This is a genomic window from Streptomyces eurythermus, assembly GCF_014649115.1.
Lineage (GTDB): Bacteria > Actinomycetota > Actinomycetes > Streptomycetales > Streptomycetaceae > Streptomyces > Streptomyces eurythermus.
Map to the genome: position 1 here is coordinate 168620 of NZ_BMSK01000012.1, position 111958 is coordinate 280577.

The 111958-nt window shown below is 72.9% G+C and carries 107 protein-coding genes, 1 tRNA gene and 1 pseudogene (2 of these 109 cut by a window edge); 47 read left to right on the forward strand and 62 right to left on the reverse strand.

Annotation, left to right across the window (positions count from 1 at the left end):
* Positions 1–1224, reverse strand: the 5' portion of a protein-coding gene (gene arc, locus IE251_RS23475; protein WP_189754973.1) for a proteasome ATPase. 543 nt of this gene lie to the left of the window's left edge; only the first 1224 of its 1767 coding nucleotides appear in the window; the start codon lies at positions 1222–1224; its stop codon lies off the left edge, out of view.
* Between the two features lie 519 nt (positions 1225–1743).
* Here arc and IE251_RS23480 point away from each other — a divergent pair.
* Positions 1744–2046 carry a ferredoxin gene (locus tag IE251_RS23480; RefSeq protein ID WP_059248384.1) on the forward strand — a complete coding sequence of 101 codons (303 nt, stop codon included), beginning with the start codon at positions 1744–1746 and terminating at the stop codon, positions 2044–2046.
* 30 nt (positions 2047–2076) lie between these two features.
* Here IE251_RS23480 and IE251_RS23485 read toward each other — a convergent pair whose 3' ends face one another.
* The 3 genes from IE251_RS23485 to IE251_RS23495 all read right to left on the reverse strand — a co-directional run bounded on the left by IE251_RS23485 (position 2077) and on the right by IE251_RS23495 (position 5413).
* Positions 2077–2649, reverse strand: a complete 573-nt coding sequence (locus IE251_RS23485) for a hypothetical protein (RefSeq protein WP_189754974.1) — start codon at positions 2647–2649, stop codon at positions 2077–2079.
* 198 nt (positions 2650–2847) lie between these two features.
* Complete coding sequence (locus tag IE251_RS23490) at positions 2848–3750, reverse strand: tRNA (adenine-N1)-methyltransferase (RefSeq protein ID WP_014671696.1); 903 nt, start codon at positions 3748–3750, stop codon at positions 2848–2850.
* 52 nt (positions 3751–3802) lie between these two features.
* Entirely contained in the window at positions 3803–5413 is a 1611-nt protein-coding gene (locus IE251_RS23495; RefSeq protein WP_373302041.1) for a site-2 protease family protein, read from the reverse strand.
* Between the two features lie 417 nt (positions 5414–5830).
* Here IE251_RS23495 and IE251_RS23500 point away from each other — a divergent pair, with 417 nt between their 5' ends.
* Both IE251_RS23500 and IE251_RS23505 read left to right on the forward strand, forming a co-directional pair.
* Positions 5831–6769: a RecB family exonuclease gene (locus tag IE251_RS23500; protein ID WP_229896902.1), complete on the forward strand. Its 939-nt coding sequence runs from the start codon at positions 5831–5833 to the stop codon at positions 6767–6769.
* 53 nt (positions 6770–6822) lie between these two features.
* The gene (locus IE251_RS23505; RefSeq protein ID WP_030781365.1) at positions 6823–7494 is read left to right on the forward strand and encodes a response regulator; all 672 of its coding nucleotides are present in this window, start codon (positions 6823–6825) and stop codon (positions 7492–7494) included.
* A gap of 82 nt (positions 7495–7576) precedes the next feature.
* Here the strand turns inward: IE251_RS23505 and IE251_RS23510 are convergent, their stop codons facing one another.
* The 4 genes from IE251_RS23510 to metH form a co-directional block, all read right to left on the reverse strand.
* Complete coding sequence (locus IE251_RS23510; protein ID WP_189754977.1) at positions 7577–9160, reverse strand: ABC transporter substrate-binding protein; 1584 nt, start codon at positions 9158–9160, stop codon at positions 7577–7579.
* A 97-nt stretch (positions 9161–9257) separates the two neighbouring features.
* Positions 9258–10862: an ABC transporter substrate-binding protein gene (locus tag IE251_RS23515; RefSeq protein WP_189754978.1), complete on the reverse strand. Its 1605-nt coding sequence runs from the start codon at positions 10860–10862 to the stop codon at positions 9258–9260.
* A gap of 368 nt (positions 10863–11230) precedes the next feature.
* Positions 11231–11932: an HAD family hydrolase gene (locus IE251_RS23520; RefSeq protein ID WP_189754979.1), complete on the reverse strand. Its 702-nt coding sequence runs from the start codon at positions 11930–11932 to the stop codon at positions 11231–11233.
* Between the two features lie 111 nt (positions 11933–12043).
* Positions 12044–15559 carry a methionine synthase gene (metH, locus tag IE251_RS23525; protein WP_189754980.1) on the reverse strand — a complete coding sequence of 1172 codons (3516 nt, stop codon included), beginning with the start codon at positions 15557–15559 and terminating at the stop codon, positions 12044–12046.
* A gap of 275 nt (positions 15560–15834) precedes the next feature.
* Between metH and IE251_RS23530 the strand changes: the two genes are divergently transcribed.
* The 5 genes from IE251_RS23530 (at position 15835) to IE251_RS23550 (ending at position 22192) form a co-directional block, all read left to right on the forward strand.
* Entirely contained in the window at positions 15835–16599 is a 765-nt protein-coding gene (locus tag IE251_RS23530; protein ID WP_030781376.1) for an IclR family transcriptional regulator, read from the forward strand.
* A gap of 368 nt (positions 16600–16967) precedes the next feature.
* The gene (locus tag IE251_RS23535) at positions 16968–17762 is read left to right on the forward strand and encodes an MIP/aquaporin family protein (RefSeq protein WP_189754981.1); all 795 of its coding nucleotides are present in this window, start codon (positions 16968–16970) and stop codon (positions 17760–17762) included.
* A gap of 79 nt (positions 17763–17841) precedes the next feature.
* The gene (glpK, locus tag IE251_RS23540; protein ID WP_189754982.1) at positions 17842–19380 is read left to right on the forward strand and encodes a glycerol kinase GlpK; all 1539 of its coding nucleotides are present in this window, start codon (positions 17842–17844) and stop codon (positions 19378–19380) included.
* A gap of 47 nt (positions 19381–19427) precedes the next feature.
* Positions 19428–21044 carry a glycerol-3-phosphate dehydrogenase/oxidase gene (locus IE251_RS23545; protein ID WP_030781385.1) on the forward strand — a complete coding sequence of 539 codons (1617 nt, stop codon included), beginning with the start codon at positions 19428–19430 and terminating at the stop codon, positions 21042–21044.
* 227 nt (positions 21045–21271) lie between these two features.
* Complete coding sequence (locus tag IE251_RS23550; RefSeq protein ID WP_189754983.1) at positions 21272–22192, forward strand: PAC2 family protein; 921 nt, start codon at positions 21272–21274, stop codon at positions 22190–22192.
* A 161-nt stretch (positions 22193–22353) separates the two neighbouring features.
* On the opposite strand, the gene mshC is transcribed toward IE251_RS23550, so the two are convergent.
* The 4 genes from mshC to IE251_RS23570 form a co-directional block, all read right to left on the reverse strand.
* Positions 22354–23583, reverse strand: coding sequence for a cysteine--1-D-myo-inosityl 2-amino-2-deoxy-alpha-D-glucopyranoside ligase (gene mshC, locus IE251_RS23555; RefSeq protein ID WP_189754984.1), 1230 nt, complete (start codon positions 23581–23583; stop codon positions 22354–22356).
* 181 nt (positions 23584–23764) lie between these two features.
* Complete coding sequence (locus IE251_RS23560; protein WP_189754985.1) at positions 23765–24589, reverse strand: SCO1664 family protein; 825 nt, start codon at positions 24587–24589, stop codon at positions 23765–23767.
* Positions 24553–25143: a DUF3090 domain-containing protein gene (locus tag IE251_RS23565; protein ID WP_189754986.1), complete on the reverse strand. Its 591-nt coding sequence runs from the start codon at positions 25141–25143 to the stop codon at positions 24553–24555. The genes IE251_RS23560 and IE251_RS23565 overlap by 37 nt, the downstream gene beginning before the upstream one ends.
* A 97-nt stretch (positions 25144–25240) precedes the next feature.
* Complete coding sequence (locus IE251_RS23570) at positions 25241–25927, reverse strand: histidine phosphatase family protein (protein WP_189754987.1); 687 nt, start codon at positions 25925–25927, stop codon at positions 25241–25243.
* Positions 25928–25988: 61 nt separating this feature from the next.
* Between IE251_RS23570 and corA the strand changes: the two genes are divergently transcribed.
* Positions 25989–26984 (forward strand): magnesium/cobalt transporter CorA, encoded by a 996-nt coding sequence (gene corA, locus IE251_RS23575; protein WP_189754988.1) that lies wholly within the window; start codon positions 25989–25991, stop codon positions 26982–26984.
* Positions 26985–27048: 64 nt separating this feature from the next.
* Here corA and IE251_RS23580 read toward each other — a convergent pair whose 3' ends face one another.
* Both IE251_RS23580 and IE251_RS23585 read right to left on the reverse strand, forming a co-directional pair.
* The gene (locus IE251_RS23580) at positions 27049–27837 is read right to left on the reverse strand and encodes a ferritin-like domain-containing protein (RefSeq protein ID WP_189754989.1); all 789 of its coding nucleotides are present in this window, start codon (positions 27835–27837) and stop codon (positions 27049–27051) included.
* 302 nt (positions 27838–28139) lie between these two features.
* Positions 28140–29195 carry an LLM class F420-dependent oxidoreductase gene (locus tag IE251_RS23585; protein ID WP_189754990.1) on the reverse strand — a complete coding sequence of 352 codons (1056 nt, stop codon included), beginning with the start codon at positions 29193–29195 and terminating at the stop codon, positions 28140–28142.
* Positions 29196–29393: 198 nt separating this feature from the next.
* Between IE251_RS23585 and IE251_RS23590 the strand changes: the two genes are divergently transcribed.
* On the forward strand, positions 29394–30377 hold the full coding sequence (locus tag IE251_RS23590; RefSeq protein ID WP_189754991.1) for an aldo/keto reductase: 984 nt from the start codon (positions 29394–29396) through the stop codon (positions 30375–30377).
* A complete protein-coding gene (locus IE251_RS23595) occupies positions 30374–32764 on the forward strand; it encodes a helix-hairpin-helix domain-containing protein (RefSeq protein WP_189754992.1) in 2391 nt (796 codons plus the stop codon). The genes IE251_RS23590 and IE251_RS23595 overlap by 4 nt, the downstream gene beginning before the upstream one ends.
* A gap of 90 nt (positions 32765–32854) precedes the next feature.
* On the opposite strand, the gene IE251_RS23600 is transcribed toward IE251_RS23595, so the two are convergent.
* Entirely contained in the window at positions 32855–33550 is a 696-nt protein-coding gene (locus IE251_RS23600; protein WP_189754993.1) for a hypothetical protein, read from the reverse strand.
* Between the two features lie 47 nt (positions 33551–33597).
* Between IE251_RS23600 and IE251_RS23605 the strand changes: the two genes are divergently transcribed.
* On the forward strand, positions 33598–33786 hold the full coding sequence (locus IE251_RS23605) for a DUF5703 family protein (RefSeq protein ID WP_043407302.1): 189 nt from the start codon (positions 33598–33600) through the stop codon (positions 33784–33786).
* A 112-nt stretch (positions 33787–33898) separates the two neighbouring features.
* On the opposite strand, the gene IE251_RS41915 is transcribed toward IE251_RS23605, so the two are convergent.
* The 3 genes from IE251_RS41915 to IE251_RS23620 all read right to left on the reverse strand — a co-directional run bounded on the left by IE251_RS41915 (position 33899) and on the right by IE251_RS23620 (position 36581).
* The gene (locus tag IE251_RS41915; protein ID WP_189754994.1) at positions 33899–34720 is read right to left on the reverse strand and encodes a chaplin; all 822 of its coding nucleotides are present in this window, start codon (positions 34718–34720) and stop codon (positions 33899–33901) included.
* A 118-nt stretch (positions 34721–34838) separates the two neighbouring features.
* Positions 34839–35072, reverse strand: coding sequence for a chaplin ChpH (chpH, locus tag IE251_RS23615; RefSeq protein WP_030781423.1), 234 nt, complete (start codon positions 35070–35072; stop codon positions 34839–34841).
* Positions 35073–35255: 183 nt separating this feature from the next.
* The gene (locus IE251_RS23620) at positions 35256–36581 is read right to left on the reverse strand and encodes a M20/M25/M40 family metallo-hydrolase (RefSeq protein ID WP_189754995.1); all 1326 of its coding nucleotides are present in this window, start codon (positions 36579–36581) and stop codon (positions 35256–35258) included.
* Between the two features lie 217 nt (positions 36582–36798).
* Here IE251_RS23620 and IE251_RS23625 point away from each other — a divergent pair.
* Positions 36799–36886: transfer RNA gene (locus IE251_RS23625), tRNA-Leu, on the forward strand.
* A 150-nt stretch (positions 36887–37036) separates the two neighbouring features.
* Here the strand turns inward: IE251_RS23625 and IE251_RS23630 are convergent.
* The 7 genes from IE251_RS23630 to IE251_RS23660 form a co-directional block, all read right to left on the reverse strand.
* On the reverse strand, positions 37037–37891 hold the full coding sequence (locus IE251_RS23630; protein ID WP_189754996.1) for a hypothetical protein: 855 nt from the start codon (positions 37889–37891) through the stop codon (positions 37037–37039).
* The gene (locus tag IE251_RS23635) at positions 37872–38777 is read right to left on the reverse strand and encodes an aldo/keto reductase (RefSeq protein ID WP_189754997.1); all 906 of its coding nucleotides are present in this window, start codon (positions 38775–38777) and stop codon (positions 37872–37874) included. Before IE251_RS23635 ends, IE251_RS23630 begins: the two co-directional genes overlap by 20 nt.
* A complete protein-coding gene (locus tag IE251_RS23640; RefSeq protein ID WP_189754998.1) occupies positions 38774–39961 on the reverse strand; it encodes a cupin domain-containing protein in 1188 nt (395 codons plus the stop codon). Before IE251_RS23640 ends, IE251_RS23635 begins: the two co-directional genes overlap by 4 nt.
* A 13-nt stretch (positions 39962–39974) precedes the next feature.
* The gene (locus IE251_RS23645; protein WP_189755107.1) at positions 39975–40163 is read right to left on the reverse strand and encodes a hypothetical protein; all 189 of its coding nucleotides are present in this window, start codon (positions 40161–40163) and stop codon (positions 39975–39977) included.
* Between the two features lie 62 nt (positions 40164–40225).
* A complete protein-coding gene (locus tag IE251_RS23650) occupies positions 40226–41059 on the reverse strand; it encodes a helix-turn-helix domain-containing protein (protein ID WP_189754999.1) in 834 nt (277 codons plus the stop codon).
* Complete coding sequence (locus IE251_RS23655; protein ID WP_189755000.1) at positions 41056–41568, reverse strand: DUF6879 family protein; 513 nt, start codon at positions 41566–41568, stop codon at positions 41056–41058. The genes IE251_RS23650 and IE251_RS23655 overlap by 4 nt, the downstream gene beginning before the upstream one ends.
* Positions 41552–41761, reverse strand: a complete 210-nt coding sequence (locus IE251_RS23660) for a hypothetical protein (RefSeq protein WP_189755001.1) — start codon at positions 41759–41761, stop codon at positions 41552–41554. Before IE251_RS23660 ends, IE251_RS23655 begins: the two co-directional genes overlap by 17 nt.
* 254 nt (positions 41762–42015) lie before the next feature.
* On the opposite strand from IE251_RS23660, the gene polX reads away from it, so the two are divergent.
* Positions 42016–43746, forward strand: a complete 1731-nt coding sequence (polX, locus tag IE251_RS23665) for a DNA polymerase/3'-5' exonuclease PolX (protein WP_189755002.1) — start codon at positions 42016–42018, stop codon at positions 43744–43746.
* An 81-nt stretch (positions 43747–43827) separates the two neighbouring features.
* On the opposite strand, the gene IE251_RS23670 is transcribed toward polX, so the two are convergent.
* From IE251_RS23670 to IE251_RS23680, 3 genes are all read right to left on the reverse strand, one after another.
* The gene (locus IE251_RS23670; protein ID WP_189755003.1) at positions 43828–44943 is read right to left on the reverse strand and encodes a CapA family protein; all 1116 of its coding nucleotides are present in this window, start codon (positions 44941–44943) and stop codon (positions 43828–43830) included.
* A gap of 81 nt (positions 44944–45024) precedes the next feature.
* Positions 45025–46329, reverse strand: coding sequence for a phosphoribosyltransferase family protein (locus IE251_RS23675; RefSeq protein WP_189755004.1), 1305 nt, complete (start codon positions 46327–46329; stop codon positions 45025–45027).
* Between the two features lie 16 nt (positions 46330–46345).
* On the reverse strand, positions 46346–46657 hold the full coding sequence (locus tag IE251_RS23680) for a dsRBD fold-containing protein (protein ID WP_189755005.1): 312 nt from the start codon (positions 46655–46657) through the stop codon (positions 46346–46348).
* A 101-nt stretch (positions 46658–46758) separates the two neighbouring features.
* On the opposite strand from IE251_RS23680, the gene IE251_RS23685 reads away from it, so the two are divergent.
* Positions 46759–47136 (forward strand): YchJ family protein, encoded by a 378-nt coding sequence (locus IE251_RS23685; protein WP_189755006.1) that lies wholly within the window; start codon positions 46759–46761, stop codon positions 47134–47136.
* 136 nt (positions 47137–47272) lie between these two features.
* On the opposite strand, the gene IE251_RS23690 is transcribed toward IE251_RS23685, so the two are convergent.
* Positions 47273–47686: a hypothetical protein gene (locus IE251_RS23690; protein ID WP_189755007.1), complete on the reverse strand. Its 414-nt coding sequence runs from the start codon at positions 47684–47686 to the stop codon at positions 47273–47275.
* 347 nt (positions 47687–48033) lie between these two features.
* Here IE251_RS23690 and IE251_RS23695 point away from each other — a divergent pair, with 347 nt between their 5' ends.
* On the forward strand, positions 48034–48264 hold the full coding sequence (locus IE251_RS23695; protein ID WP_189755008.1) for a hypothetical protein: 231 nt from the start codon (positions 48034–48036) through the stop codon (positions 48262–48264).
* Between the two features lie 36 nt (positions 48265–48300).
* On the opposite strand, the gene IE251_RS23700 is transcribed toward IE251_RS23695, so the two are convergent.
* Complete coding sequence (locus IE251_RS23700) at positions 48301–49002, reverse strand: FadR/GntR family transcriptional regulator (protein ID WP_189755009.1); 702 nt, start codon at positions 49000–49002, stop codon at positions 48301–48303.
* Between the two features lie 141 nt (positions 49003–49143).
* On the opposite strand from IE251_RS23700, the gene IE251_RS23705 reads away from it, so the two are divergent.
* Positions 49144–49671, forward strand: coding sequence for a gluconokinase (locus tag IE251_RS23705; protein WP_030781446.1), 528 nt, complete (start codon positions 49144–49146; stop codon positions 49669–49671).
* 37 nt (positions 49672–49708) lie between these two features.
* Positions 49709–51106 (forward strand): GntP family permease, encoded by a 1398-nt coding sequence (locus tag IE251_RS23710; protein ID WP_189755010.1) that lies wholly within the window; start codon positions 49709–49711, stop codon positions 51104–51106.
* A gap of 91 nt (positions 51107–51197) precedes the next feature.
* Here the strand turns inward: IE251_RS23710 and IE251_RS23715 are convergent, their stop codons facing one another.
* Positions 51198–52175: a hypothetical protein gene (locus IE251_RS23715; protein WP_229896904.1), complete on the reverse strand. Its 978-nt coding sequence runs from the start codon at positions 52173–52175 to the stop codon at positions 51198–51200.
* A gap of 377 nt (positions 52176–52552) precedes the next feature.
* On the opposite strand from IE251_RS23715, the gene IE251_RS23720 reads away from it, so the two are divergent.
* The 4 genes from IE251_RS23720 (at position 52553) to IE251_RS23735 (ending at position 54863) form a co-directional block, all read left to right on the forward strand.
* Entirely contained in the window at positions 52553–53467 is a 915-nt protein-coding gene (locus tag IE251_RS23720; RefSeq protein WP_189755012.1) for a DMT family transporter, read from the forward strand.
* A gap of 140 nt (positions 53468–53607) precedes the next feature.
* Positions 53608–54123, forward strand: a complete 516-nt coding sequence (locus IE251_RS23725; protein WP_189755013.1) for an NUDIX hydrolase — start codon at positions 53608–53610, stop codon at positions 54121–54123.
* Positions 54124–54144: 21 nt separating this feature from the next.
* Complete coding sequence (locus IE251_RS23730; protein ID WP_030608433.1) at positions 54145–54537, forward strand: YidH family protein; 393 nt, start codon at positions 54145–54147, stop codon at positions 54535–54537.
* Entirely contained in the window at positions 54534–54863 is a 330-nt protein-coding gene (locus IE251_RS23735; RefSeq protein WP_189755014.1) for a DUF202 domain-containing protein, read from the forward strand. Before IE251_RS23730 ends, IE251_RS23735 begins: the two co-directional genes overlap by 4 nt.
* Before the next feature lie 57 nt (positions 54864–54920).
* On the opposite strand, the gene IE251_RS23740 is transcribed toward IE251_RS23735, so the two are convergent.
* Both IE251_RS23740 and IE251_RS23745 read right to left on the reverse strand, forming a co-directional pair.
* Positions 54921–56087, reverse strand: a complete 1167-nt coding sequence (locus IE251_RS23740; RefSeq protein WP_189755015.1) for an esterase-like activity of phytase family protein — start codon at positions 56085–56087, stop codon at positions 54921–54923.
* Between the two features lie 124 nt (positions 56088–56211).
* Positions 56212–57180: an NADP-dependent oxidoreductase gene (locus IE251_RS23745; protein WP_189755016.1), complete on the reverse strand. Its 969-nt coding sequence runs from the start codon at positions 57178–57180 to the stop codon at positions 56212–56214.
* Between the two features lie 82 nt (positions 57181–57262).
* Here IE251_RS23745 and IE251_RS23750 point away from each other — a divergent pair, with 82 nt between their 5' ends.
* The 6 genes from IE251_RS23750 (at position 57263) to IE251_RS23775 (ending at position 63665) form a co-directional block, all read left to right on the forward strand.
* Positions 57263–57562 carry a hypothetical protein gene (locus IE251_RS23750; protein WP_189755017.1) on the forward strand — a complete coding sequence of 100 codons (300 nt, stop codon included), beginning with the start codon at positions 57263–57265 and terminating at the stop codon, positions 57560–57562.
* Between the two features lie 145 nt (positions 57563–57707).
* Positions 57708–58730, forward strand: a complete 1023-nt coding sequence (locus IE251_RS23755) for a phosphotransferase family protein (RefSeq protein WP_189755018.1) — start codon at positions 57708–57710, stop codon at positions 58728–58730.
* Positions 58731–58736: 6 nt separating this feature from the next.
* Positions 58737–59951: an acyl-CoA dehydrogenase family protein gene (locus IE251_RS23760; protein WP_189755019.1), complete on the forward strand. Its 1215-nt coding sequence runs from the start codon at positions 58737–58739 to the stop codon at positions 59949–59951.
* Between the two features lie 113 nt (positions 59952–60064).
* Positions 60065–61738, forward strand: a complete 1674-nt coding sequence (locus tag IE251_RS23765) for a PucR family transcriptional regulator (RefSeq protein ID WP_189755020.1) — start codon at positions 60065–60067, stop codon at positions 61736–61738.
* A gap of 359 nt (positions 61739–62097) precedes the next feature.
* Positions 62098–63447, forward strand: a complete 1350-nt coding sequence (locus IE251_RS23770) for a type III PLP-dependent enzyme domain-containing protein (protein ID WP_189755021.1) — start codon at positions 62098–62100, stop codon at positions 63445–63447.
* 11 nt (positions 63448–63458) lie between these two features.
* Entirely contained in the window at positions 63459–63665 is a 207-nt protein-coding gene (locus tag IE251_RS23775; RefSeq protein ID WP_189755022.1) for a hypothetical protein, read from the forward strand.
* An 18-nt stretch (positions 63666–63683) separates the two neighbouring features.
* On the opposite strand, the gene IE251_RS23780 is transcribed toward IE251_RS23775, so the two are convergent.
* From IE251_RS23780 to IE251_RS23790, 3 genes are read right to left on the reverse strand one after another with little or no spacing between them, the layout of a single operon-like run.
* Positions 63684–64277 (reverse strand): TetR/AcrR family transcriptional regulator, encoded by a 594-nt coding sequence (locus IE251_RS23780; protein WP_189755023.1) that lies wholly within the window; start codon positions 64275–64277, stop codon positions 63684–63686.
* A 26-nt stretch (positions 64278–64303) separates the two neighbouring features.
* The gene (locus tag IE251_RS23785) at positions 64304–65965 is read right to left on the reverse strand and encodes a class I adenylate-forming enzyme family protein (protein ID WP_189755024.1); all 1662 of its coding nucleotides are present in this window, start codon (positions 65963–65965) and stop codon (positions 64304–64306) included.
* Positions 65962–66729 carry an SDR family oxidoreductase gene (locus IE251_RS23790; RefSeq protein ID WP_189755025.1) on the reverse strand — a complete coding sequence of 256 codons (768 nt, stop codon included), beginning with the start codon at positions 66727–66729 and terminating at the stop codon, positions 65962–65964. The genes IE251_RS23785 and IE251_RS23790 overlap by 4 nt, the downstream gene beginning before the upstream one ends.
* Positions 66730–66845: 116 nt before the next feature.
* Here IE251_RS23790 and IE251_RS23795 point away from each other — a divergent pair, with 116 nt between their 5' ends.
* Positions 66846–68066, forward strand: a complete 1221-nt coding sequence (locus tag IE251_RS23795; protein ID WP_189755026.1) for an exo-beta-N-acetylmuramidase NamZ family protein — start codon at positions 66846–66848, stop codon at positions 68064–68066.
* Between the two features lie 30 nt (positions 68067–68096).
* A complete protein-coding gene (locus IE251_RS23800) occupies positions 68097–69398 on the forward strand; it encodes a serine-threonine protein kinase (protein WP_189755027.1) in 1302 nt (433 codons plus the stop codon).
* A 27-nt stretch (positions 69399–69425) separates the two neighbouring features.
* Here IE251_RS23800 and IE251_RS23805 read toward each other — a convergent pair whose 3' ends face one another.
* Positions 69426–72215, reverse strand: a complete 2790-nt coding sequence (locus IE251_RS23805) for a penicillin acylase family protein (RefSeq protein WP_189755028.1) — start codon at positions 72213–72215, stop codon at positions 69426–69428.
* A 208-nt stretch (positions 72216–72423) separates the two neighbouring features.
* On the opposite strand from IE251_RS23805, the gene IE251_RS23810 reads away from it, so the two are divergent.
* Both IE251_RS23810 and IE251_RS23815 read left to right on the forward strand, forming a co-directional pair.
* Positions 72424–73026: a hypothetical protein gene (locus IE251_RS23810; protein WP_030781495.1), complete on the forward strand. Its 603-nt coding sequence runs from the start codon at positions 72424–72426 to the stop codon at positions 73024–73026.
* Between the two features lie 123 nt (positions 73027–73149).
* Positions 73150–73878, forward strand: coding sequence for a 3-keto-5-aminohexanoate cleavage protein (locus IE251_RS23815; RefSeq protein ID WP_189755029.1), 729 nt, complete (start codon positions 73150–73152; stop codon positions 73876–73878).
* Positions 73879–74227: 349 nt separating this feature from the next.
* Here the strand turns inward: IE251_RS23815 and soxR are convergent, their stop codons facing one another.
* Positions 74228–74686: a redox-sensitive transcriptional activator SoxR gene (soxR, locus tag IE251_RS23820; protein WP_189755030.1), complete on the reverse strand. Its 459-nt coding sequence runs from the start codon at positions 74684–74686 to the stop codon at positions 74228–74230.
* 113 nt (positions 74687–74799) lie between these two features.
* Between soxR and IE251_RS23825 the strand changes: the two genes are divergently transcribed.
* A complete protein-coding gene (locus IE251_RS23825) occupies positions 74800–75261 on the forward strand; it encodes a MaoC family dehydratase (RefSeq protein WP_189755031.1) in 462 nt (153 codons plus the stop codon).
* 55 nt (positions 75262–75316) lie between these two features.
* On the opposite strand, the gene IE251_RS23830 is transcribed toward IE251_RS23825, so the two are convergent.
* Together IE251_RS23830 and IE251_RS23835 are read right to left on the reverse strand one after the other, a co-directional pair.
* Complete coding sequence (locus tag IE251_RS23830) at positions 75317–75940, reverse strand: TetR/AcrR family transcriptional regulator (RefSeq protein ID WP_030608488.1); 624 nt, start codon at positions 75938–75940, stop codon at positions 75317–75319.
* Positions 75941–76038: 98 nt separating this feature from the next.
* Positions 76039–77190: an acyl-CoA dehydrogenase family protein gene (locus IE251_RS23835; RefSeq protein ID WP_189755103.1), complete on the reverse strand. Its 1152-nt coding sequence runs from the start codon at positions 77188–77190 to the stop codon at positions 76039–76041.
* A 104-nt stretch (positions 77191–77294) separates the two neighbouring features.
* Between IE251_RS23835 and IE251_RS23840 the strand changes: the two genes are divergently transcribed.
* Complete coding sequence (locus IE251_RS23840) at positions 77295–77930, forward strand: TetR/AcrR family transcriptional regulator (protein ID WP_189755032.1); 636 nt, start codon at positions 77295–77297, stop codon at positions 77928–77930.
* A 43-nt stretch (positions 77931–77973) separates the two neighbouring features.
* On the forward strand, positions 77974–78687 hold the full coding sequence (locus IE251_RS23845; RefSeq protein WP_189755033.1) for an ArsR/SmtB family transcription factor: 714 nt from the start codon (positions 77974–77976) through the stop codon (positions 78685–78687).
* A gap of 9 nt (positions 78688–78696) precedes the next feature.
* Here the strand turns inward: IE251_RS23845 and IE251_RS23850 are convergent, their stop codons facing one another.
* The 8 genes from IE251_RS23850 to IE251_RS23885 all read right to left on the reverse strand — a co-directional run bounded on the left by IE251_RS23850 (position 78697) and on the right by IE251_RS23885 (position 87554).
* Entirely contained in the window at positions 78697–79779 is a 1083-nt protein-coding gene (locus IE251_RS23850; RefSeq protein ID WP_189755034.1) for a Zn-dependent alcohol dehydrogenase, read from the reverse strand.
* Positions 79780–79792: 13 nt separating this feature from the next.
* Entirely contained in the window at positions 79793–81181 is a 1389-nt protein-coding gene (locus IE251_RS23855; protein WP_189755035.1) for an aldehyde dehydrogenase family protein, read from the reverse strand.
* Between the two features lie 208 nt (positions 81182–81389).
* On the reverse strand, positions 81390–82046 hold the full coding sequence (locus IE251_RS23860; RefSeq protein ID WP_189755036.1) for a class F sortase: 657 nt from the start codon (positions 82044–82046) through the stop codon (positions 81390–81392).
* Positions 82033–82725, reverse strand: a complete 693-nt coding sequence (locus tag IE251_RS23865) for a hypothetical protein (RefSeq protein WP_030781527.1) — start codon at positions 82723–82725, stop codon at positions 82033–82035. Before IE251_RS23865 ends, IE251_RS23860 begins: the two co-directional genes overlap by 14 nt.
* A 60-nt stretch (positions 82726–82785) precedes the next feature.
* Positions 82786–84066, reverse strand: coding sequence for an MFS transporter (locus IE251_RS23870; RefSeq protein ID WP_189755037.1), 1281 nt, complete (start codon positions 84064–84066; stop codon positions 82786–82788).
* A 23-nt stretch (positions 84067–84089) separates the two neighbouring features.
* Entirely contained in the window at positions 84090–85469 is a 1380-nt protein-coding gene (locus IE251_RS23875) for a CitMHS family transporter (protein ID WP_189755038.1), read from the reverse strand.
* 141 nt (positions 85470–85610) lie between these two features.
* A complete protein-coding gene (locus IE251_RS23880; protein WP_189755039.1) occupies positions 85611–86228 on the reverse strand; it encodes a TetR/AcrR family transcriptional regulator in 618 nt (205 codons plus the stop codon).
* Between the two features lie 768 nt (positions 86229–86996).
* Complete coding sequence (locus tag IE251_RS23885) at positions 86997–87554, reverse strand: hypothetical protein (protein WP_189755040.1); 558 nt, start codon at positions 87552–87554, stop codon at positions 86997–86999.
* 153 nt (positions 87555–87707) lie between these two features.
* Between IE251_RS23885 and hmgA the strand changes: the two genes are divergently transcribed.
* From hmgA to IE251_RS23900, 3 genes are read left to right on the forward strand one after another with little or no spacing between them, the layout of a single operon-like run.
* A complete protein-coding gene (gene hmgA / locus IE251_RS23890) occupies positions 87708–89018 on the forward strand; it encodes a homogentisate 1,2-dioxygenase (RefSeq protein WP_189755041.1) in 1311 nt (436 codons plus the stop codon).
* A gap of 46 nt (positions 89019–89064) precedes the next feature.
* On the forward strand, positions 89065–89814 hold the full coding sequence (locus IE251_RS23895) for a GntR family transcriptional regulator (RefSeq protein WP_189755042.1): 750 nt from the start codon (positions 89065–89067) through the stop codon (positions 89812–89814).
* Between the two features lie 24 nt (positions 89815–89838).
* The gene (locus IE251_RS23900; protein ID WP_189755043.1) at positions 89839–90993 is read left to right on the forward strand and encodes a type ISP restriction/modification enzyme; all 1155 of its coding nucleotides are present in this window, start codon (positions 89839–89841) and stop codon (positions 90991–90993) included.
* On the opposite strand, the gene IE251_RS23905 is transcribed toward IE251_RS23900, so the two are convergent.
* Both IE251_RS23905 and IE251_RS23910 read right to left on the reverse strand, forming a co-directional pair.
* A complete protein-coding gene (locus IE251_RS23905; protein WP_189755044.1) occupies positions 90990–91526 on the reverse strand; it encodes a nucleotidyltransferase domain-containing protein in 537 nt (178 codons plus the stop codon). The genes IE251_RS23900 and IE251_RS23905 overlap by 4 nt on opposite strands.
* A 5-nt stretch (positions 91527–91531) precedes the next feature.
* Positions 91532–92245 carry a TetR/AcrR family transcriptional regulator gene (locus IE251_RS23910; RefSeq protein WP_189755045.1) on the reverse strand — a complete coding sequence of 238 codons (714 nt, stop codon included), beginning with the start codon at positions 92243–92245 and terminating at the stop codon, positions 91532–91534.
* Between the two features lie 64 nt (positions 92246–92309).
* Here IE251_RS23910 and IE251_RS23915 point away from each other — a divergent pair, with 64 nt between their 5' ends.
* From IE251_RS23915 to IE251_RS23925, 3 genes are read left to right on the forward strand one after another with little or no spacing between them, the layout of a single operon-like run.
* The gene (locus IE251_RS23915; RefSeq protein ID WP_189755046.1) at positions 92310–93266 is read left to right on the forward strand and encodes an ATP-binding cassette domain-containing protein; all 957 of its coding nucleotides are present in this window, start codon (positions 92310–92312) and stop codon (positions 93264–93266) included.
* On the forward strand, positions 93263–94042 hold the full coding sequence (locus tag IE251_RS23920; protein ID WP_189755047.1) for an ABC transporter permease: 780 nt from the start codon (positions 93263–93265) through the stop codon (positions 94040–94042). Before IE251_RS23915 ends, IE251_RS23920 begins: the two co-directional genes overlap by 4 nt.
* A 47-nt stretch (positions 94043–94089) precedes the next feature.
* The gene (locus tag IE251_RS23925; RefSeq protein ID WP_189755048.1) at positions 94090–95286 is read left to right on the forward strand and encodes a CaiB/BaiF CoA transferase family protein; all 1197 of its coding nucleotides are present in this window, start codon (positions 94090–94092) and stop codon (positions 95284–95286) included.
* Positions 95287–95327: 41 nt separating this feature from the next.
* On the opposite strand, the gene IE251_RS23930 is transcribed toward IE251_RS23925, so the two are convergent.
* Both IE251_RS23930 and IE251_RS42320 read right to left on the reverse strand, forming a co-directional pair.
* Positions 95328–95597, reverse strand: a complete 270-nt coding sequence (locus IE251_RS23930) for a hypothetical protein (protein WP_189755049.1) — start codon at positions 95595–95597, stop codon at positions 95328–95330.
* 125 nt (positions 95598–95722) lie between these two features.
* A pseudogene (locus tag IE251_RS42320) lies at positions 95723–96019 on the reverse strand (anti-sigma factor); the annotation flags it as partial.
* A 70-nt stretch (positions 96020–96089) separates the two neighbouring features.
* Between IE251_RS42320 and IE251_RS23935 the strand changes: the two are divergent.
* On the forward strand, positions 96090–96500 hold the full coding sequence (locus IE251_RS23935) for a hypothetical protein (RefSeq protein WP_189755050.1): 411 nt from the start codon (positions 96090–96092) through the stop codon (positions 96498–96500).
* A 54-nt stretch (positions 96501–96554) separates the two neighbouring features.
* Here the strand turns inward: IE251_RS23935 and IE251_RS23940 are convergent, their stop codons facing one another.
* Positions 96555–97361 carry an SGNH/GDSL hydrolase family protein gene (locus IE251_RS23940; RefSeq protein ID WP_189755051.1) on the reverse strand — a complete coding sequence of 269 codons (807 nt, stop codon included), beginning with the start codon at positions 97359–97361 and terminating at the stop codon, positions 96555–96557.
* A gap of 302 nt (positions 97362–97663) precedes the next feature.
* On the opposite strand from IE251_RS23940, the gene IE251_RS23945 reads away from it, so the two are divergent.
* The 3 genes from IE251_RS23945 (at position 97664) to IE251_RS23955 (ending at position 100357) form a co-directional block, all read left to right on the forward strand.
* Positions 97664–98095 carry a hypothetical protein gene (locus IE251_RS23945; protein WP_189755052.1) on the forward strand — a complete coding sequence of 144 codons (432 nt, stop codon included), beginning with the start codon at positions 97664–97666 and terminating at the stop codon, positions 98093–98095.
* Between the two features lie 347 nt (positions 98096–98442).
* Positions 98443–99537 carry a DUF5925 domain-containing protein gene (locus tag IE251_RS23950; protein ID WP_189755053.1) on the forward strand — a complete coding sequence of 365 codons (1095 nt, stop codon included), beginning with the start codon at positions 98443–98445 and terminating at the stop codon, positions 99535–99537.
* Between the two features lie 46 nt (positions 99538–99583).
* Positions 99584–100357: a DUF72 domain-containing protein gene (locus tag IE251_RS23955; protein ID WP_189755054.1), complete on the forward strand. Its 774-nt coding sequence runs from the start codon at positions 99584–99586 to the stop codon at positions 100355–100357.
* A gap of 75 nt (positions 100358–100432) precedes the next feature.
* On the opposite strand, the gene IE251_RS23960 is transcribed toward IE251_RS23955, so the two are convergent.
* Complete coding sequence (locus tag IE251_RS23960; protein ID WP_189755055.1) at positions 100433–100804, reverse strand: GntR family transcriptional regulator; 372 nt, start codon at positions 100802–100804, stop codon at positions 100433–100435.
* Between the two features lie 72 nt (positions 100805–100876).
* Between IE251_RS23960 and IE251_RS23965 the strand changes: the two genes are divergently transcribed.
* A complete protein-coding gene (locus IE251_RS23965; protein ID WP_189755056.1) occupies positions 100877–101806 on the forward strand; it encodes a GNAT family N-acetyltransferase in 930 nt (309 codons plus the stop codon).
* A gap of 38 nt (positions 101807–101844) precedes the next feature.
* Here IE251_RS23965 and IE251_RS23970 read toward each other — a convergent pair whose 3' ends face one another.
* Positions 101845–102465 carry a class I SAM-dependent methyltransferase gene (locus tag IE251_RS23970; protein ID WP_189755057.1) on the reverse strand — a complete coding sequence of 207 codons (621 nt, stop codon included), beginning with the start codon at positions 102463–102465 and terminating at the stop codon, positions 101845–101847.
* 137 nt (positions 102466–102602) lie between these two features.
* On the opposite strand from IE251_RS23970, the gene IE251_RS23975 reads away from it, so the two are divergent.
* Complete coding sequence (locus IE251_RS23975) at positions 102603–102740, forward strand: hypothetical protein (RefSeq protein ID WP_107058380.1); 138 nt, start codon at positions 102603–102605, stop codon at positions 102738–102740.
* A 12-nt stretch (positions 102741–102752) separates the two neighbouring features.
* Here IE251_RS23975 and IE251_RS23980 read toward each other — a convergent pair whose 3' ends face one another.
* The 7 genes from IE251_RS23980 to IE251_RS24010 form a co-directional block, all read right to left on the reverse strand.
* Positions 102753–103256 (reverse strand): GNAT family N-acetyltransferase, encoded by a 504-nt coding sequence (locus tag IE251_RS23980; protein ID WP_189755058.1) that lies wholly within the window; start codon positions 103254–103256, stop codon positions 102753–102755.
* A 255-nt stretch (positions 103257–103511) separates the two neighbouring features.
* Positions 103512–104378: an esterase/lipase family protein gene (locus IE251_RS23985; RefSeq protein WP_189755059.1), complete on the reverse strand. Its 867-nt coding sequence runs from the start codon at positions 104376–104378 to the stop codon at positions 103512–103514.
* A gap of 167 nt (positions 104379–104545) precedes the next feature.
* Complete coding sequence (locus tag IE251_RS23990) at positions 104546–105514, reverse strand: DNA polymerase Y family protein (RefSeq protein WP_189755060.1); 969 nt, start codon at positions 105512–105514, stop codon at positions 104546–104548.
* Complete coding sequence (locus tag IE251_RS23995) at positions 105511–109017, reverse strand: DNA polymerase III subunit alpha (protein WP_189755061.1); 3507 nt, start codon at positions 109015–109017, stop codon at positions 105511–105513. The genes IE251_RS23990 and IE251_RS23995 overlap by 4 nt, the downstream gene beginning before the upstream one ends.
* Before the next feature lie 199 nt (positions 109018–109216).
* Positions 109217–110116, reverse strand: a complete 900-nt coding sequence (locus IE251_RS24000) for a S1 family peptidase (RefSeq protein ID WP_189755062.1) — start codon at positions 110114–110116, stop codon at positions 109217–109219.
* A 242-nt stretch (positions 110117–110358) separates the two neighbouring features.
* On the reverse strand, positions 110359–111141 hold the full coding sequence (locus tag IE251_RS24005) for a DUF1684 domain-containing protein (protein ID WP_189755063.1): 783 nt from the start codon (positions 111139–111141) through the stop codon (positions 110359–110361).
* 22 nt (positions 111142–111163) lie between these two features.
* A protein-coding gene (locus IE251_RS24010; protein WP_189755064.1) for an NtaA/DmoA family FMN-dependent monooxygenase crosses the window boundary here: on the reverse strand, positions 111164–111958 show its 3' portion. It continues 507 nt past the right edge of the window; the window shows 795 of its 1302 coding nt (coding positions 508–1302); the start codon falls outside the window, past its right edge — the gene reads right to left on this strand; the stop codon is at positions 111164–111166.

Below are 111958 nucleotides of genomic sequence, written 5' to 3' on the forward strand. Positions count from 1 at the left end.
CCGGCCGGGACGCAGGATGGCGGGGTCGATCATGTCCTCGCGGTTGGAGGCGCCGATGACGACCACGTTCTGCAGGCCCTCGACACCGTCGATCTCGGCGAGCAGCTGGGGGACGATGGTGTTCTCCACGTCCGAGCTGACACCGGAGCCGCGGGTGCGGAAGAGGGATTCCATCTCGTCGAAGAAGACGATGACGGGGGTGCCCTCGCTGGCCTTCTCGCGGGCCCGCTGGAAGACCAGGCGGATCTGCCGCTCGGTCTCGCCGACGTACTTGTTGAGCAGCTCGGGGCCCTTGATGTTCAGGAAGAAGCTCTTGCCGGCGGCCTGGCCGGTGACCTCGGCGACCTTCTTGGCGAGCGAGTTCGCGACGGCCTTGGCGATGAGGGTCTTGCCGCAGCCGGGCGGGCCGTAGAGCAGGACGCCCTTGGGCGGGCGCAGCTCGTGCTCCTTGAACAGGTCGGGGTAGAGGTACGGCAGCTCGACCGCGTCGCGGATGGCCTCGATCTGGTTGCCGAGGCCGCCGATCTGTTCGTAGCCGATGTCGGGGACCTCTTCGAGGACCAGTTCCTCGACCTCGCTCTTGGGTACGACCTCGTAGACGTAGCCGGAGCGGGGTTCGAGCAGGAGGGCGTCACCGGCGCGGATGGTGGTGCCGAGCAGGGGTTCGGCGAGCCGGACCACCCGCTCCTCGTCGGTGTGCCCGAGTACGAGGGCGCGCTCGCCGTCCTCGAGGATCTCCTTGAGGGTGACGATGTCGCCGACGCGCTCGAACTCCATGGCCTCGACCACGTTGAGCGCTTCGTTGAGCATGACCTCCTGGCCGCGCCTCAGCTCGTCGAGTTCGACGCTGGGGCTGACGTTCACCCGGAGTTTGCGGCCGCCGGTGAAGATGTCGGCGGTGCCGTCCTCGTTGGCTTGCAGGAAGACACCGAAGCCGGCCGGCGGCTGGGCGAGCCGGTCGACCTCCTCCTTGAGGGCCACGATCTGGTCGCGGGCCTCGCGCAGGGTGTTGGCCAGCCGCTCGTTCTGGGCGGACACGCCGGCCAGGTTGGTCTGCAGCTCGACGATCCGCTCTTCGAGAATCCTCGTGTGACGCGGAGAGTCGGCGAGCTTGCGGCGCAGGACGGCGATCTCCTGCTCAAGGTAGGCGATCTGCCCGGCCGGGTCGTCGGACCCGCGTCCCGGGCGGATGCCGCGGTTCATGTCGTCGTCGTGGGCTGCCACGGTCCTCACCTCCTCCAAGGGGAGCTGGACGCTTCCAGACCCTACCTGGGTGGGTGTCGATTGAAACCCCTAGATCACAAAGACTGTCAAGGTGTGTCGTCGGTCACCCGCTGCACACTCCCTCGCACGGAGGGGATACCCACTCAACGTGAGGGGAAAGCAGCTTGTTCCATGCATCCTGTGGTCGAAACCCTTCGTGACTGGCCGGAGTTGTCCGTACGGGGACCGTTCGGCCGGGATCCGGGCAGCACACAGTGCGCTCGTACGATCATCACGTAGAGCGACGGTTCAGACGGACGGTGTGACTGCCGTGGCGGCTGGGGACGATCGGTCCGGCCGCCGGTGCTTCCCTCTCCCGGTCCGGCGCTGGTACCCGGGCGGCGACGGCCGGAAACCCCGGACGGCGCCCCATGGCCGAGAAGCGGCCGGAGGTAGGGTCGGGGGTGTTCAACGACCGCTGGTGCGGACCCGGCCGGCCCTCGGGGCGCCGGGACGTCCGGCGAACCGAAGGCAGGAGAGATGACCGTGCAGCAGGAGGCCCCGGGCGGCGAGGCGCTGGAGGTCTGGATCGACCAGGACCTGTGTACCGGCGACGGGATCTGTGCCCAGTACGCCCCGGAGGTGTTCGAGCTGGACATCGACGGGCTCGCCTATGTGAAGGGCGCGGACGACGAACTGCTCCAGGCGCCGGGGGCGACCGTGCCGGTGCCGCTGCCGCTGCTGACGGACGTGGTGGACTCGGCGAAGGAGTGTCCCGGCGAGTGCATCCACGTCCGCCGGGTTTCGGACAGGGTCGAGGTGTACGGGCCCGACGCGGAGTGAGTCACGGGCCCGGCGCCAGGTGAGTCCGGTTCAGACGCTGTGTGCCCCGGCGGGGGTGGAGCGGAGGAAGGCGTTCCCGTTCCACCGCCAGGTGGCCGGGGTCCGTGTGTCGGGGCAGCAACTGGGCACGGCGTCCGAGGAGTAGCCGAGCAGGGTGGCGGAGACCGCGCGCTCGTGTATGCCGAATTCGGTCACGGTGAGCCGCTCCTCGGGCCGGACCAGGGTGGCGACCACGCGGGCGGTGCGGCCGCCGGCGCCGCGGGTGAGGACGTAGACCCCGTCGGGCGGGGTGCCCATGGGGGCGTCGCAGTGGACCACGGCGATGGTTTCCGGCCGGTCGTCGCCGTCCAGGTCGCCGGTGGCCTTCTTGGCGACCACGGCTTTCACCGGCCCGCAGTCCAGGGGGAAGTCGACGCCGGTGGTGCTCGGCGGCGCGGCGGCGGGTCTGCCGTGGGAACCGGGGGCGGGCTGGACGGCCGTGGCCGGTTCGGGCCGGACGACCGAGGAGAGGGCCACGACACCCGCGAGGGCCGCGGCGGTGGCGACCCAGTGGATGGGCCGGGTCCGGGTGTGCGCGAGTTCCGGGACGGCGGATTGCTGCACGAGGAGTGTCTCCTGCGAGGGCGGTGCCGGTGGGATGGCCTGCATCGTGCCACACGTCACAGAGCGGGGGAACGGCGGGGTCCGCGCGCGGGAGGTCCCGGCCGGTGCCGGGTCAACGGACGGGCGCCGTGCCCGGGTTCCCGTCGTGGACGGGGAACTCGGGCACGGCGCCCTCGCGTTGCGGTGGGTGCGGGCCGGTCAGCGGCCGGCGCCGCCGTCGGCGTTGGGGCCGGCGTAGTCCTCGCCGTAGGCGCCCTTGGCGGGGCGGCGGCGGCGCATGGGCGGCTCGACGCCGTCCGCGAGGCGGCGGGCGGTGAGCAGGAAGCCGGTGTGGCCGATCATCCGGTGGTCCGGGCGGACCGCCAGGCCCTCGATGTGCCAGTTGCGGATCATGGTCTCCCAGGCGGTCGGCTCGTTGAAGCAGCCGATCTCCCGGATGGACTCCACGGTCCGGGCGAGCTGGGTGGTGGTGGCCACGTAGCAGCACAGGATGCCGCCGGGGACGAGCGCCTTGGAGACGGCCTCCAGGCACTCCCAGGGGGCGAGCATGTCGAGGATGACGCGGTCCACGTCGGTGTCGGACAGGTTGTCCTGGAGGTCGCCGACGGTGAGCTGCCAGGCGGGGTGCGGGCCGCCGAAGTAGCGCTCGACGTTCTGCCGGGCGATGTCGGCGAAGTCCTCGCGGCGCTCGTAGGAGTGCAGCATGCCCTGGTCGCCGATGGCGCGCAGCAGGAAGCTGCTGAGCGAACCGGAGCCGACGCCGGCCTCCACGACGCGGGCGCCGGGGAAGATGTCGGCGAAGGCGAGGATCTGCCCCGCGTCCTTCGGGTAGACGACGGCTGCCCCGCGGGGCATGGAGAGGACGTAGTCGGGGAGCAGGGGGCGCAGCGCGAGGTAGGCCACGTTGCCGGTGGTCCGGACAACGCTGCCCTCGGGAGCGCCGATCAGTTCGTCGTGCGGGAAGGAACCCTTGTGGGTGTGGAAGTTCTTTCCGGCTTCGAGCGTGAACGTGTAGTGGCGGCCCTTGGGGTCGGTCAGCTGTACCTGGTCCCCGACCTTGAAGGGCCCGCGCCTGCGGGCGGCACCGGTCGGTTCGGACATGTGACCAGCCTACCGGGTTCCCGCGGGGGGCTTGACCGTCGCCAGGGGGGCGTTACGACGCGGGCCGGGCCATCGCCCTGACGAAGGCCCGCTCGACGTCCGCCGCCGACAGGACGCCGTAGATCTCGCCGGTCTCCTCGACGACCAGGTATTCGGTGGCGGGGGTGGCGCGCAGCACGTCCAGGAGGTCCTCCCCGGCCAGCTCGGCGGAGACCCGCATGCCGTCGGTGAGCTCCTGGGCGAGGCCGCTGACGGCCACCCAGGGGCGGCGGTGTTCGGGTACGCCGACGATGGCGGCCTCGCGGACGAGGGAGACCGGGGTGCCGTCGGCGTCGACCACGACCAGGGCGCGGGCACCGGCGGCGTTGGCGCGGCGCAGCGCCTCGGAGAGCGGGGTGTCGTTCTCGACCGGCACGGCCCGCCGGGTGAGGGTGCGGGCGCGCAGTTCGGGGAGGTGTTCGCGCAGCCGGGCCATGCGCAGGCTGTTGCCGGCGCCGGTCCAGATGATCGCGGCGAGGATGGCGGCGAGCAGGGCGTCGGTGACGGTGTCCATGCCGCCGACGTCCTCCCCGCCGTCGCCGAGGACGCCGGAGGAGTTCAGCAGCGGCAGGCCGATCAGGACGGAGACGGCGAGGGCGCGGCCCACCCAGGCGGCGGCGATGGTGCCGCTCATCGGCTTGCCGGTGATCTTCCAGACGACAGCGCGGAGCATGCGGCCGCCGTCCAGGGGCAGGCCCGGGAGGAAGTTGAAGATCGCCACGATGAGGTTGGAGATCATCAGTCCGGCCAGCAGGACGCCCGGTACGGTGCCGGGCTCGACCGGTTTCATGGCGAGGTAGAACAGGCCGGCCAGCACCAGGGAGAGCAGCGGGCCGACGAAGGCGAGCACGAACTCCCGGCCGGGGGTCTCGGCCTCCTTCTCGATCTCCGAGACGCCGCCGAAGAACTGGAGCTGGATGCGGCGCACCGGGAGCTTGAAGCGGATCGCGGCGACCGTGTGGGCCAGCTCGTGGACCAGGACGGAGGCGTAGAAGGCGACCGCGAAGAAGAGGGAGACCAGGTAGCGGGCGGCGCCGAGTTCGGGCAGCACGCGGTCGAGCTGGCCGCCGAAGACCCAGGTGATCAGGGCGGCGACGAGGAACCAGCTCGGCGCGACGTAGACGGGCACGCCGAAGGGGCGGCCCATGAGGATGCCGCCGCCGGGACCGGGTTCCTTGGGCCGCGGGCCGGGCGGCCGCCCCTTGGCGATACCGGAGTGCGCGAAGGAGTGGTGCTGGCCGGGGGTGGGGGCGGGAGTGGGGGCGTGCCGGTCCGGTTGGGCCGGGGCGGGGGCCGCGGGCGGGGTGGTGTGGCCGGTGGAGCGGCTGTCGGAGGCGTCCGTGCCGTGGGCGGCGGGCCGCTCTCCGGGGGTGGGGGTGTCCGCGGGGCCTTCGGTGGTGGGCCGCTCCGGGCCGGAGGAGGTGCCCGCCGGGCCGTCGGCCACAGGCCGCTCTGCGGGCGTGGGGATGTCCGCCGGGCCTTCGGTGGTGGGCCGCTCCGGACCGGAGGAGGTGCCCGCCGGGCCGTCGGCCACGGGCCGCTCGCCGGGCGTGGGGGTGTCCGCGGGGCCTTCGGTGGTGGGCTGTTCCGGACCGGAGGGGGTGCCCTCGGGGCCGTCGGTCACGGGCCGCTCCGCGGCGGAGGGGGTGCCCTCGGGGCCGTCTTCGGTGGGGTCGGCGTTCGTTCGGGGTGCCGGGGCGGAGTCCTCCTCGGACGTGTTCCCCCGGGGCCCGGGGCCGCGGTGGTCGGTGGGTCCGGTCGCCGGGGCCGTAGGGTCCGCGGCGTCCTTGGCCGGCCTGTCGTCGCCGGACCGGGGCTGCCCGCTCCCGCCGCTCACGTCCACGGTGTCCCCTCGTTCGAAGCGTCTTCCGCACCTGCCTGGTCGGAAGGGTCTCGGGTCGATGGTATGCGCCCGTGGCGGCGCGTTCCGCCCCGGCACCCCTGGTGTTCGCCTGGCGGACGCCGGTGACGCGGGCGGCGGCCGGGGCGGCGCGCGGCCGCGACTGGGGCGCTGTCGGTGCCGGGCCGTATGGTCTGGGGCATGGACAGCAGCATCGACGAGGCAGTGACGCCGGAGGCGACAGACGCGGCCGGGGCGGGGACCGGCCCGGCGGCGGGCGGTGGCCCGGAGGGGGCCGCCGGCGAGCGCGGCGCCCTCGCGCCGGTCTCGCTGTCGCCGTCCCGGGCCAGTGACTTCATGCAGTGTCCGCTGCTGTACCGGTTCCGGGTGATCGACCGGCTGCCGGAGAAGCCGAGCGAGGCGGCGACCCGGGGCACGCTGGTGCACGCCGTGCTGGAGCGGCTGTTCGACGCGCCCGCCGGGGAGCGGACCGCGCCCCGGGCGAAGGCGCTGATCCCGGGGCAGTGGGACCGGCTGCGGGAGAGCCGTCCCGAGCTGACCGAGCTGTTCGCCGACGATCCGGAGGGCGAGCGGCTGGCCGGCTGGCTCGCCGAGGCGGAGCGGCTGGTGGAGCGCTGGTTCACGCTGGAGGACCCCACGCGGCTGGAGCCGGCCGAACGGGAGCTGTTCGTGGAGACCGAGCTGGACTCGGGGCTGCGGCTGCGCGGGATCATCGACCGGGTGGACGTGGCGCCGACCGGCGAGGTGCGGATCGTCGACTACAAGACGGGCAAGGCCCCGCGCCCGGAGTACGCCGAGGGCGCGCTCTTCCAGATGAAGTTCTACGCCCTGGTCGTCTGGCGGCTGAAGGGCGTCGTGCCGCGCCGGCTCCAGCTGGTGTACCTGGGCAGCGGGGACATGCTGACGTACGACCCGGTCCCGGCCGATCTGGAGCGGGTGGAGCGCAGGCTGCACGCGTTGTGGGAGGCCATCAGGCAGGCCACGGAGAGCGGGGACTGGCGGCCCCGGCCGACCAAGCTGTGCGGCTGGTGCGACCACCGGGCGCACTGTCCGGAGTTCGGCGGCACTCCCCCGCCCTATCCGCTGCCGGTTAGGGCGCCCGGGTCGCGGGCGGGGTGAGGCGGGGAACGGGGGCAGGGCAGAATGGGGCCGGACTAGCGAAGGAGTGTCACGTGGCCATCCGTGTCCTACTGGTCGACGACCAGCCCCTGCTGCGTACGGGTTTCCGGATGATCCTGGAGGCCGAGCAGGATCTCGCGGTCGTCGGCGAGGCCGGTGACGGTCTCCAGGCCCTCGACCAGGTACGAGCACTGCAACCGGATGTGGTGCTCATGGACATCCGGATGCCGCGGATGGACGGTGTGGAGGCCACCCGGCAGATCACCGGTCCCGGCCGGGACGGCCCGGCCAAGGTGCTGGTGCTGACCACCTTCGACCTGGACGAGTACGTGGTGGAGGCGCTGCGCGCCGGGGCGAGCGGCTTTCTGCTGAAGGACGCGCCCGCCAACGAGCTGGTGCAGGCGATCCGGGTGGTGGCGAACGGCGAGGCGATGCTCGCGCCGAGCATCACCCGGCGGCTGCTGGACAAGTACGCCACGCATCTGCCGTCCGGTGAGGAACCGGTGCCGGACACCCTGCACACGCTCACGGACCGTGAGGTGGAGGTGCTGAAGCTGGTGGCGCGCGGGCTGTCCAACGCGGAGATCGCGGCGGATCTGTTCGTCAGCGAGACGACGGTGAAGACGCATGTGGGCCATGTGCTGACCAAGCTGGGGCTCAGGGACCGGGTGCAGGCGGCGGTGTACGCGTACGAGAGCGGGCTGGTGCGTCCCGGCGCCCAGTAGGCGTCCGCCGGGCACGGTGTGTGACGACGGCGAAGGGCGCCCCTCTCCTTGTGGAGCGGGGCGCCCTTCGGCGTGTCCGGTGTCAGCTGCTCTTGCTGAGTTCCCAGAAGCGGAACACCGTGGAGGAGTCGAGGCAGTACTCCAGGCCGTACACGCCGTCGCGGACGACCGCGTACTGCTTGGCCTGCCAGACCGGCAGCACGGGCAGTTCGTCGGCGACGATGCTCTGGAGCTTGCCGAAGTCCTTGTCGGTGGCCGCGCGGTCGCTCTGCGCGGCGGTGCCGGGGAGCAGGGTTCCGGTGATGGTGCTGTTGTCGTAGTGGTTGTTCAGCACGTTGCCCTTGCCGAAGAAGGGGGCGGTGAAGTTGTCGGCGTCCGGGTAGTCCGGGATCCAGCCCTTCACATAGACGCCGTACTTGCCGGCGGCGATGTCCTTCTCGTACTGGTCGAAGGCGACGGACTTGACGTCGGCGTCGAACAGGCCGCTGGCGTTGAGCTGTTCGGCGATGGCCTTGAGCTCCTCGTCGGTGGCGGGGCCGTAGCGGGACGGCGTGGACCACAGGGTGAGCTTCACCTTGCCGGTGATGTCGTCGGCGCGCAGCGCGGCGGCGGCCTTGGCCTGGGAGGGCCGGGCGCCGTAGGTGTCGAAGAAGGCGGTGTTGTGGCCCGCGACACCGGCCGGGACGATCGAGTACAGCGGGGTGGCGGTGCCCTGGTAGACGTCCTTGATCAGGGCGTCGCGGTCGATGAGGTAGGCGATGGCCTTGCGGACGCCGAGCTTGCCGGCCACCGGGTCCTTCATGTTGAAGACCAGGTGCTGCACCTCGGCGCTGGTGCCCTCGATGACGTCGATGCCCTTGCTGTCGTTCTGCTGGTCGAGCTGGGTGATGTCGGCCGCGGTCAGGCCTCGGTAGGCGATGTCGATGTCGCCGCCGAGGAGGGCTTCCTTCAGCGCTGTGCGGTCGCCGTGGAAGAACTTCAGGGTGACGCCGGAGTTGTTCGGCTTGGCGCTGCCCTTGTAGTGGCCGTTGACGGAGAAGACGGCCTGGTCCTTGTCGAAGGAGTCCAGTTTGTAGGGGCCGGAGCCGATCGCCTGGTGGTCGGTGCGCAGGGCGTTCGCGTCGTACTGGCGGTGGTCCACGATGGAGCCGGCGCCGGAGGCGATCTTGCTGGGGAAGGTGGCGTCGGGCACCTTCAGGTGGAAGACGGCGGTCTTGGCGTCCGGTGTCTCGACCTTGTCGAGCATCGGGAACATCAGGGCGGGACCGGCCGGGTCGGCGATCTTCAGCATGCGGTCGAAGGTGAACTTCACGTCCTCGGAGGTGAGGTCGTCACCGTTGCTGAACTTCAGGCCGTCCTTCAGTTCGCACTTGTAGACCATGGCCCGGGTGTCGGTGAAGCCGCACTGCTTCGCCAGTTCGGGCTGGGGTTCGGTCGAGCCCTTGGGGAAGCTGAGCAGCGACTGGAAGACGTTGTTGAACAACAGCCAGGAGCCGGGGTCGTAGCCGGCCGCCGGGTCCGTGGCGAGGACGTCGTCGGACATCCCCATCACCACGGAGGAGCCGGTGCCCCCGGAGTCACCGGACTCGGATCCACAGCCGGTCAACAGGCCGGAGGCCAGCACCGCCGTGAGGGGCAGGACCGGCCACTGGTTGCGCAGGTTCACTCGAAGTGCCTTGTCGTCGGTTCGTCAGCCCGGGTCCGCCATCCCTGGACCCGGGCACCCGGGGCCGCACCGTGCGCGGCCCCGGGTCCGGGAGCCGTCAGCCGCTCACGCCGCGGCCGAGCTCCCACAGCTGGAGCGTGGAGGAGGAGTTGAGGGCGTAGGCCGTGCCCGTGATGTCGTCGCGGGCGGCGACGTACTGCTTGCCCTGCCACAGCGGCAGGACGGGGACGTCCTCGGCGACGGCGTCCTGGATGTCGGTCAGGCTCTTGGTCGCGCCGAGCCGGTCGGCCTCGCGGCGGGACTGCGGGATCAGCGTGCGCTGGATGGTGCTGTTGCTGTACGGCGAGCCGAGGAAGTTGTCCTTGTCCAGGAAGGGCGCGAGGAAGTTGTCGGCGTCCGGGAAGTCGGGGAACCAGCCCATGCCGTAGACGTCGTACTCGCCCTTCTGCTCGGCGGGCCGGAAGGTCGACCAGGGGTGGCCCTGGATGGTGACGTCGAACAGGCCGCTGTCGTTGAGCTGCTTCTGCAGGATCTCGAACTCCTGCTTGGTGGCCGAGCCGTAGTGGTCGGTCGTGTAGTGCAGGGTGAGCTTCACCGGGGTGGTGACGCCGGCCTTGGCGAGCAGGGACTTGGCCTTGTCGGCGCTGGGGTTGCCGTACTGGTTGAAGAACGAGTTGGAGTGGCCGGTGACGGTGGCCGGGACCAGCGAGTACAGGGGCTCGGCCTGGGTGCCGTAGACCTTGGAGACCAGTTCGCCGCGGTTGATGACCTGGGCCATGGCCTGGCGTACGGCCTTGTCCTTGACGCTGGTGGCGTTGGTGTTGAAGGCCAGGTAGCGGATCTCCAGGCCGGGCATGTCGACCAGGTCGACCTTCTCGTCGTCGCCGGTGTCCAGCTTCTGGATCTGCGCGGGCGACATGGTGCGGGTCATGACGTCGATGTCGCCCTTGTCGATCGCCTCGCCCATGGCGTCGGCGTCGGTGAAGGAGCGCAGTTCGACCTTGTCGTTGTTCACCGTCACATTGCCCTTGTAGGAAGGGTTCTTGGTGAAGGTGGCCGTGGTCATGGCGTCGTCGTCGACGTCGGCCTTGAAGGTGTACGGGCCGGAGCCGTCGATGTCGAAGCCCTCGCGGAGCTTGTCCTTCGGGTAGTCCTTCGGGTTGACGATGCCCGCGACCGGGGTGGACAGCTTGTACGGGAAGGTGGCGTCGGCGGTCTTCAGGTGGAAGACGACGTCGCGGTCGCCCTGCGTCTCGATCGTGTCGATGGTGTTCAGCAGGGCGGACACACCGCTGTCGGAGTTGATGCGCAGCACCCGCTCGATGGAGTACTTGACGTCCTCGGCGGTCACCGGGTCGCCGCCGGCGAACTTCAGGCCCTCGCGCAGCTTGCAGGCGTAGCGCTCGCTGCCGCTGTCGGTGAAGGAGCAGCTCTCGGCGGCGTCCGGGACGGGCTCGCCCTCGCCCTTGGGCTGCGCCATCAGGGTCTGCACGGACTGGCGCAGGATGTTCCACGTGCCGACGTCGTAGGCGTAGGCCGGGTCGAGGGGCGCGGGGGCTTCCTTGGTGGCCGCGAACCGGTCCGTGGTACCGACGACGATGGCGTCACCGCTCGTGCTCCCGCTGTCGGATCCGCCGCACGCGGCGAGAACCGGGGTGAGCAGGCCGGCCACCGCCGGCAGCACCAAAGTCTTGCGGTTCATGCGGGAGTTTCTCCAGAGCTGTTTCGGGTCCGTGTATCCGGCATGCGGGGGTGGTGCTTGGGGATCACGGGGGTTCTCGGCGGTGTTCTCGCGATGAGATTAGTCCGCACCCGCAGGGGGGTTCACGGCCGCGTGAGTTGACTCGCCATCACGCAGGGGAACCGGTCGCGGACACACCGAAAACCCGACAGCGGCAGGATTAGTGCAGCTTCCCATCAAACGGGACACAAGGGCACGTCCGAACCGCCTCCGAGGGGTCGGCCGACATGCCTCGGCAACGTTGTCGGGGCCCCGGCGAGTGGTGAACATCACACCTGGGGCCGTGCTTCCGGCCGATTGGATTCGGCCGTGCGGCCGACTCCGGACGGCTAGTGCGTTTCCGTCATCATGCCGCGCAGGAACGCCAGGTCGACTTCCTCCAAGGAGGAGACGACGGTGCGTCCCAGGGCCGGGCCGATGGGGGCGACGGAGGGGACGGCGACCACGCGGCAGCCGGCGGCCTCGGCCGCGGCGACCCCGGTGGCGGTGTCCTCGATCACGGCGCACCGGGCCGGGTCGGCGCCGAGTCCGGCGGCGGCGAGCAGATAGGGGTCCGGGAAGGGCTTGGTGCGGGAGACCTCGTCGCCGGCGATGGACAGGGTGAAGTGGTGCGGGCCCAGCACGGTCAGCACGCGGTCGATGATGCGGCGGTGGGAGGCGGAGACCAGGGCGGTGGGGATCTCGTGCGCGTGCAGTTCGGCGAGCAGCCGGGCGGCGCCGGGCATCAGCGGCAGTCCGCTGTCGATGCGGCTCTCGAAGCCCTCGTTGAGCAGTACGGTGAGTTCGGCGAGGCCGATGTCGGCGCCGGTGGCCTCGATGAGGAAGCCGGCGCTGCGGGCCATGGGGCCGCCGACCACGACATGGCGCCAGGTCTCGTCCAGGGTGTGTCCGAGGGAGGCGAAGACCTCGACCTCGACGTCCCACCAGAAGCCTTCGGAGTCCACCAGGGTGCCGTCCATGTCCAGCAGCACCGCTTGCAGGGCGGAGCCTTCGGCCGTACGGGTTCCTAGCGCGGGGACCGTGCTGGTCATCCGGCGCACCTCCTTGAGGGACGACCAGGCCGGTTCCCCGGTGGGGAACCGGCCTGCGGTGGACCGACCAGTGTACGACTTATCCGATCAGTGTGCCGAGTGAGATGTGCGTCACCGTGCGTTGAAGTACTTGGCTTCGGGGTGGTGGATCAGGATGGCGTCGGTGGACTGTTCGGGGTGGAGCTGGAACTCCTCGGACAGGTGGACGCCGATGCGTTCCGGGCGGAGCAGGTCGGCGATCTTGGCGCGGTCCTCCAGGTCGGGGCAGGCGCCGTAGCCGAGGGAGAACCGGGCGCCCCGGTACTTCAGGGCGAACATGTCCTCGATGTCGGCCGGGTCCTCGCCGCCGAAGCCGAGTTCGGCGCGTACCCGGGCGTGCCAGTACTCGGCGAGTGCCTCGGCCAGCTGTACCGACAGGCCGTGCAGTTCCAGGTAGTCGCGGTAGGCGTTGGCCTCGAACAGCTTCGCGGTCTCCTCGCCGATGCGTGAGCCGACGGTGACGACCTGGAAGCCGACGACATCGGTCTCGCCCGATTCCTGGGGGCGGAAGAAGTCGGCCAGGCACAGCCGCCGGCCCCGGCGCTGGCGGGGGAAGGTGAAGCGGGTGCGTTCGTTGCCGTGCTCGTCCAGGATGATCAGGTCGTCGTCCTTGGACACGCACGGGAAGTAGCCGTAGACCACCGCGGCCTCGAGGAGGTTGTCGGTCTGGAGGCGGTCCAGCAGGCCGCGCAGCCTGGGCCGGCCCTCGTTCTCGACCAGTTCCTCGTAGGTGGGGCCCTCGCCGGTGCGGGCCTGCTTCAGTCCCCACTGGCCCTTGAACAGCGCGCCCTCGTCCAGCCAGCTCGCGTAGTCCTTGAGCGGGATGCCCTTGACGATCCGGGTGTCCCAGAACGGCGGGGCGGGCACGGGGTTGTCGGTGGCGACGTCGGAGCGGACGGCGCCCTGCTCCGGCTTCTCCTCCGTCTGCGCGGTGGCCGTGGCGCGGACCCGGCGCTGGCGCAGTTCGGGGAGTTTGGCGCCGGGGACGCCGCGCTTGACGCCGATCAGGGCGTCCATCAGGTGCAGGCCCTCGAAGGCGTCCCGGGCGTAGCGGACCTCGCCCTCGTAGATCTCGTGCAGGTCCTGTTCGACGTAGGCGCGGGTGAGGGCGGCGCCGCCGAGGATGACGGGGAACCGGGCGGCCAGGCCGCGCTGGTTGAGTTCCTCCAGGTTCTCCTTCATGATCACGGTGGATTTCACCAGGAGCCCGGACATGCCGATCACGTCCGCGCGGTGTTCCTCGGCGGCCTCCAGGATCGCGGAGACGGGCTGCTTGATGCCGAGGTTGACCACGTTGTAGCCGTTGTTGGACAGGATGATGTCGACCAGGTTCTTGCCGATGTCGTGCACGTCGCCGCGCACGGTCGCCAGCACGATGGTGCCCTTGCCCTCGGCGTCCGACTTCTCCATGTGCGGTTCCAGGTAGGCCACCGCGGCCTTCATCACCTCGGCGGACTGCAGCACGAACGGCAGCTGCATCTGCCCGGAGCCGAACAGTTCCCCGACGACCTTCATCCCGTCGAGCAGGGTGTCGTTGACGATCTCCAGCGCCGGACGGTCCTGGAGGGCCGCGTCGAGGTCGGCCTCCAGGCCGTTGCGCTCACCGTCGATGATCCGCCGCTTGAGCCGTTCCTCCAGCGGCAGCGCGGCCAGTTCCTCGGCCTTGCCCGCCTTCAGGGACTTCGCGGTGGCGCCCTCGAAGAGCTGCATGAGCTTCTGCAGCGGGTCGTAGCCCTCGCTGCGGCGGTCGTAGATGAGGTCGAGGGCGGTGGTGACCTCTTCCTCGCTGAACCGGGCGATCGGCAGGATCTTGCTGGCGTGCACGATCGCCGAGTCCAGACCCGCCTTGACGCACTCGTCCAGGAACACCGAGTTCAGCAGGATCCGCGCGGCCGGGTTCAGGCCGAAGGAGATGTTCGACAGGCCCAGTGTGGTCTGCACCGCCGGGTGGCGCCGCTTCAGCTCGCGGATCGCCTCGATGGTGGCGATGCCGTCCTTGCGGGACTCCTCCTGACCGGTGCAGATGGTGAAGGTCAGGGTGTCGATGAGGATGTCCTCCTCGCGGATGCCCCAGTTCCCGGTCAGGTCCGCGATCAGCCGTTCCGCGATCTCGACCTTCTTCTCCGGGGTGCGGGCCTGGCCCTCCTCGTCGATGGTCAGCGCGATCAGCGCCGCGCCGTGCTCCCGGGCCAGCCGGGTGACCTGCGTGAACCGGGAGTCGGGGCCGTCGCCGTCCTCGTAGTTCACCGAGTTGATCACGGCGCGGCCGCCGAGCTTCTCCAGGCCCGCCCGGATCACGTCGACCTCGGTGGAGTCCAGCACGATGGGCAGCGTAGAGGCGGTGGCGAAGCGGCCCGCCAGTTCCTCCATGTCCGCGACACCGTCCCGGCCGACGTAGTCCACGCACAGGTCGAGCATGTGCGCGCCCTCGCGGATCTGCTCCCGGGCCATCTCCACGCAGTCGTCCCAGCGGCCCTCCAGCATCGCCTCGCGGAACTTCTTCGACCCGTTGGCGTTCGTCCGCTCGCCGATGGCCAGGTAGGAGGTGTCCTGCCGGAAGGGGACGGACTGGTAGAGGGAGGCCGCGCCCGGTTCGGGGCGGGGGTCGCGCTCGGGCGGGGTGACGCCCCGGACCCGCTCCACGACCTGGCGCAGGTGCTCGGGCGTGGTGCCGCAGCAGCCGCCGACCAGCGACAGGCCGTACTCGCGGACGAAGGTCTCCTGGGCGTCGGCCAGCTCCGGCGCGGTCAGCGGGTAGTGGGCGCCGTCCTTGCCGAGGACCGGCAGGCCCGCGTTGGGCATGCAGGACAGCGGGATGCGGGCGTTGCGGGCGAGGTAGCGCAGGTGCTCGCTCATCTCGGCCGGGCCGGTGGCGCAGTTCAGGCCGATCATGTCGATGCCGAGCGGTTCCAGCGCGGTCAGCGCCGCGCCGATCTCCGAGCCCAGCAGCATGGTGCCGGTGGTCTCGACCGTCACCGACACGATCACCGGCACGTCCAGGCCCAGGGCCTCGATGCCGCGCCGGGCGCCGAGGACGGCGGCCTTGGTCTGGAGCAGGTCCTGGGTGGTCTCCACCAGCAGGGCGTCGGCGCCGCCGGTGAGCAGGCCCTCGGCGTTTTGCTGGTAGGCGTCGCGCAGGGTGGCGTAGGGGGCGTGGCCCAGGGTGGGCAGCTTGGTGCCCGGGCCCATGGAGCCCAGCACCCAGCGCGGCCGGCCGTCCCGTGCGGTGAACTCGTCGGCGGTCTCCCGGGCCACCCGGGCGCCGGCCTGCGAGAGCTCGTGGACCCGGTCGGAGATGTCGTACTCGCCGAGCGCGGAATGGTTGGCGCCGAACGTGTTCGTCTCCACGCAGTCCACGCCGACGGCGAAGTACGCCTCGTGGACGGAGCGGACGATGTCGGGGCGGGTCAGGTTGAGGATCTCGTTGCAGCCCTCGAGGTTCTCGAAGTCCTCGAGGGTGGGCTCCTGGGCCTGGAGCATCGTGCCCATGGCTCCGTCGGCGACCACCACACGGGTGGCGAGCGCCTCGCGGAGCGCGGACACACGGGCCCGGCTGTCGGCGGAAGGGGACGTTGGCGACGAGGCCATGTAAGGGCTCCCTGGGATGCGACGGCTGTCGGCTATGCGGCTTCCCCGGACGGGCGGGGCTTGCCGCACGGCGTCAGGGTAACCGGGAGTCGGCTTGGATGGGCACCACGTCCACGAGGCGGACGTGAGTGGCCTGAATGTCACGCATGGATCTCGTGTGATGTAACAGGTGGCGTCCGACCATTAGCGGGAGGTCGGCATGGACCGGTAGTGTTCGGCATTGCCGAACGGTGACTGCGCGCTACGCAGTCGAAGGGGACGGAGGCAGGACGGCGATGGCACGGAACATCCAGTCGCTCGAACGGGCGGCGGCGATGCTGCGGCTGCTCGCGGGCGGCGAACGGCGGCTGGGGCTGTCGGACATCGCCTCGTCGCTGGGTCTCGCCAAGGGCACGGCGCACGGCATCCTGCGCACCCTCCAGCAGGAGGGGTTCGTGGAGCAGGACGACGCCTCCGGCCGCTATCAGCTGGGCGCGGAGCTGCTGCGCCTGGGCACCACCTACCTGGACGTGCACGAGCTGCGCGCGCGGGCCCTGGTGTGGGCGGACGACCTGGCCCGCTCCAGCGGGGAGAGCGTGTACCTGGGGGTGCTGCACCAGCAGGGGGTGCTGATCGTGCACCACGTCTTCCGGCCCGACGACAGCCGGCAGGTGCTGGAGATCGGGGCGATGCAGCCGCTGCACTCCACGGCGCTGGGCAAGGTGCTCTCGGCGTACGACCCGGTGGCGCACAGCGAGGCGCTGGAGGCCGACCGCAAGCCGTTCACCGACCGCACGGTGTGCGACGCCGCCGGTTTCGAGCACATCCTCGACCTCACGCGCGCGCGGGGCTACGCGGCCGATGTGGAGGAGACCTGGGAGGGCGTGGCCTCGATCGCCGCGCCCATCCACGACCGGCGCCGCATGCCGGTGGGCGCGGTCGGCATCACGGGAGCGGTGGAGCGGCTGTGCCGGGAGGGCGAGCTGCGCCCGGAGCTGATCGCGGCGGTGCGGGACTGTGCCCGCGCGGTGTCGCGGGACCTGGGCGCCGGGCGGTTCTGAGGCGGGCCGGGGCAGGCCCCGCGAGCGAGGCGCACGCATACGGGAAACAGCCGGGACGTCGGGCGACGTTCCGGCTGTCGATCTACCCTGAAACGGACAAAAAGTCCTATATCGTACGTCCAGGCGCGAAGCTCGATAACCCGCAGCGATCAATAACGATCCTGTTTCCGATAACAGAACCCTTGACGCACGGGTAACGCCGAACAAGACTCCCGTCCATCGGTCGGCATTGTCGAACACCTACCGGCAATACGCGCTAGAGTGTGACAACGCCAAGGGCCGGCATCGCTCTCACCCACGAGGGCGCCAGAACCACCGGAGGGACCCGGGGTTCGGCTACCCCTGGACGAAGGACAAAGGAGTCGCGGGTGTCCAGCTCCGACATCTTCATCGGCGAGACCATCGGTACCGCCATACTCATCCTGCTCGGCGGCGGTGTCTGTGCCGCCGTCACGCTGAAGGCCTCCAAGGCCCGCAACGCCGGCTGGCTCGCCATCGCCTTCGGGTGGGGCTTCGCCGTCATGACGGCCGCGTACATCTCCGGGCCGCTGTCCGGCGCGCACCTCAACCCGGCCCTCACCGTCGCCCTGGCCATCAAGGACGGCGACTGGAGCAACGTTCCGACCTACTTCGCCGGTCAGCTGCTGGGTGCCGTCATCGGCGCCGTCCTGGTGTGGGTCGCCTACTACGGCCAGTTCCTCGCCCACCTGACGGACAAGGAGATCGTCGGCGGCCCCGGCGCGCAGACCACCTCGGCCAAGGCCGTCGAGGCCCAGGAGAAGGGCGCCGGCCCGGTCCTCGGCATCTTCTCCACCGGTCCGGAGATCCGGAACGTGGCGCAGAACCTCGCCACGGAGATCATCGGCACCGTCGTGCTGATCCTCGCCGTCCTCACCCAGGGCCTGAACGACCAGGGCAACGGCCTCGGCGTCCTCGGCGGTCTGATCACCGCGCTCGTGGTGGTCTCCATCGGTCTGTCGCTGGGCGGTCCGACGGGCTACGCGATCAACCCGGCCCGCGACCTCGGCCCGCGCATCGTGCACGCCCTGCTGCCGCTGCCCAACAAGGGCGGTTCCGACTGGTCCTACGCCTGGATCCCGGTGGTCGGTCCGCTGGCCGGCGGCGCGATCGCGGCGGGCATCTACAACCTCGCCTTCGCCTAGGAAGCTTGCGGAGAGCACCGAGACTTCGCGCGCACGCCGCACGCACAGCCCCAACACCACGGACTTCCAGGAGCACACAGTGACCGACGCCCACACCGCAGGCCCCTTCATCGCGGCGATCGACCAGGGCACCACCTCCTCCCGCTGCATCGTCTTCGACCGGGACGGCCGCATCGTCGCCGTCGACCAGAAGGAGCACGAGCAGATCTTCCCCAAGCCCGGCTGGGTCGAGCACGACGCCAACGAGATCTGGACCAACGTCCAGGAGGTCGTCGCCGGCGCCGTGGCCAAGGCCGGCATCACCCGGGACGACATCAAGGCCATCGGCATCACCAACCAGCGCGAGACCACCGTGCTGTGGGACAAGAACACCGGTGAGCCCGTCCACAACGCCATCGTCTGGCAGGACACCCGCACCGACGCCCTGTGCCGGGAGCTGGGCCGCAACGTCGGCCAGGACCGCTTCCGCCGGGAGACCGGCCTGCCGCTCGCGTCGTACTTCGCCGGGCCCAAGGCCCGCTGGCTGCTCGACAACGTCGAGGGCCTGCGCGAGCGCGCCGAGGCCGGCGACATCCTCTTCGGCACCATGGACACCTGGGTCATCTGGAACCTGACCGGCGGGGTGAACGGCGGCCGGCACGTCACCGACGTCACCAACGCCTCGCGCACCCTGCTGATGAACCTGCACACGATGCGGTGGGACGACAAGATCTGCGAGTCCATCGGCGTGCCGGAGCAGATCCTGCCCGAGATCCGCTCCTCCGCCGAGGTCTACGGCGAGATCAGCGGCGGCCGCCTGGGCGAGCTGCTCGGCGGCATCCCGGTCGCCTCCGCGCTCGGCGACCAGCAGGCGGCCCTTTTCGGCCAGTGCTGTTTCTCCGAGGGCGAGACCAAGTCGACCTACGGCACCGGCACCTTCATGGTGATGAACACCGGCGAGAAGATCATCAACTCCTACGCCGGTCTGCTCACCACCGTCGGCTACAAGATCGGCGACCAGCCGACCGTGTACGCCCTGGAGGGCTCGATCGCCGTCACCGGCTCGCTGGTGCAGTGGATGCGCGACCAGATGGGCCTGATCTCCACCGCCGCCGAGATCGAGACGCTCGCGCTCTCGGTCGAGGACAACGGCGGCGCGTACTTCGTGCCGGCCTTCTCCGGCCTGTTCGCCCCGCACTGGCGCTCCGACGCGCGCGGGGTGATCGCCGGCCTGACCCGGTACGTGACCAAGGCGCACCTCGCGCGCGCCGTCCTCGAGGCCACCGCCTGGCAGACGCGGGAGATCGCCGACGCCATGGTGAAGGACTCCGGCGACGAGCTGGTGACCCTCAAGGTGGACGGCGGCATGACCGCCAACAACCTGCTGATGCAGACCCTGGCCGACGTCCTGGACGCGCCGGTGGTGCGCCCGATGGTCGCCGAGACCACCTGCCTCGGCGCCGCCTACGCCGCCGGTCTCGCCGTCGGCTTCTGGTCCAGCACCGACGACCTGCGCGCCAACTGGCGCCGGGCCGCCGAGTGGACCCCCCGCATGGACGCGGAGACCCGCGCCCGTGAGTACAAGAACTGGCTCAAGGCCGTCGACCGGACCATGGGCTGGCTCGACGACGAGAGCTGAGCGGTTCAACCGGCTCAGTCAGCTCTGACGAGGAGTAAGTACCCGACATGACCAGTCAGTCCACCCTGCAGTCCGTGCCTGCCCTGGGGACGCGCCCGGCCTCCGGCTCCAACCCGAGCCGCGCCGAGACCAGGGAGCAGCTCTCCAAGGCGTCGTACGACCTTCTTGTGATCGGCGGCGGCATCCTGGGCATCTCCACCGCCTGGCACGCCGCGCAGTCCGGGCTCAGGGTGGCCCTGGTCGACGCCGGCGACTTCGCCGGTGCCACCTCCTCCGCCTCCTCCAAGCTGCTCCACGGCGGCCTGCGTTACCTGCAGACCGGCGCGGTGAAGCTGGTGGCGGAGAACCACTTCGAGCGCCGGGCGGTCTCCCGCCAGGTGGCCCCCCACCTGGCGAACCCGCTCACCTTCTACCTGCCGGTGTACAAGGGCGGCCCGCACGGCGCGGCCAAGCTCGGCGCGGGCGTCTTCGCCTACTCGGCGCTGTCCGCGTTCGGCGACGGCGTCGGCCACCTGCTCTCGCCGGCCAAGGCGGCGCAGGACGTGCCCGAGCTGCGCACCGAGAACCTCAAGGCCGTGGCCGTGTACGGCGACGACCAGATGAACGACGCGCGCATGGCGCTGATGACGGTCCGCGCGGCCGTCGAGGCGGGCGCGGTCGTCCTCAACCACGCCGAGGTCACCGGGCTGCGCTTCACCCAGGGCCGGGTGACCGGCGCGGACCTGAGGGACCGGCTGTCCGGCGAGGAGTTCGGCGTGAACGCCCGCCTGGTGCTGAACGCGACCGGCCCGTGGGTCGACCACCTGCGCAGGATGGAGGACCCGAACGCGGCGCCGTCCATCCGGCTGTCCAAGGGCGCGCACCTGGTCCTGAAGCGCACCTCCCCCTGGAAGGCCGCGCTGGCCACGCCCATCGACAAGTACCGCATCACCTTCGCCCTCCCCTGGGAGGACATGCTGCTGCTCGGCACCACCGACGAGGAGTACGAGGGCGACCCGGCGGACGTGTCCGTCAATGACAAGGACATAGCCCAGATCCTGGACGAGGCCGCGTTCTCCGTCCGGGACCAGCAGCTGCGGCGCGAGCTGATCACCTACGCGTTCGCCGGTCTGCGGGTGCTGCCGGGCGGCCCCGGTGACACCGCCAAGGCCAAGCGGGAGACCGTGGTGACCGAGGGCAAGGGCGGCATGCTGTCCGTCGCGGGCGGCAAGTGGACGACGTTCCGTCACATCGGCCGCACGATCATGAAGAAGCTCGAGGCGCTGCCGGGCCACCCGCTCGGCGACGACTTCGAACCGATCTCCTCGCTGCCGAAGAAGCTGCCGCTGCCCGGTGTCGCCAACCCGCGCGCGGTCGCCCACCGGCTGCTGGTCGACGCCCCGGCGCCCGGTCCGCGCATGGCCGCCGACACCGCCAGGCACCTGGCCACCCACTACGGTTCGCTGGCCTTCGACATCGCCCGGCTGGCGAACGAGAACCCGGAGCTGGCCGAGCGCGTCCACCCCGACGCCCCGGAGATCTGGGCGCAGGTGGTGTGGGCCCGTGACCACGAGTGGGCCGAGACGCCGGACGACGTGCTGCGCCGCCGCACCACGCTGACCATCCGGGGCCTGGCCACGGACGAGGTCCGGGCGAAGGTCCAGGAGGTCCTGGACGGGAAGTAGGCCCGCTCGCGAGGGACGGGCCGCGTCCGCGGGGGCGCCTCCGGCCGGGGAGGCGCCCCCGCGCGCGTCCGCGTCCCTCGGCTGTGAGTCCGGCGCGCCCGCGTGTTCAGCGGTGGTGAACGGGGCAGTGATCCGTTCACTCCCCCGTGCAAGGGGGCTGCGGGCGCCCCCGCGGGACGCCGTAAGGTTGGTGGGTCAAGCGAGGGCACGTCGGAAGGAGGCACTGGGTGATCGAGCTGGAGGGGGTTCCCGAGCTGATCGACCCAGTCATGGTGGCCGCGTTCGAGGGCTGGAACGATGCCGGCGACGCCGCCTCCACGGCGGTCGCGCACCTGGAACGCGAATGGAAGGGCGAGGTGTTCGCGGCGCTGGACGCCGAGGACTACTACGACTTCCAGGTGAACCGTCCCACGGTGTTCATGGACGGCGGTGTGCGCAAGATCACCTGGCCGACGACGAGGTTGTCGGTGGTCCGGGTCGGCGGCGACAAGCCGCGCGACCTGGTGCTGGTCCGGGGCATCGAGCCGTCCATGCGGTGGCGTTCGTTCTGCAACGAGCTGCTCGGCTTCGCGCACGAGCTGGGCGTGGAGCTGGTGGTCATCCTGGGCGCCCTGCTCGGTGACACCCCGCACACGCGTCCGGTCCCGGTCAGCGGGGTCACGTCCGACCCGGACCTGGCCCGCCGCATGGACCTGGAGGAGACCAAGTACGAGGGACCGACGGGCATCGTCGGCGTCCTTCAGGAGGCGTGCACGCACGCGGGCGTCCCGGCGGTCTCGCTGTGGGCGGCCGTACCGCACTACGTCTCCCAGCCGCCCAACCCCAAGGCCACGCTGGCGCTGCTCAACCGGCTGGAGGACCTGCTGGACCTGCGGATCCCGCAGGGCGAGCTGCCCGAGGACGCGCGGGCCTGGCAGGTGGGCGTGGACCAGCTGGCGGCGGAGGACAGCGAGGTCGCCGAGTACGTCCAGACGCTGGAGGAGGCCCGGGACACCGCGGAGCTGCCGGAGGCGTCCGGTGAGGCGATCGCCCGGGAGTTCGAGCGGTATCTGCGGCGCCGGGACGTGGGTCCTCCGGGCGGGAAGCCCAGGCCGCCCGCCTCCGGCGGCGGGGGCAAGGAGGAGGACGAGGACGGCCCGGAGGGCTGAGGGAGCCTGAGGGTACGGAAGAGGGGCGGTTCCTTCCCGGGAACCGCCCCTCTTCTTCCGTTGTGAGCGACTGCCCCGGTAGGACGTCGTTCGGCTGCCGCGCCGTCGTGGCTTGTCGCGCCGTTCCCCGCGCCCCTTGCGGGGCGCCAGGCCCGGGGTCTCTACAAGGCCACGCCCAGCAGCGCGTCCACCGCGCGGGTCACCAGGCCCGGGGCGCCCGTGTCCGTGCCGCCCTCTTCCTCCTGCCGGGCCGCCCAGCGGTCCACCGCGGCGAGGGCGGCGGGGGCGTCCAGGTCGTGGGAGAGGGCCTCGCGGATCTCCTCCACCAGGGCGTCGGCCGAGGGGCCGTCGGGGCGGGAGACCGCCGCGCGCCAGCGGCCGAGGCGGGCCACGGCGTCCTGGAGGACCTGGTCGGTCCACTCCCAGTCGGCCCGGTAGTGGTGGGCCAGCAGGGCGAGGCGGATGGCGGCGGGGTCGACGCCGTCGCGGCGCAGCCGGGAGACGAAGACGAGGTTGCCCTTGGACTTGGACATCTTCTCGCCGTTCAGGGCGACCATGCCGGCGTGCACATAGGCCCTGGCCATGGGGAACTCGCCGGTGAGCACCTGGGCGTGCGAGGCGCCCATCTCGTGGTGCGGGAAGGCGAGGTCGGAGCCGCCGCCCTGGACGTCGAAGCCCATGCCGAGGTGGTCCAGCGCGATGGCCACGCACTCGATGTGCCAGCCGGGGCGGCCCCGGCCGAGCGAGCCGCCGTCCCAGCTGGGCTCGCCCTCGCGGGCCGCCATCCACAGCATCGGGTCCAGCGGGTTCTTCTTGCCCGGGCGGTCCGGGTCGCCGCCGCGTTCCGCGGACAGCAGCCGCATGGCGGCGGCGTCCAGGTGCGAGACCTTGCCGAAGTGCGGGTCGGACTCGACGGAGAAGTAGATGTCACCGTCCAGCTCGTAGGCCGCGCCGATGTCACGCAGCCGCTCGACGAGCGGGACGATGCCGGGTATGGCCTCGACCGCGCCGATGTACTGCCGCGGCGGGAGCATCCGCAGGGCGGTCATGTCCTCGCGGAAGAGAGCCGTCTCGCGCTCGGCGAGGGCGGTCCAGTCGACGTTGTCGCGCTCGGCCCGCTCCAGCAGCGGATCGTCGACGTCGGTGACGTTCTGGACGTAGTGGACCTGCCGCTTGGTGTCGAGCCACACGCGCTGAACCAGGTCGAACGCGTTGTAGGTCGCCGCGTGACCCATGTGGGTCGCGTCGTACGGCGTGATGCCGCAGACGTAGATGCGGGCGACGGGACCGGGGTCGAGGGTGACCAGGCCGCCGGTCGCGGTGTCGTGGATCCTCAGGTCGCGGCCCTGACCAGGCAGGGCGGGGACCTCGGAAGCGGGCCAGGCATGCATGTACATGAGCCTAACCGGCCCCGACCCGCCTGTACGAACGGGATCGGGCCGGATGACCGGTTCGGCGTTCTTGAACATCGGCGCCGGGTGTGCTGGGGTCCGGATCCGCTCACCGCGCGTGGCCGGTCAGGTGCTCAGCGGGGTGGCCCGCACACGCGTACGGGAGCCGGCCCGCGGGTGCTCAGACCGGGGGCCAGGGAATGGCGGGCCAGTCGCCGCTGGGCTCCGGGTGCCGGCCGCTGGTGAGCAGGGCGTCGACCCGCGCGCGCGTGGCGTCGACCTCGGCCGTCGTGATCAGGGTGGCCAGCCTTGTGCCCAGCGGGCCGTCCAGGGCGTCCCGCAGTCCCTTGAGGACGCCGACGGCCTCCTCCGGCAGGGGTTCGCCCGCCCAGCCCCACAGCAGGGTGCGCAGTTTGTCGTCCACGTTGAAGGTGACGCCGTGGTCGATGCCGTAGAGCCGGCCGTCGGCGGTGGGCAGCAGGTGGCCGCCCTTGCGGTCGGCGTTGTTGATGACCGCGTCCAGGACGGCGAGCCGGCGCAGCCGCGCGTCGTCGGCGTGCACCAGCAGCGCGGTGCGGTCCTCGCCGACGTCGGCGAGCCCGATCGCCTTCCAGCCCGGCTCCGGTTCCTCGCCGTCGACCAGGGCGAGCAGCTCGGTCTCGGGGTGGACGTCGATCCACAGCTGGCACATGCCCTCGCCGTACGGCCCCTCGCGCAGCACGGTGGGCGGCACCAGGCCCCAGCCGGTGGCCTCGGACACCTCGTAGGCGGCCACCTCGCGGCCCGCCAGGGTGCCGTCGGGGAAGTCCCACAGGGGGCGCTCCCCGGCGACCGGCTTGTACACACAGGAGGCCTGGCGGCCGTCGAGGGCGACCGTGCAGAACAGGGCCGCGTTGGACGCCTCGCGGATCCGCCCGCGTACGGTCAGCTCACCGTGCGCGAGCAGCTCGGCCGGGTTCGGGTCGGGTGTCACGCTCCGCGGCGGTATCCGTTCTGGCGCGGACATACGTGTCCTTCCGGGTCGAGCGGGAGGCTGCACAGCGGGCACGGCGGCCGCCCGGCGTTGACGACGTCGAGGGCGCGCTTGGCGAAGGCCCGGGCCTGCGCGCCGGTCAGCCGGACCCGCAGCATCGGGGGTCCGTTCTCCTCGTCCTGGAGCAGGCGCTCCTCGGCCTCGGCGAGGTCTTCCTCGGTGTCGGCGTCCAGCTCGACCAGCGCCTGCGCCTCGACGATCATGCGCTGGTCCTCGCCGTCCCAGGCCAGGGCCATGGTGCCGACGCGGAACTCCTCCTCGATGGGAGTGTCGAGCGGTGCGGTGTCGGTGATCTCGGTGGGGGCGACGGCCGGGACGGCGGCGCTGCCGCCACTACGCCGTACGACCTCGTCCAGCAGTTCGTCCATGCGCTCGGCGAGCGCGGCCACCTGGGTCTTCTCCAGGGCCACGCTGGTCACCCGGGAGCCTGCGATGGCCTGGAGGAAGAACGTACGGCGCCCGGGCAGTCCGACCGTGCCGGCCACGAAGCGGTCCGGCTGGTCGTAGAGGAACACCTGACGGGACACGTCCTGTCTCCATAAAGTCGTGGTTTCGAGAGGTTCGGCGGTTGGCCGTACGGGAAAGCGAACGGGATGGGTCGCCTCACCCTACTGCGGCCGACGATCACGGTGCGCCCGCACCGCCTCCGACCGGTGCGTCACCCTCGCCGGGTTCCTCGCGGGGGGCGAGCGAAGCGAAATCCCCGGTGTCGCCGAGGCGGACGAGGTACGGCCGGAGCCGGGTGTAGCGGATCGCGGTGACGGAGCAGGGTTCGACGGAGATCCGCTGGAAGAGATCGAGGTGCAGGCCGAGGGCGTCGGCGACGAGGGACTTGATGATGTCGCCGTGGGAGCACATCAGGTAGACGGCGTCGGCGCCGTGGTCCCGCTCGACGCGCGCGTTCCACTCGCGTACGGCCTCGGCGGCGCGGGTCTGCATGGCCCGCATGGACTCGCCGCCGGGGAAGGCGGCGGCGGACGGGTGGGTCTGTACGACCTCCATCAGCGGCTCGTCCTTCAGCTCGGCGAGCTTGCGGCCGGACCAGTCGCCGTAGTGGCACTCACCGATCCGCTCGTCGGTGTGGGAGCGCAGGCCGGGGCGGGCCTCCAGCAGCGGGCGCACGGTCTCCTGGCAGCGCTGCAGGGGGCTCGCGACCACCTCGGAGATCGGCAGTCCGGCGAGCCGGCCGGGCAGCGCGGCGGCCTGCGCGGCGCCGCGCTCGTCCAGGGCGACGCCGGGCGTCCACCCGGCGAGCAGCCCGGAGGTGTTGGCGGTGGAACGTCCGTGCCTTACGAGGATCAGCGTGGGCATGCGGCAAGGGTAGGCGCATCGGGAAGTGCGCCGTTGACCGGGCGAAGGGAGAATGCGCTCCGTGATCGTCGACTGCGCCGTCTACCGGCACGGGCACCGCAGCGAGGGGCCCTCGGACCTGTCCGACGCGCTCGCCGGGGCACGAGCCGCGGGCGGCTTCGTGTGGATCGGCCTGTACGAGCCCTCCGAGCGGGAGTTCGACCTGGTCAGCCAGGAGTTCGGGCTGCATCCGCTGGCCGTGGAGGACGCCCTGAAGGCACATCAGCGGCCCAAGCTGGAGGTGTACGACGACTCGCTGTTCATGGTGCTGAAACCGGTGGTGTACGAGCCCGAGAGCGACGCGGTCTCGGCCGGTGAGGTGATGGTCTTCGTCGGTGAGAGTTTCGTGGTGACGGTGCGCCACGGGGAGGGTTCGCCGCTGGCGGCCGTGCGGCAGCGGCTGGAGCGGGAGCCGGAGATGCTGGACAAGGGCCCCACCGCCGTGCTGTACGCGATCGCCGACGCCACCGTGGACCACTATCTGGAGGTGGCGACGGAGCTGCAGAACGACCTGGACGAGCTGGAGGCGGAGGTGTTCCGGCCGGACACCGGCGGTTCCCGCAACACCGCGTCCCGGATCTACACCTTCAAGCGGCAGATCCTGGAGTTCCGCCGGGCGACCGGCCCGCTGGCGCTGCCGCTGACCCGGCTGGCGGGCAGCGGCCCGCTGGGCAACTCGGTGCCGTTCGTGCACGAGGAGTCCCGGCCCTTCTTCCGGGACGTGGGCGATCACCTCACGCGCGTGAACGAGTCCGTGGAGGCCCTGGACCGGCTGGTCTCGGACATCCTGTCGGCGCATCTGGCGCAGATGAGCGTCCGGCAGAACGACGACATGCGGAAGATCTCCGCGTGGGCGGCGATGGCGGCGGTGCCCACGATGATCGCGGGGATCTACGGCATGAACTTCGACCACATGCCCGAGCTGCACTGGCTGTGGTCGTACCCGGCGGTGATCGTGCTGATGGCCGTGCTGGAGGTGCTGTTGTACCGGCTGTTCAAGCGGCGCGGGTGGTTGTGAGCGGGGGCATGCGGCGCGGGTGGCTGTGAGCGCGGTTCACATTGCGAGCTGCTGTGAGCGCGGTTCACGCGGCTTCCGTTGCGGGGGCCGGGCGGCCGCCGAGGGCGCCGCGGCGCTCGGGCATGCGGAGGGCGGCCATGCGGTGCCGGCCGACGAGGCGTTCCCAGGCGTACGCGGCGTGGATGCCGGCCGCGAGCACCGCCCGCTTCGCCCTCGGCCAGCCCAGGATGCGGCCCATGTGGGCCATGACGGCGAGGCTGACGTCCCGGTGGACGCGGATCTCGGCGAGCGCGCAGGCGCGCAGGGTATGCAGGATCAGCCGGCCGTGCCCGGCGGCGGCCAGGCGCAGCAGTTCCTCGTGGGCGTAGGCGAGGTGGTTGTCCTCGTCGCCCGCGATCACGCGGACGGCCTTGCCGATCTCCGGGTGGTCGCCGAAGTGCCGGCTCAGCAGTGCCATCTGCTCGGCGGCGCGCTGCTCGGTGACCCGGCTGTGCGCGAGGTAGACGACGATGTCCCGCACGGTGAGCGGCTCGTCCCGGCGGAGCCGGTCGTGGGCGAGGCCGATGCCGCGCCGTTCCAGGAGCATGGTGTAGTCGGTCTCCGGCGGAACCGGTACGGGGTCGAGCCCGCGCTTCCTCAGCAGGGCCAGGAAGATGCGGCCGTGCTTGTCCTCGTCGGCGCCGTGCCGGGCGATCTTCGGGGCGAGCGCGCGTTCCCCGTCCGGGACCAGCGCGGCGATCCGGCCGTTCTCCCAGCCGCCCTGGGACTCCCCGCCGGCGGCGATGGAGCAGAAGAGCCGGAAGGACTCGTCGTGGTCGAGGATCTCCTGGAACAGCCTCCTGGCCGACAGCATCGCAGCACCTCTCCGCTCCACAGGGGTCCGCGGGCCTCTCGGGGGCTTCCGTGGCTTTCGGGGCGCTGGTGGCTTTCGAGGGCTCGCGAAACGAGTCAAATGCGGGCAGAAGGGGGGCGCAACAGGGCCGTCGGCCGAATCGGCCGAACGAAGGAGCGTGAAAGGCGGGAAGGAGACGGGAAAGAAGGGCGCCGAGGGTCGTAACCGTGCGGCGCCGGGGGCGTTGTTCCCCGTGACGGCCGTGGCGGGGAAGACCCCCGAGCCCCCACCACGGCCGTGGAAATCCCCCGCCGGGGCTTCGCTCACGCCAGCCCGGCGCGCTCCAGGGCCTCGCTGCCGGCCCGCAGGGAGGCGAGCCGCTCCTCGAGCGTGAAGCCGGCCGGGGCCAGGCTGAGGGTGGTGACCCCGGCGGCGGCGTAGGCCTTCATCCGGTCGGCGATCCGGTCGACGGAGCCCAGCAGAGTGGTCCGGTCGATGAGTTCCTGGGGGATCGCGGCGGCGGCGCCCTGCTTGTCCCCGGACAGATACTTCCGCTGGATCTCGGCGGCCTCCTTCTCGTAGCCCATGCGCTGGGCCAGCTGGTTGTAGAAGTTCTGCTTCGCGCTGCCCATGCCGCCGACGTACAGCGCGGTGTACGGGCGGAAGGTGTCGGCGAGCCGGGCCACGTCCTTGTCGTCGCCGAGGGCGATCGGCAGGGTCGGGCACACGTCGAACCCGTCGAGCGTCAGCCCCGCCTTCTCCCGCCCGGCGCGCAGGTACTTGACCGTGGTCTCCTCCAGGTGCTCGGCCGAGGGGAAGATCAGCAGCGCGCCGTCGGCGATCTCGCCGGTCTGCTCCAGGTTCTTCGGGCCGATGGCGGCGATGTAGAGCGGGATGTGCTCGCGCTGCGGGTGCACGGTCAGCTTGATGGGCTTGCCGGGGCCGCCGGGCAGCGGCAGCGTCCAGTGCTCGCCCTCGAACGTCAGCCGCTCCCGGGTCATCGCCTTGCGCACGATCTCCACGTACTCGCGGGTGCGGGCCAGCGGCTTGTCGAACTTCACCCCGTACCAGCCCTCGGAGACCTGCGGGCCGGAGACGCCGAGGCCGAGCCGGAACCGGCCACCGGAGAGCGAGTCGAGCGTGGCCGCGGTCATCGCCGTCATCGCGGGCTGGCGGGCCGGGATCTGGAAGATGGCCGAGCCGACGTCGATGCGCTCGGTCTGCGCGGCGACCCAGCTGAGCACGGTGGCCGCGTCGGAGCCGTAGGCCTCGGCGGCCCAGCACACCGCGTAGCCCAGCCGGTCGGCCTCCTGTGCCACGGCCAGGTTGTCGCCGTCCATTCCGGCACCCCAGTAACCGAGGTTGATCCCGAGCTGCATGCGCGATTCCCCTTACCCGTGAGTAACGTGCTTGTGGGGCAGACCTTAGCGCGGGGGCGGGGTGGGGCGGCAGGGCGGCGGCGGACCGGTGGAGGGCGCGCGTGCGCCGCGGGAGACGGAACGCGGGAGTCGTCCCCTTCGGGGGTGGTTATCCACAGGCAACCCATCGCACCGGTTCTGGCCAGTAATCTCGCCCGCATGGAGCAGAGGCATCTCGGCCGTACCGGCCTGCGCGTGTCCCGGATCGGACTCGGCACCCTCACCTGGGGGCGGGACACCGACGAGCACGACGCCGCTGACATGCTGAAGACGTTCTGGGAGGCCGGCGGCACCCTCGTCGACACCGCCGACGTGTACGGCGACGGGGAGGCGGAGTATCTGCTCGGGCGGCTCATGGAGGGGCTGGTGCCGCGCCGGGATCTGGTCATCTCCACCAAGGCCGGCAGCGTGCCCGACCCCGAGCGCCGCTTCGACGGTTCCCGGGGCCATCTGCTCGCCGCGCTCGACGCCTCCCTGGCCCGCCTCGGCACGGAGTACGTCGACCTGTGGCACATCCACGCCTACGACCCCGGGACCCCGCTGGAGGAGACGCTCCAGGCCCTCGACCTGGCGGTGAGCAGCGGCCGGGCCCGGTACGCCGGTGTCTCGAACTTCTGCGGCTGGCAGCTGGCCAAGGCGGCCACCTGGCAGCTCGCGGCGCCGGGCACCCGCACCCGGCTGGCCAGTACCCAGATGGAGTACTCGCTGCTCCAGCGCGGTGTGGAGCGGGAGGTGCTGCCGGCCGCGCTGGACCTCGGCGTGGGCCTGCTGCCGTCCTCGCCGCTCGGCCGGGGCGTGCTGACCGGAAAGTACCGGCACGCCACTCCACCGGATTCGCGCGGGGCCTCCGAGGACCTCGCGCCGTTCGTCGAGCCGTACCTGGACGACACCGCGACCCGCATCGTGGACGCGGTGACGACGGCGGCCGACGGGCTCGCGGTCACCCCGCTCCAGGTGGCGCTGGCGTGGGTGCGGGACCGGCCCGGGGTGGCCGCGCCGATCGTCGGCGCACGCACCGCGCAACAGCTCACGGCGGCGTTGTCAGTGGAGGCCCTTAGTCTTCCTGACGAGATCTGCCGGGCGCTGGACGATGTGTCGGCGCCCGTGCACCGCTATCCCGATCACGACTGGAGCACGCTGTGAGCACGGAGCCGGAGACCACGGAGGAAGCCGGGCCGGGGACGCCGGACACCCGTGAGGTACGGGAGGGGGGCGCCGAGGGGAGCGCCGACGGCGGCACCGACGCGGGTACGGAGGGGCGTACCGAGGGAGGTGTCGCGGCCGAGGGGGCGGAAGGCGTCGGCGTCGGTGCATCGGAGGACGCCGGTGCCGCTGAGGGCGCCGGTGCTGACGGGGAGACCGGTGCCGCTGAGGAAGCCGGTGCCGACGAGGACGCCGGTGCTGCTGGGGACGCCGGTGCCGCTGAGGGCGACGGTTCCTCGGAAGGTGCCGAGGGTGTCGCCGGGGAGGACGCGGGCGGCGCGGGTGAGTTGTCCGAGGCGGAGGCCGAGCTGGCCGCGCAGCGGATCGAGCGGGAGCGGATCGAGCGGCGCAAGGCCGAGAAGAGGGGCCCCATCGCCGCCGGAGCCAAGCTCAGCGGCAAGGCGGCCGACCTGCTCGCGGCGGTCCGGGCGGTGGAGAGCGGCGAGAAGCCGACGGCCACGGTGTTCACCGAGCCGGCCCCGGCGCCGCGCCGCCCGGCCCCGGAACCGGAGCGCCGGCCCCAGCCCGCCCCCGCGCCCGTCACGCCCGCCGCCCCCGCGCCGGAGGCCGTCGACGCCGTGCGCCGGGTACTGGCCGAGGGCGGTGCGCCGGAAACCCTGGCCCCCCAGGTGGCCGCGGTGCTCGGCGAGGGCGCCGGCACCACGCTCCGGGAGGACCCCTGGCAGCTGCTCCGGGTCGGCGGGGTACGGCCGGAGCAGGCCGACGGCTTCGCGCGGGCGCTGCTCGGCCCGGACTGCGGCCCGGACGACGCGCGGCGCGGCCGGGCGGTGACGGTCTGGCTGCTGGAGCAGGCGGCCGTGGCCGGGCACACCGCCCTGGAGCTGCCCACGCTCACCGCGGCGCTCGGCCGGCAGGGCGTGCCGGACCCGGACGCGGCGGTGCAGGACGCGCTCGCCGAGGGTGAGGCCCTGGTGTTCCAGGACGCCCTGGAGGAGCCCGGCACGCCCGCGCCCCAGGACACCGACGAGGAGCAGGAGCGGCCGGTCCGGATCCTGGTCGGGCTGGAGCGGTACGCCTTGGCCGAGGAGAGCCTCGCCGACGGCCTGGCCCGGCTGGCCAACTCCGTGCCCGAGGACGCCGGGCAGACGTGGGAGGCGGTCACGGCCGGGCTGTCCGGTGGCGCGGCCGAGCTGGCCCGCGCGGTGGCGGGGCACGGCCTGGTGCTGCACACCGGCGGCGAGGCTGCCCGCGCGGAACCGGCCGCGCTGCTCAGCGCCGCCCGCGCGGCGGGCCTGCGGGCCTACGCCGCCTGCCACACCCCCAACGGCCGCGGCCACCTGACGGCATACCTGGCAGGGCCCTCCGGGCGGGCGGGACAAGCCACGGAACGGCCGGGTGTGGAGCCCGGTGCTCATGGGGTCGTCACCGTTTCCGGGCTGCTGGCCGGGGTCGAAGGGCCCGGGCGGGACGCCGACGGGGCTCTGGAGGTCGATCTGCTGATCGTGCTGGACGCGCCGCAGCTCGATGTGGAGAGCGCCGCGATGCTGGTGGAGTCGTTGCCCGACGGGACGCGACTGGTGCTCAGCGGTGACCCCGGGGTGCTGTGGTCGGCCGGGCCGGGCCGGGTCTTCGCCGATCTGCTCGCGGCCCGGGTCTGCCCGCAGACCGTCTCCCGTGTCCCGGACCCCGGTCCGCTGGGCGAGCTGGTCTCCGGCATCGGCGTCGGCGAGCTGAACCAGGTCGCCGCCCCCGGCAAGGAGATCGTCATCGTGCCGGTGCGGGACGCGGGGGAAGCGGTGCACCGGACGGTGCAGCTGGTGGCGGACTCGGTGCCTCGGGCGATCGGCGTCCCGGCCGACCAGACCGTGGTGATCACCCCGGGTCACGGTGGAGCCGCGGGCACCCGCGCCCTCAACTCCGCGCTGAAGCAGCGCCTCAACCCCGGTCCCGGCCGGTTCGGCGGCTTCGATCCCGGTGACCGGATCGTCCACTCCCCCGCGCCGGGGCGTACGGTGCCGGGCGTGGTGGTGAACGCCGACGCCGACGGGCTGCACCTGTCGTGTGCCGGCGCCCCCGTGGTCGTACCGCGCGAGCGGGTGGAGGGCAGCGTCCGGCACGGCTGGGCACTCACGGCGCACCAGGCGGTGGGCGCCCGCTGGCCGGCGGCGGTCGTGGTGCTGCCTGGCGACGCGGCGCAGGCGCTCAGCCGTCCGTGGGTGTACACGGCGTTCGGCCGGGCGGAACGGCACCTGTCCGTGGTGCACGGCGTGGAGCAGGCCCTGCCGAGGGCGGTCGCGGAGGTCCCGGCCAAGCCCCGCACCACCCGCCTGGGGACCCTGCTGCGCACGCAGGTGCCGGCGAGCTGACCCCGCCCTCCCGGACGCCTCGGCGACGGGAGGGCGGGAATCCGGCGGTGCCGTACGGGCCGGTCCCGGTACGGCACCTCCGGGCCCGTCTCACTTGTCGGCGTCGAGCGGCTCCAGCTCCTCGTCGTCGTCCCCGACGAAGTCCAGCTCGTCCTCGTCCTCGTCGTCGTCGGAGGCGTCGTCGTCGAAGACGGCGCTCACGTCGAAGCGGCACACCACCGCCTGCGGATCGATGTGCTCGAACGGCGCGGCCAGCCACTCCCCGGCCTCGGGTGGTTCCTCCGCCGCCGTGACCCAGAGCGTGGAGTCGCCCTCCTCCAGGCCGAACTCCTTGTGCCGGGAGGCGATCTCGTCCGGTTCGAACTCGCCGAACAGGATCCCCAGCGCGCCGGGGACGCTCCCGGCGGCCTCGTCCTCGTCCCCGCCGTCGTCGTACTCCGCCGCCTCGACCCGCTGGGCCTGGGCCAGCAGCCGCTGGGGTTCCGCCACGGTGTAGTCGCGGCGGATCAGCACACTGATCGCATGGGGCTCCCCGGGCCCGGCGTACGGCGGCAGCGCGTCCTCGGCGCCGGGGATCTCGAAGGGCGTGACCTCGTCGTAGCGGTCGTAGAGCAGCTCGTCGTACACCTCGGCGGCTGCGGCCAGCTGGTTGAACGCCTCGGAGACGGCCGGGTCGTCCTCTCCCGACCTGCGTTCGATCGCAGCCAGATGACGGTCGAGCGCGGTCTTGACCGCCTCGGCGGCGGCGCGTACCTCGGCAGCGGTGGGCTGCGCAGCATCAGACATAGTGCAGACGCTATCCGTACCGGGCACCAGCCCGCACAATAGATGCGATGCCGGAATACGAATTTGTCGACGTGTACGTGCCTCGCGGGGTCTCCCGCAAGGAGGCGACGCGTCTGCTGACGGATCATGCCGAGTACGGACACTGGGAGTTGGACCGACTGAGTCTGTTGCGCGACGGCAGTCGCAAGGTGCGGCTGCGCCGGCGGATCATCCGCCAGGTGCGAGCCACATGGTGAGCCCGGCTCCGGTGCCGGGCACGTACGGAGCGGGCCCCGCCGGCATGGCAGGGCCCGCTCCGTTTTCCGCTCACCGCCGTGCGGTCACCCTGTCGTGGTCACCGCGGTGCGATCACCGTGCGGCCCGGGCCCTGCGGTAGAGGACCGTACCGGCGAGCAGCGCGCCGGCGCCGGCCGGCAGCGCGATGCCGAGCGGCACGTCACCGCCGGTGTGCGCGAGTTGACCGACGGTCTGCGGCTGGAGGGGGCGGTCCGCCTCCGCCGTGGCCTGGGACCCGCCGCGGGGACCGGGGCCGTGTTCGGCCGGCGGGGTGCCGGGCCCGGGGTGGCCGGGCTTACCGGGGTGGCCGGGATTGCCCGGATGCCCAGGGTGACCCGGGTGACCCGGGTTCCCGGGCTCCGCCGGATGCCCCGGTTCCCCTGGGCGACCCGGACCTCCCGGCTCTCCCGGCCCTCCCGGCTTCCCGGGCGGGTTGCCGTACCCCCCGTCGTCGGCGCAGCCGTTGCCCGTCGTGGCGTTGCCCACACCGATGACGTCGACGCTGTTGCCGCACACGTTCACCGGGACGTCGACCGGCACCTGCACCGTGTTGCCGGATCCGACGCCCGGCGAGCCGCCGGTGCGGCCGTCCGCGCGCGAGCCGCCGGAGCCGCTGCCCGCGGAACCGCCCGGCCGGCTCCCCGAAGTGCCGCCCTGGTGGGCGCACTTGTTCCCCACCGACGGGTTGAGCAGCCCGACGACGTTCACGGTGTTGCCGCAGATGTTCACCGGAGCGTGCACCGGCGCCTGCACCGTGTTGCCGGACAGTACGCCGGGTGAGCCCCCGGCGGCGCCCCTGGCGCCCGAGTCGGCGTGTGCGTAGCCGCTCGCGGCGGCGATCACGCCGGTCGCGGCGGCCATGGTCATCAGGCCCTTGCGCGTGCCCTCACGCATGCTGGATTCCCCCCTGCCTTCCGTGCTTTCGTTCTGCGAAAAGCCGGTCGGCCCCGGAGCGCGTGGCGCGCGCTCCGGGGCCGACGGCTCGTAAAGGACGCCCCTCAGGGAGCCTGCGTCACTTGTTGATGCAGACGTTTCCGAAGGCGGGGTTCAGGACGCCGACCACGTCGATCGTGTTGCCGCACACGTTCACCGGGACGTGGATGGGCGCCTGGATGACGTTGCCGGACACGACACCCGGGGAGTGCAGGGCGGCACCCTGGGCACCGGAGTCGGCGACGGCGAGGCCCGCACCCGCGAGAACCAGACCACCGGTGGCGGCCGCAGCTGCGACGACCTTCTTGATCATTCTTCCTCCTTGTTGGCAATGCGACCCCAAGGCGCGGGATCACATCAGATGCAACGAGGAGGAACTAATGAAGCTACGAACTGATCGTCGCATTCACCCGTCTCAGCGCGTCTCGTACGACTGCCCGAATATCATCCCGTGCCGCCCCGGCCTGGGCGGCACGGGGCGGCACGGGGCGCGGTCTCACGACGCGTCGATGAACCGGTCGAGCACCCGCACGCCGAACTGGAGCCCGTCGACCGGCACCCGCTCGTCCACGCCGTGGAACATGCCGGCGAAGTCCAGCTCCGGCGGCAGCTTCAGCGGGGCGAAGCCGAAGCCGCGGATACCGAGGTCGTCGAAGGACTTGGCATCGGTGCCGCCGGAGAGCATGTACGGGATCGCCTTGGCGGTCGGGTCCTCGGCGAGCAGCGCGGACTGCATGGCCGCCACCAGCGCGCCGTCGAAGTCGGTCTCCAGCGCCTTGTCGGAGTGCACGTCCTCGCGGCGGACGTTCGGGCCGAGCAGCCGGTCGAGGTCGGCGAGGAACTCCTCCTCGTGACCGGGCAGGAACCGTCCGTCGATGTGGGCGGTGGCCTCGCCCGGGATGACGTTGACCTTGTAGCCGGCGTCGAGCTGGGTGGGGTTGGCGGTGTTGCTCAGGGTCGCGCCGATCAGCTTGGCGATGCCGCCGAGCTTGGCGATGGTGGCCTCCATGTCCTCCGGGTCCAGCTCGGTGCCGAGCGCGTCGCCCAGCTCGTCGAGGAAGGCCCGGGTGGTCTTGGTGACCCGCACCGGGAACTTGTGCCGGCCGACCCGGGCCACCGCCTCCGACAGCTCGGTGATGGCGTTGTCACGGTGGATCATCGACCCGTGCCCGGCGGTGCCGGCCACGGTCAGCTTCATCCAGTGCATGCCCTTCTCGGCCGTCTGGATCAGGTAGAGCCGCCGCTGGTCGTCGACGGTGAAGGAGAAGCCGCCGACCTCGCTGATGGCCTCGGTGACGCCCTCGAACAGCTCGGGGTGGTGGTCGACCAGGTAGCGGGCGCCGTACGTGCCGCCCGCCTCCTCGTCGGCGAGGAAGGCGACCACGATGTCCCGCGGGGGCCGGCGTCCGCTGCGCAGCCGGTCGCGGACGACCGCCAGCGTCATGGCGTCCATGTCCTTCATGTCGACGGCGCCGCGTCCCCATACGCAGCCGTCGGCGATCTCCCCGGAGAACGGGTCGTGGGTCCAGTCGACCGCGTTGGCCGGTACGACGTCCAGGTGGCCGTGGATGAGCAGCGCGGGCCGGGACGGGTCCTCGCCCTCGATCCGGGCCACCGTGGAGGCGCGGCCGGGGTGCGACTCGTAGATCTTCGGCTCCAGCCCGACCTCGGCGAGCTTCTCGGCGACCCACTCGGCGGCCTTGCGCTCGCCGGGGCCGGAGTGGTCGCCGTAGTTGCTGGTGTCGAACCGGATCAGGTCGCGGCAGAGGTCCGCGACCTCGTCCTCGCCGGTGACGGTCCTGGCCCTGCCCGTCTCGCTCACGATGCTTCCTCCCGCTGTCACTGCTGGTGGTCCCCCTCATCCTCTCCCCGGCCCCGCCCCGCGCCCAAGACCGGGCCCCGCCTGTGACACGCCGTTCACGCCCGACCGGGGCCGAGGCCGGGGGGTGATCGGACACCCCCGAAAGCCTGGTAATGTTTCCTTCGTCGCCGCGAGGGAAACCCCGCCGAAAGGGAAGATCTCGTACGACACACACCTGGTCCGGGTGGCGGAATGGCAGACGCGCTAGCTTGAGGTGCTAGTGCCCTTTATCGGGCGTGGGGGTTCAAGTCCCCCCTCGGACACCAGCAGAGACCCCAGTTCACCTGGGGTTTTTCTGTTTCTCCGGCTGTGGCGTGACCAACCACGTGCCCAAAAGGCATCCGGGAGAAGACGACCTTGTACCGGCACATCGGTGAGAGCGCCTGAGACCTGAGACAGGCGTACAGGGGCGCGCGTCAGGCACTCACCTCCGAGTGCACAGGGACGGGCGGGCGGACTCCGGTGAGCGCCTCCGCGCGGGCCACCAGGCGGGGCGCGAGGTCGGGATACCAGCCACGGGCTACGGCTTGCAGCATCTCGGCCAGGGCCGCGAGTTCCCCGATTCGGCCGGCCGGGGTGTCGAGGACCGCCGCGAACTCCTTGCGGATACGGGCGGCTACGTCGGGCACAAGCAGGCTGTTGGCGTGCAGGAGCCCCGCGTCATAGCCGAAGGGCACCAAGCCCCACCGCTCCCAGTCCAGTAGGCACAGGGGCGCGGCGGTGAGGTTGCCCCAGTGCAGGTCACCGTGACCGGTCATCCGCTCCACCTCGGCGGGGGCCGGGACGCCGAGGAACTGGGGGAAGGCTCGTTCGATCCACTCGTCCCGCACGGTTGCCTTCACTCCCTCCGCTTCAGCGAGGAGGGCCAGGGCCTGGCGAAGGTCCGCCCACCACTCGTCAGGCAACCCCGGGTCCTGATCGATGTCGGCCCGGTCCGGGGACACGATGGGTTGCGTGAGGTAGTCCAGGACTTCCGACTCGAAGGCCCACTCGCCGTCAGTCCAGTCATGCACCGCGTACAGGTGGGGGCGGGGCACGCCGTCAGGCACCAGCTCCGAGGCGCCGACGATGCCTTCCCCCGCCTTCCTGCCCGCGTTCCTCTTCGCCGTCCGGCTGACCCGTAGCCACCGGTCCCCCGCTCGGCGTCCGAGAGTGACACCGAGGAAGCCCCACGCCGGCGGACCCGAGCAGGTGAGGCCCAGCGCTTTGGCCGCCCGGTCGTGGGCGGCCCCCATCAGGGCCTGTACCTCCTCATTCACGGGCGAGTTCATCCGTCACCCTCCTGAGTTCCTGGACCGTCAGAGGCGCAGCCAGAGCCTTGGCCGCATCGTCCCAGTGCTCGCGGGTGCTCGCGGAGGTGAGGACTACATCGAGGCCAGGGCACGAGCCAGCGGCCAGCAGGGCAGCGGCTGCGGCCGACAGGCCGGGGCGGATGAGGTTCACCAGTTCGGGTGTCATGGCGTCGAGGAGTTCGCCCCCGTGCAGGGGAGCGGAGCCGAAGGTGATCAGCCCCGCGTCCGTCGCCTGCACCAGTGGTCCGCCGCCGTTCAGGGCCTGTGTGATCGGGGCATCCATGACCAGGCTGACGGGCATCTGCAAGCCCGTGAAGTGGTGGTCGGCGGAACCGGCCGCCTGCCGGGCGAACGCGAGCAACTCGGGGACGCTGAACGCTCCGGAGGTCAGGCCCGACCAGGTGGCGACGCCGTACCCGCCGATCCGGCCCGCATGGGCGAACTCTTCCAGCGCCGTGAAGGCTTCCCGCACGCGCCCGTGCAGAGCGGCACGGTCAAGGCCGTGCCCGTGGTGCTCCGGGTTGTGCACGAACACCAGGTCCACGCACCTGAGCGCGGCCAACGACCGCTCCGTCTGCCAGCGGACGAAGCCTCGCTCAAGGCTGTGCCTACCGGCCGCCTCTTCCCGGGTGAGCACGCCCTCAGCCAGGGCGGTACGGCCCTGCTCCGCCGTGAAGAACCCCGTCTTCGTGGCTACCCGCGCGGTCGGGTACTCCCCGAGAACCGGGCGCAGTTCCTCATGCGCCCGTCCATGGGCGTAGTTGGGTGCCGTGTCCACCCAGGGGCTACCGGCGGCCAGGGCGGTGCGTGCCGCCCGACTGACGGCACGCACGCGGTATGTCCCCAGGCAGAGCGCGGCGGTCACAGCGCCGTCCCCACGACTGCGACGGCGTGGCCGTCGATGAGGACGGAGACCAGTTCGGCCACCTCCTTGACCTCCAGCCCGGCGGAGTCGGCGAGTTCCCCCAGCGTGGTCGGCTGATTGGTCAGCAGCGTGCCCAGCGCGGGCGCGGCGGACTCGGCGAAGTCCCACGCGGTACCGGCCGCCGAGAAGGTGACCGTGCCCTGTTCGCGGTTGGCCGTCAGGCGGCCCCTCGGAGCGGTGAGCTTGACCGTGATGTCCGACCGTGCCGGGAGCCCGCCCACGTAGGGCAGGGACGGGATCGCGTGGCCCAGGTCGGTCGTGTCGATCGACTCTGCCCACCGCTCCACGAGGCGGGGGTCCGCCATCATGTCGGCCACCTCACGGCGTACGGCGTCGGTGAAGTCCGACTGTTCCGTCAGTGAGCCGAAGCGCGGGATGTCCCTGCGGAGCGCGAGGGACGCCCGGAGTTGGTCGACGACCCACAGCATCAGGTCGGCGCCCGTGTGCGGGACCATGCCGAACGTGAGGTGAAGGGATTCCGTCCCCTGGTCAGCGGTGACCGCGTGCCACCAGCCGCGCGGCAGGTAGAGCACGTCACCCGGGGACAGAACGAGGTCCGCCATCGGGTCGCCCTCCGGCTCCTTCGGCAACTCCACGTCCCGGAAGGTGGGCGCCTCACGGGTCATCCCCCACAGGCGCCACCGCTTCGAGCCGTGCAGTTGGACCACCACCACATCGTGGTCGTCCCAGTGCCGGCCGAAGCCTTCCCGCTCGGTCCACGAGGCGTACACGTTGGCCTGCACGGAGGTTCCAAGGAAGCGTTCCAGCCCCTCCGCAGCCGCCCCCACGGCGGGGTGGATCTTCTCCACCGCGTCCAGGACCAGCGACGCCCCGTCCCTGAGCTGGGCGTGGAAGTCGGACGGCTGGATCCGGGACCAGGTGACCGCTCGGCGGTTCGTGGTCGGGATCGCGTAGCGGTGGAGCGGGACCATCTCGCCGTCGACCGACAGGCGCAGCCGGGGCGGCTCCAGTCGCTGCGTGGCGATGATCCGGTTCAGGTCGTCCCAGGAGAACAGGCCCGCCGTGTCGGCGACCCCGGGGAAGTGTGCGTATGAGCGGTGGTACGTCCGGGCGAGGAACCTGTCCCCGCCCAGACGCCCCGCCCACGAGGCTGCATCAAGCAACGTGGGCGCTCCGTCAGTCGTTGCCGTCGGAACGGCCACTGCTGACGTCAGACTCCTGCTCGGCACGGGTGCGCGCGGCCACGATCTTCCGCTTCGCGACGAGCAGTCCACCCCCCTCGGGGGCCACCGAACCGGTGTTCTCTTCCACCATCCACCCCACGCCGTAGCGGACCCACTTTTCGTTTCGCTCGGTCGCTGTCATGGGGGAAATCATTGGCCCAGAAAGCGGTGGCTGTGTAGTTCTTTCCCGTCATGGACTAAAGATCATGAACGGCAAGCGGCAGCCCACTCCGCCAACAAGGCTCGCGCTTCGGCCCCGAACAGCGCGTACCCCTCCAGTGTCGAGAACAGTTCCAAATGCATTTCGATGTCGCGTGGATCTCTCAGGATCACGACTCCGGTGGTGTTCTCCACAGTGGCCAGGGTGTTGTCGTAGACAGTGAAGGTGTCCATCGGAGCCATGGGCTTGTATCCCGCGATTGGGATGACACCGAGCTTCACATTCGGCAGGTGGGTCAACGAGGCCAGCCGGACAATCTGCATCGCCATCTCGACCGGGGGCAGGAGTGGCCACCTCACGGCCTGTTCGGTGAGGATGAAGGTGAACCGCTTCTTCGTGTCGTAAAGGATCTCCTGCCGCTCCAGCTTCCTCGCGATCGTCTTAGTGACATCAGCCGGGGAATGGGCAAGGCTGGCCCGAATGTACTCGGGGGTGGACAGCAGTCCAGTAATCATCGAGAGCAGGAAGAAACGGAACTCGGTAGAGGAGGATTCGAGCGCGGCAAGTTCGGTCTGCTTCTTTTCCAGTCCTCTGCGGCGCAGCGAGCGCAGGTCTTGCCACTCGGTATTGGCCAGCCTCGCGAGGGCAATGACCTCCTCGATGACCTCGGGCGGAGCAACGACGGCCCGGAGGATTCTCTCCAGGTCGAGCAGGCTCGGTTGCGCTTTCCCGTTCTCGATCCGACTGATCTTCGATTGGGACATGTTGCAACGCCGAGCGAGCCGGTCCCCAGTGAGGCCGGCTCGCTTGCGTAGTTCTTTCAGCAGGGCGGCCAGTTCTTGCTTCGGCTGCCCCAGCTGTTCAGGGTCGAACGTCACCCGCTCACGTACTCCAGGAATGGAACCGACTCGGCAACCGCAATCCGCTTCCACTGCCGGTACGGCTCAGGATCACCCTCGTACAGTTCCCGGTTTATCTGCGTCCCGTCCGCCCGGTAGTTCATCAGGACCACCTTGGACTCGTCGAACATCCAGAAGTCCTGATCCGGAAGCCCCGGGTTCTCCCGGTCGGTGAGGTCGAGAATGCGGATGTCCTCGCCCGCCTTCACGTGGTGCCGGTAGTAATACTCGAACTCGAACCGGAGGTAATCCGAGAGCGGGCGAGTCACGACGTGCACCCTGCCGACACTCTTTCCTTCCGAGGTCCATTGCCGAACCTCATCCATCCAGCCCGAGCTGTAATCGTCCGGCGACTTCTCCCCGGCGAGAAAGCACTTCAGCTTCTCCGCTTCCTGGGGCATGGTGTAGACGGGCAGTGTCTCCAGCCGCCACGCCTCACGCTCCATGGAATCGAAGCAGTCATTCCACGCGTCACCATCCAAGTGCACGGAATGCCTCCCTGAGAACCGCCTCCGGGATTTCCACGAGCCCTTCCCCAGCGGGCGGGGTGAAGGCTTCGGACACGTCGCCCTGCACGACGAACGATCCCGTGGCCGTGCGGTACACGTTCGGGCAGTCCTTCTCTCCGCACTCGCCGTTGCCGTTGCCAGTGAGCCGGGTGAGTGCCGAACGTTCGGACATGCCAAACCCCCTCGCTCTGGCCCCGGTCGGGCCGCCTGCCCACCGACAGTAGAGGCGGTGGTGCTACGCGTCTATGCGTGATCGCGACTATGCGTGTCCTTGCATAAACAGGTCCCCGATCGTCCCAGCCACCCCCGCGCGTCCGTGCAGACCTGACCAGGGACTGACGCCTCGGAGGAGAGTTGGTCACATGACCAACGCGTGACCAGCAGGGGCCTTTCGCGTGCTTGTGGGGTGGTTTTTAGACTGGGGGTGTGGGCCGGGTCAATGACGAGGTCGAGGCGGTGCTGCAGGAGTACGCCGATCTCATCGCGATCACCGGAGGGGACGCGTTCAAGGCGCGTGCCTATGAGAAGGCGGCGCGGGCGATCGGCGGGCATCCGGCGGATGTCTCCACGCTGGAGCCGGACGCGCTGCGGGAGATCCCGAACGTGGGGCGGTCGATCGCCGACAAGGTGACCGAGTATCTGCGCACGGGCCGGATCGCGGTGGTCGAGGAGCGCCGGTCGGAGATCCCCGCGGGAGTGCGGGAGCTGATCACGATCCCGACGCTGGGGCCGAAGAAGGCGCTGCGGCTCTACGAGGACCTGCGCATCTCGTCGGTGGACGAGCTGGCCGCGGCCATCGAGGCGGACGCGCTGGCGGACCTGAAGGGGTTCGGGGAGAAGACGCAGGAGAACATCCGGCACGGCATCGAGCTGCTCCGGCGGGCGGGCGGCCGGGTGCCGCTGTCGCTGGCGCTGGACACCGCCGAGGAGATCCTCGCCGAGCTGTCCGGGGTGACGGGCTGCTGGCGCTGTGCGTACGCCGGTTCGCTGCGCCGGATGCGGGAGACCGTCGGGGATCTGGACGTGCTGGTGGCGGCGAAGCGGTCGGCCCCGTTCATGGACGCGCTGTGCGCGCTGCCGGACACCGCGGAGGTCGTGGCGCGGGGCACGAAGAAGACCTCGGTGCGCACCGGCAGGGGGCTCCAGGTGGATCTGCGGGTGGTGCCGCCGGAGTCGTGGGGCGCGGCGATGCAGTACTTCACCGGTTCCAAGGCGCACAACATCCGCACCCGGACCATCGCCGGGCACCAGGGGCTGAAGCTCTCCGAGTACGGCCTGTTCGACACCGACGGCGGGGAGCCGGTCGCCTCCCGCACCGAGGAGGAGGTGTACGCGCGGCTCGGCCTGCCGTGGATCGCGCCGCCGTTGCGCGAGGACCGCGGGGAGATCGAGGCGGCGCTGCGCGGCGAGCTGCCCGAGGTGGTGACCGAGCGGGACATCCGCGGCGACCTGCACACGCACACCGATCTCACGGACGGTCTGGCCTCGCTGGAGGCGATGGTGGACGCCGCCGCCGAGCGCGGTTACGCCTACTTCGCGGTCACCGACCACGCGCCCGACCTGTACATGCAGCGCATGACGGACGAGAAGATCCTCGCCCAGCGGGAGCGGCTGCGCGAGCTGGACGGCACCCGTGGCCGGACGCGGCTGCTGCACGGCACGGAGCTGAACATCGGGCCGGACGGGGAGGTGGACTGGCCGGCGGAGTTCCTGGCGGGGTTCGATCTGTGCGTGGCCTCGCTGCACTCCCACTTCGACCTGGGCCGTACGGCGATGACCCGGCGGCTGGTACGGGCCTGCGAGAACCCGTACGTCAATGTCATCGGGCATCCGACCACCCGGCTGATCGGCAGGCGGCCGGGGGTGGACGCCGACTGGGACGAGGTGTTCGCCGCGTGCGCGCGCACCGGCACCGCGCTGGAGGTCAACGCGCAGCCGGACCGGCTGGACCTGCGCGACGAGGACATCCTGCGGGCCAGGGAGCACGGGGTGCGGTTCGCCGTGAACACCGACGCGCACTCCGTGCCGCACCTCGGCCAGATGCGCTACGGCGTGGCCACCGCGCAGCGCGGCTGGCTGACCAGGGACGAGGTGATCAACGCCTGGCCGCTGACCCGGCTGCGCGCCTTTCTGCGCAAGGGCGGGCGGCGGCCCTGAGGGCGCACGGGCGGGCGGCGGTCCTGAGGGACGGTTCTCCGGTGCGCCGACGGCCGGCTTCACCCGCTCCCGCGGCCGGTCTCAACGCAGTGGCCGTACCGTGAGCGTGCCGTCGGGTCCGTGGTCGACGCGGGTGGCGTGGCGGCGGGCGTGGGTGTCCAGGACGTCGCGCAGCCAGGCGGTGTCGGCGGCACTCGCGTGCTCCAGGCGCATCCGGCGGGCACGCAGCGGCACCAGTCGCGCTCCGGTCAGCCGGCCGGTGCCGGGCTCGGCCGACACCAGGTACAGCAGGCGCAGGTCGTCGCGGTAGCTCTCGTAGCCGCCGATGCCCTCGTAGTCGTCGACGAGGTCGCCGCAGCCGTACAGGACGAGCCGGTCCCGGTAGATCTCCGGCGGGCGCGGGTGGTGCGAGGAGTGGCCGTGGACGATGTCGGCGCCCGCGTCGACGACGGCGTGGGCGAAGCGGACCTCGTCGCGGGTGACGGTATAGCCCCAGTTGGGCCCCCAGTGGACGGAGGCGACGACGATGTCCCCGGGCCGCCGGTGCTGCCGCAGGCGGTCGGCGAAGTCCAGGGCGGCGGCCGTGGTCGGCCCGGCGGCGAGGGCGACGCCGGGGCGTTCGGCGGTGGCGGCCCAGCCGTGCGGGATGCCGCTGGAGGGCATGCCGAAGGCGAGGACCAGGACGCGTCCGCCGGTGCGCAGCGGGACGGCCGCGGGACGCCACGCGGCGGTCGCGTCGGGGCCGGCGCCGGCGGTGCGCAGTCCGGCGGCGGCGAGGGAGTCCAGGGTGTCGGCGAGGCCGGCGGGGCCGAAGTCGAGGACGTGGTTGTTGGCGAGGACGCAGACGTCGGGGCGGGCGGCGGCGAGGCAGGGCAGATTGGCCGGGTGCATCCGGTAGTGGACGGCCTTGCCGGGGGCGTGGTCGCCGTCGGAGGTGACGGCGGTCTCCAGGTTGATCACCCGGGCGTCGGGCGCGGCGCGCTCCAGGACGGGCAGGGCCTCGCCCCAGGGCCAGGCGGGGTCCACGGGCCGGGGCACCGGGCCGTTCACGGCCTCCGCCAGGGCGATGTAGTCCCGGGCGTCGTGGAGGTAGTCCTCCCGCAGGGCCGGATCGGCCGGGTGCGCGAGGATCTGGTCGATGCCCCGGCCGAGCATGACGTCCCCGGCCAGGAAGAGCGTGACGGGCCCCTCGGGCATGGTCTCTGCCTGACCCTCCGGCATGGTCGCCTCCCGGCCCCCGGGCATGGCCCCCGCCCGGCCCTCCGGCATGGTCGCCGCCTAGACGTGCGCGGGTGCCATGTGGTCGGTGAACCAGGCGCACGCCAGCTCGGTGACCCGCTCCAGGGTGCCGGGCTCCTCGAAGAGGTGGGTGGCGCGGGGGACGACGGCCAGCCGGTTCTCGCAGCGCAGCCGGGCCTGTGCGTCCCGGTTGAGGTCGAGCACCATCGGGTCGGCGCCGCCGACGATGAGCAGGGTGGGTGCCGTCACCTCGGGCAGCCGGGCCCCGGCGAGGTCGGGCCGGCCGCCGCGGGAGACGACGGCGGCGGGCCGCGCGGCGGGGTCGGCGGCGGCCCACAGGGCGGCCGCGGCGCCGGTGCTGGCGCCGAAGTAGCCGATGGCGAGCCCCTCGGCGTCGGGTTCCTCGCGCAGCCAGGCGGTGGCGTCCAGCAGCCGGCCGGCCAGCAGCGCGATGTCGAAGACGTTGCCCCGGTCGGCCTCCTCCGCGTCGGTGAGCAGGTCGAACAGCAGGGTGCCGAGCCCGGCCCGGTGCAGTCCTTCGGCGACGAACCGGTTGCGCGGACTGTGCCGGCTGCTGCCGCTGCCGTGGGCGAAGACCACGACGCCGGTGGCACCGTCCGGCACGGTGAGCCGTCCGCCGAGCCGGACGGCTCCGGCGGTCACGGTGACCTCCCGGGCGCCGGACGCGGCGCCCGCGGTGTGCCGGTGGCGCTCGGCGGCCCGCCGCAGGCAGGCGGTGACCTCCTCGTCCTCGACCTGGGTGAAGTCGGTGTAGAACTGGCCGACGGCGGCGAAGTCCCAGGGGGTGTGCAGGCACACCAGGTCGTCGGCGTCCTCGCCGAGCCGGCGGGTGAAGTCGCGGGGGGCGACCGGGACGGCCAGCACGACGCGGGCCGCGCCCCGGGCGCGGGCGACGCGGCAGGCGACCCGGGCGGTGGAGCCGGTGGCGACGCCGTCGTCCACCACGACGGCGGTCCGGCCGGCGACCGGGGCCGGGGTGGTGGCGCCCCGGTAGCGCGCGCCGCGCTCGGCGAGGACGCGGCGCTCTCGTTCCTCGACCGCCGCGAGGTCGTCCGGGCCGACGCCGGTGGCGCGCAGCACTTCCTGGTTGATCACGCGTACACCGTCCTCGCCGATCGCCCCCATGCCCAGCTCGGGCTGGTAGGGCACGCCGAGTTTGCGTACGAGCAGGACGTCCAGGGGCGCGTCGAGCGCCTCGGCGACGGCCGCGGCGACCGGTACGCCGCCCCGGGGCAGTCCGAGCACCACCACGTCCTGGCCCCTGAGGTACTCCAGGCGCTGCCCCAGCAGCCGGCCGGCTTCCGGGCGGTTCGCGAAACGCACGGCGGCGCTCCTTCCTTCACTCGCGGGACAGCCAGAGCGGCGCCGGGCCGTCGGTGTCGGCCGCTCCGGTGGCCTTCATGTCGCCGTCGGCGGCGCGCAGCAGCATGCGGCCCATGGCGATCAGGGCGCGCCCGGCGGCCAGTTCGTCGCCGATCTCGGGCATCGCCCGGTCGCTGGGGCTGCGGCGGGCCCCGGCGTGGCTCTCCAGGACATTGTCCCCGGTGTCCAGGACGATCCGGGCCGTGGTGTCCGGATCGTGCTCGGACAGGTACACGTTCAGCCGCCATTCCTTGACGGCGGGAGGCCGGCTGCTCACGGGTCCGGTCATCCTCGACCTCACCTCCCTGTGTGCCGGTGTGCGGTCCGGCTCTTCCACTGTGCACCCGGCCCCTGCCGGGCGCCTCCCCTGCCCCGGGCACAATGGGCGCCATGACCTCGCGCACCTGCCCCTGCGGGCTCCCCCAGTCGTACGACGCCTGCTGCGGCCGTTTCCACGCGGGGCGGGCCGCAGCGCCGACCGCGGAGCTGCTGATGCGCTCGCGGTACAGCGCGTTCGTCAAGGGAGACACGGCGTACCTGCTGCGCACCTGGCATCCGCGGACGCGGCCGGAGCGGCTGGCCCTCGACCCGGGGATGAAGTGGACGGGGCTCGAGATCCTGGACACGGCCGACGGGTCGGCGTTCCACAGCACGGGCACGGTGGAGTTCCGCGCCTCCTACCGCGGCGGCGCGCTGCGTGAGCGGAGCCGGTTCGAGCGGGTGGCCGGCGCGTGGGTGTACGTGGACGGGGAGTTCCCGGAGGACTGAGGATCCGCGGCGGAAGCGGATCGTGTGCGTCCCCTGGTCGGGGCTCCGTCGAACCGCCCTCTCCCCCGTACCCCGGCGGCCTTGGTGTGCGATTCCCCTCCCCTGAAGGGCATGAACACGCCAGACTGAGGTCATGTCAGCGGATTTGGCGACCATGGCGATCACCGCCATGACGACCAGCATCGCCTCCGGCGCCGGAAGTGCCGTCGTCGACGAGGTGCGGCAGCTCGTCCGGTCCCGGCTGAGCCGGTCCGAGGACGGGCGCGGTGCGATGGAGCGGTTCGAGGCCGAGCCCGGCGCCGACGAGGCGGCGAACGCCGTGCGGGACCGGCTCGCCCGCGCCCTGGAGGCCGACCCGGAGTTCGCCGGCCGGCTGTGGGCCGCCCTGCAGCCGTCCGCGCCTCCGGCCCAGACCCGCCATGGCCATCCACATCGGGGGCAACGCGGACCGCAGCACGATCGTCATCGGTCCGGTGCAGTTGCCCCGGACCAAGGGGGTGATGGCCGCCCTGGTGGCCGGGGTGGTGGTGCTCGCCGTGCTGCTCGTCATCGGCTTCCGCACCGTGCTGCACGGTGTCACCGGTGACGACGGCGGTGGCGGCGGGTCCGGTGACGCCAGGAGGGTCGCCGCGCTGAAGGACTCCGCCACCGCCGAGGCGGTGCTGCCGGACTCCGGGAGCCTTCCCGCGGGCTGGGAGGTGACCGAGGCGGCCAAGGTCACCGAGGGGGTCCCGGACGACTGCAGCACCGCGTGCGAAGGGGCCGCCTTCACCGCCACGGTGCGGTACGAGAACGAGCGGCCGCTCGCGGGGGCCTTCTTCTACGTCCAGGCGTACCCACGCCGAGCGGCGCTTCGAGGACTACCGGGCGACCATCGACACGAGCGTCTACTCGTCCATGTCCCTGCCCTCGATGGGGGACGAGAGCGCGGCCTACCGGAAGGGAATCGTCAACGGCGAGCACGCGGAGGCGGGGGTGCTCGTCGGGACGGTCGTCACCTGGGTGACCTACCGGACGGACAGCGGTGAACTCGGCCCCTCGGCGCTCGAATCCCTCGCCCGCATGCTGTCCGACCGTGCCCAGCAGGCCCAGAACGGCACCGCGCCCTCCGCCGGGGCCGAGTTCTGATCCGGCGCCAGGGCCGGGTTCTGATCCCCGGCGCGCTCAGGGGGCCAGGATGTCCAGTTCCTGGAGGGCGCCCGCGGTGATCTCCCGGGTCAGTTCCTCGGCGCGGACCGCGTCCCGGGCACGGACCGCCTCGGCGAGCCGTACGTGCAGGGTGACGGCGGCCGGGTCGGGGTCCTCGAACATGACCTCGTGCCGGGTGCGACCGGACAGCACCTCCGCGACGACATCGCCGAGGCGGGCGAACATCTCGTTGCCGGAGGCGTTGAGGATGACCCGGTGGAAGGACACGTCGTGGAACAGGTAGTCCTCGAGCCGGTGGCCGCGTGAGTTGGCCACCATGCCGAGGGCGCACCGGGTGAGTTCGGCGCACTGCTCGGCCGTGGCGTGCTGGGCGGCCAGGCCCGCCGCGACGGGTTCGACGGCGGAGCGCAGCACGGTGAGCGAGCGCAGCTGGTGCGGACGGTCGGCGCCGGCCAGCCGCCAGCGGATGACCTGCGGGTCGTAGACGTTCCACTCGGCCTTGGGGCGGACCGTGACGCCCACCCGGCGGCGGGACTCGACCAGGTGCATGGACTCCAGCACGCGGACCGCCTCGCGCATCACCGAGCGGGACACCTCGAAGTGCTGTGCCAGCTCGTCGGTCCGCAGAACGCTGCCCGGCGGGTACTCGCCGGACGTGATGGCGGGGCCGAGGGTGTCCAGTACATGGCCGTGCAGCCCCCGGCCCCGTGTGCTCATGCACTCAGCGTACGGCGCGGATCACGGACATAAAAAGTCAGACTTATACGTCACACTCTCTTGAATTCGTCGTACCTAATGGGTTTCAGTGTGGCGACGCCGCAGTGGCGTCGGATGTCGAGGAAGACAGCGAGGCAGTTAATGCGAACCCCCCAGGTCGTCGTCGTGATGGGCGTCGCGGGGACGGGCAAGACCACCATCGGTCCCTTGCTCGCCGCGCGGCTGGGCGTCCCGTACGCCGAGGGCGACGACTTCCACCCGCAGGCCAACATCGACAAGATGTCGGCCGGGATCCCGCTCGACGACGCCGACCGCTGGCCGTGGCTGGACGCCATCGGGCACTGGGCGCACGGCAGGGCCGGACTGGGCGGAGTGGTCAGCAGCTCCGCGCTGAAGCGGGTCTACCGCGACCGGCTGCGGGCCGTGGCACCCGGGATCGTGTTCCTGCACCTGACGGGCGACCGCCGGCTGATCGAGGAACGGATGTCCCAGCGGCAGGGCCACTTCATGCCGACCGCGCTGCTGGACTCCCAGTTCGCCACGCTCCAGCCGCTCCAGCCGGACGAGGCGGGAGTCGCCGTGGACGTCAGCGGCGGCCCCGAGGAGATCACCGAGCGGGCCGTGCAGGCCCTCGCGGCGCTTCCCGACACCGCGGGCAGCTCTCACTAGCGCCCCCAGAAATCCCCCGTAACCGCAAGGAACCCCCGTGACCAGACTCAGCGTCGAGATGCTGGCAGCGGACGCCCCTCCGCCGATCACCTCCGCCGGGCACGCCCAGCTGGGCATCGCCGTCCTGGTGGGCATCGCCGTCATCGTCCTGCTCATCACCAAGTTCAAGCTCCATGCCTTCCTGGCGCTGACCATCGGGTCGCTGGCGCTCGGGGCGGTCGCCGGGGCACCGCTCGACAAGGCCATCACCAGCTTCACCAGCGGGCTCGGCTCCACGGTGGCCGGCGTGGGCGTCCTGATCGCGCTCGGGGCGATCCTGGGCAAGCTGCTCGCCGACTCCGGTGGCGCGGACCAGATCGTCGACACGATCCTGGCCAAGGCCGGCGGCCGGGCGATGCCGTGGGCGATGGTGCTGATCGCCTCCGTCGTCGGCCTGCCGCTGTTCTTCGAGGTCGGCATCGTGCTGCTGATCCCGGTCGTGCTGATGGTCGCCAAGCGCGGCAACTACTCCCTGATGCGCATCGGCATCCCGGCGCTGGCCGGTCTGTCCGTGATGCACGGTCTGATCCCGCCGCACCCCGGCCCGCTGGTCGCCATCGACGCGGTCAAGGCCAACCTGGGTGTGACCCTGGCCCTCGGCATCGTGGTCGCCATCCCGACCGTGATCATCGCCGGGCCGCTGTTCTCCAGGGTCGCGGCCCGCTGGGTGGACGTGCCCGCCCCCGACCGGATGCTGCCGCAGCGCGCCTCGGAGCAGCTCGAGCGCCGTCCGGGCTTCGGCCCGACGCTCGCCACCGTGCTGCTGCCGGTGGTGCTGATGCTGGCCAAGGCGCTGGTGGACATCGTCGTCGACGATCCCGCGAACCACACCCAGCGCGTCTTCGACGTCGTCGGCTCCCCGCTGATCGCCCTGCTCGCCGCCGTGATCGTCGGCTTCTTCACGCTGGGCCGGCCCGCCGGGTTCACCCGGGACCGGCTCCAGCAGACCGTGGAGAAGGGCCTCATGCCCATCGCCGGCATCCTGCTGATCGTCGGCGCGGGCGGCGGCTTCAAGCAGACGCTGATCGACTCCGGCGTGGGCCAGATGATCCTGGACATCTCCAAGGACTGGTCGATCCCGGCGCTGCTGCTGGCCTGGCTGATCGCGGTGGCGATCCGGCTGGCGACCGGCTCGGCGACGGTGGCGACGGTCTCGGCGGCCGGCCTGGTGGCGCCGCTCGCGGCCGACATGTCGACCACCCACACGGCCCTGCTGGTGCTCGCCATCGGCGCGGGTTCGCTCTTCTTCAGCCATGTCAACGACGCCGGTTTCTGGCTGGTGAAGGAGTACTTCGGGCTGAAGGTCGGGCAGACCGTCAAGACCTGGTCGCTGATGGAGACGATCATCTCGGTGGTCGCGGGCGGTCTGGTGCTGCTGCTGTCCCTGATCGTCTAGGGCCGCGGCGACCGGCGCCACGGCAGACCGGCCCGTCCGGCCGAGGGCTTCCCCTCGGCCGGACGGGCCGGTCTCGCCGTTCCGGGCGCCGTCATCCGTGCCCGAGCGCGCGGGCGCGGGCCGCGTGGAAGCCCGCCAGCGGATCGCGGTGGGCGTAGACCCAGGGCACCGGGGTGGCGTGGTCGCCGATGCGCTGGAACAGGGCCGCCGCCTCGGCCGGGCGGCCGGCGCAGGACAGGGCGAACGCCAGGTGGTTGAGGTCGATCAGGCGGCGCGGGTGTTCGTCGTGCTCCCACTCCAGCCACCAGTCGAAGCAGGCGCCCAGCACGCGCCGGGCCCGGGGGCCGGACCAGTGCGGGGAGGCGGCCGGGTCGGCGGGGCCCATGCCGGTGGCGGCGAGGACCCGGTAGCGCTCGGCGTAGGCGACCACCGGCAGCACGGCCAGCGGGGAGTCGGCGGGGGCCTCGGCGGCGGCCAGTTCGGCGGCGTCGTACACCTCGTGGGTCTCGGCGCGGCCGCACCCGGGCCGTTCGGCGAGGCAGGCGATCAGCAGGTGGTGGGCGTGGTGGTGCTCGGGGTGGCGGCGGCGCAGCTCGGTGAAGGCGCCGAGCAGGGCGCTCTCGGGGCCGAAGGCGCGGGCGAGCAGGAGCAGGCCGAGCCAGGGCGTGGGGTCGGCCGGGGCGAGGGCGGCGGCCGTGGCGCAGGAGTCGCGGGCCCGGCCGGGCTCCTCCTCGCCGCGCAGGGCGCGGTGGACCAGGGCCAGGGCCAGCAGGGTGGCGGCGTCGGCGGAGCCGGGCTCGGCGGCCAGCCAGTCGCCGGCCCACGCGGTGGCGCGGGGGTCCCGGGCGAGGACGGTGAGGCGGTGGCCGCGGCGGTCCCAGTCGTCGCCGGTGTGCACCAGCAGGGAGCGGGCGGCCTGCCGGCGGCCCTGGGCCAGCGCCGCGCGGGCGGTGCGCAGTTCGGCGTCGTCGAGGGCGGCGTCGAAGGCGTCGCGGGCGCCGGGAGCGGGGGCGTCGGACGGGTCCGTTGCGGCCCGGCGCGTGCCGAGCAGAGGCGGGGAAGGGGGCACCGCGGGGCTTCCTGTTTCTCGGGCTGCCATCGACCGATCACGCACAGCAAACCCCCCGCCAAGGGTCGCGTCAAGCGGAACAAGGCTGTTCATCTCTTCAACTTCCCTGTACCAAGGGGTACTTGGATCCTCCCGGCGCAGGTGGGGCCCGTCGCGGGTGCGAACGCGGGGACATTCCTGTGGCGTATGCCATGCCCGCCCCGTCCGCCGTACCGGGCCGTCCGCCCCGGGTTCGGCGGTGCGGATGTGGCGCACGCCATGGCGCGTCGCGCCCGGGTTGCGGACCATGGCGGCAACCGCCCGGTTGCGGGTACTTCCGGGGCATTGCCGTTCCGGTAGCGCTACAGTCGGCCACTGCACGCCCGTGGTCCGGCCGGATGATCGAGGTACACAGCGTGTCCGTTCTGGTACTGCTTCTCGCCGTGAGCGCGGCCTGCTGCCTCGGCTTCGGATTCGTCCTCCAGCAGAACGCGGCGCAGAACGCGCCGCTCGGCGACTTCCTCTCCTTCCGGCTGCTGCTCGACCTGATGCGGATCCCGCGCTGGCTGGGCGGACTCGCGCTGATGGTGGCCGGCATGGTGCTGGGCGCCATCGCCCTCGGCAAGGGCGAGATCTCGCTGGTGGAGCCGCTGCTCGCGACCAACCTGCTGTTCGCCCTCGCCCTCTCCCGGCACCAGACCGGACAGCCGCTCGGCCGTCAGGGCTGGGCCGGGCTGCTGCTGCTCGCGGGCGGGGTGAGCGCGTTCATCCTGGCGGGCGAGCCGCGCGCCGGCACGGCCGTCACCGATCCGCTGCGGCACTGGCTGATCATCGGCGCGGTGGTGGGCGCGGCCCTGCTGATGACGGCGTACGCCAAGCGCTCCCGGCTGAGCGGCGGCCCGGTGCTGCTGGCACTCGCCGCCGGGCTGCTGTACGGCGTCCAGGACGCGCTGACCCGGGTGAGCGGCACCCGCTTCTCCGACGACGGCCTGACCGGACTGCTCACCGGCTGGCAGCCGTACGGCGTGGTGGCCTGCGGGGTCACCGGGCTGGTGCTGGTGCAGAGCGCGTTCGAGACGGCGCCGCTGCGCATGTCGCTGCCCGCGCTGACCGCGGCCGAGCCGCTCGCCGGGATCCTGTGCGGGGTGGGCTTCCTCGGGGACCGGCTGCGCACCGACACCGGTGCGCTGGCGGGTGAGGCGGCCGGGCTCGCGGCCGTGGTGGGGGGCATCGTGCTGCTCGGGCTGCACCCGGCGATGCCGTGCGGCGCGGGCGAGGCGGAGCGGGGCACGTCGGACCTCCAGCGCCGCTGACCGGGCACCCGGCCCCGCCCGGTACGGGTCCCGCGCCGCACGGGCCGTGCTCGGTCGGGTCCTGCCCGGTGCGGGACCTGCCCAGCACGGGACCTGCCCGGTCGGGCCCTGCTTGGTCGGGCCCTGCTTGGATGACGGGCATGAACCCTGCTGACGAGATCCTCGACATCGTCGACGAGCACGACCGGGTCGTCGACCGGCGCCCGCGCGGCGAGGCGTACGCCCTCGGGCTGCGCCACCGCTGTGTGTTCGTCCAGGCCCGGGACGCGGCCGGCCGGCTCTTCGTGCACCGGCGCACGGCGACCAAGCTGGTGTTCCCCTCCCTGTACGACATGTTCGTCGGCGGTGTCGTCGGCGCGGGCGAGTCCTACGACGACGCGGCGCTGCGCGAGGCCGAGGAGGAGCTGGGCGTGAGCGGACTGCCGCGGCCCGCCCGCCTGTTCAAGTTCCTCTACGACGACGGCGCCGGGAACAGCTGGTGGTCGGCGGTGTACGAGGTGCGCTGCGACCTGCCCGTGCGCCCGCAGGCCGAGGAGGTGCAGTGGCACGCCTTCCTGCCCGAGGAGGAGGTCGAACGGCGGCTCGGCACCTGGGAGTGGGTGCCGGACGGGCTGGCGGCCTACGAGCGGCTGCGTGCGTTCCGGGCCGGAGGGTGACCGCCCGGTAGGGTCGGCCGAGTGAGCGACTTCGTACGGAACATCCGGCTGTGGTTCGCGCCGGAGCGGGTGCGGGAGGAGGGCGGCACGCCCGACTACCGGTTCTCGCTGGCGAACGAGCGCACGTTTCTCGCCTGGCTGCGCACCGCGCTGGCGCTGATCGGCGGCGGGTTCGCGGTGGACCAGTTCCTGCCCGATCTGCGCTGGGCCTGGCGGGTCGGGCTGGCGCTCGCGCTGCTCGCGGCCGGGGTGCTGTGCTCCCTGCGGGCGGTGAACCACTGGGTGCGCTGCGAGCGGGCGATGCGGCGCGGCGAGGACCTGCCCGCCTCCCGGTTCCCGGTGCTGCTGAGCCTGGTCGTGGCGGTGGTGGCCGTCGCGATGGTCGTGGTCGTGCTGGTGGGGTGGGAGGGGTGACGGCCGGCGCGGAGGGCGCGGGCCGGGACCCCGGTCTGCAGCCGGAGCGCACCCGGCTGGCCTGGCGGCGTACCACGCTGTCGGCCGCCGTGGCCACCGTGCTGGCCCTGAAGGCCGCGCTGCACGGGGGGCCGTCGGCGGCTAGCGTCCTGGCGGGCGCGGTGTGCTGCGCGCTGTGGCTGGCCTTCCTCGGGATCGCCCACTCCCGGGTCCGCGCCCTGACCACGACACCCCGCCCGCCGACGCTCGCCCCCCGCCAGGCGACGGCGGCGGTGCTGTGCGCCGGCGCGCTGGCGGTGTGCGCGGTGGTGCTGGTGCTCCAGTAGCCCCGCGAGCGTCCCGTAGCCCCGCGGGTGGGGACAGCGGCGGTGTCTCTCCGCGCGTCAGCGGTCGCGGAAGGCGAGTGCGACGAACTGGGTGGCCTCGTCCTCGGCGAAGTTGTCGTCGCTGACCAGGAGCAGGGTCCGTTCGCCGCTTCGCAGCCTGGGTCCCCAGGTCAGTCCCTCGGTGTTGACGACGGTGCTCAGCCCCAGGTCGTGGAAGTCGGCCACCAGCTTCTTGCGCATCGGCACGACCGACCGGCCGGCCAGGGAGGACATGCGCCGCACGTCGGTCGCGCCGCGCGTGGTGGCGTCGAAGACACGGATCTTGTACCCGGCTCCGGCCACCCAGGTGCGTTCGAGGACCAGGTAGCGGTCGGGGTCGTCGGGGAAGGCGAGGATCGCGGGCACGCCGGTGTCCGGGGCCCACGGGCTGGACGGGTCGGACGCGGTGAAGATCTTCTCCAGCGGGTAGGCGAACTGCCGGAGCACCGCGCCGGCGCGGTCCTGACGGGTCACCCGGACCAGGGCGCCGTGCCGCAGGTCGGGTTCCGGGCCGTCCTGGATCAGCGGGCCCTCCAGGGCGCTGGTGAAGGTGGCGCCCCGGGAGCCGAACGTGATGGCTTCCACCCCCTTGTTCCGCCGGGGCCCGCGGTCCTCCCGCGTGTACCGGTAGTCGGCCGGCAGCCGGAACTCGCCGCGGTAGGCGCCCGTGGGGGCGGCGATCCGGACGGACTGCTGGATCAGCGGGTCGTCCGCCGACGAGGGGCGGTCGCCCTCCTGCGACCACCAGTACCGGCAGCTTCGCGGGTCGACCCGCAGTTCCTCCGGGTCCACGGCCTTGCCGTCGCGGGCGCTCGCCGGCGGGTGGACCGAGCCGTCGGGCTGCCGCAGCGGGTGTGTACCGGTGAAGTCGACGGAGCGCACACCGGTGCCGTCCACGGCGATCCTGGCGGTGTAGAAACGGGCGGGCTGGAGCACCGAGCGGTCGTCGCTGATCATGACGTACTCGCCCGTGCAGGGGTTGCGGTCGATGCCGGACAGACCGCCGACGGTGGTGCCGCGGAAGGCGAGTTTGTGGGGAATGATCCGCTCCCCCAGCAACCGCGCGTGTCCGCCGGTCCCGGGCGCCTTCGTGTCGCCGGCCGGCCGGGCCGCCGCCGCGGGCGCCATCGTCGTGACCATCATGAGCGCCACGACGCACGCGCGGCGGATCAAGGAAGTTCGCATGGGGTCGATCTTGGACCGGCGCACGCCCCGGCGCAGTTACCCGTTCGTGTGAACCTCGGTGACGCCCGGCCCCTGCGGCGGGGCGGACATTCCGCTCAACTCTGCAGTTGTCGCACCGTAGTCGTCACCTGGCGGGAACGCCCTGCGCACCGCCCTCCCCGGACCCCCGGCCCACGGTCACCACGATCTTGCCGCGGGTGTGGCCCTCCTGGTTCAGCCGGTGGGCGTCCGCCGTGCGCTCCAGCGGAAAGGTCCGCTGGACGTGGACGGAGAGGACGCCCTGGTCCGCCCACTCCGACAGGCGCGCCAGGTCGTCGGCGTCCGGGCGGACGAAGACGTACCGGCCGCCGTACTCGCGTACCTCCGGGTCGGTGATCGAGGCCAGCCGGCCCTCCGGGGCGAGGAGGCCCGCGGAGACCGTCAGCGTGTCGCCGCCGACGGTGTCGAAGATCGCGTCCACCCCCTCGGGGGCGAGCCCGCGCACCCGTTCCGCCAGTCCCTCGCCGTAGGCCACGGGCTCGCCGCCCAGGGTGCGGACGTAGTCGCGGTTGGCCTCGCCGGCCGTGCCGAGGACGCGGGCGCCGAGGTGGGCGGCGATCTGGACGGCGAGCGAGCCGACGCCGCCGGCCGCCGCGTGCACCAGGACGGTCTCGCCCCGCTTGACCTGGAGCGCCTTGACCAGCACCTGGTAGGCGGTGAGGCCGGCCAGCGGGAGTCCGGCGGCCTCCTCGAAGGACAGGGTGCGCGGCTTGCGGGCCAGGGTGCGCACCGGCGCGGCCACGTACTCGGCGCAGGTGCCCCGGGAGAGGAAGTCCTCGCGGACGTAGCCGATGACCTCGTCCCCGGGGGAGAACTCGGTGACGGCGGCACCGGGGCGGACGACCACCCCGCTGACGTCCCAGCCGGGGATCACCGGGAAGACGGCGTCCAGCACCGCGTCCAGGTGGCCCTCGCGGCACTTCCAGTCGACCGGGTTGACGGCCGCCGCGCGCACCTCGACCAGCACCTGGTCGGGACCCACCTTGGGGTCCCGCAGCTCGCCGTACTCCAGCACCTCGGGTCCGCCGTAGCGGCGGTAGCTGATGCCCTTCATGCCCTCGACCCTCCGGGGTACCCGGGCGGCACGCAACCGGGACGCCCCGTCGCCGGCACTCCGTCCCCCGGAGGTGAGCGCCATGACCACCCTCCACCACGAGCACACCGCCCACGGGCCGCACCGGCACGGGCCGGACTGCGGGCACTGCGCGGTGCCGCACGGCGATCATGTGGACTACGTCCACGACGGGCATCTGCACCGGGAGCACGCGGGCCACTGGGACGAGTGCGAGCCGGCCGGGCACTCGGTCCACCGGGACCACGCGCACGTGCACCACGAGGAGTGCGGGCACGCCCAGGTGCCGCACGGCGACCACGTCGACTACCTGCACGGCGGCCACCGGCACGCCGAGCACGGGGACCACTGGGACGACCACTGACGCCCACGGGCCCGAGTCCGCCGCGGCCGCGGGCTTATCGTGGGCCGTGTCACGTTCGGCGCGATCTTCGCTCCCGCACTGGACGGCATACCGACCGGTCGGCATCATGAGTCGGGTCCTGTTCACCCGTCCCTAGGAGTGATGTATGAGCGCCGACCACCCGCCCGGGCTGGACCTGGACCGGCTGCGCGCCCTGCTCGAGAGCGAGCGCCCCGGTCTGGTGCACGGTCCGCTGACCGGACGGCTGATCGAGGGCGGACGGTCGAACCTCACGTACGCGCTCTCCGACGACCGCTCGAAGTGGGTCGTCCGCCGGCCCCCGCTCGGCCATGTGCTGGCCACCGCGCACGACATGAGACGCGAACACCGGGTCATCAGCGCCCTGCACCCGACCCGGGTGCCGGTCCCGCGCCCGGTGCTGCTGTGCGAGGACGAGGAGGTACTCGGGGCCCCGTTCTACGTGATGGAGTTCGTCGAGGGCACCCCGTACCGCACCGCCGACCAGCTCGCCCCGCTCGGCCCGGAGCGCACCCGGGACGCGGTGCTGTCCCTGGTGGACACGCTGGTCGAGCTGCACGCCGTGGACCCTGCGGAGGTGGGCCTCGCGGACTTCGGCCGCCCGGAGGGCTTCCTCGACCGGCAGCTGCGCCGCTGGGGCAAGCAGCTGGACGCCTCCCGCAACCGCGACCTGGCGGGCATCGACGAGCTGCACGCGGCGCTCGGCCGCGCCCTGCCCGCCTCCCCCGCCCCGGCCGTCGTGCACGGCGACTACCGCCTGGACAACGTCCTGATCGGCGACGACGACAGGATCAGGGCGATCCTCGACTGGGAGATGTCCACGCTCGGCGACCCGCTGACCGACCTCGGTCTGCTGGTGATGTACAGCCGCCCGCTGGGCATGCCCGACTCCCCCGTCTCCACGACCGCCGAGGCGCCCGGGCACCCCTCGCCGCGCGAGCTGGTCGAGCGGTACGCCGAGCGCTCCGGGCGGGACGTGTCGGCCGTGTCCTGGTACGAGGCGTTCGCCTGGTTCAAGCTCGCCGTGATCCTGGAGGGCATCCACTACCGCTACACGCTCGGCCAGACGGTCGGCCGCGGCTTCGACCGCATCGGCGACCTCGTCCCCGTCTTCATCCACCACGGACTGACCACCCTTCAGGAAGGCTGACCGCACATGGACTTCGCGTTCGACGCGCGTACGGAAGAGCTGCGCGCCCGGCTGCTCGCCTTCATGGACGAGTACGTCTACCCGGCCGAGGCGGTCGCCGAGGAGCAGCGGGCCGCGCTCGCCTCACCGTGGGACACCCCGGCCGTGGTGGAGGAGCTGAAGGCCGAGGCACGCCGGCAGGGCCTGTGGAACCTCTTCCTCCCCGACACCGAGTACGGTGCCGGGCTGACCAACCTCCAGTACGCGCCGCTCGCCGAGATCACCGGCCGGTCCCCGCACCTCGCGCCCACCGCGACCAACTGCGCGGCGCCCGACACCGGGAACATGGAGGTGCTGGCGCAGTTCGGCACCGAGGAGCAGAAGAAGCGGTGGCTCCAGCCGCTGCTGGCCGGGGAGATCCGCTCGGCGTTCGCGATGACCGAGCCCGAGGTGGCCTCCTCGGACGCCACGAACATCACCACGCACATCGAGCGGGACGGCGACGAGTACGTCATCACCGGCCGCAAGTGGTACATCTCCGGCGCGATGAACCCGGACTGCGCGATCTTCATCGTGATGGGCAAGACGGACCCGGACGGCGCCGACATCCGCCGCCAGCAGTCCATGGTCCTGGTCCCCCGCGACACCCCCGGCGTCACGGTGAAGCGCGCGATGCGGGTGTTCGGCTACGAGGACCACTCGCACGGCGGCCACGCCGAAGTGGTCTTCGACCGGGTGCGGGTACCGGTGGCCAACCTCGTCGGCGAGGAGGGCGGCGGCTTCGCCATCGCCCAGGCCCGGCTCGGCCCCGGCCGGATCCACCACTGCATGCGGCTGATCGGCATGGCCGAGCGGGCGATCGAGCTGATGTGCCGGCGGGCGGTGTCCCGTACGGCGTTCGGCAAGGCGCTGGCCCAGCAGGGCGTCGTACAGAACTGGATCGCCGACGCCCGGGTCACCGTGGAGCAGCTGCGGCTGCTGGTGCTGAAGACGGCCTGGCTGATGGACACCGTCGGCAACAAGGGCGCGCACACCGAGATCCAGGCCATCAAGATCGCCACTCCGCGCGCGGTGGTCGGCATTCTGGACCGGGCGATCCAACTGCACGGCGCGGGCGGGGTGAGCCAGGACTTCCCGCTGGCCGAGCTGTACGCGAGCGCCCGCACGCTGATGCTCGCCGACGGCCCGGACGAGGTGCACCAGCGGTCGCTGGCGCGCCGGGAGCTGAAGAAGTACCTCTGACCCTCCATCAGGAGGCTTGGTGCCGTGCCCCGTTGAGCGCGCTCCCGGTATGTGGTGTCGTACCTCTTCCGGGAGCGGCCGGGAACCGGCCGCGGGCACGTCGAGGGGGAAGCGTGACCGAGTCGCGGGACCACGCGGAGTGGGGCCCGGCCGCCGGGCCCGGGGTGACCCTGGAGCGGCTGCTGTCGGTCGTGGGCCAGGGCGCCCTGGAGCTGGACACGGCGCCCGGCGGCCTGGCCGTGGCCGTCGGCGGCGCCACCGTGCTCGATGTGCTGGCCCCCGAGATCCGGCCCAGGGAGCTGGTGCTCGCCGTCGGTGTCGCGGCCGGGTCGGCCCAGGCGGTGGACGTCGTACGCCGGGCCGGTGCCGCCGGGGCCAGCGGGGTGGTCTTCGGCCCGGAACGCCCCGAGGGGGCCCTCGGTGTCCTGCGCTCGGCCGCCCAGGAGGCCGGTACGGCGGTGCTGTTCCGCACCTGGTACCGGTGGGAGGAGCTGGTGGCGGTGCTCCGGGCCGGGCTCGCCGCGGCGGGGATGCCGCCGTTACCGGCCGCCCGGGGCCTGGCGCTGGGCGATCTCGACGGGCTGGCCGACGCGGTGGCCGCCCTGGTCGGCGGCTCGGTGACCATCGAGGACACCGAGTCGCGGGTACTGGCGTACTCCTCCACGGAGGAGAACGTGGACGAGATGCGCCGGCTGACCATCCTCGGACGGCGCGTGCCCGCCTGGCGGGTCGCCGCGATGCACGACGCCGGGTTCTTCCGCGCCCTGTGGGCCACGGACGACGTACTGCACCGGCGCGCCCAGGGCGACAACCCCGAGCGGCTGGTGTGCGCCGTCCGGGCGGGCGGCGAGGTGCTGGGCTCCGTCTGGGTGGCGGCGGTCGCGGGCCGGCCGCTGTCCCCGAACGCCGCCCAGGCACTGCGCGCCGCGTCCCGGGCCGCCGCCCCGCATCTGCTCCACCACCGCACGCGCGGCGCCGACAGCCGGCTGGTGGAGGACGCGGCGCGCGCCCTGCTGGAGGAGCGCGGCTCGGCCGAGGTGCTGGCCGAGCGGGCCGCGCTGCCGGCCCGGGAGCCCTGCGCGGTGCTGGCGGTGGGCGTGGAGAGCGGAGGGCTGGGGGCGGCCGGTGAGCCGTCCCGGATGTACGCGCTGCTCGCCCTGCACTGCGCGGCCCTCGGCCACCGGATCGTGGTCGTGCCGGCGGGCGGCCGGGCACTGGTGCTGGTCGGCGCGCTGGACCGGGACGCGGACCGGGCCCGGGAGCGGATGACGGCGCTCGGCACCTCGCTGACCGCCCGCCTGTCGGCGGCCACCGGCGTGCCGGTGCGGGCCGGGCTGGGCGAGGTGGTGCCGGCGCTGGCGGGGGCCGCGCGGTCGCGCCGCAGCGCCGAACAGGCGCTGAAGGCCCTCGCCAGGACCGGGGACGGGCGGGCCGTGGCGTGGGTGGAGGACGTGGCCGACACCATCGGCGTCCTGCGCGTGCTGGAGGCGCTGCGGGACCTGGAGCTGCCGCCGGGGACCTCGGTGGCGCGGCTGGCCGCGTTCGACGCCGAGCACGCCGGCAGCCGTCTGGTGGAGTCCCTGCGGGCCTACCTGGACCACTTCGGCGATGTGCCGGCCGCCGCGCGCAGCCTCTCGCTGCACCCCAACACCATGCGGTACCGGCTGGGCCGGATCACGGCCGTGTCGGGGCTGGACCTCGGCAGCCCGGACGCCCGGCTGCTGGCGCAGCTGCACCTGCGCCTCGGCCTCGAGGACGGGGAGCGGCGCGACACCCCGGGGCCCTGAGACACCGTTCGTGCGCCCGGAGCACCGAAGGGGCCGTTCGTGCGCCCGCACCACCGGAGGCGCCGTTCGTGTGCCCGCAGCGCCGACGGGACCGTTCGTGTGCCCGCACCACCGGAGGCGCCGTTCGTGTGCCCGCAGCGCCGACGGGACCGTTCGTGCGCCCGCACCATCGGAGGCGCCGCTCCTCGTCGCCGCGCACGAAGGCGGTGCGCGCCGGGGGCGGACCCCCGGTGCGGGCCCGGCCGGGGCGGGTATGCCTGTGTGCGGCCGACGAAGACCGTCCCCGGGTGCGGCGAGCAGCCTGGTCGTGTGCCCGGGGAAACGGCCCCGGGCCGCCGTCCCCGACCGGAGGGTGCACCATGACCGCTGTGTCCCGTGCCGCCGCGCGCCGCGAACACGTCCTGAAGGAAGCCGTGCGGCAGGGCCTGCTCGACCCGGACGTCGCCCCGCTGGCCGGCTTCGTGGACCTCGACGGGGTCGCGGCCACGGTCCGGGCCCTGCGCGAGGCGTTTCCCGGCGCCCCCGAACTGCCCGCCGTCACCCACGCGTTCGCCGCGAAGGCCAACTGCCTGGTGCCCGTGCTGCGGGAGCTGGCGCGGCTCGGGATGGGCTGCGAGGTCGCGACCGGGGGCGAGCTGGCCCGGGCGCTGGCGGCCGGGTTCCCGGCCGACCGGATCGTCTTCGACTCCCCGGCCAAGACGCGCGCCGAGCTGGCGCGGGCCCTGGAGCTGGGGGTGGCCGTCAACGCCGACGGCTTCCAGGAACTGGAGCGGATCGCCGCGCTGCCGCAGCTCCGCACGTCCGCGTCCCGGATCGGGGTACGGCTGAACTGCCAGGTCGGCGGCGGGGCCATCGCCGCGATGAGCACCGCCACGAGCACCTCGAAGTTCGGTGTCCCGCTGACGGATCCGGGCAACCGGGAGCGGCTGCTGCGGGCGTTCGCCGCGTATCCGTGGCTGACCTGGGTGCACACCCACACCGGGTCGCAGGGCTGCCCCCTGGACCTGATGGCGCGCGGGGTGGCGCAGGCGGTGGAGTTCGCCGGCCAGGTGACGGCGGCGTTCGGCCCGGGCCGGGTGGAGGGCATCGACATCGGCGGCGGGCTTCCGGTGAACTTCGCCGACGACGAGGTCACGCCGACGTTCGCCGACTACGTCGGACAGCTGCGGGCCCACGCCCCGGGACTGTTCGAGGGCCGGTACCGGGTCGTCACCGAGTTCGGCCGCTCGGTGCTGGCGAAGAACGGGTTCCTGGCGGCGTACGTCGAGTACACCAAGAGCGCCGGGGGCCGGCCGATCGCCGTGACGCACGCCGGGGTGCAGGTCGCCACCCGGACGGTGTTCAGCCCCGACGCCTGGCCGCTGCGGATCGAGGCGTACGGCCCGGACGGGGCCGCGCTGCGGGCGCGGCCGGTGCGGCAGGACATCGCCGGCCCGGCCTGCTTCGCCGGCGATCTGCTGGCCCGCGACCGGGCGCTGCCGCCGCTGCGGCCGGGCGATCTGGTGGCGGTGCCGGACACCGGCGCGTACTACTTCTCCACGCCGTTCCACTACAACAGCCTGCCCGAGCCGGCCGTGCACGGGGTCCGGACGGACGCGGCCGGCCGGGTGGAGTTCACGCTCGTGCGGCCCGCGCAGGATCCGTGGCTGCTGACGGACCGGGACGGCGTACCGGAGCCGGAGCCGGTCCCGGCCGGCGAAGACCGGTGAGGAGCGGCCCGGTGTCCCGGCCCGGTCCCGGGCGGCCCGGCGGGGGCGGGCCGCTGCTGACCCAGCGCGCCGCCATCGTGTTCCTGCTGGCCGGGCTGGCCGGCGCCGGGGCGAGCGTGCTGGCGGCGCTGGCCGGCAGCGCCTGGCCGGTCGCGGTGAGCGCGGGCGCCGGCACGGCCGCCTCGGCGGTGCTGTTCTTCAAGGAGATCATCGACTAGGCACCGGGCGCCCCGGGATCAGGGGCGCAGGGCGCGCAGCAGGAGGTCGGCGAGGTGGTCGGCGACCTGCTGGGGGGTCAGCGGGCCGTCGGGGCGGTACCACGTCGACAGGTGGTGGACGGAGCCGAAGTGGTAGTCCACCACCAGGTCGGCCGGGGTCGCCGTGGAGAAGACGCCCTCCTTCTGGCCCTCCTCCACCAGCGCGCGGAAGCGTTCGTGGTAGCGCCGGCGCTCGGCGCGGACCTGCTTGTTCTTCTCCGGGCTGAGGTGGTGCATGGACCGGAAGAAGATCGACGCGTCGTCGAGGTTCTCGATGGTGGTGACGACCACGTCGGCCGCCGCGTCCCTGAGCCGCTCGGCCACCGGCTCGTCGGCGTTCGCGTACATGTCCAGCCGCTCCTGCTGGAGGCGCAGCACACGCGCGTACACCTCGTGCAGCAGGTCGTCCTTGGAACCGAAGTAGTGGTACAGCGCGCCCTTGGTGACGCCGGCCGCCTCCACGATCTCCTGCACGGAGGTGCGGTCGTAGCCCTGCTCGGCGAAGAGCCGGGTGGCGGCGGCCAGCAGCCGCTGCGGAACGGGCGTGCCGTCTCCGTCCGTGGTCCTGGGCACTGCCGCCACCTGCCTTTCCGTGGTGTTCAGTCGGTGTTCCGGGAACGCAGTTCCCGACGGAGGATCTTCCCACTCGCCGTCTTGGGCAACTCGGGCAGGATCTCCACCTGACGCGGGTACTTGTACGCGGCCAGTCTCTCCTTGCAGTACGCGGCCAGTTCACCGGGGGCCGCCTCGGCGCCGGGACGGAGGCTGATATAGGCCTTGACGGTCTCGCCCCGGTACCCGTCGGGCACCCCGACGACGGCCGCCTCGCGCACCGCCGGGTGCGTGTAGAGGACGTCCTCGACCTCGCGCGGCCACACCTTGAAGCCGGACGCGTTGATCATGTCCTTCTTGCGGTCCACGACGTACAGCCAGCCCTGCTCGTCCATGAACCCGATGTCGCCGGTGCGCAGCTCGCCGTCCGGGAAGGTCTCGGCGGTGGCGTCGGGCCGCCGCCAGTAGCCGGGCACCACCTGCGGTCCGCGTACGGCGATCTCCCCGTGCTCCCCGAAGGGCACCTCCGCGCCCCGCTCGTCCAGGATGCGCACGACCGTGTCGGCGCCGGGCAGGCCGACGGACAGGGTGCCGGAGACCGGGTCCACGGGTGCTTCCAGGTGGGGCGGGACGGAGGCGCAGGGGGCGGTGCACTCGGTGAGGCCGTAGCCGACCCGGATGTACGGCCCGAAGCGCTCGCGGAACCGCTCCACCAGGGCGGGCGGTACGGGCGCGCCGCCGGAGGAGAGCTTCACGAAGGAGGTGAAGTGGTCGCGGGTGACGCCGGGGTGGGCGGCGAGCGCCATGTAGGCGGTGGAGGGGCCGACGGTGTAGTGCGGGCGGTGCTCGGCGAAGGCGTCCAGGGCGACACCGGGCTCGAAGCGGTACGTGAGCACCAGGGTGCCCGCGCTGTTCAGGCAGGCGCCGAACTGGCAGACCATGCCGGTGATGTGGAACAGCGGGGCGAGCGCGTAGTACACGGGCGCCTCGGGCAGGTCGAGTCCGGTGCTCTGCCGCTCGGCGTTGTGCATGATGTTGGCGTGGGTGTTGGTGGCGCCCTTGGGGGCGCCGCTGGTGCCCGAGGTGTAGCTGATCAGCGCGATGTCCTCCGGGCGCGGCAGCCGGCCCTCGGGGGGCCGGCCGCCCTGCCGGGCGACGGCGGTCAGGTCGTCGGCGTCCGGGGCCTGGGGCAGCCGCTCGAAGGCCAGCACACGGGGGTCGTCGCGGGTCTGGAAGTCCCGCTCGCAGGCAGTGAGCACGATCCGCACCGGGGAGTCGGCGGCGGTCTGCCGCAGGTACGTCTCCCAGGCCCGGTCGGAGCAGATCAGCGCGGTCGCCTCGCCGTCCCGCAGGACGTGCGCCACCTCCCGCGACTTGTACATGGGGTTGACCGGGACGACGGTCGCGCCCGCCTTCCAGGCGCCGAGCACGGCCAGCACGAAGTGCGGGGAGTTCTGCAGCAGGACGGCCACCCGGTCGCCGCGCCGGAGTCCGCGCCCGGCGAGGTGGGCGGCGACGGAGTCGGTCAGCTCGTCGGTCTCCCGGTAGCTCAGCCGGGTGTCGAAGTAGGTGAGGAAGGCGCGGTCGGGGTGTTCGGCGACGGCGGTGCGCAGGGCGTGCGCCAGGGAGTCGGCGGGGTCGAGCGGGGCGCGCTGGGCGTCGGTCAGCAGGGCGAGCCAGGGGCGGTCGGCGTAGCGGGGGGCGGTCACCGGGCGGCCTCCCACTTCTGCTGGACGCGGTTCATGGTGGCGAGCCAGCGCTCGGGCTCGCCGGCCCGCGCCTGGTAGAAGCCGGCGACCTCGGGGTGCGGCAGGATCAGGAAGCGGTCCTCCTCGATGCCCTTCAGCAGGGCGTCGGCCACGGCCTCGGGCTCGATCGCGGTGGGCCGCAGCACCAGGTCGCCGGCGCTGCCGGTGGCGGCCAGCATGTCGGTGCGGACGCCCTGCGGGCAGATGGCGTGCACCTTGACGCCCCGGTGGCGGTAGGTCAGGGACAGCCACTCGGCGAAGGCGTAGGCGCTGTGCTTGGTCACGCTGTAGGAGGGCGCGCCGATCATGGTGAGCAGTCCGGCGGCGGAGACGGTGGAGACGAACCGCCCCGCGCCCCGCTGGAGCCAGCCGGGCAGCAGCGCGTGGGCGGCGCGGACGTGGGCCATCAGGTTGACGTCCCAGGACGTCTCCCAGGTGCGCTCGTCCAGGGTGGTGAGGTCGCCGTCCTCGAAGGCGACCCCGGCGTTGGCGCAGTAGACGTCCACCGTGCCGCCGAGGGCGTCGCGCGCCGCTTCGACGACGCGGGAGGCGTCGCCGGGTACGGCGGTCCCGCCGATCTCCTCGGCCACCGCCTCCGCCTTGCCGGCGTCCAGGTCGTTCACCACGACCCGGGCCCCCTCGGCGGCGAACCGGCGGGCCAGCGCGGCCCCGATCCCTCCGCCCGCTCCGGTGACGACCACTCCCGCATCCCGCACGGCTTCCACCCTCGGTCTCCTTCGACACGACACGACGCGACTCGGCCCAGCGAGCGTCAGACTAACCAGTCGGTATGTGTAAAGGAAGGGGCCGCTGCACCAACCTCTAGGGGACTGGAGGACTCATGGACCTGTCCCGAAGAAACCTGCTCGCCTCGACCGCACTGGCGGCGACTCCGATGCCCCACCACCACCGCGAGCCGCTCCTCACCGGCTTCGAGAACCTCGCCGCCCACGACTACGCGCCCCTCGCCGGCCAGAAGGCCGGCGTCGTCACCAACCCCACCGGCGTCACCCGGGCCACCGAGCACATCGTCGACGTGATGCACCGCGACCCCCGGGTCGAGCTGACGGCGGTCTTCGGCCCGGAACACGGCTTCCGCGGCACCGCCCAGGCCGGCGGCTCCGAGGGGCGCTACGACGACCCGGCGACCGGGCTGCCGGTGTACGACACGTACCTGAAGAGCGGCCGGCCGCTCGCCGACGTCTTCACCGCGTCCGGCGTGGACACGGTCGTCTTCGACATCCAGGACGTCGGCGCCCGCTTCTACACCTACATCTGGACCCTGTACGACTGCATGGAGGCGGCGGCGCTCGCCGGGAAGCGTTTCGTCGTGCTGGACCGCCCCAACCCGGTGACCGGCCGCGCCGCCGAAGGCCCGGTGCTGCGCGAGGAGTTCGCCAGCTTCGTCGGCCGCAAGCCGGTCGCGCAGGCGCACGGCATGACGGTCGCGGAGCTGGCCGGCCTGTTCAACGGGGAGTTCCTGAGCACGCCGGTCGAGCTGGAGACCGTACGCATGTCGGGCTGGAGGCGGACCGCGTTCTACGACGCCTCGGGCCTTCCCTGGGTGCCGCCGAGCCCCAACATGCCCACGCCCGACACGGCATTGGTGTACTCGGGGACCTGTCTGTTCGAGGGCACCAACCTCTCCGAGGGGCGCGGCACGACCCGGCCCTTCGAACTCCTCGGCGCCGAGGGCGTGGACGGGCGCTGGGCCGCCGCCGTGAACGGGCTGGGGCTGCCGGGCGTGCGGTTCCGGGAGGCGTACTTCGCGCCCACGTTCTCCAAGTTCCAGGGGAAGACCGTGGGCGGGGTGCAGGTCCATGTGACCGACCGGGCCGCCTTCGACCCGGTGCGCACCGGGATCGCGCTGCTGGTGACGGCGCGGAAGGTGTGGGACGGGTTCGCGTGGCGGTCCGACCACTGGATCGACAGGCTCACCGGTTCGGACCGGGTGCGCACGATGATCGACGCGGGCGCGGACACCGACGAGGTGACGGGCGCCTGGCAGGAGGAGCTGGCCGCGTTCCGGCGGGTGCGAAAGGGGTATCTCCTGTACAAGTAGCGCGTCTTTCGGGGGACGAGGGAGCCGGGCATGGCGGATGCCGCAGGGAGCGTGACCCCTTACTGGGAGCTGACCTTCGACGCGGACGGGGACGTGGACGGCCCCGAACGGGACCGGCTGCTGGCGCAGGTCACCGAGCGCGGCGTGCGTGACCTGGTCGTCCTCGCGCACGGCTGGAACAACGACCGTTCGGCCGCGACCGCGCTGTACCGGCGTTTCCTCGCCCCCGTCCCGGAGCTGGCGCCGAAGGCCCGGATCGGGTACGTCGGGGTGATCTGGCCGTCGATGCGGTTCAGCGACGAGCCGATCCCCGACTTCCTGAGGTCCGTGGCGGCCGAGGAGGTCCGGGCGGCGCCCCGCCCGGCGCTGGACAAGGACACCCGGCGCGCGCTGCTGGAGACCTTCCCGGGCCGGGCGACCGTGCTGGACCGGCTGGCCCGGCTGCTGGACGAGCGGCCGGCCGGCACCGAGGGGCCGGCCGAGTTCGGGCGGCTGGTACGGCTGCTGCTGGAGCCCGAGGGCCGGCGGGCGGTGGCCGACACCGACGAGGACGGCGAACCGGCCGTGTTCACCGGGGACCCGGTGGCCGCCTGCGAGCAGTTCGCCGAGGCCCTGGCAGCGCTGCGGCCGGCCGCCGAAGCGGCCGGGTTCGGCCTGCCGAACCCGTGGGACGGCGCGAAGGAACTGCTGAGGCAGGTGACGTACTACCAGATGAAGCGTCGGGCCGGGACGGTCGGCGAGCACGGACTCGGGCCGCTGCTCGGGCGGTTGGCGAAGGCGGCGCCCGGGGTGCGGGTGCATCTGGTGGGGCACAGCTTCGGCGGCCGGCTGGTGGCGTTCGCGCTGCGCGGGCTGCCGGAGCCGGTGCGCTCGGTGAAGTCGGTGACCCTGCTGCAAGGGGCGTTCTCGCACTACGCGTTCTCGGCCCGGCTGCCGCACGCGGCGGACCGGTCTGGGGCGCTCAAGGACGCCCAGCGGCGCGTCGACGGTCCCCTGGTGTGCTGCCACTCGCGCTTCGACACGGCTCTCGGCACGTTCTATCCGCTGGCCTCACGGCTCGCCGGGGACGACCGCTCCTGCGCGGGGAACGAGATCGCGGCCGTGCTGGGGCCGCGCTGGGGCGCCCTGGGGCACGACGGGGTGCAGGCGGTGCCGGGCACCGCCCGGCTGGACCTGGCGGCGGCGCTCGGCGGCGGGCTGCCGGCGTCGGGCTGTGTGAACGTGGACGCGGCGGCCGTGGTGCGGCGCGGGGGCGCGCCGATCGGGGCGCACAGCGACATCGTGCACCCCGAACTGGCGCGGCTGGTCCTGGCGGCGGGCCGTATCGCCTGACCCGCCGCCCCGGCGTCCCGGACCGGTTCAGCGGTGCGAGGTGAACTCCACGACCTGCTGGTAGGTCGGACGGTTCTGCCAGCCGATCCGGCCGTGCTTGATGCCGCCCAGGGCGCGCTGGACGATGGAGTCGGCGCACCACTGGTCGCCCGCCGCGCACTGGTCGTCGCCGGGGTAGACCTGGGCGGCGGTCAGTGCGGCCGCCTGCTTCAGGGTGCCGATCAGCTGGTCCCGGCAGGCGGTGAGGCTGCCGTCACCGCAGTACGTGCGGGCCAGCGGGCCTCGTACGGGCTCCCCGAGCACCGCCCGGATGTCCTTGTCGACGTAGGACCACCAGCCGTACTGGAAGGCGCTGCCGGCGTGTGAGCCGGTCGGGCCGTGTCCGGCGGAGGGGGCCTCGTCGACGGGCAGGTTGCGGGTGAGGGCGGTGTACAGGCCGGTGCCGAGGCCGGGTTCGAACTCGGCCTTGACCAGCAGCGGCCACCAGGCGTCCAGGATGCGGATCGCGTCCGCGTCGGCATAGGTCTTCGAACCGGCGGAGGTCTCGGCGCGCTTGGCGCCCGCGGTCACCCACGCCTGGAGCTTGGCCACCGCCGCCGCGGCCGTGGGGTCGGTCACCGGCTGGGAGGTGACCACCTTCAGCAGCCTGGGCAGCACGTCCTCGGCGCGCAGGTCGGCGAGGCCCGCGTCGGCCATGGCCTGGGTCAGCTTGGCCCGGGTCACCCCGCCGGCCGCGACGAGCCTCTTCACCCGGTCGTCCAGCAGGTTGCCGCGGTGCACCGGGCCCTCGCCCCAGGGCGCGGCGGCGTAGTCCGCCGCCTGCTTGTTGTTCCAGGAGATGTAGTAGTCCTGGTCGACGGAGTTCGGGTGGGCGGAGGCGGGGGTGTAGTCGGCGGTGTTCCCGGCCGGGTCCCAGCCCCGCCACTCGTAGGCGGGGGCCGCCCACACCGGGAGGTCGGCGTCGACCCCGGCCGCCCGGACCGGGTTGTCGCCGCTGTTGTAGTACGCGGTGTGCTGGGAGTCGGCGTAGAACCAGTTGAAGGTGTAGTTGATGTGCCGGGCCGCGTTCTGGAAGTCCTGCGGGCCCTTGACGTAGTCGGGGTCGTTCAGCATCTGGAAGCCGATGATGGAGTCGGCCTCGTGCAGGTAGGAGGAGCGCAGGGTGGTGTAGGCGACCTTCTTGCCGCCGACTCTCGCCCGGTAGGCCACCGGTCCGTACTCGGTGCGCCAGACGCGCATGGTGTACGACCCCGCGGCGGTGCCGTCGGCCACGGTCGGCTTCCAGGCGTTCTTCTGCTCGACCTTCTCCATCGCGGTGCAGGTGCCGTGGAAGAGGTAGTGGTAGTCGTCCTGGCACAGTTCGACCGCGTAGGTGTCGATGATGTCCTGGCCGGAGGTGGTGGCGCTCCACGCGTAGTCCTGGCCGCGGCCCAGCTCGACGTACATGCTCAGGCCGGCGAAGGAGGCGCCGCGGGCGCTGATGCCGGGGCCCTGGATCTCCTGGAGCAGCAGCAGTTGCGGGGCGAAGTAGCCGGTCTGCGGCCCGAAGACGGCGATCGGGTGGCCGCTCGCGGTGTGCTTGCCGCTCACCACGAGGGCGTTGGACATGCCGCGCCGGGCGGAGCCGAGCGCGGTCCCGGCCGCGGTGGCCGAGGTCTTCGCGGCGCCCGCGGTGGCGGCGCTGCCGGTGCGGTCGTACACGAGCGGTTCGGGGGTCACCGAGCCGGCGTCGGGCAGGGCCGCCCCCTGGGGGTCGGCGGGCCTGGCGCCGTAGGGGAAGCTCTCGCCGTTGTGCAGGGTGAGGACGGCCTCGGGGTCGTTGCGCTGGCGGAAGGACTCCCAGACCTTCGTGCCCTCCGCCACGCCGTACCTGTCCTGGGCGGCCAGCAGGGACAGCGCGTTGTCGACCTCCCCGCCGCCGCCGGAGCCGAACAGGGAGCCGATGACGGAGGCCAGCGCCACCAGGTCGGTGACCTTGAAGCGGTCTATGGTGCCGGCGTTGGTGATGGAGTCCTTGTGCCCGGTCAGGACGTACTCGCCGGGGAAGTAACGGCCGCTGTCGGAGGCGTCGATGTAGGCGTTGATGCCGTCGAGGTAGGCCTTGACGTCGGCGAGGGCCTGCTGGCCGCGGGCGCCGTTGTGCGCCACGGCGTTGTCGATCTGCGCCTGGAGGTCGGCCTCGGTGTAGGGCGCGTTGCGGTAGAACTGCTGCTCCAGGCCCTGGTTGCTGGGCGCGCCGCCCGCGAAGCCGGTGAGCTGGCCGCGTCCGACGTGCCGGAAGACGTCCATCAGCCAGAGCCGGTCCTGGGCCGCCGCGTATCCGGCGCCGAACTCGGTGCCGTAGCGGGTGGTGCCCGTGATGTGCGGCACGCCGGTCTTCTTGTCGCGGACGATGGTGACGTCGGTGCGGCCGGCCGGTTTCTCGGTGGAGGCGACCTGGTCGGCGGGGACGCCGAAGGAGGCGTCGTTGAAGAAGGTGTTGACGGTGGCGTCGGTCAGCGTCTTGTAGCCGGTGGCCAGGTTGGCGTACGGGCCGAGCTGGTCCTCGGCGTGCGCGGGCTGGGTGCCGAAGGCCTGGTTGAGCAGGATCTGCGCGAGGGTGGCGTTGCCGTTCTCGCCGGGCGGCAGGATGTCCGAACACCGGCTGCCGCAGTAGTCGTTGGGGGCCGTCGCGTCGGTCGCCGCCGCCGCGGTCTGTGTGAGGGGTGTGAGGAGACCGGCGACGAGGACGCATATGGACGCCGTCTTCAGGAACCCGGGGAGTCGGCGGAACGTTCTCAGTCTGTCAGGGGCGGTACGTGGGGTTCGCCGTGGCATGGCGGCTCCTAGCGACTGGGGTGGCCGAACGTTACCGCCGGTTATCCCCACGTTTAAAGGTGAACATGCGTCACTTTCTGGAGTCCGCAAGGAGAACCGGAGAAGAGATGGAGCCGAATCGCCTGTCGATACGTCTATTCGGCGACGTCCGTGCGACGACGCCGAAGTGACCGCGGTGCAGGTACAGGTGTGACGGAGGTGCAGGGCGATGGCCGGTTTCCGGAGTCTGGCGAGACAGGTACGCGACCCGGACTGCGATCTGGCACTGCGGCGGTACTCGCTGCGCAAGTGCCTGGAGAAGTTCGCCCCTTACGGGCATCGGGCGACCTGGGACCATCTGTGCTCCCGGGCGGGGTTCGGCCCCGAGGACCGCTCGCCCGATCCGGCGCGGCTGGTGGCCGCGCTCGAGGAGTTGGAGGAGGCCCGTGACGTCTGGCTCGCCTATGAGACGGACTTCACCGAGCGGCGCAAGCGGGAGAAGCACGACGGACTGCGCCGGCCGGGCAGCGTGGACGACTGGCACCGGCTGACCTGGGGCGGGTTCGGGGTCGCCTGGTGCGACGACCCACGGGTGCATCCCCGGGCGCCGCTGGCGGAGGTGCTGCGCCGGCTGATCGCCGCGCTGGAACGGGAGCCGGGCACGTCGTGCCCGGTGTGCGGCGGGGAGCGGCTGGTCTGGAAGTACGGCCTGGACCACGAGCCGTCGTCCGGCCCGGTCTGCACGGGCTGCGGCATCCTGGTCCCGCGCCCCGTGCTCAGCCCCGTGGCCCTCCGGCACGCGGGCCGGGACCGCCAGCTGACACCGGCCTGACCACCGGTCGCGGCGGTGTGCGGAGGGTGCGCAGGGGATGCCGCACCCCTTCCGGGGAAGGTACGCCCGCGCGGCGGGAAGCGTCCTTCGGCCGTTGTCGGTGACGGTCTGCATCATCGAGGCATGGTGCAGGCGTGTCTCAACGGAAGCCGGTCGGCCGCCGACGGCGCGGGTGTCCCGGTGTCCCCCGGGGAACTGGCCCGCTCCGCTGCCGAGGCCGTGGCGGCCGGTGCCGCCTCGGTGCATGTCCATCCCAGGACACCGTGCGGGCGCGAGAGCCTGTCCGCGCGCGTCGTCGGCCCGGCGCTGGAGGCGATACGGGCGCGGGTGGCGGTGCCGGTCGGGGTGACCACCGGTGCCTGGGCGGAGCCCGACCCGGCGGCCCGGCTCGACCGGGTGCGCTCCTGGGCGGTGCTGCCCGACTTCGCCTCGGTCAACTGGCACGAGCCGGGCGCCGAGGAGGTCGCGGCGGAACTCCTCGCCCGGGGCGTGGGCGTGGAGGCGGGCCTGTGGTCCGGCACCGAGGGGGCCCGCCGGTTCGCGGCCTCGCCGCTCGGGCCCCGGGTGCTGCGGGTGCTGGCCGAGGTGACCGACCCGGATCCGGCGACCGCCGAGGCGTCGGCACGGGCGCTGCTGGCGGAGCTGGGGACGGCGCACGGCCGCCCGGTGCTGCTGCACGGCGAGGAGGGCGGCACCTGGCCGGTGCTGCGGCTCGCGCTCCGGCGGGGCCTGGCCACCCGGATCGGCCTGGAGGACACCCTGCTGCTGCCGGACGGCCGGCGGGCCGGGTCCAACGCCCGGCTGGTAGCGCAGGCGAGGGCCGAGGCCGCCCGGACACGGCACGCGCCCTGAGCCGGGCACGTCGGCCCAGGGGCGACGGCGACACCGCCGGGTCCGGCCGGCGCACGGTCCCGTCCGCCTCGGCCGGGACGCCGGACGGCGCGCACCCCGAGGACGTGCCGGAGGGCGAACTGCCGCTCGTGTCCCGGCTGTACGCGGGGCCGTACGGCATCGGGCGGGTGCCGGAGTACGCCGACGGACGCGAGACGGTGTCCGCCCGCGCGCCGCGTCCCCGGGGGGCGTCCGGCCCACCGTGGACCGCTACGGCCCGGCGGGCGGCGCAGGCTCGGCCCGGCGTACTCGGCCTTCCAGGGGCACGGAGTACGCGGGCGGGCCCGCCGCCCGGACCGCGGACGGCACGTCAGCGGCGTTCCGCCATCAGCCGGGAGCCCGTCAGGCGGTCGCCGAAGACGTCGTCCGGGTTGGACAGGGCACAGGTCTTCAGGGACAGGCAGCCGCACCCGATGCAGTCGGTGAGCTGATCGCGCAGCCGGTTCAACTGCTGGATGCGCTCCTCCAGTTCCGAGCGCCACATCTCCGACAGCCGCGCCCAGTCCTCCCTGGTCGGCGTGCGCCCCTCCGGCAGTTCCGCCAGGGCCTCGCGGATCGTGGCGAGGGGGATGCCGACGCGCTGGGCCGCGCGGATGAAGGCGACCCGGCGCAGGGTGTCGCGGCTGTACCGGCGCTGGTTGCCGGAGGTGCGCCGGCTGGAGATCAGGCCTTTGGTCTCGTAGAAGTGCAGGGCGGACACCGCGGCTCCGCTGCGCGCGGACAACTGGCCGACGGTCAGCTCGTGGATCTTCTCGGGAATCTGGGGCACCCCTCAGAGATTACAGAGACCCCCGGCCCCACCGGCCCCGCGTCCGTTGACATCGCCCCGCCACCCGACCATGCTAAGCAGTTGCTTAGAGATGCGAGCGAGAGGCCGGGAACATGGCAGAACCGAGGACCTTCACCTCCCCCGACGAGCTGAGGGCGGCCGTGGGCGAGCAGCTGGGGTACACCGACTGGCTGGAGGTCGACCAGAAGCGGATCGACCTGTTCGCCGAGGCGACCGGCGACCACCAGTGGATCCACGTCGACCCGGAGAAGGCCGCCGCCGGGCCGTTCGGGACGACCATCGCGCACGGCTATCTCACCCTGTCGCTGCTGCCTCTCTTCGGGCCGCAGCTCATCCGGGTGGAGGGCGTGAAGATGGGCGTCAACTACGGGACGAACAAGGTCCGCTTCCCCTCCCCCGTCCCCGTGGGCTCCCGGCTGCGCGCCACCGCGAAGATCACCGGCGTCGAGGACGTCACCGGCGGTGTGCAGGTGACGGTCGCGTTCACCGTGGAGCGCGAGGGCGGCGACAAGCCGGTGTGCGTCGCGGAATCGGTGTCGCGGTACTACCTGTAGGCGCGTACCACCTGTAGGCCCGTACCGCCTGCAGCCCGCCGGGAGTCCGCGGGACTCAGCGGGCCCCGACCATCCGCAGGACGAGGTCGGCGTAGAGCGCGCCGACCTCCTCGGGGGTGCGCGGGCCGTCCACGTTGAACCAGCGGGCCACGTCGATGCACAGCGACAGCACGGCGAGCGTGGTGCCCCGCACGTCCAGGACGTCGAACTCGCCGGCGGCCACGCCGTCCTCGATGATCCGGCGCACCTCGGCGTCCACCTGGCGGCGCAGCGCGACGATCTCCGCGCGGGCGTCGGGGCCGAGGGCGTCCAGCTCGTACTGCACGACCCGCGCGGTGGTGCGCCGTCCCGCGTGCCAGCGGACGAAGGAGCTGACCGCGTCGGCCAGCCGCTCCTTGGCGGTGCCCTCGCGGCGGGCGGCGGTGCGCAGGATGCCGAGGGCCTTGTCGTGGCCGATCCGGCTGATCCGGTGGAGCAGCTCTTCCTTGGTCTTGTAGTGGATGTACAGCGCGGCCGGGCTCATGCCGGCCCGGCCCGCGATGTCCCGGGTCGTCGTGGCGTGGTAGCCGCGCTCGGCGAAGGCCTCCACGGCGGCGACGAGCAGCCGCCGGGCCGCGTCCGGGGTGACCTCTTCCCACGGCTCCACTTCGCCGCCGGTCGTCTCCTCCGCCGTACTCATCGCTCGCTCGCCCCTCTCGGTGACAGGAGCACCACCATACCGCCGACGGTGAGCGGGCGCTTAGCGTGGCCTTTCGGGGGGAGCGTTCGGGCGGGGACTCAGAACGCCGAGACGCCGGTCAGGGCGCGTCCGATGAGCAGCTTCTGGATCTGGCTGGTGCCCTCGTAGAGCGTCATCACGCGGGCGTCGCGCAGGAGCTTGCCGACCGGGTACTCGTCGATGTAGCCGTAGCCGCCGAAGACCTGGAGGGCGTTGTTCGCGGCGCGGACAGCGGCCTCGGAGGCGAACAGCTTGGCCTTGGAGGACTCCACGGCGAACGGCTCGCCGCGGTCGATCAGATCGGCGACCCGCCAGGTCAGCAGCCGGGCCGCGTCGACGTCCACGGCGATGTCGCTGAGCAGTTCCTGCACCAGCTGGTGGTGGGCGATGGGGGTACCGAACTGCTCGCGCTCCCCCGCGTAGGCCACGGCCGCGTCCAGTGCGGCCTGGGCTATCCCGACACAGCCGGCGGCCACCGACATCCGGCCCTTGGCGAGCGCGGACATGGCGACGTTGAAGCCCTTGCCCTCCGCGCCGACCATGGCGGATGCGGGCACCCGCACGTCCTGGAGGACCAGTTCGGCGGTGGCCTGGCCGCGCAGGCCCAGCTTGCCGTGGATGGTGCGGCGGGTCAGGCCGGGCGTGTCGGTGGGGATCAGGAAGGCGGACACGCCCTTGTGGCCGGGGGCGTCGGTGGAGCGGGCGAAGAGCAGGACGACGTCCGCCCAGGTGCCGTTGGTGATGAACATCTTGGTGCCGTTGAGCACGTACTCGTCGCCGTCGCGCACCGCGCGGGTGGTGAGGCTGCCGGCGTCGGAGCCGGTGCCGGGCTCGGTGAGGCCGAAGCAGCCGACGTACTCGCCCGCGGTGAGCCCGGGCAGCCAGCGCCGCTTCTGCTCCTCGCTGCCCCAGGCGGCGATCGTCTTGGCGACGAGTCCGAGGGAGACGGACACGATGCCGCGCACGGAGGAGTCGCCGCGCCCCAGCTCCTCGGTGACCAGGCAGTACGCGAGGTGGTCGCCGCCCGAGCCGCCGTACTCCTCGTCGATGGTCAGGCCCAGGAAGCCGACGTCGCCGAGCTTCTTGACGATGCCCCGGTCCACCTCCTCGGCGCGGTCCCAGGCGACCACGTGGGGGGCGATCTCGCGCTCCACGAAGTCCCGGGCGAGCTGCCGTACGGCCGCCTGCTCCTCGCTGAGCCCCAGGTCCACCACGAGATCACCCCACACCGAACGCGTCAGTCGATCGAATCTTGAAAGCCGTACATTTAAATTAGCACTGCTAGTTTCCGGCTCGCAGCCCTACTATGTGCGCCATGGCCCGACCGCGCAAGCCCCTCCTCAGCCCCGACCGGATCGTCGAGACGGCCCGGGACCTCGTGGACCGGGAGGGCCTGGCGGCCGTCTCCACCCGGCGCCTGGCCGCCGAGCTGGGGGTGAGCGGGCCCTCGCTCTACAACCACTTCCGCACCAAGGACGAGATCCTGGAGGCCGTCGCGGACTGGGTGAGCGCGCAGGTCGACCTGTCGATGTTCGAGGACGGCCGGGACTGGCGGACCGCGCTGCACGACTGGGCCGTCTCCTACCGGGCCGCCCTGCGCGACCACCCGAACATCGTCCCGGTCCTCGCCCGGGGCCCCGGCCGCCGCCCGGCCGCGCTGCGGCTGGCCGACGCGGTCTACGGCGCGATGGTCGACGCGGGCTGGCCGCCGGCCCAGGCGACCTCCATCGGCGCGCTGATGCGGTACTTCATCATGGGCTCGGCGCTCGGGTCGTTCGCCGGCGGCTTCGTGGACGACGCGAGCGCCTACGACCCGGCCGACTACCCCCACCTCGGGCAGGCCCATCTGCTCGCCGAGCAGCAGGAGAAGATCGACGAGCGGGCCTTCGAGGCGGGGCTCGGCGCACTGCTGGACGGGCTGGCGCAGCAGTACGAGCGGGTACGGGTGTGACGCTTCGGCGACCACCGAAGTACCGGTGTCCCATGCTGGGGGGATGAGCACCGAGGACTCCCGGGCCGCCGGCCTCGCCGCGCTGGCCGGGCTGATCGCCGACCGGACGCGGGCCGCGTGCCTGCTGGCACTGCTGGACGGGCGGGCGTGGACGGCCGGTGAGCTGGCCCGGCACGCCGGGGTGGCCCCTTCCACGCTGACCGAGCACCTGCACCGGCTGGTGGCCGGCGGACTGCTCGCCGAGGAGCGGCAGGGACGGCACCGGTACGTACGGCTGGCCGGCCCGCGGGTGGCCCAGCTGGTGGAGGACCTGGCCGCCCAGGTGTCCCCGGCCGGGGCGCGGCGCCCGCCCCGGGGGCTGCGCGAGGCGAGCGCCGGGGCCGCCATGGCCCGGGGGCGCACCTGTTACGACCATCTCGCCGGGCGGCTGGGCATCACGGTCACCGACGCGCTGACCGGGCGGGGGCTGCTGCGGCAGGACACCGGGTTCGCGCTGACCGACGCGGGGCTGGAGTGGTTCGGCGCGGCCGGCATCCCGCTCGACCTCTCCGGCCGCCGCCCGCTGGCCCGCGCGTGCCTGGACTGGACCGAACGCCGGCCGCACCTCGCGGGGGCCGCGGGGGCGGCGCTGTGCCGGCGGGCGCTGGAGGCGGGGTGGTGTGTGCGGGTGGGCAGCGGGCGGGCGGTGCGGATCACCGCCGCGGGCGAGCAGGTCATGTCCGACCTGCTCGGCATCCCGCTCGGTGCGCTGCGGTGAGGACCGGCGTCAGAACACCACCACCGCCCGGCCCCCCTTCCCCGCGAGCATGTTGTCGAAGGCCGCCGGGATGTCCTCCAGGGTGATGCGGTCGGTGACCAGGGTGGAGAGGTCGAGGCGGCCCTGCCTGACGTGGTCCGCGAGGATCGGCACGTCACGGGACGGGTCGGTGTTGCCGTAGACGCAGCCCGACAGGGTGCGGCCCCAGTGGAAGAGTTCCAGGGCGTTGAAGGTGACCTGCTGGTCCTTGCCGCCGATGCCGACGACCGTGGTCCGGCCGCCCCGGCGGGTGGACTCCCAGGCCGCGCGGATGGAGACCGCGCGGCCCACGCACTCCACGGCCACGTCGACGCCCTGCTTGCCGGTGAGGGCGCGGATCTCGCGGGGCGTGGTGTCGGAGGCCAGGACGTAGTCGGTGGCGCCGGCCGCGCGGGCCAGTGCCTCCTTCGCGGGCGAGACGTCGACGGCGACGATCCGGGACGCGCCCGCGATCCGGGCCGACTGGATCGCGGCGAGGCCCACTCCGCCGACGCCGAACACGGCGACGGTCTCGCCGGGCCGGACCCCCGCCGAGTAGTGGACGGCGCCGTAGCCGGTGAGCACCGCGCAGCCCAGGAGGGCGGCGTCGACGGGGTCCACCCCGTCCGGCACCGGCAGCACACAGGACGCGGAGACCACCGTCTCCTCGGCGAACGCGGCCACGTTCAGGCCGGGGTGCAGCTCGGTGCCGTCGGCGGTGCGGGCGTAGACGTCGGCGGAGCCGCTGAGCGCGTTGGCGCACAGCCAGACCTCGCCGAGCGTGCAGGCATGGCAACTGCCGCAGGAAGGCGCCCAGTTGAGGACCACGGGGCTGCCGGGCGCGACATGGGTGACGCCCTCGCCGACGGCGATCACCGTGCCGGCGCCCTCGTGACCGAGGACGGCCGGGACCGGCACCCGCATGGTGCCGTTGGACAGGGACAGGTCGGAGTGGCAGACGCCGGCGGCGGCGAGGCGGACCCGGACCTGTCCGGGACCGGGGTCGGGCAGCTCGATGCCGGTGATCTCCAGCGGGGCCCCGACGGCGGGCAGGACGGCGGCTCGTACGGCCATGGTCGCGGACTCCTCAGAACTGGAGGGACTTGGTCTGCAGGTACTCGGCGAGTCCGTGGCTGCCGAGTTCCCGGCCGACGCCGGACTGTTTGTAACCGCCGAAGGGCGCGAGGGGGTTGAACCGGCCGCCGTTGATGTCGACCTGGCCGGTGTCCATGCGGCGTGCGAAGGCCACCGCCTCGGCCTCCTCGGCGGCCCAGACGGCGCCCGCGAGGCCGTACACCGTGCCGTTGGCGATGCGCAGGGCGTCCTCCTCGTCCTCGTAGCGCAGGATCGTCAGGACCGGGCCGAAGATCTCCTCCTGGGCGATCGTCATCTCCGGGGTGACGTCGGCGAAGACAGTCGGGCTGACGAAGTAGCCGCGCTCGCGCGGGGCCTCGGGGCCGCCGGCGACCAGCCGGGCGCCCTCGGCGACGCCCTTCTCGATGTAACCGCGCACCCGGGCCTGCTGCTTGGCGCTGACCACCGGGCCGATCCGGTCGCCGTACTTGGCGGCGGCGGTGGCGGCCAGTTCGACGGCCTCGGCGTACTGGTCGCGGTGGACCAGCATGCGGGTCCAGGCGCTGCACGTCTGGCCGGAGTTGGACATCACGTTGGCGACGCCGACGTTCACGGCGCGGGCGAGGTCGGCGCTCGGCAGGATGACGTTGGCGGACTTGCCGCCGAGTTCCAGGGCGACCTTCTTCACGGCCGCGCCGGCCACCGCGCCGATCTGCCGGCCGACCGCGGTGGAGCCGGTGAAGGAGACCAGGTCGACGCCGGGGTGCTCGGCGAGGGCCTGCCCGGCGACCGGGCCGAGGCCGGTGACCAGGTTGAACACGCCCGCGGGCACGCCCGCCTCGTGCACCGCCTCGGCGAACAGCTGGGCGACGAGCGGGGTGTCCTCGGCGGGTTTGAGGACGACCGTGCAGCCGGCGGCGAGGGCGGGGGCGACCTTGGCGACGATCTGGTGGAGCGGGTAGTTCCAGGGGGTGATCGCGCCGACCACGCCGATGGGCTCGTGCAGGACCGTGGAGTTGCCGACCTTCTCCTCGAAGGAGTGCCGCGCGGCCAGTTCGGCGAAGGAGGCGGCGACCGCGAGGGGCACCGCCGCGTGCACGGCCTCGGAGAACTTCGGCGGTGAGCCCAGCTCGGCGGTGACCGTCGCGGCGATCTCGTCCTTGCGCCCGTCCAGGGCGCGGTGCAGGGCTGCGAGGCGGGCGGCGCGTTCGGCCGGGGGTGTGGCGGCCCAGCCGGGCAGGGCGGCGCGCGCGGCCCGTACGGCGGTGTCGACGTCTAGCGCGCCGCCCGCCGGGACCTTGCCGATGACCTGCTCGTCGGCGGGGTTGACGACCTCGATCACGTCGCCGCTCGCGGCGGGGCGCCAGGCGCCGTCGATGTACAGGGCGTCATGTGCCTTCATGCTGTGTCCTCCCGGCGGGTGCACGTCGTCCGGCACACAAACTAGCGGTGATAGTTTTGCCGCGCCAGACATTCCCGGGCCATGGGCCCCCGGGACATCATCGCGGACGGCCCGGCCGGCGCGGAGCCGAGTCCGCCGCACGACCGGGCCGCCGCCCGGCTGGACGCCGGTCGACCGGATGCCGCTTCACTGGTTGCCGGTTCGCCGGTCACTTCGCCGCGGTCAGATGGGCGAAGACCACCACGTTGCTGGTGTAGCCGGTGCGCCGGCTGAACAGGCCGCCGCAGGTCATGATCCTCAGCTCCGGGCGCCCGGTCGCGCCGTAGACCTCCCGGTCGGGGAAGCCGGCCTTGTCGTAGACCTTCACCCGGTCCACGGAGTAGACGGCGGTACGTCCGTCCGCCCGCCGCACCTCGACGGCCTTGCCGGGTTCGACCGAGGCGAGCCCGGCGAACACCGCGGGTCCGCTGCGGGTGTCGCGGTGGCCGACGGCGACCGCGGTGCCCGCCTCGCCCGGCGTGGGCCCGCCCTCGTACCAGCCGACCAGCCGGGGCTGATCCACCGGCGGCGTCTCCAGCTCCCGGTGGGCGTCAAGGCGGAGCGGGACGATCGGGGCGTCGATCCCCAGGGAGGGCACGCGGAAGGCGGTCGGCCGGGACCGGGGCAGCGGGCGGGGCGGCGGGGCGGGCGGCGCGGGCGGGGCCGCCGCCTCGTCCGCGCCGCCCGCCCGGCCGGCCGTGGCCGGTCCGTCATGTCCCCCGCAGCGCGAGCCGACCGCCACCAGGACGGTCACCAGCACGGCCGTTCGCGCGAGGCGGTAGGCGCGGGTCCGGTACCAGGGCCTGCGCCGTCTACGCGGCGCCATGGGGGCGGCGGCGGATCAGCCGGACGTACACGGCGGCGCTGACGGCGACCAGGCCCACGGCCGCCGCGGCGGCCACCGGGGAGTACGCGGCGGCCGTGTCGATGAGGCCGCCGCCGCCCGCGTGCACACCGCCCTTCGGGCCGTCGTGGTCGCTCTGGCCCCAGGACCCGTTGTCCTGGTGCTCCCCGTCGTGCTGCTGGTGGTCCTCGATCTGGCCGCCGGGCGCGCCCTCCACCTTGCCGTCGTGGCAGTTGACGCGGAAGACCTTCTCCTTCAGGGCCGGGGGCGCCCCCACCGTCCAGCTGATCTTGTACTGTCCGTCGGCCAGCCCCAGCGGGTCGGTGTGCCCGGCGCCGCCGGCCAGCTGGATGATGCCCGTCACGGTGGCGGCGGTGGGCAGCGGGGGCTGGGGCGTGATCGTGTACGCGATGCTGGTCAGGGTGTCGAAGTTGACGGCCTCCAAGAAGAACTTGCAGACCACCGGGTCGTCCTTGGCCGAGCCGATGAACGACGGGGGGTTGGTGGAGCGGGCATTGTGGATCCTGATGTCGCCGTTCTCCCCCTGGGCCGCCGCGTTCGGCGCCGCCACCCACGACGCGCCCGCCGCGGCGAGGGCGGTGAGGACGACGGTGGCGCCCGCGCGGGAGCCGGCTGCACGGGGGAGTGTCAGGGTGGGCATGCGCAATCCTCCGGGTTCAGACGATTTTCATACAAATCGCTCTTTCGCCTGGACACTGCCTCACGACCCGCGCGGCTCCCGGCAACGGCGCCGGGCGCGCCCTCGGATATCGCCCGTGCGGCGCAGTCCCGGGCCCTCGCGCCGCTCTCCCGCCACCCGTCCGGCCCCCTCCCGGGGCCGCCCGGAGGAGCGCAGCGCCACTCCGGCGGAGGCCAGCAGCAGCCCGCCCAGCATCAGGAACGGCGCCGCCACCCCCGCCAGCCCGGCGACCAGGCCCGCGGCGGCCGGGGCGGCCACCTGGCCCAGCCGGTTGCCGGTCAGCCGCAGGGCGAGCGCGGTGGAGCGGGCCTCCTCGGGCGCCGCCCGCACCACCGTCGTCATCGACAGCGGCTGGCCCACGCCCAGGCAGAAGCCGAGGAGCGTGAGCATCACGCCGAGCGCCCACACCGGCACCGGCAGCGCGACCCCCGCGCACAGCAGGGCCGCCAGCAGACAGGTCCCGGTGAGCAGCGCGGGCCTGCCGAGCAGCCGCAGCAGCGGGGTCAGGACCAGCCGGCAGGCGATGGTGGCACCGGCCCGCAGGGCGAGCAGGACGCCGATCACCGCGGGGGCGATGCCCCGGTGCTCGCCGACCACCGGCAGGTAGGCGGTGAGGATGTCGGTCGCGGACAGCACCGACAGGCTGATCAGCATGCCCGCGGGCACGCCCCGGGCGCGCAGGATGCCCGCGACCGGCACCCGTCCGCCGCCCGGCGGGCGCGCCGGGCCGGCCGTACGGTCCTCGATCCGCCACAGCGCGGTGAACGCGACGGCGGCGCCCGCGCCCGCCGTGACGAGGGCCAGCGCGCTGCTGTGCGCCAGGCCGGGGCCGCCGACGAGGGCGCCCGCGGCGAGCGGGCCGACGAGCTGGCCGAGGGAGGCGCCGATGGTGAAGTGGCCGAAGTCACGGTCCTGTTCGTGCGGCGCGGACTGGCGGGCCACCAGCGACTGGGCGCCGATCACGAAGCACAGGTGGCCGAGGCCCATGACCCCGCTCCACAGGGCCATCGCCCACAGGGAGCCGGCCAGTCCGCTCAGGGCGCAGCCGCCCGCGATGAGGACCACGCCCGCGGGCAGCAGGGGTGCGCAGCGGCCGTGGTCGGTGCGGCGGCCGAGCGGTACGGCGGCGAACAGCGGCAGCAGCGCGTAGACACCGGCGATGACGCCGACCGCCCGTTCGTCGGCGCCCAGCGCCAGGGCCCGGTAGGAGACGGCGGGGCGGGCCATCGACACCGCCCCCTGGGCGAAGCCGAAGGCGATGACGAGGCGGAGCAGCCAGCCGCGGTTCCCACCGGGCGCCATGGGTGCGGTCCTTCCCGGGGTGATCAGACGATGCCGAACAGGAGCGCCGAGCCGAGCACCACCAGGGAGGTGAGCGCGGCCCACTTCACCACGAACCGGGTGTGGTCGCCGAACTCCACCTTGGCCATGCCGACCAGGACGTAGACGGCCGGGACGAGCGGGCTCGACATGTGCAGCGGCTGGCCGGCGATCGAGGCGCGGGCGATCTCCAGCGAGGAGACGCCGTGCGCGTGGCCCGCCTCGGCGAGCACCGGCAGGACGCCGAAGTAGAAGCCGTCGTTGGACATGAAGTAGGTGAGCGGGATGCTCAGCACGCCGGTGACGAGGGCCATGTGCGGGCCCATGCCGTCGGGGATGTTGCCGACCAGCCACTTCGCCATGTGGTCGACCATGCCGGTGCCCTGGAGGACGCCGGTGAACACGGCGGCGGCGAACACCATGCCGGAGACGTTGAGGACGTTCTCCGCGTGCGCGGCGATCCGGGCCTTCTGGTCCGGCATGTGCGGGAAGTTGACGGTCAGCGCGAGGGCGGCGCCGAGCAGGAACAGCACCGGGATCGGCAGCCACTCCATGATCATGGCGGTGAGCAGGACGACCGTGAGCAGCGCGTTGAACCAGTACAGCTTCGGGCGCAGGGTGGGGCGGGCCGGGTCCAGGCCCTGGAAGCCGTCCCCGGCGGGGTCCGCGGGCAGGTCCGCGCCGGCGCCGGAACCGCCGGCCTTCGCGCCGGAGGCGGCGCCGACCAGCACCGTCTCGGTCTCCTCCACCAGCACTTCGTCCAGCGTGAGCACGCCGAGCCGCCGGCGCTCGCGGCGGCCGAGGACGTAGGCGAGGACGAGGACGAACAGCAGGCCCATGGCGAGGGCCGGGATCATCGGTACGAAGATGTCGCTCGCGTCCACCTTCAGCGCGGTGGCGGCGCGGGCGGTGGGGCCGCCCCAGGGGAGCGTGTTCATCACGCCGTTGGCCATGGCGGCGACGCCGGTCATCACGACCAGGGACATCTTCAGCCGCTTGTAGAGCGGGTACATCGCCGAGACGGTGATCATGAAGGTGGTGGAGCCGTCGCCGTCCAGGGAGACGATCGCGGCGAGGACCGCCGTGCCGACCACGATCCGCAGCGGGTCGGCCTTGCAGAACTTCAGGATGCCCCGGACGACCGGGTCGAAGAGGCCGACGTCGATCATCACACCGAAGTAGACGATCGCGAACATGAGCATCGCCGCGGTGGGGGCGAGGCTGGTGACGCCGTCGATGACGTAGTCACCGAGTTTGCCGCCCTTGCCCACGAACACGCAGAACAGCGCGGGGATGAGCACGAGCGCCGCGATCGGCGACATCTTCTTCAGCATGATCAGGACCAGGAAGGTCGCGATCATGGCGAAGCCGAGGATGGTCAGCATGAAATGGATACCTAACGTTCGCCCTTGAACATCCCACCTGGGGGTCGGCGGTGCGATGACGTTAGGTCCGTTCAACCGGCGTTAACAAGATGTTGACGTGTGAGCAATAAGCGCAAAAGTCCAGGTCAGAGGCGGGACGGTTCAGTCGAGTACGCGGCCCAGGTAGGCCCGCAGCAGCTCCCTGGTCTCGGCGATGACCGCCTCGTCCCCCTCCGGGTCGATCCGGAAGGCGAGTTGCACGAGGGTGTCGGCGCTCTCCACGGCGACCAGGAAGACCCGTCGCAGATCCGTGTCCGGGGTGCGGCCGAGGTAGCCCGCGAGCAGCTCGGTGAGCCGGTCGGAGACGCGGGTGTTGGGCTCGTCGTGGCGGCAGCCGACCGGGATCTGGTTGCCGAAGTCGACCAGCGAGAAGCCGGGCGCGGTGCGCTTCATGGCGAGGTACTCGTCGAGGACGGCGTCCATGGCGGCCCGCCAGTCCCCCGCGCGGGCCCGGTCCAGCCGCTCGGTGACACGCTCGACGTACCGCTCCAGGTTGCGCTGGGCGAGGGCGTCGGCCATCTCCCGCTTGTTGCCGAAGAACCGGTAGACCGAGCCGATGGGGACGCCGGCGCGCTGGGCGACGGCGCGGGTGCTCAGGGCGTCGTAGCCGACCTCGTCGAGGAGACCGGCGCAGGCGTCGAGGATCCGGGTGAGCCGCTCGGCGCTGCGCCGCTGGACGGGCGCGCGACGAAGCGAGGTCGCGTGGGGCACGGGCTTCATGATGCCTTTCCGCCGGAGTTAGGTAAACCTTCCTCAGAGTACGGAGAGGAGCCGCCCGGCACTCATCCGCCGACGCGGGCGCACGCGTGCCGGATACGTCACCGGACACGCCGACCGCGCACCACGGGCACGGCGACCGCGCACGGCAGCCGACCGTAGAGCCGCCCACACACCCGCCGGACCGGCCCACGCGAGCCGGATCAGGCCCACCGGGACCACCGCCACTCCCCCGCCGGACCGCCCGGTGCCGCTCCGCCGACCCGGCCACGCCCCCGCCCCCCCGCCGTCCGGCCCACCCCGGCCACCGGACCGCCGCTCCCCCGACCCGGCCGCCCGACCACCCGCGGACCCGGCCTCTCCCCCGCCGACCGGCCCGTCCCTCACCCCCACACCGACAACGACCCCGCACCGCCAGGCCCACCTACCGAGCCGACCGGAACCGCCACCACCGCCCCAGACATCCACCCCACCCCATCCACCGAACCACCACGCCGACGGGCCCGGGGAGCAACCGACACACCCCCACCAACCAACCGGACCACCCACCGACCCAGCCGCTCCCCCGCCGACCGGCCCCTCCCTCACCCCCACACCGACAAGCGCCCCGCACCACCAGGCCCACCCACCGAGCCGACCGGACTACCCGCCGAACCCACGGGACCGCCGCGCCGACCGGGCCCGGCCCACCAGAGCAACCGGCACTCCCCTGCCGGCCGGCCGCCGTCCTCGTCCGCGACTCACGCCCCCCCCCCCGCCACTCCGCCGGGCTCACGCGCCCGGCGTGGCCGGCGTGGTGCCGTTCGGGGGGCGGTGCGTGCGCGTCTCCGCGTCGGAGACCGTGATGTCGGCGGTGCTTTCGATCGGCTTGCCGTGCACCGCCCACACCGTGCCGTCGTCGGCGTACAGGCGGGCCGTGATCTGGTGGGTGCCGTGCGGGATGCGGTCGGCGGCCAGGTGGTGGGCGGGGGTGTGCAGCCGGGCGACCGGGCGGCCGTCGACGTAGAGCTGGACGAGCCCGCGCCCGAGGGCGGCGGCCGGCCGGGTGCCGGGCGCGGAACAGCGGAAGTGACGCAGCCTCAGCCGGACGTCCCAGCCGCCGGCCGAGTCCGGGGTGACCTCGACGGCGACGGCGGGCGCGTTCTTCTCGGGCACCTCGCGCAGGTTGCGGCCCGTCTCGTCGGTGCTGTCCAGCACGGATCCCACAGGCGAGGGCGAGACCGTGCCCTCGTGCGCCTCACCGGTTGCGCAGGCCGCCGCTCCCCACGGCAGCAGGACGCACACCACGAGCGCGGTGAGCCGCCCGCGCGTCCACTTCTTCCACGACATGATCCGGAGCGTAGAACAGCGCCCCGGCACCCGGGATCCGCCTCAGGTCTGGTTCGCGCCCTACCTCGGAGGGAGGACCGGGAACCCTCTTGCGCGGACCTTCGCCGATTCCTACGGTGTTGCATAGGAATCGGGAGCGCGCGAGGAGCGATCATGAGCGGGGACGCACGGAAGGCCGCCGAGGGGCTGTCGTATCTGACCGGGTTCGGCAATGAGCACGCCTCGGAGGCGGTGCCGGGCGCCCTGCCCGAGGGCCGCAACTCGCCACAGCGCGCACCGCTCGGCCTGTACGCCGAGCAGCTGAGCGGTACGGCGTTCACCGAGCCGCGCGCGCACAACCGGCGCTCGTGGCTGTACCGCATCCGCCCCTCGGCCGCCCACCCGCCGTTCACCCGCACCGGCAACGGCGCGCTGCGCACGGCCCCCTTCACCGAGACGGTGCCCGACCCCAACCGGCTGCGCTGGAACCCGCTGCCCGAGCCCCCGGCCGGCACCGACTTCCTCGGCGGGCTGTGGACGCTGGGCGGCAACGGCGACGCGACCCAGCGCACGGGCATGGCCGTGCACCTGTACCACGCCAACTCCTCGATGGAGCGCGTCTTCTCCGACGCCGACGGGGAACTGCTGATCGTGCCGGAGCGCGGCGGGCTGCTGCTGCACACCGAGTTCGGCCGGCTGCGTGTGGAACCGGCCCATGTGGCGCTGATCCCCCGTGGGGTGCGCTTCCGTGTGGAGCTGCTGGACGATTCCGCGCGCGGTTATGTGTGCGAGAACTACGGGGCGCCGTTCCGGCTGCCCGACCTCGGTCCCATCGGCGCCAACGGCCTCGCCAATCCCCGGGACTTCCAGGCGCCGGTCGCCGCGTACGAGGACGTCGAGGGCCCGGTGGAGGTGGTGAACAAGTTCTGCGGCAACCTGTGGACGGCAACGTACGACCACAGCCCCCTGGATGTGGTCGCCTGGCACGGCAACCATGTGCCGTACGTCTATGACCTGCGCCGGTTCAATGTGATCGGCACCATCTCCTACGACCACCCGGACCCGTCGATCTTCACGGTGCTGACCTCCCCGTCGGACACCCCGGGCCTGGCCGGCGTGGACTTCGTGGTCTTCGCGCCGCGCTGGCTGGTGGGCGAGGACACCTTCCGGCCGCCGTACTTCCACCGGAACGTGATGAGCGAGTACATGGGCCTGATCGAGGGGGCCTACGACGCCAAGGCGGAGGGTTTCGTGCCCGGCGGCGGCTCGCTGCACAACATGATGTCGGCGCACGGCCCGGACCGGGAGACGTTCGACCGGGCGAGCGCGGCCGAGCTGCGCCCGCACAAGATCGACGACGGGCTGGCCTTCATGTTCGAGACCCGCTGGCCGGTGACCCTCACCCCGCACGCGGCCGGCGCGGACCACCTCCAGCAGCGCTACGACGATGTGTGGCAGGGACTTCAGCGGCACTTCCGGGGGTGACGGCCGCCGTTGCGCGGGAGGTTGCCCGCCGGGTACGGATAGCGGGGTGACCTCCTTCGCCCCGGACTCCATCGTCCTGAACCGCAAGCTGCCGCTGTGGTACCAGGTGTCGCAGTCGCTGCGCGCCTCGATACTGGGCCGCTCCCCCGAGGACCCGCTGCGGCTGCCCACCGAGGAACGGCTGGCGGAGCACTACGGCGTGAGCGTGCTGACCATGCGCCAGGCGCTGAAGGAACTGGAGGACGAGGGGCTGATCAGCCGGCACCGGCGGCGCGGCACGTTCATCGAGCCCGGGGTGCGGCGCGGGGCGCCGGTGCGGCTGCTGGGCTCGGTGGACGCCATCGTGGCGCAGCAGTCCGGGATGACGACCGAGCTGCTGGAGCACGGGCGGGTGCCGGTGCCGGCCGCGCTCGCCGAGTACTTCCCGGACCTCGCGGAGGTGGCGGTGTACCACCGGCTGCGCGGCGACGAGAAGACCGGGGAGCCGACCAACCACGCCGTCAACCACATCCGGCCCGACCTGGCCGAGCGGATCGACCCGGACGACCTGGTGCGCTGGCCGATGACCAAGGTGCTGCGGGACGTGGTGAAGGCCGACATCAGCCGGATCACCGACACGGTGCAGGCGCGGCTCGCCGATCCGGAGACCGCGCGGCTGCTCGATGTGCCGTTGCTCAGCCCGATCCTGCACTACACGGGGGTGACGTACGACAGCGAGGGGCGGGTGCTGGACGTGGCCGTCATCCACTACCGGGGGGACCGGTTCTCGTTCACGGTCACTCTCGACGCCACCTGAGCCGGGGGCGGACGAGGCCGTACGATGCCCACCGTGACGCACGACGACGCTCCGCTTCTGGCGGACCTCATGCCGTGGTCCGTCGCACCGATGCGGCCGGGCCGGCACTGGCCGACGGCGCCCGACCCGGCGTCGCTGCGGGCCCGCTGGGAGGCGCTGCTGCGGGCCGAGGGGCCGGACCGGGAGGCCCTGTTCGAGCCGACCCGGGCGCGTGCGCTCACCTCGGCCGTGGGCCAGTTGCCCGGTCAGTCCACCGGTACCGGACGGCTCGCCCGGGCCGAGGGTCCCTGTGCGGAGCCGGTGCGGGTGCTGGCCGCGCCGTTCGACGAGCGGTGGCTGATCCCGGACCACCGGCTGATCGACACGGCCCGCCCGGAGCTGTGGCGGGTGGCGGACGCGCGGCAGGTGTTCACGGCCCAGACGGGTGACGCGGACCTGCCGCTGCTGGCGACCCCGCTGCTGCCCACGCTGCGCACCGGCCGGATCCGCCCGCTGTACCGCCGCCCGGGCGGCGCCGAACCGAACCTGGCCCCGGGCCTGTCGGACCTGCTGGCCGTCCGCCTGGGCGCACGCCCCTCGGCGGCGGACGTGCTGGCCTGGATCGTGGCGGCGGTCCGCCCGGACCTGACCGTGCCGCTCACCGACGACGGCGACCTGTGGGCGGCCGGGGTGGAGCTGGGCCGCCGGATGCTGTGGCTGATGTGCCGGGACGGGGAGCGGCCCCGACTGCCCGGTGGCCGGCGGCCGTACGTCCGGGCGCCGCTGCCGGGCCGTCCGGGGACCCTGCGGTACGACCCGGACGAGGAGGCCCTGTACCTGGACGAGGGCCGGATCTCCCCCGTCCCGGCCGGGGCGTGGGAGTTCGAGGTGGCCGGGGCCCGGGTGCTGGAGTCCTGGTTCGCGGCCCGTACCGCGCCGGCCGAGCCGGGCACGCTCGCCGCGATCCGCCCGGCGGCCTGGCCGCAGAGCTGGACCTCGGAACTGCTGGAGCTGATCACGGTCCTCGCGCTGCTGACCGAACTGCGGGCCCCGCGCGCCCGGTTGCGGCCGGAGTCGGCGGTGACGGCGGACGAGCTGCGGCGCGCGGGCGTACTGCCGGTCCCGGAACCCGCCCGGCGCCCCGCGTCGGTACTGGACCACCAGGAGGAGGGCCCGGAGGGTCAGTTCGCGCTGCTCTAGCCCACCGTACGAGGGCGCAGGGCGGCCTCCAGGCGGGCGATGTCCTCGGCGTCCTTGGCCCGGCGGGGCCGGGACGGGTCCCAGACGGGCATCATGCGCTTGATCTCGATCTGGGCGTGCGGTGCGACGATGGGCGCCCGGAGCGCGCCGATCCGGCCGGGTTCGGTCCCGAGCAGGCCGTCCGGCCAGGGGGTGCCGGCCCAGGGCCCGCCCGCCACGGTCACCCGGCCTTCCGTGTCCCGGTCGATCAGGGTGAAGCTGCTGTCCAGGCCGTCCTCGACGAAGTCGAGCTGGAGGTCCGCGGGCGGACCCGGCACCGGTGTGTGGCCGAGCCGGGTGAGGAGGCCGGCGAGGGCCGGGGCGTCCCGCGCCCAGGCGAACCAGTCGATGTCCCCGTGGTCCCGGGTGACCTCGCCGAGGAAGAAGTCCATCGCCCAGCCGCCGCGCAGCCACAGCGGGATCCCGGCGTCCCGGGCCGCCCGGAGCACCCGCGCGATCAGGCCGAGCTGGCGCCGGGCGCGTTCCTCGTCCACGACGGCTACCGGCGCGGCGCGAACGCGTCGATGACCCGCTCCACCGCCCGTTCGAAGACCGCCTCCAGATCGATCGGACCGGCGTCCTCGGTGAACGCCGCCGCCATGCGCGGGTACGCTCCGGTGGCGAGCCGGCCGCCCAGGTAGGCGATGCGGACCGCGTTCTCCTCGTCCTCCGACCACGGCAGGGCGCGCACCCGCTCGGCGGTGTCGAGTTCGTTGCGGACGTAGGCCGTGACCATGCCGTTCAGCATCGCGATCAGCTCCAGCTTGGTGCCGTACCGCTCCTGGAGCGGGTCCAGGCAGGCCAGGCAGTGCTCCAGGTAGCGCAGGGCGTTCGGACTGAAGCCGTAGGCGGGGGACATCAGGCGCGGCAGCCACGGGTGGCGGCGCATCAGCTCGCGGGTCTGCCGGGCCACCCGGCGCATGTCGGTCCGCCAGTCGCCGCTCGGCTCCCACAACTCGTGCTCGCCGCCGACCGCGTCCACCATCAGCTCGTACAGGTCCTCCTTGCGGGGGACGTAGTTGTAGAGCGACATGGTGCCGCAGCCCAGTTCGGCGGCGACGTGCCGCATCGACACCGCGTCGAGACCTTGCGCGTCGGCGATCCGGACGGCCGCGGCGGCGATGTCGTCACGCGTGTACGCCGGTCGCGGGCCCCGGCCGGTGCGCTGGGGGCGCGCCCAGATCACCTCGGGTACGGCCCCTCGGACTGCCATCGATCGATCACCTCGCACACCATCCTAGTTACGTACGGCGTACGTAGTGCGGTATGGTCCGGGCATGGCTACTACGTACGCTGTACTTAGTGAAGGTCTGGAGAAGCGCTTCGGCGCTGTGCGGGCCCTGCGCGGGCTGGATCTGGCCGTCGCCGAGGGCACGGTCTGCGGACTGCTGGGCCCGAACGGGGCCGGGAAGACGACGGCGGTGCGGCTGCTGACCACACTGCTGCGCCCGGACGGGGGCTCGGCCCGGATCGCCGGGCACGACCTGGTGCGGGAGGCGGCGGCCGTGCGGCGCCGCATCGGGGTCACCGGGCAGTACGCCTCGGTCGACGGCGACCTCACCGGCCGGGAGAACCTGCGGCTGTTCGCCCGGCTGCACCGGGTGCGCGGGCCGGCCGCCCGCGCCGACGAGCTGCTGGAGCGCTTCGGCCTGGCGGAGGCGGCGGACCGCAGGGCATCGGCGTACTCCGGCGGCATGCGGCGGCGACTGGACCTGGCGGTGAGCCTGGTGCGCCGTCCCGACGTGCTGTTCCTGGACGAGCCGACCACCGGCCTCGACCCGGCCGGCCGCGCCCGGATCTGGCAGGCGGTACGGGAGCTGAAGGCGGAGGGCACGACCGTGCTGCTGACCACGCAGTACCTGGAGGAGGCCGACCGGCTCGCCGACGACATCGCCCTGGTGGACCGGGGGCGGGTGGCGCACACCGGCTCGCCCGCCGCGCTCAAGGCGGTCGTCGGGTCGTACGCGGAGGCGGTGGTCGCAGGCGCCGGGGCGCTCACCCGGGCGGCGGCCGTGCTCGACCGGCTGACCGGCCGGGAGCCCGTGCTCGACCATGAGCGGGGCGCCGTCGGCGCGGTCACCACCGACCCGACGCTCACCCTGCCCCGGCTGGTGCGCGAACTGGACGCGGCCGGCGTGCCGTTGCTGGACGCGGGCATCCGGCCGCCCACCCTGGACGACGTCTTCCTGCGGCTCACCGGGGAGTCGGCCGAGGCCGAGGAGGCGGCCGCGTGAGCGCGCTCGCGCACGACGGGCTGGCGATGGCGGGCCGGCACCTGCGCCGGGTCCGCAACAACCCGGGGCTGGCGGTGCTGACCCAGCTCATGCCGGTCAACATGCTGCTGTTCTTCGGCTACGTGTTCGGCAGCGCGCTGACCGTGTCCGGCCGCGAGTACCGCTCCTTCCTGGTGCCCGGGCTGCTCGTCGCGACCGCCGCCGGCGGGCTGATGACCGGCATGTTCCAGGCGGCCCAGGACACCCACCGGGGGGTGTCGGACCGGCTGCGCACGATGCCGGTGAGCCGGGCCGCCGCACCGGTCGGGCAGGCCGTCGCGGACCTCGTCGTCACGGCGGCCGGAACGGTGCCGCTGCTGCTGACCGGGCTCGCGGTGGGCTGGCGTATCGAGGGGTCGGCGGCCGGGGCGGCCGGGGCGGTGGCGCTGCTGCTGTTCTTCCGGTTCGCCTGCACCTGCGCCGGGATCCTCCTCGGGCTGCTCAGCCGCAGCGAGGAGGCGGCCGGACAGCTCGGCTCCGCGTCCTTCGTGCTGCCGCTGCTGTCCAACGCGTACATCCCGACGGACCACCTGCCGGGCTGGCTGCGGACGCTCGCCGAGTGGAACCCGATCAGCGCGGTCACCACCGCCGTGCGGGACCTGTCCGGCAACGCGCCCGTTCCCGAGGGCGCCGCCTGGCCGGTGGCCCACCCGGTGGCCGGTTCGCTGGCCTGGTGCCTGCTGCTCACCGGCGTGTTCCTGCCGCTCGCGGTGCGCCGGTACGCGCGGGCCGAGTGAGCCCGCACTGCTGACAAGGCCGCCGGTCAGGGGAGATCATCCACCCCATGGATCAACTCCCGCTCCCCTTGGAGGGCATCACCGTCGTCGCCGTCGAACAGGCCGTGTCCGCGCCCTTCGCGACCCGGCAGCTCGCCGACCTGGGTGCCCGGGTCATCAAGGTGGAGCGGGTCGACGGCGGCGACTTCGCGCGTGGCTACGACACGGCGGCCGGCGGTCTGGCCTCGCACTTCGTGTGGTGCAACCGCGGCAAGGAGTCCCTCGCGCTGGATCTGAAGGACCCGCGCGGACTGGCCGTCGCACGGCGGCTGGTCGCGGACGCGGACGTGTTCGTGCAGAACCTGGCGCACGGCGCGGCGGCCCGGCTCGGCCTGGACGCGGCCACGCTGTGCGCCGCCCACCCGCGGCTGATCGCCGTGGACATCTCGGGCTACGGCGGCTCGGGACCGTACGCGGACAAGCGGGCCTACGACATGCTCGTGCAGTGCGAGGCGGGGCTGGTGTCAGTGACGGGGACACCGGAGCAGCCGGTGAAGGCGGGCATCCCGGCGGCGGACATCGCGGCGGCCATGTACGCGTTCTCCGGCGTGCTGGCCGCGCTGGTGCGCCGCGGCACGACCGGGCGGGGCGGGCCGGTGGAGGTGTCCATGCTGGAGGCGCTCGCCGAGTGGCTGGGGCATCCGCTGCACCACACGATGCACGGGGGCGAGCCGCCCGCCCGCACCGGGCTGGCGCACGCGGTGATCGCGCCGTACGACGCCTATCCGACGGCGGACGGCGGCCGGGTGCTGCTGTCGGTGCAGAACGACCGGGAGTGGCGGCGGCTGGCCGAACAGGTCATGGGCCGCCCGGAGCTGGGCACGGAGGAGGCGTACGCGACGAACGCCGCCCGGGTGGCGCACCGGGAGCGGACCGACGCGCTGGTGGCGGCGGCGCTGCGGGCGCTGGACACCGAGGAGGCGCTGGCCCGGCTGGAGCGGGCGGGCATCGCCTGCGCCCGGCTGCGGGACGTGCGCGAGCTGGCGGAGCATCCGCAGCTGGCGGCCCGGGAGCGGTGGCGTCAGGTGGGAACACCGGCCGGGCCGCTGAAGGCGCTGCTGCCGCCCATCACGCTGCCGGGCGGGGGCGAGGCACGGATGGGTGAGGTGCCCGCGCTCGGGCAGCACACCGGAGCGCTGCTGCGTGCCGTGGGGATGACGGACGACGAGATCGCAGCGCTGCGCCGGGACGGTGTGGTGGTCTGAGCGCGGCGCCCCCGCTCGGAGGCCGGGGCCCTGCGGTGCGGTCAGTGACCGCCGAACAGCGAACGGCGCAGCCGGCGCAGCGGCGCGAAGAGGGACACCCGGCGCACCCGCGCACCCCGGTCGCTGCGCGTGTGCACGGAGCCGCGTGCCGTCAGCTCACGCATCAGCGAAGTCGCCTCGACCGTCTCCCGCTGCGGTATGGCGGGTCCCGCCAGCACCGACAGATGGCGGTCCAGGCGCGAACTGCTCGCGCTGCTCCCGCAGGTGATCGCAGGGACCCTCGCCCTGCTGCGCATTGTTATCTGTTCCATGTCACTCCCCACCCGTACGAGTCACCCGGCCCGGGCAGGCTAACCCTATCGCCCCACTGGGGCACCCGGGTATCTCGGCCACAGGATTCACCATCCCTGTACGGGGGTTGACCATCCCCCTTTGACTACTCTCCGAATCCGACCGATTCCAGGGTGAGTTGGACAAGCGGCCGTCCGGCGGGGCGCGTTGAGCCGCCGTCAGGCACGGTGGTCACGGCGAGTGACGTCGCGGCGGTGGCGAGGACTTCCGCGATCAAGGGCGTGTCGCCCACCCGGCGGGGTGCCGGGTCCGCCGAGGGTGACGACGGCCCCCCGCGCGAAGGCGGAAGCGATCACTCCGGAGCCCCGGCCCCTCGTTCGTCCGCGCCGCTCCCCGCGCGGGCGTCCGCGGCGGACGGAACGTGGGCGATCTCACCTCGCCGCCCACCGGGTCTGCCCGGTGGCAAGGGTGCCGGAGGCGGGAAGGATGCGTCCGAGCGGCCGGAGCAGTCGGTGCGGGTCACGGTGGCCGGGGCGGGCACGGAGTACTCCGGGTCCTGTCCGCCGCCGGGCGCCCGGGCGCCCGTCTTCACGGCGACGTTCACGGTGGGGCGGCTGCCCGCGCGGGTGGAGTACCGGTGGGTGACGACGCGCGGGTCCGTGTCGGATCCCGGGTGGCGCACGCTGTCGTTCCCGGCGGGCGGCGGGAAGACGCGGCAGGCGCGGGTGACGCTCACGGTGTACCGGGGCGGGCCGGCGGCCGGGGACCAGGTCGTGGTGAAGGTGCGTGACCCGGAGAACACCGCCTCGAACGCGGTGCCGTTCTCCGTGGACTGCGCGCGGACAGCGTCGAAGACCCCGTCGGGCGGTCCCTCTTCCTCTCCCCAGGCCTCGGTGCCGGCCTCGCCTTCGGGCTCGCCCTGACCGGACTCCCGGGACGCGCCCGGAAGTTCACCCGGCGGGGCGAGCCCGTCCGGGTCACGCGTTGTTGGTGAGCACCGGCAGGTAGCCGCCGGAGTGGCCGGCCGCGGTCGGGTGGTACGACTCGCCGATGTCGAGCCAGTCGACGCTGTGCAGCCAGGAGGAGCCGGAGCAGATCTCGTGGCCGGTGAAGGTGGTGCGGACGTCGCCGAAGACGAAGCTGTGGGCGGTGGCGCGGGCCTTGATGGTGGTGTCGATGTAGTCGGCGGCGTCGTTGATGGCCGCCCGCTTGGTCTCGGAGAGGCCGAGGCAGGACTGGCCGAGCAGGTAGAAGCGGGGGTAGCCGATGACGACCACCCGGGCGGACGGGGCCTTGGCCCGGATCGCGTTGTAGAGGGTGTCCAGCTTGCCGGGGAGCGTGTTGGCGACGTACGCCTTGGCGGTGTTGATCCGGGAGAGACAGGTGCTGTCGGACTGGAGCACACATGTCGTCATGACGTCGGCGAAGCCCGCGTCGTTGCCGCCGGCCGTGACGGACACCAGCGAGGTGGAGGAGTCGAGGGAGCCGAGCTGGTTCGCGCGCACGTCGTCCGTCGTGGCGCCCGAGCAGGCGTTGAAGGCGAACGACGAGGGGCTGTGGGCGGCGTTCCACAGGTACGGGTACGCCTTGGTGCTGCGCTTGCAGCTGCCGCTGGTGCTGATGTAGCTGTCGGCGCCCACTCCGGAGGAGTAGGAGTCGCCGAGGGCCACGTAGCCGCCGGCCGCGGCCGTCGAGGACGCCTGCGCCGAGGCGGCCCCGGTGAGACCGAGGCCGGCGGCGAGGAGGAGCGAGGTAACGAGTCCGGTAAGTCGGGAACGTCTCATGGAACCTCCCTTTAGCAGGATCTCTGCCTCAACGTTGGTAGCAGCTACGCGTGTTGACAGGAAGTGTCCATGCCAAAACTTTTGTGGTCTCAACAAAGTCGACCCGAGACATTCACCGCTTGTGTATTGCGCGTGCGGGCCACGTCTGTTGACACTCGGTCAACTCCCTGGGGGGCGCGGGGGACTGCCGTCGGCACGCTTCGGGGAACGTCCGGTCCGACCGTGCCGTCGTCTTGACGCCCTGTCGGCGGCTGCGCCACATTGAAACCCGGCATCAGGCGCGTCGGGGGGCAAAGTCGCCAATGCAGAACATACGTATCAAGCCACCTTCGTCGGACGGCACCGGGACGGACACCGACGGCACCCGGCCGGGGCCGGGGAGGGGCCCGGCACCGCTGCTCGCCGGGGCCGCGGCCGCCGTCGCGACGGCCGGCGCGCTGCTCGCGCTGATCGACTCCGGCTCACCCCTGCGCGCCCCGTGCACGCTGTTCTTCCTGCTCGCGGCGCCGGCCGGGGCGCTCGCCGCGGCGCTGCGCGGCCCGGATCCGCTCGGCCGCGCGGTCACCGCCCTCGCGGGCGCGATCGCCGTCGACCTGCTGGTCGCCCAGTGCATGCTGGCCGCGCACCGCTGGTCGGCCGGGGGCGGGGTGGTCGTGGTGACCGGGTTCAGCCTGCTGGTCCTGCTGGTCGCGCTGGTACGGGGGCGCTGTTCCGGGAGGGGCCGGTACGACTGACGCTCCGGCGGAGGGGTGGGGCGCCGGTGGCGGGCTGGGGGTCCGGAGGCAGGGCCGGGCTCCGGGGGCAAGGCCGGCCCCGACGGGCGGTCGGCGCTCCGGAGCGGGGCCGGGTCCGGACCTCCGACGGTCGGTCGGGCCCGTGGAGGAGGTGGGCCCCGGTTGAGGTCGGTCGGGCCTCCGGAAAGACGGTTCGGCCTCCGGAAGGCGGGCCGGACCTCCGCGAAGGCGGCCCGGGCCCCGCAAAGACGGTCCGGGCTCCCGGAAAGACGGTCCGGGCTGTTTTCGCGGAGCGTTGGGCCGGAAATGCCGTGCGGGCGGGGCATCCGTGCCGGATCATGGCGGACATGTCCGCGAACCCACACGACGCCCTGCCGATCCGGCTCCACGTCGACGATTCCGACTCCCCGTCCGACGTCGTCGACGCGCTGTTCCTCGGCCGCTTCGCGACGGGCGAGCAACCGTACTCGCACGCGGTGAACATCGACCGCGTCCGCTCCGGAGCGACCCTGCTGCCGGAGGGCGCCCGAGTGCTGCGGGTGGCCCGCGACGACGACCGCAGCGCGACCCTCGCCGAGGGGGACGGCTGGACCCTGCTGGTCTCCCGGTGGAACCGGGGCGCGGACGTGACGGTCACCGCGACCAGCGCCGACCTGGCCAAGCGGGTCCTCGACCAGGCCACCGACGGCGCGGCCGACGAGCCGGAACCACAGCCGGAGAACGTGACGATGGGGTTCTGGTACGTCTCCCCGCGGCGCGGCCCGCACCGCACCACCCGGCAGATCGCCGCGGGCACCTGGGAGGAGGTCCGGGCCAACTACACGGCACCGGTGGCGGATGCCATGGACCGGCTGATGCGAACGACGCCCGACGACATCGCCGGCCGGCTGCTGCTGCTCCACGGCCCGCCGGGCACCGGCAAGACCTCCGCGCTGCGCACGCTGGCCCGCTCCTGGCGGGACTGGTGCCAGGTCGACTGCGTCCTGGACCCCGAGCGGCTCTTCTCCGACGTCGGCTATCTGATGGACATCGCGATCGGCGAGGACGACGGCGCGGGCAAGGGCCGCTGGCGCCTGCTGCTGCTGGAGGACTGCGACGAACTGATCCGCGGCGAGGCCCGGCACACCGCGGGCCAGGCCCTGTCCCGGCTGCTGAACCTCACCGACGGCCTGCTCGGCCAGGGCCGCAACGTGCTGGTCGGCGTCACCACCAACGAGGACCTGGAGCGGCTGCACCCGGCCGTGGTCCGCCCCGGCCGCTGTCTGGCCCGGATCGAGGTGGGCCCGCTGACCCGCCGGGAGGCGGTGGACTGGCTCGGCACCGAGCAGGGCGTCGGCCGGGAGGGCGCGACCCTGGCCGAGCTGTACGCGCTGCGCCGGGGCACCGCGCCGACGTCGGTGCCGGGGGCCCGGGAGGGAGCGGACGCGGGGCTGTACCTGTGAGCACCGCCCGGGTGAGTACGGTCACGGCGGGTGCTTTCATGGGGGTATGACCCTGTATGTCGGCACGTCGGGGTGGCAGTACAAGGACTGGCGGGGCCTCGTCTATCCGGCCGGGGTGCCGGCGCGGCGGTGGCTGGAGGAGTACACCCGGCTGTTCGCGACCGTGGAGATCAACAACGCCTTCTACCGGCTGCCGTCGTACGACACCTTCGCCGACTGGCGGGAGCGGGTGCCGCCGGACTTCGTGGTCGCGGTCAAGGCCAGCCGGTTCCTCACCCACGTCAAGCGGCTGAAGGACCCCGGGGAGCCGGTGCACCGGCTGCTGACGCACGCGGCGGGGCTCGGCGACCGCCTGGGCCCCGTCCTCCTCCAGCTCCCGCCCACCCTGCGCGCCGACCCGGCCCTGCTGGACGCCTGCCTGGCCTGTTTCCCGCCCGGTACCAGGGTGGCGGTCGAACCCCGGCACGACTCCTGGTGGACCGGCGAGGTGCGCGAGGTGCTGGTGGCCCGGGGCGCGGCGCTGTGCTGGGCGGACGTCCTGGCCCGCCCGGCCGGTCCGCTGTGGCGCACCGCCGGCTGGGGCTACGTCCGCTTCCACCAGGGCCGCGCCCGGCCCTGGCCGCGCTACGGCCGGCGCAGCCTGGAGACCTGGGTGGACCGCATCGCGACGACCTGGGCCGACGACCTGGACGTGTACGCGTACTTCAACAACGACCCGGGCGGCGCGGCGGTCCAGGACGCGGTGGTCTTCGCCAGGGCCGCGCGCCGGGCCGGGTTGACGGTGACGAGAACACCGGAGCCGGCGAGAGCCGGACAGTAGCGGTCACACACCGCCACGGCGCTCGGCCACCCCGGCAGAACGGCGAAACGGCGAAGCAGCGAGGCGGGCCCCTCCTCAGTCCTCCCCGTAAGCCGCCCGCAGGGCGTCCCGTACGGCGGCCAGTGCCTCGTCCCGGCCGAGGCCGAGCCGCCGGACCCGCTCGGCGTACGCCTGGGCGGCCGAGGATGCCTCCCGCTCCGCGGCCGACCCGGCGGCGGCCACGAACGTGCCGTTGCGCCCCCGCGTCTCGATCACCCCGTCGCCCTCCAGCGCCCGGTACGCCTTGGCCACCGTGTTCACCGCGAGCCCCAGTGACTCGGCCAGCCCCCGCACGGTGGGCAGCCGGTACCCGACCGGGAGCGCCCCGGACCGCGCCTGCTCGGAGATCTGCGCCCGTACCTGCTCGTACGGGGGCGCGCTGTCATCGATGCGGATCTTCAGGCTCACGGGGCCGATTGTCCCGCACCCGCCGGAAAATAGGAGGCAGTCCGGCGGCCCGGCCTCGTACGGTGCGGTTCCATGACAGTCCTCGTGCGTGACCTGCGCCCCGACGTCCCGGCCGACGCGAAGGGCTTCGCCCGGGTGCGCCGCCTCGCGCTGCCGTACATCCTGTTCACCCCGGACTCGGTGCGGCACACGGCCGCCCATGTCCACCCCGCCGCTCGTTTCCGGCCGCTCGTCGCGGAGGAGGACGGCGAGATCATCGGCACGGCGCAGGTCCATCTGGTCCACGACAGCCCCGAGCCGGGCCAGGGCGCGCTGAACATCTACGTCCGCCCGGACCGGACCGGGCGCGGGGCCGGGCGGCTGCTGGCGCGGGTCGCCGAGGAGTACCTGGCGGAGCTGGGCGCGACCCGGCTGCTGGCCTGGGCCCTGGACGAGCCGGCCAACCGGGCCTTCGCCGAGCGGCACGGCTACCGGCCGGGCCGCAGCGCCCACTTCCTCCGGCTCGACCTGGCGCACGGCGCCCTGCCGCCGCTCCCTGACACCCCGTCGGGAGTGGAGCTGCGCACGGCCGCCGACTTCACGGCCGATCCCCGGCCGCTGTTCGAGCTGGACGCGGAGACGGTGCTCGACGAACCGGGCGATGTGGACACCGAGTTCACGGACTACGACGCGTGGGTCGAGGAGGTCTGGCACCATCCGCTGCTGAACCGGGAGCTGACCACGGTGGTCTGTGCCGACGGCCGGCCGGTCGCCTTCACCGTGGCCTACACCGACGGCGGCACCCGTTACTCGACGGCGATGACCGGTACCATCCGCGCCCACCGCGGCCGTGGCCTGGCCAAGCTCGCCAAGATCCACTCCCTGCGCCGGGCCCGTGCCGCCGGTCTCACCGAGGCGTTCACGGGCAACGACACCGGGAACGGCCCCATGATCGCGATCAACGAGTGGCTCGGGTACGCGTTCTGCGCGCGCGAGGTGCGTTATATCCGTGAACTCGGCTGAGCATGTCCGCGAACCCGGCCGAGCGGACGGGCGGGAGGTCACACGGTGGCCACCACCGCGTACCGCTCGTCGTCCACCTCCTTGCCCCACAGCGCACGGTGCCCGGACAGTCGCTCCACGCGCACGCGCCGGGTGAGCGGCTCCAGCAGGGCGGTGAGCCGCCGCGCGGGTATGCCGACCGGGGTGAGGGTTCCCCACACGCCCTCGACCAGCACGATCCGGCCCGTGGGGCGCAGCAGGTCCTTCCAGTGCCGCAGCGCCCCGGCGGGGTCCGGCAGGGCCCACAGCACATGGCGGACCAGGACCGCGTCGAAGCGCCGCTCCCCCACCGGCGGGGCCGCCGCGTCCCCGCGCAGGATCTCGGCGGTGTGCCCGGCGAGCTTGGCGCGGGCCCGCTCGACCATCGCCGGGGACCGGTCGACGGCCGTCACCCGGTGCCCCTGCTCGGCGGCGAGGAGCGAGAGGCTGCCGGTGCCGCAGCCGAGGTCGAGGAGGTCGGCGGGGTGGCCGGGGAGCCAGGCGCGCAGCCGGTCCGCCCAGGCCGCGCGCACCTCGGGGTCGCGCAGTCCGTGATCCGGTTCGTCGTCGAAACCGGCGGCCAGCGCATCCCAGTCCGCTTCCGGGGCACCAGCACCCCTGTGCGTGTTCTCGCTCTTCATGCCCAGAGGGTGACACACGCCACTGACAGTACGGACGTGACAGCCACCACTGACAAAACGGCACCGATGAGGAAATCTCCCGGAAAACGTCTACCTCCGTGACAACACGGAACCCGGTAGCCACGAAGGAGGCAGCGATGCGCCGCATGACCGTGCAGAAGAAGCCCCTGAAGCGGACGGACAGCCGCCGGATGTCCGAGGAGGCGGAAGAGACTCCGGCGGGACGACCGGAGGTGCGCAAGGACATCGCGCGCACCTGGTGGCCCGACGCCTGACCCGAGGGCGGCTCAGCCCAGCAGCTTGCGGTAGTGGACGCGGTCGTAGGGGCCGTCGACCCGGCGGGCCACGACCTCGTAGCCGTAGCGCGGATAGATCTTCTGGTTCTCCCACATCATCGCGTTCGTATAGAGCCTGATCTCGCCCAGCCCGAGTGCACGCGCGTGTGCGTCGACGAAGCGCAGCAGGCGGCGTCCGACGCCGGTGCCGTGGACGCGGGGGTGGACGGCGATGCTGTCCAGGAAGAGATGGCCGGCGAACGCCTCGACCACCACCAGCCCGACGACGGGCTCGCCGGTGACGAACACCTTGCCGGCGGCCACGTCCGCCGCGTGGTCGGCCTCCATGGGCTGGGGCACGACGCCGATGCGCTCGATGTAGTGGTGGTACGCCGCGTCCGTGACCGCCCGCACGGCGGGTACGTCCCGCGGTCCGGCCGGCCGGACCTGTTCCCCGCCGTCGTGGCCCTCCGGGCGGCCGTTGCCTTCCGTGCCGCTGTGGCTCTTGTCGATCATGCGGCGCACGCTATCTGTCTGAGCTGAGCCTGAGCACTTCCTTAAGCGGACCATAAGGATCTCCTCCCCAAGCTCCCGACGGGCGTTCCGGCGCTGTCGCGGGGCTAGCTTCGGATCACCCACGGACCGTTCGGAGGAGTTCCGCATGCCCAGCAGCCGCAAGGCCACCGACCCGGCCCCGGCGGGCGGCGGCCGGTGCCGGTGAGGCTCCGGGGCCTGTCCGGCGGCTCAGGCCGGACAGGCCCCGGCGGCGGCTCAGGTGAGGGCCGAGGCGCAGGTGGTGGGGGTGGCGTGGGCCGGGTCGAGGGCGTTGGCCACCTCGTGGAAGGCGATCCGGTCGAACAGGCCGATCGCGAGGTGTTCGGACAGGTCGAGCGGGCAGAGGTCCTGGAGCAGGACGTTGCGGACGTCCGAACCGTTCAGGTACTGGGTGCGCCAGGGGGTGACCACCTCGTCGTACCTGGTGGCGATGACGGTGTAGCGCACGCCGGGGACGGTGTCGCCGCCCGCGTTGAGCTTGGTGAGGAAGCCGGAGCCGACGATCTGGTCGGCGAGGCCGGGGGTGGCGGCGTCGAGCAGGTCCTCGGCGCCGGGGAAGTACGGCAGCAGGTTGGTGAGGCCGTCCAGGTCGGTGCCGTGGTTGTCGGGGGCGATGCCGACGAGGGAGTGCACCTTGGCCGCTCCGCCGAGGAACTTCAGGTAGTAGCGGGGCATCATGCCGCCCTGGGAGTGGCCGACCAGGTCGGCCTCGGCCGCTCCGGTCGCGGCGAGCACCTTGTCGACGAAGGCGGACAGCTGCCCGGCCGACTTGTCGATGGGTCCGAGACCGTGGAAGAGGGGCACCCCGGGGAGCTGGCCGTAGTCGAGGGAGTAGACGCAGTACCCGCGGCTCGTGAGGTACGGGGCGAGGCCGAGCCAGTTGTCGACCGAGTTGCCGAAGGTGCCGTGGACGAGGACGACGGGCCGGGGGTGGGCGGCGGACGGCTTGCACGCGTAGTCGTTCCAGCCGCTGCTGGTCGCGGCGGTGCCGGAGGCACCGGCGGCGGTGGCGGGTACGACGACGGCGGCGACGGCGAGCAGAAGCGCGGCGAGCGGTCTGAGCACTCGCTTCCAGGGCAGCATCGTGTGATCTCCTTGCGGCTCAAAGGGAGGTGCACGGCCTGACCCTGTGATCCGGATCACGGGATGCTGTTCACTCGTCAAGTTACGGTCGAGTAGTCCAACTGTGAAGTTACGCGTCAGTAAAAACTTGCGGTGCTAACCGGCCAGGAGCGCGCGGCGGGCCGGAGTCACGCCGCCAAGGTGCCCGGGAACACCGCGCGGGGGCCGAACTTCGCCCGGGCCCGGTCCGCTGTTTCCTCGAGGCGGCGGGTCTTGTCGTCCACCGGGTCGAAGGTGAGCTGGTGGGCGGCCCGGTCGGCGGGGGTCAGGTCCTCGGCGCGCAGGGCGAGCGCGCGGACCCGGGCGCGTTGCAGGCCCAGCGCCTCGTACATGCCGTAGGCCGTCCTCGTCAGGGCCGCCGAGTGCGCGGTCGGCTCCCTCAGGGCGCGGCTGCGGGTGGTGGCGGACCGGTCGGCGTAGCGGACGGTGAGGGTCAGGGTGCGGCAGACCTTCTCCACCGCGCGCAGCCGGGCACCGATCTCCTCGGTGGCCGACAGCAGCGCCCTGCGGTGCCGGTCGGGGTCCAACTCGTCGAGGGAGAAGGTCCGTTCCGTCACCAGTGGGCGCGAGACGGCGTTCGGGACGACCCGGCCGCGGTCGATGCCGCTCGCCTTCTCCCGCAGTTCCCGGCCCGCCCGCGCCCCGATCAGCCGCTGGAGCGTGGACAGCGGCGCGGCGGCGACCCGGCCGAGGGTGTCCAGGCCGTACTCGTCCAGGGTGCGGGCGGTCGCCGCGCCGACGCCGGGCAGCGCGGTGACGGGCTTGCCGGCGAGGAACTCGGCGACGGCGTCCGCCGGGACCGCGCGGGTCATCCCGGGCCGGGCCTCGCGCAGCGCCACCCGGGCCAGCATCGGGCCCGGCCCGGCGCCGATCGCGCAGTCGACGCCGTACCGGGCGAGGGCCCGTACCCGGATCACCGAGGCCAGCCGCACCGCGTCGCGCCCGAAGTACCGCTCGGCGCCGCGCAGATCGGCCAGCGCGCCGTCCGGCGGCAGCGCCTCCACCACCGGGGTGAACTCCTCCAGCAGCCCGAGCAGCCCCGGCAGGGCCGCCTCGTACATCGGCGGCAGCTGGAAACGTACGCAGAGGATGGTCATCCCGCACTCCCCGGACTCTGGTGCCACAACTTCCGTACCGCCGCGGGGGCCCGCGCGGCGTCCTCGCCCGCGGGCCGCAGATCGGCCCAGGGGTGCATCTCGTACCCCGTGGGCATGCGGATCGTCCGGTCCGCCATCGGGTCGCGGGCCGCGGAGCCGGCCGGCGCGGGCGGTCCCTCGGATCCGGCGACCCGGGCCCGGAGCGGACCGCCGTCGTCCTTCGCCGGTGTCCCGTCCGCGCCGGACGGCGCGGCCAGCCGGGCCGCGACCCCGTCGAGCCCCTCCGCGCGCCGCACCTCCACCAGGTCGGCGAGGTTCCAGGCGGCGGAGCCGACCACGCTGAGGCTGCGCGGGCCGCGCCGCTGCACCACCCCGCGCACCAGCAGCAGCCAGGAGTGGAAGACGGTGTGGGCGCAGGCGTCGTGGGAGTCGTCGAAGAAGGCCAGGTCCACCAGACCCGTGCCGTCGTCCAGGGTGGAGAAGATGACCCGCTTGCCGGAGCGGATCGGCGGGGTCTGGGTGGCCGCCTTGGCGCCCGCGACCAGCACGGTCTCCCCGTGCCGGGCCGTGCGCAGCCGACGCGCGGAGACCACGCCCAGCTCCGCGAGGAACTCCCGGTGGTCGTCCATGAGATTGCGCGAGGCGTCCATGGACAGCACGCCCAGCTCGGCGCTGAGCTTCTCCGCCGGGGTCAGGTCCGGCAGCCCGGCCGGCGCGGTCTTCCGGCCGCCGGCCAGGGGGAGCTGGCCACCGCCGCCGCCCCGGGCGCCCCGGTGCAGCTCGGACAGGTGCAGTTGCAGATCGCGCCGGTTGGCACCGAAGGCGTCCAGCGCGCCCACCTGGGCGAGCCGCTGGGCCAGCGGGCGGCTCGGCCGGGCCCGCTCCCAGAAGTCCACCAGCGAGGAGTACGGCTGTCCGTCCGCGATCCGCCGCGCCTCGGCCTCGCTGATGCCGTGGACGTCGCGGAGCGCCAGCCGCAGCCCCCACTCCTTCGACTCGGACACCAGTTCGATCCGATGGGCGGCCCCGGAGACGTTCACGTCCAGCGGCAGGATCGGCACCCCGCGCCGCCGGGCGTCGGCCAGCAGCAGCCGCTTCGGGTACATCCCCGGGTCGTGGGTGAGCAGTCCCGCGTAGAAGGCGGCCGGGTGATGGGCCTTCAGCCACGCCGACTGGTAGGTGGGCACGGCGAAGGCGACGGCGTGCGCCTTGCAGAAGCCGTACGACCCGAAGGCCTCCACGATCTCCCAGGTGCGCCCGATCGTCTCCGCGTCGTACCCCCGGGCCGCCGCCCGCTGGGCGAACCACACCCGGATCCGCCCCTGCGACTCGGGGTCGGACAGCCCGCGCCGCACCCGGTCGGCCTCGCCCCGCCCGCAGCCGGTCATGATGGCGACGATGTCGATGACCTGCTCGTGGAAGACGACGACCCCGTACGTCCCCTTCAGCGGCTCCTCCAGGTCCGGGTGCGGACAGCGCACCGGCGCCCGTCCGTGCCGCGCCTCGATGAAGGGTCGCACCATGTCGGCGGCGACGGGGCCGGGCCGGAACAGCGAGATGTCCACGACCAGGTCGTGGAAGGTGCTCGGCTGGAGCCGCCCCACCAGGTCCCGCTGGCCGGGCGACTCGATCTGGAAGCAGCCGAGCGTCTCGGCGGACCGGATCAGCCGGTAGGTCTCCGGGTCGCCCGGCTCCACCGCGTCCAGGTCGATCCGCTCCCCGGTCGCCCGCTCCACCTCGGCGACCGCGTGCGCCATCGCCGACTGCATCCGCACCCCCAGGACGTCCAGTTTGAGCAGCCCGAGGTCCTCCACGTCCTCCTTGTCGAACTGCGCCATGGGCAGCCCCTCGCCGCTGGTCGGCACCACCGGCGTACGGGCGAGCAGGGAGGCGTCGGACAGCAGCACCCCGCACGGGTGCATGGCGACCCCGCGCGGCAGCGCGTCGAGCGCCTCGACCAGCTCCCACAGCCTGCCGTACTTCTCCTTCTCCCCGGCGAGCCGCCGCAGTTCGGGCAGTTCCGCCAGGGCCGCGCGGGCGTCGCGGGCCCGGATGTGCGGGAAGGACTTGGCGATCCGGTCGGTCTCGGCCGGGTCCATGGACAGCGCGGCGCCCACGTCCCGGATGGCGTGCCGGACCCGGTAGGTCTCCGGCATGGCGACGGTCGCGACCCGCTCGCCGCCGAACCGGCCGATGACGGCCCGGTACACCTCCAGCCGCCGCGCGGACTCCACGTCGATGTCGATGTCCGGCAGCACCACCCGCTCCTTGGACAGGAAGCGTTCCATCAGCAGCCCGTGCTCGACCGGGTCGGCGTGCGCGATCCCGAGCAGGTGGTTGACGAGCGAGCCGGCCCCGGACCCGCGGGCGGCCACCCGGATGCCCATCGCACGGACGTCGTCGACCACCTGGGCGACCGTCAGGAAGTAGGAGGCGAAGCCGTGGTGGGCGATGATGTCCAGCTCGTGGTGCACGCGCTCCCAGTACGCGCGCCGCCCGCCGTAGCCGAGCCGCAGCATGCCCGCCGCCGCCCGCGAGGCGAGCGCCCGCTGGGCGGTGCGCCGGCCGGCGCCGACGAGGTGCGGCTCGGGGAAGTGCACGCTGCCCAGACCCAGGTCGTCCTCGGGGTCGACCCGGCACTCGGCGGCGGTGGCCAGGGTCTGCTCCAGCAGCCGGTGGGCGGCGCCCCGCCGGAATCCGGCGGCCTCCACGATCCGTTCGGCGGCGTCCAGCATGGCCGGGGCGTCCTTCAGCCAGGCCTCGCCGGAGTCCAGTTCCCCGCGGGGGTCGATGGGCACCAGGCGCCGGGCCGCGTCCAGCACGTCGGCCACCGGCCCCTGCCCGGGGTCGGCGTACCGGACGGCGTTGCCGAGCACCGGCCGCACCCCCTGCTCGGCGGCGAACCCGACGGTACGGGCCGCCAGCCGCAGCGAGCCGGTGCCGGTGCCGGTACGGCCGTGCCAGACGGCCTCCAGGCGCAGCGCGTCGCCGTACACCTCGCGCCACGGGGCCAGCAGGGTCGCCGCCCGGTCGGGCCGGCCGGCGGCGAGCGCCCGTCCCACGTCCGAGTCCGGTCCGAGCAGCACCACCAGCCCCTCGCCCTGGTGGCCGGCCCACGGCAGCAGCGGGGTGCCGCCGCCCGCGTGCGCCGCGGTGACGAGCCGGCACAGGCCGGCCCAGCCGCGGGCGCCGTCCGCGGCGAGGAAGGTCACCCGGGGGTCCGACTCGTCCACGAAGGCGCCGCCGCGCACCGGGCTGCGGCGCTTGTCACGGCGCCCGGGCTCCCTCGGCGCCACCGCCAGGTCCACCCCGAACAGCGGGCGGACGCCCGCCCCGGCGCAGGCCTTGGCGAAGCGCACGGCACCGGCGAGGGTGTCGCGGTCGGTCAGGGCGAGGGCGTCCATGCCCCGCTCCGCGGCGCGCTCGGCCAGCCGCTCCGGGTGGGACGCCCCGTACCTCAGGGAGAACCCGGAGACGGTGTGCAGATGCGCGAAGCCCGGCACACCCACCTCCCGCACACGTGAGCCCCGAAACGACTCTCGAACATCAGTTCCCTACTGCTCTCCCCACCATACCTCCATTCCCGAACACGTGTACGACACCCGTTCGACCGCCTCCGACCTGCGCAAACGCCCCGCGACCAGACGACGAGGCCCCCGCACACCGGGGGTGTGCGGGGGCCGGGCCGGTACGGGGAGGGCGTCAGAAGACGTGCACCCCGTAGGCGCTCAGCGCCTCGGTGACCGGCTGGAAGAACGTCGTACCGCCGGAGGTGCAGTCGCCGCTGCCGCCGGAGGTCAGGCCGTAGGCGGTGGTGCCGCCGTACAGCGGGCCGCCGGAGTCGCCGGGCTCGGCGCACACGGTGGTCTGGATCAGGCCGGAGACGATGTCGCCGCCGCCGTAGTTGACCGTGGCGTTGAGCGCGGTGACCCGGCCGCTGTGCGTACCGGTCGTGGAGCCGCGCCGGTAGACGGTCGTGCCCACCGACGGCGTGGCCGCGCTGGTGATGTCCTGGCTGCCCACGGCGCCCGACTTGGTCACCGAGCTGTTGGTGTAGCGCACCAGGCCGTAGTCGTTGCCGGGGAAGCTGGACCCGGCCGTGGTGCCGAGCGTGGTGGTGTGCGAGGAGTTCGACCACCAGGTGCCCGCGCCGTCGGTGCAGTGCCCGGCGGTGAGGAAGTAGTAGTTGCCGCTGGAGTCCTGGACGTTGAAGCCCAGCGAGCAGCGCCAGCTGCTCGCGTATATGGCGTCACCGCCGGAGATCAGCTTGTTGAACTTGCCCGGCGTGTGCTTGATCACCAGGGCGTCCGCGCCCGCCCCGGCCTGCTTCCTGATCTTGGCGATCTCGGCCTGGGACACCGTGCTGTCGACGGTGACGACGACACGGTTGGTCTTGGCGTCCACCGCCCAGGCCGTGCCGGGGACGTCGGCCTTGAGCACGGAGTCGCTCGCCCGGGTGAGCTGGGCGGAGCTGAAGGTGTGGACGTCGCTGGCGTTCGCGGTGGGGGCGGCGAACGCCGCCGCGGCGAGGAAGCCCGCGGCCACGGCCGTCAGCTGGATCCGTCTCGCGGTGCCGCGGGGAGTGGTGCGCTTGATCCTCACTTTTCGTTCCCTCCAAGGGAAGTCGGGGGCCCGCGTGGGGTCGGGGCCCGTGAGGCGCAGCCAGGAGCCCGACCGGGTTGCGATGTACATGCCCCTGACAAGCGCTGGGGTGGAGTATTCGGCCGAACGGCCGGTCGGCACAAGGGTGCCTTTCGGCCGTCGCCCCGGAACCACCCGAACGCCCCCGAGACGCCACCGGACCGGCCCCGCACCCCCGGGCGGGACCGGCCGGCGCACCGCGGTCAGCCCAGCCGGCGCTCCCCCGCCTCCACCGCCACGTCCAGCGTGTTGCCGGGGGCCGGCAGGGGGCAGATGAAGTGGGCGGCGAAGGCGCACGGCGGGAGCTGTGCGCGGTTGAAGTCGACGGTCACGCGCCCCTCGGCGTCCGGCGCCGCCGGGAACAGGAAGCGGAACCGGAAGCTGGTGTCGCCGCTGGTGGCGTCGGCGAACACCGCCCACAGGCCGCCGTCCGCCCGCCGCGCGACCTTCAGCGTCCGCTCCCGGCCGGCCAGCGTGAAGGCCAGCTCACCGGCGAGGTCGAAGCCGCGCTCGCGGCCGTCGGCGTTGCCGAGCCGGATGGTGCGGGTGGAGTCGTACGGCGTGAACCGGCCCGGCACCGACCAGCGGGGGTCGTAGGGGTCGGCCTCGATGTCCCGGAAGGCCCGCCGGGCGGCGGAGGCGGGGTCGTACACCCGTACTCCCCACACGCCCTCGCGCACCAGGACGACCAGCCGCTTCTCCCCCAGCGCGACCCGCGCCGCGGCCTCCGGGCCGCTGTCGGCGGTCAGCCGGGTCTCGCCCGCGAAGGGCCGGCCGGCCACGGTCAGGCCGTCGGCCTCGGCGGCGGTGAGCACTACTCCGTCCGGCTCCGCCACCCACTTCCCGGGAATGTCCGGAAGTCGACCATCCGGATAGTCCTCGATCCAGTGCGTCGCGGTCAGCGCGAGCGGGCCGTAGGGCGCCGAGACGCTCTCCACCCGCTCCTCGTGCCACTGCTTCCAGGCGTCGGACGCGTCCGTCGTCATCTCATCGGTTCCTTTCCTCGTGTCATCCGTCGTCATCCGTCGTCCCACCCGGCACCCCGAGATGGGAGCGGAGCGTGCCGCCCCCGTATTCCGTGCGGAACGCGGAGCGCTCCTGGAGCAGCGGCACCACCCGGTCCACGAACTCCTCCAGCCCGTCCGGGAGCTGCGGGGCCAGCAGGAAGCCGTCGGCGGCCCCCTCCTCGGCGTACCGGTGCAGTTCGGCGGCGACCGTGCCGGGCGTGCCGACGAAGGACTGCCGGCCGCTCGCCTCGATCACGGTCTCCCGCAGGGAGAGCCCCTTGTCCTCGGCCAGGGCGCGCCAGCGCGCGGCGAGCGCGCGCGTACGGCGGTCCCGGGCGCGGGGCTCGGTCCGGGGCAGCGGGCCGTCGGGGTCGTGTCCGGACAGGTCCGTCCCCCAGATCCGCTCCACCGCGCACAGCGCGTGGCGCGGGGTGATCAGCAGCCGTCTGATCCCGGCGGCCCGCTCCCGCGCCTCGGCCTCGGTGTCCCCGAGGACGACGGTGATCCGGGACATCACCTTCAGGTCCCCGGGGGCGCGGCCGTACGCCGCGAGCCGCCGTTTGACGTCGGTGTAGCGGGCGCGGGCCTGCTCCGGCGGGGCGTGCCGGACGAGGAGCACGTCGGCCCAGGCCGCGGCCGGCTCCCGGGCCCGCTCGGAGTCCCCGGACCGGATCACCACGGGGTGGCCCTGGGGCGAGCGGGGCAGCCCGAACTCGCCCGCGATGTCGAAGTGGCGGCCCCGGTGGGCGAACGGCCGGGGCACCCCCTCGGGGGTCACGGAGTCCCATAACCTCCG

Coding starts and splice junctions, on each gene's coding strand:
- IE251_RS23480 (WP_059248384.1), top strand. CDS start 1,744: ATGACCGTGCAGCAGGAGGCCCCGGGCGGCGAGGCGCTGGAGGTCTGG.
- IE251_RS23490 (WP_014671696.1), bottom strand. CDS start 3,750: ATGTCCGAACCGACCGGTGCCGCCCGCAGGCGCGGGCCCTTCAAGGTC.
- IE251_RS23500 (WP_229896902.1), top strand. CDS start 5,831: ATGGACAGCAGCATCGACGAGGCAGTGACGCCGGAGGCGACAGACGCG.
- IE251_RS23515 (WP_189754978.1), bottom strand. CDS start 10,862: ATGAACCGCAAGACTTTGGTGCTGCCGGCGGTGGCCGGCCTGCTCACC.
- IE251_RS23520 (WP_189754979.1), bottom strand. CDS start 11,932: ATGACCAGCACGGTCCCCGCGCTAGGAACCCGTACGGCCGAAGGCTCC.
- metH (WP_189754980.1), bottom strand. CDS start 15,559: ATGGCCTCGTCGCCAACGTCCCCTTCCGCCGACAGCCGGGCCCGTGTG.
- IE251_RS23530 (WP_030781376.1), top strand. CDS start 15,835: ATGGCACGGAACATCCAGTCGCTCGAACGGGCGGCGGCGATGCTGCGG.
- IE251_RS23545 (WP_030781385.1), top strand. CDS start 19,428: ATGACCAGTCAGTCCACCCTGCAGTCCGTGCCTGCCCTGGGGACGCGC.
- mshC (WP_189754984.1), bottom strand. CDS start 23,583: ATGCATGCCTGGCCCGCTTCCGAGGTCCCCGCCCTGCCTGGTCAGGGC.
- IE251_RS23560 (WP_189754985.1), bottom strand. CDS start 24,589: ATGTCCGCGCCAGAACGGATACCGCCGCGGAGCGTGACACCCGACCCG.
- IE251_RS23570 (WP_189754987.1), bottom strand. CDS start 25,927: ATGCCCACGCTGATCCTCGTAAGGCACGGACGTTCCACCGCCAACACC.
- IE251_RS23580 (WP_189754989.1), bottom strand. CDS start 27,837: ATGCTGTCGGCCAGGAGGCTGTTCCAGGAGATCCTCGACCACGACGAG.
- IE251_RS23585 (WP_189754990.1), bottom strand. CDS start 29,195: ATGCAGCTCGGGATCAACCTCGGTTACTGGGGTGCCGGAATGGACGGC.
- IE251_RS23590 (WP_189754991.1), top strand. CDS start 29,394: ATGGAGCAGAGGCATCTCGGCCGTACCGGCCTGCGCGTGTCCCGGATC.
- IE251_RS23600 (WP_189754993.1), bottom strand. CDS start 33,550: ATGTCTGATGCTGCGCAGCCCACCGCTGCCGAGGTACGCGCCGCCGCC.
- IE251_RS23605 (WP_043407302.1), top strand. CDS start 33,598: ATGCCGGAATACGAATTTGTCGACGTGTACGTGCCTCGCGGGGTCTCC.
- IE251_RS41915 (WP_189754994.1), bottom strand. CDS start 34,720: ATGCGTGAGGGCACGCGCAAGGGCCTGATGACCATGGCCGCCGCGACC.
- chpH (WP_030781423.1), bottom strand. CDS start 35,072: ATGATCAAGAAGGTCGTCGCAGCTGCGGCCGCCACCGGTGGTCTGGTT.
- IE251_RS23630 (WP_189754996.1), bottom strand. CDS start 37,891: ATGAACTCGCCCGTGAATGAGGAGGTACAGGCCCTGATGGGGGCCGCC.
- IE251_RS23645 (WP_189755107.1), bottom strand. CDS start 40,163: ATGACAGCGACCGAGCGAAACGAAAAGTGGGTCCGCTACGGCGTGGGG.
- IE251_RS23660 (WP_189755001.1), bottom strand. CDS start 41,761: ATGTCCGAACGTTCGGCACTCACCCGGCTCACTGGCAACGGCAACGGC.
- IE251_RS23670 (WP_189755003.1), bottom strand. CDS start 44,943: ATGCCCGAGGGGCCCGTCACGCTCTTCCTGGCCGGGGACGTCATGCTC.
- IE251_RS23680 (WP_189755005.1), bottom strand. CDS start 46,657: ATGACCGGACCCGTGAGCAGCCGGCCTCCCGCCGTCAAGGAATGGCGG.
- IE251_RS23685 (WP_189755006.1), top strand. CDS start 46,759: ATGACCTCGCGCACCTGCCCCTGCGGGCTCCCCCAGTCGTACGACGCC.
- IE251_RS23690 (WP_189755007.1), bottom strand. CDS start 47,686: ATGACGAGCAGCACGGCGAGCACCACCACCCCGGCCACCAGGGCGGCC.
- IE251_RS23695 (WP_189755008.1), top strand. CDS start 48,034: ATGTCCCTGCCCTCGATGGGGGACGAGAGCGCGGCCTACCGGAAGGGA.
- IE251_RS23700 (WP_189755009.1), bottom strand. CDS start 49,002: ATGAGCACACGGGGCCGGGGGCTGCACGGCCATGTACTGGACACCCTC.
- IE251_RS23705 (WP_030781446.1), top strand. CDS start 49,144: ATGCGAACCCCCCAGGTCGTCGTCGTGATGGGCGTCGCGGGGACGGGC.
- IE251_RS23720 (WP_189755012.1), top strand. CDS start 52,553: ATGATCGAGGTACACAGCGTGTCCGTTCTGGTACTGCTTCTCGCCGTG.
- IE251_RS23725 (WP_189755013.1), top strand. CDS start 53,608: ATGAACCCTGCTGACGAGATCCTCGACATCGTCGACGAGCACGACCGG.
- IE251_RS23740 (WP_189755015.1), bottom strand. CDS start 56,087: ATGCGAACTTCCTTGATCCGCCGCGCGTGCGTCGTGGCGCTCATGATG.
- IE251_RS23745 (WP_189755016.1), bottom strand. CDS start 57,180: ATGAAGGGCATCAGCTACCGCCGCTACGGCGGACCCGAGGTGCTGGAG.
- IE251_RS23750 (WP_189755017.1), top strand. CDS start 57,263: ATGACCACCCTCCACCACGAGCACACCGCCCACGGGCCGCACCGGCAC.
- IE251_RS23755 (WP_189755018.1), top strand. CDS start 57,708: ATGAGCGCCGACCACCCGCCCGGGCTGGACCTGGACCGGCTGCGCGCC.
- IE251_RS23760 (WP_189755019.1), top strand. CDS start 58,737: ATGGACTTCGCGTTCGACGCGCGTACGGAAGAGCTGCGCGCCCGGCTG.
- IE251_RS23770 (WP_189755021.1), top strand. CDS start 62,098: ATGACCGCTGTGTCCCGTGCCGCCGCGCGCCGCGAACACGTCCTGAAG.
- IE251_RS23795 (WP_189755026.1), top strand. CDS start 66,846: ATGGACCTGTCCCGAAGAAACCTGCTCGCCTCGACCGCACTGGCGGCG.
- IE251_RS23800 (WP_189755027.1), top strand. CDS start 68,097: ATGGCGGATGCCGCAGGGAGCGTGACCCCTTACTGGGAGCTGACCTTC.
- IE251_RS23805 (WP_189755028.1), bottom strand. CDS start 72,215: ATGCCACGGCGAACCCCACGTACCGCCCCTGACAGACTGAGAACGTTC.
- IE251_RS23810 (WP_030781495.1), top strand. CDS start 72,424: ATGGCCGGTTTCCGGAGTCTGGCGAGACAGGTACGCGACCCGGACTGC.
- IE251_RS23815 (WP_189755029.1), top strand. CDS start 73,150: ATGGTGCAGGCGTGTCTCAACGGAAGCCGGTCGGCCGCCGACGGCGCG.
- IE251_RS23825 (WP_189755031.1), top strand. CDS start 74,800: ATGGCAGAACCGAGGACCTTCACCTCCCCCGACGAGCTGAGGGCGGCC.
- IE251_RS23830 (WP_030608488.1), bottom strand. CDS start 75,940: ATGAGTACGGCGGAGGAGACGACCGGCGGCGAAGTGGAGCCGTGGGAA.
- IE251_RS23840 (WP_189755032.1), top strand. CDS start 77,295: ATGGCCCGACCGCGCAAGCCCCTCCTCAGCCCCGACCGGATCGTCGAG.
- IE251_RS23845 (WP_189755033.1), top strand. CDS start 77,974: ATGAGCACCGAGGACTCCCGGGCCGCCGGCCTCGCCGCGCTGGCCGGG.
- IE251_RS23850 (WP_189755034.1), bottom strand. CDS start 79,779: ATGGCCGTACGAGCCGCCGTCCTGCCCGCCGTCGGGGCCCCGCTGGAG.
- IE251_RS23855 (WP_189755035.1), bottom strand. CDS start 81,181: ATGAAGGCACATGACGCCCTGTACATCGACGGCGCCTGGCGCCCCGCC.
- IE251_RS23860 (WP_189755036.1), bottom strand. CDS start 82,046: ATGGCGCCGCGTAGACGGCGCAGGCCCTGGTACCGGACCCGCGCCTAC.
- IE251_RS23865 (WP_030781527.1), bottom strand. CDS start 82,725: ATGCCCACCCTGACACTCCCCCGTGCAGCCGGCTCCCGCGCGGGCGCC.
- IE251_RS23870 (WP_189755037.1), bottom strand. CDS start 84,066: ATGGCGCCCGGTGGGAACCGCGGCTGGCTGCTCCGCCTCGTCATCGCC.
- IE251_RS23875 (WP_189755038.1), bottom strand. CDS start 85,469: ATGCTGACCATCCTCGGCTTCGCCATGATCGCGACCTTCCTGGTCCTG.
- IE251_RS23880 (WP_189755039.1), bottom strand. CDS start 86,228: ATGAAGCCCGTGCCCCACGCGACCTCGCTTCGTCGCGCGCCCGTCCAG.
- IE251_RS23885 (WP_189755040.1), bottom strand. CDS start 87,554: ATGTCGTGGAAGAAGTGGACGCGCGGGCGGCTCACCGCGCTCGTGGTG.
- hmgA (WP_189755041.1), top strand. CDS start 87,708: ATGAGCGGGGACGCACGGAAGGCCGCCGAGGGGCTGTCGTATCTGACC.
- IE251_RS23900 (WP_189755043.1), top strand. CDS start 89,839: ATGCCCACCGTGACGCACGACGACGCTCCGCTTCTGGCGGACCTCATG.
- IE251_RS23910 (WP_189755045.1), bottom strand. CDS start 92,245: ATGGCAGTCCGAGGGGCCGTACCCGAGGTGATCTGGGCGCGCCCCCAG.
- IE251_RS23915 (WP_189755046.1), top strand. CDS start 92,310: ATGGCTACTACGTACGCTGTACTTAGTGAAGGTCTGGAGAAGCGCTTC.
- IE251_RS23925 (WP_189755048.1), top strand. CDS start 94,090: ATGGATCAACTCCCGCTCCCCTTGGAGGGCATCACCGTCGTCGCCGTC.
- IE251_RS23930 (WP_189755049.1), bottom strand. CDS start 95,597: ATGGAACAGATAACAATGCGCAGCAGGGCGAGGGTCCCTGCGATCACC.
- IE251_RS23940 (WP_189755051.1), bottom strand. CDS start 97,361: ATGAGACGTTCCCGACTTACCGGACTCGTTACCTCGCTCCTCCTCGCC.
- IE251_RS23945 (WP_189755052.1), top strand. CDS start 97,664: ATGCAGAACATACGTATCAAGCCACCTTCGTCGGACGGCACCGGGACG.
- IE251_RS23950 (WP_189755053.1), top strand. CDS start 98,443: ATGTCCGCGAACCCACACGACGCCCTGCCGATCCGGCTCCACGTCGAC.
- IE251_RS23955 (WP_189755054.1), top strand. CDS start 99,584: ATGACCCTGTATGTCGGCACGTCGGGGTGGCAGTACAAGGACTGGCGG.
- IE251_RS23965 (WP_189755056.1), top strand. CDS start 100,877: ATGACAGTCCTCGTGCGTGACCTGCGCCCCGACGTCCCGGCCGACGCG.
- IE251_RS23970 (WP_189755057.1), bottom strand. CDS start 102,465: ATGAAGAGCGAGAACACGCACAGGGGTGCTGGTGCCCCGGAAGCGGAC.
- IE251_RS23975 (WP_107058380.1), top strand. CDS start 102,603: ATGCGCCGCATGACCGTGCAGAAGAAGCCCCTGAAGCGGACGGACAGC.
- IE251_RS23980 (WP_189755058.1), bottom strand. CDS start 103,256: ATGATCGACAAGAGCCACAGCGGCACGGAAGGCAACGGCCGCCCGGAG.
- IE251_RS23985 (WP_189755059.1), bottom strand. CDS start 104,378: ATGCTGCCCTGGAAGCGAGTGCTCAGACCGCTCGCCGCGCTTCTGCTC.
- IE251_RS23990 (WP_189755060.1), bottom strand. CDS start 105,514: ATGACCATCCTCTGCGTACGTTTCCAGCTGCCGCCGATGTACGAGGCG.
- IE251_RS24005 (WP_189755063.1), bottom strand. CDS start 111,141: ATGACGACGGACGCGTCCGACGCCTGGAAGCAGTGGCACGAGGAGCGG.